General features: G+C 61.9%; 122 protein-coding genes, 3 tRNA genes and 1 pseudogene (2 of these 126 running past the window's edge). 41 read left to right on the top strand and 85 right to left on the bottom strand.

The genetic code is table 11. The features are described 5' to 3' along the window. The 3 genes from MET49242_RS19905 to MET49242_RS19915 form a co-directional block, all read right to left on the bottom strand. On the bottom strand, positions 1 to 1,555 hold the 5' portion of the coding sequence (locus MET49242_RS19905; protein ID WP_036285578.1) for a UbiD family decarboxylase. Its footprint begins 83 nt before the window's first position; only the first 1,555 of its 1,638 coding nucleotides appear in the window; its start codon is at positions 1,553 to 1,555; the stop codon falls past the left edge of the window. A 22-nt stretch (positions 1,556 to 1,577) separates the two neighbouring features. After that, on the bottom strand, positions 1,578 to 1,952 hold the full coding sequence (locus tag MET49242_RS19910; protein WP_158497340.1) for an SRPBCC domain-containing protein: 375 nt from the start codon (positions 1,950 to 1,952) through the stop codon (positions 1,578 to 1,580). Positions 1,953 to 2,174: 222 nt separating this feature from the next. Beyond that, a complete protein-coding gene (locus MET49242_RS19915) occupies positions 2,175 to 3,215 on the bottom strand; it encodes an FUSC family protein (RefSeq protein ID WP_036285580.1) in 1,041 nt (346 codons plus the stop codon). 36 nt (positions 3,216 to 3,251) lie between these two features. Here MET49242_RS19915 and MET49242_RS19920 point away from each other — a divergent pair, with 36 nt between their 5' ends. Beyond that, entirely contained in the window at positions 3,252 to 4,610 is a 1,359-nt protein-coding gene (locus MET49242_RS19920; protein WP_084679237.1) for a UbiD family decarboxylase, read from the top strand. A gap of 318 nt (positions 4,611 to 4,928) precedes the next feature. Further along, positions 4,929 to 5,063, top strand: coding sequence for a hypothetical protein (locus MET49242_RS26420; RefSeq protein WP_256378600.1), 135 nt, complete (start codon positions 4,929 to 4,931; stop codon positions 5,061 to 5,063). Positions 5,064 to 5,494: 431 nt separating this feature from the next. Here MET49242_RS26420 and MET49242_RS25645 read toward each other — a convergent pair whose 3' ends face one another. The 11 genes from MET49242_RS25645 to MET49242_RS19960 all read right to left on the bottom strand — a co-directional run bounded on the left by MET49242_RS25645 (position 5,495) and on the right by MET49242_RS19960 (position 11,797). Further along, positions 5,495 to 5,641, bottom strand: coding sequence for a hypothetical protein (locus tag MET49242_RS25645; RefSeq protein ID WP_158497341.1), 147 nt, complete (start codon positions 5,639 to 5,641; stop codon positions 5,495 to 5,497). A 216-nt stretch (positions 5,642 to 5,857) separates the two neighbouring features. Further along, on the bottom strand, positions 5,858 to 6,142 hold the full coding sequence (locus tag MET49242_RS26685; RefSeq protein WP_202804172.1) for an integrase core domain-containing protein: 285 nt from the start codon (positions 6,140 to 6,142) through the stop codon (positions 5,858 to 5,860). Further along, positions 6,076 to 6,873, bottom strand: a complete 798-nt coding sequence (locus MET49242_RS19925) for a hypothetical protein (RefSeq protein ID WP_202804173.1) — start codon at positions 6,871 to 6,873, stop codon at positions 6,076 to 6,078. The genes MET49242_RS26685 and MET49242_RS19925 overlap by 67 nt, the downstream gene beginning before the upstream one ends. Positions 6,874 to 6,910: 37 nt before the next feature. Next, positions 6,911 to 7,738, bottom strand: a complete 828-nt coding sequence (locus MET49242_RS23585; protein WP_144259718.1) for a tyrosine-type recombinase/integrase — start codon at positions 7,736 to 7,738, stop codon at positions 6,911 to 6,913. Between the two features lie 92 nt (positions 7,739 to 7,830). Beyond that, complete coding sequence (locus tag MET49242_RS25300) at positions 7,831 to 7,983, bottom strand: Arm DNA-binding domain-containing protein (RefSeq protein WP_144259719.1); 153 nt, start codon at positions 7,981 to 7,983, stop codon at positions 7,831 to 7,833. Positions 7,984 to 8,069: 86 nt separating this feature from the next. After that, positions 8,070 to 8,405, bottom strand: coding sequence for a hypothetical protein (locus MET49242_RS19935; protein ID WP_036285581.1), 336 nt, complete (start codon positions 8,403 to 8,405; stop codon positions 8,070 to 8,072). Between the two features lie 154 nt (positions 8,406 to 8,559). Beyond that, positions 8,560 to 8,635 (bottom strand) — tRNA-Lys (locus tag MET49242_RS19940). 171 nt (positions 8,636 to 8,806) lie between these two features. Next, entirely contained in the window at positions 8,807 to 9,043 is a 237-nt protein-coding gene (locus MET49242_RS19945; protein WP_036285582.1) for a DUF1467 family protein, read from the bottom strand. Positions 9,044 to 9,046: 3 nt separating this feature from the next. Further along, positions 9,047 to 9,451 carry a methylmalonyl-CoA epimerase gene (gene mce, locus MET49242_RS19950; RefSeq protein ID WP_036285583.1) on the bottom strand — a complete coding sequence of 135 codons (405 nt, stop codon included), beginning with the start codon at positions 9,449 to 9,451 and terminating at the stop codon, positions 9,047 to 9,049. Positions 9,452 to 9,664: 213 nt separating this feature from the next. Then, positions 9,665 to 10,951 carry a winged helix-turn-helix domain-containing protein gene (locus MET49242_RS19955; protein WP_036285585.1) on the bottom strand — a complete coding sequence of 429 codons (1,287 nt, stop codon included), beginning with the start codon at positions 10,949 to 10,951 and terminating at the stop codon, positions 9,665 to 9,667. A 264-nt stretch (positions 10,952 to 11,215) separates the two neighbouring features. Next, positions 11,216 to 11,797 (bottom strand): hypothetical protein, encoded by a 582-nt coding sequence (locus tag MET49242_RS19960; protein ID WP_036285587.1) that lies wholly within the window; start codon positions 11,795 to 11,797, stop codon positions 11,216 to 11,218. A 301-nt stretch (positions 11,798 to 12,098) separates the two neighbouring features. On the opposite strand from MET49242_RS19960, the gene MET49242_RS19965 reads away from it, so the two are divergent. Continuing rightward, positions 12,099 to 12,446, top strand: coding sequence for a hypothetical protein (locus tag MET49242_RS19965; protein WP_036285589.1), 348 nt, complete (start codon positions 12,099 to 12,101; stop codon positions 12,444 to 12,446). A 25-nt stretch (positions 12,447 to 12,471) separates the two neighbouring features. Beyond that, complete coding sequence (locus MET49242_RS19970) at positions 12,472 to 13,047, top strand: NnrU family protein (protein WP_036285591.1); 576 nt, start codon at positions 12,472 to 12,474, stop codon at positions 13,045 to 13,047. Between the two features lies 1 nt (position 13,048). Here MET49242_RS19970 and chrA read toward each other — a convergent pair whose 3' ends face one another. Further along, positions 13,049 to 14,371, bottom strand: a complete 1,323-nt coding sequence (chrA, locus tag MET49242_RS19975; RefSeq protein WP_036285593.1) for a chromate efflux transporter — start codon at positions 14,369 to 14,371, stop codon at positions 13,049 to 13,051. Between the two features lie 134 nt (positions 14,372 to 14,505). Next, positions 14,506 to 15,849: a glutamate--tRNA ligase gene (gene gltX, locus MET49242_RS19980; RefSeq protein ID WP_036285595.1), complete on the bottom strand. Its 1,344-nt coding sequence runs from the start codon at positions 15,847 to 15,849 to the stop codon at positions 14,506 to 14,508. On the opposite strand from gltX, the gene MET49242_RS19985 reads away from it, so the two are divergent. Both MET49242_RS19985 and MET49242_RS19990 read left to right on the top strand, forming a co-directional pair. Further along, positions 15,848 to 16,048, top strand: a complete 201-nt coding sequence (locus MET49242_RS19985; RefSeq protein ID WP_036285597.1) for a hypothetical protein — start codon at positions 15,848 to 15,850, stop codon at positions 16,046 to 16,048. The genes gltX and MET49242_RS19985 overlap by 2 nt on opposite strands. A 12-nt stretch (positions 16,049 to 16,060) precedes the next feature. Next, positions 16,061 to 17,203: a ceramide glucosyltransferase gene (locus MET49242_RS19990; RefSeq protein ID WP_036285599.1), complete on the top strand. Its 1,143-nt coding sequence runs from the start codon at positions 16,061 to 16,063 to the stop codon at positions 17,201 to 17,203. 84 nt (positions 17,204 to 17,287) lie between these two features. On the opposite strand, the gene MET49242_RS19995 is transcribed toward MET49242_RS19990, so the two are convergent. Further along, on the bottom strand, positions 17,288 to 17,722 hold the full coding sequence (locus MET49242_RS19995) for a DUF1810 domain-containing protein (RefSeq protein ID WP_036285601.1): 435 nt from the start codon (positions 17,720 to 17,722) through the stop codon (positions 17,288 to 17,290). Between the two features lie 66 nt (positions 17,723 to 17,788). Beyond that, complete coding sequence (locus MET49242_RS20000; RefSeq protein WP_036288894.1) at positions 17,789 to 19,171, bottom strand: class II 3-deoxy-7-phosphoheptulonate synthase; 1,383 nt, start codon at positions 19,169 to 19,171, stop codon at positions 17,789 to 17,791. Positions 19,172 to 19,376: 205 nt separating this feature from the next. Here MET49242_RS20000 and MET49242_RS20005 point away from each other — a divergent pair, with 205 nt between their 5' ends. Further along, positions 19,377 to 20,546 carry an acyltransferase gene (locus MET49242_RS20005; RefSeq protein ID WP_051134348.1) on the top strand — a complete coding sequence of 390 codons (1,170 nt, stop codon included), beginning with the start codon at positions 19,377 to 19,379 and terminating at the stop codon, positions 20,544 to 20,546. 17 nt (positions 20,547 to 20,563) lie between these two features. Here MET49242_RS20005 and gor read toward each other — a convergent pair whose 3' ends face one another. From gor to MET49242_RS20020, 3 genes are read right to left on the bottom strand one after another with little or no spacing between them, the layout of a single operon-like run. Continuing rightward, on the bottom strand, positions 20,564 to 21,937 hold the full coding sequence (gene gor / locus MET49242_RS20010) for a glutathione-disulfide reductase (protein WP_036285603.1): 1,374 nt from the start codon (positions 21,935 to 21,937) through the stop codon (positions 20,564 to 20,566). After that, positions 21,934 to 22,662: a ribose-5-phosphate isomerase RpiA gene (gene rpiA / locus MET49242_RS20015; RefSeq protein ID WP_036285605.1), complete on the bottom strand. Its 729-nt coding sequence runs from the start codon at positions 22,660 to 22,662 to the stop codon at positions 21,934 to 21,936. Before rpiA ends, gor begins: the two co-directional genes overlap by 4 nt. Next, on the bottom strand, positions 22,659 to 23,027 hold the full coding sequence (locus MET49242_RS20020) for a hypothetical protein (protein WP_036288900.1): 369 nt from the start codon (positions 23,025 to 23,027) through the stop codon (positions 22,659 to 22,661). The genes rpiA and MET49242_RS20020 overlap by 4 nt, the downstream gene beginning before the upstream one ends. A gap of 140 nt (positions 23,028 to 23,167) precedes the next feature. Here MET49242_RS20020 and MET49242_RS20025 point away from each other — a divergent pair, with 140 nt between their 5' ends. Both MET49242_RS20025 and MET49242_RS20030 read left to right on the top strand, forming a co-directional pair. Further along, positions 23,168 to 23,863 (top strand): HAD-IA family hydrolase, encoded by a 696-nt coding sequence (locus MET49242_RS20025; RefSeq protein WP_036285606.1) that lies wholly within the window; start codon positions 23,168 to 23,170, stop codon positions 23,861 to 23,863. Positions 23,864 to 23,914: 51 nt separating this feature from the next. Continuing rightward, positions 23,915 to 23,989, top strand: a tRNA-Val gene (locus tag MET49242_RS20030). A gap of 67 nt (positions 23,990 to 24,056) precedes the next feature. On the opposite strand, the gene MET49242_RS20035 is transcribed toward MET49242_RS20030, so the two are convergent. The 7 genes from MET49242_RS20035 to MET49242_RS20055 all read right to left on the bottom strand — a co-directional run bounded on the left by MET49242_RS20035 (position 24,057) and on the right by MET49242_RS20055 (position 27,033). Beyond that, positions 24,057 to 24,326, bottom strand: a complete 270-nt coding sequence (locus MET49242_RS20035) for a GcrA family cell cycle regulator (protein ID WP_036285608.1) — start codon at positions 24,324 to 24,326, stop codon at positions 24,057 to 24,059. Positions 24,327 to 24,760: 434 nt separating this feature from the next. Continuing rightward, positions 24,761 to 25,039 carry a hypothetical protein gene (locus tag MET49242_RS25305; protein WP_144259545.1) on the bottom strand — a complete coding sequence of 93 codons (279 nt, stop codon included), beginning with the start codon at positions 25,037 to 25,039 and terminating at the stop codon, positions 24,761 to 24,763. 3 nt (positions 25,040 to 25,042) lie between these two features. Continuing rightward, on the bottom strand, positions 25,043 to 25,192 hold the full coding sequence (locus MET49242_RS25650) for a hypothetical protein (protein WP_158497251.1): 150 nt from the start codon (positions 25,190 to 25,192) through the stop codon (positions 25,043 to 25,045). Positions 25,193 to 25,338: 146 nt separating this feature from the next. Further along, positions 25,339 to 26,457: an AAA family ATPase gene (locus MET49242_RS20045; protein WP_084678868.1), complete on the bottom strand. Its 1,119-nt coding sequence runs from the start codon at positions 26,455 to 26,457 to the stop codon at positions 25,339 to 25,341. After that, positions 26,454 to 26,594, bottom strand: a complete 141-nt coding sequence (locus MET49242_RS25810; protein WP_192815587.1) for a hypothetical protein — start codon at positions 26,592 to 26,594, stop codon at positions 26,454 to 26,456. Before MET49242_RS25810 ends, MET49242_RS20045 begins: the two co-directional genes overlap by 4 nt. Further along, a complete protein-coding gene (locus MET49242_RS20050) occupies positions 26,591 to 26,836 on the bottom strand; it encodes a hypothetical protein (RefSeq protein WP_036285612.1) in 246 nt (81 codons plus the stop codon). The genes MET49242_RS25810 and MET49242_RS20050 overlap by 4 nt, the downstream gene beginning before the upstream one ends. Next, positions 26,833 to 27,033: a hypothetical protein gene (locus tag MET49242_RS20055; protein WP_144259720.1), complete on the bottom strand. Its 201-nt coding sequence runs from the start codon at positions 27,031 to 27,033 to the stop codon at positions 26,833 to 26,835. Before MET49242_RS20055 ends, MET49242_RS20050 begins: the two co-directional genes overlap by 4 nt. Positions 27,034 to 27,330: 297 nt before the next feature. Between MET49242_RS20055 and MET49242_RS20060 the strand changes: the two genes are divergently transcribed. Next, complete coding sequence (locus MET49242_RS20060; RefSeq protein WP_371212534.1) at positions 27,331 to 27,534, top strand: transcriptional regulator; 204 nt, start codon at positions 27,331 to 27,333, stop codon at positions 27,532 to 27,534. A 183-nt stretch (positions 27,535 to 27,717) separates the two neighbouring features. Here MET49242_RS20060 and MET49242_RS20065 read toward each other — a convergent pair whose 3' ends face one another. The 11 genes from MET49242_RS20065 to MET49242_RS20120 form a co-directional block, all read right to left on the bottom strand. Beyond that, complete coding sequence (locus MET49242_RS20065) at positions 27,718 to 30,309, bottom strand: phage tail tape measure protein (RefSeq protein ID WP_036285616.1); 2,592 nt, start codon at positions 30,307 to 30,309, stop codon at positions 27,718 to 27,720. Between the two features lie 20 nt (positions 30,310 to 30,329). Continuing rightward, positions 30,330 to 30,836 carry a hypothetical protein gene (locus tag MET49242_RS20070; RefSeq protein ID WP_036285618.1) on the bottom strand — a complete coding sequence of 169 codons (507 nt, stop codon included), beginning with the start codon at positions 30,834 to 30,836 and terminating at the stop codon, positions 30,330 to 30,332. Positions 30,837 to 31,129: 293 nt separating this feature from the next. Continuing rightward, positions 31,130 to 31,498, bottom strand: a complete 369-nt coding sequence (locus MET49242_RS20075; protein ID WP_144259721.1) for a hypothetical protein — start codon at positions 31,496 to 31,498, stop codon at positions 31,130 to 31,132. An 18-nt stretch (positions 31,499 to 31,516) separates the two neighbouring features. Beyond that, positions 31,517 to 32,539 carry a hypothetical protein gene (locus MET49242_RS20080; protein WP_036285620.1) on the bottom strand — a complete coding sequence of 341 codons (1,023 nt, stop codon included), beginning with the start codon at positions 32,537 to 32,539 and terminating at the stop codon, positions 31,517 to 31,519. A 10-nt stretch (positions 32,540 to 32,549) separates the two neighbouring features. Beyond that, positions 32,550 to 32,879: a hypothetical protein gene (locus MET49242_RS20085; protein WP_144259722.1), complete on the bottom strand. Its 330-nt coding sequence runs from the start codon at positions 32,877 to 32,879 to the stop codon at positions 32,550 to 32,552. A gap of 217 nt (positions 32,880 to 33,096) precedes the next feature. Next, positions 33,097 to 33,330 carry a hypothetical protein gene (locus MET49242_RS20090; RefSeq protein WP_036285622.1) on the bottom strand — a complete coding sequence of 78 codons (234 nt, stop codon included), beginning with the start codon at positions 33,328 to 33,330 and terminating at the stop codon, positions 33,097 to 33,099. Then, positions 33,327 to 33,608 (bottom strand): hypothetical protein, encoded by a 282-nt coding sequence (locus MET49242_RS20095; protein WP_036285624.1) that lies wholly within the window; start codon positions 33,606 to 33,608, stop codon positions 33,327 to 33,329. The genes MET49242_RS20090 and MET49242_RS20095 overlap by 4 nt, the downstream gene beginning before the upstream one ends. Before the next feature lie 146 nt (positions 33,609 to 33,754). After that, positions 33,755 to 35,944, bottom strand: coding sequence for an AAA family ATPase (locus tag MET49242_RS20100; protein ID WP_084679239.1), 2,190 nt, complete (start codon positions 35,942 to 35,944; stop codon positions 33,755 to 33,757). Between the two features lie 365 nt (positions 35,945 to 36,309). Then, positions 36,310 to 36,540 (bottom strand): hypothetical protein, encoded by a 231-nt coding sequence (locus tag MET49242_RS20110; protein WP_036285631.1) that lies wholly within the window; start codon positions 36,538 to 36,540, stop codon positions 36,310 to 36,312. Positions 36,541 to 36,650: 110 nt separating this feature from the next. Then, positions 36,651 to 37,274, bottom strand: coding sequence for a hypothetical protein (locus MET49242_RS20115; protein ID WP_036285633.1), 624 nt, complete (start codon positions 37,272 to 37,274; stop codon positions 36,651 to 36,653). An 88-nt stretch (positions 37,275 to 37,362) separates the two neighbouring features. Beyond that, complete coding sequence (locus MET49242_RS20120; RefSeq protein WP_371212535.1) at positions 37,363 to 38,658, bottom strand: tyrosine-type recombinase/integrase; 1,296 nt, start codon at positions 38,656 to 38,658, stop codon at positions 37,363 to 37,365. A 132-nt stretch (positions 38,659 to 38,790) separates the two neighbouring features. On the opposite strand from MET49242_RS20120, the gene MET49242_RS25355 reads away from it, so the two are divergent. Then, positions 38,791 to 38,866, top strand: a tRNA-Leu gene (locus MET49242_RS25355). Between the two features lie 226 nt (positions 38,867 to 39,092). Here MET49242_RS25355 and MET49242_RS20125 read toward each other — a convergent pair. The 3 genes from MET49242_RS20125 to MET49242_RS20135 form a co-directional block, all read right to left on the bottom strand. Then, positions 39,093 to 39,842 (bottom strand): hypothetical protein, encoded by a 750-nt coding sequence (locus MET49242_RS20125; protein ID WP_144259723.1) that lies wholly within the window; start codon positions 39,840 to 39,842, stop codon positions 39,093 to 39,095. 182 nt (positions 39,843 to 40,024) lie between these two features. Then, positions 40,025 to 40,444, bottom strand: coding sequence for a hypothetical protein (locus MET49242_RS20130; RefSeq protein ID WP_144259724.1), 420 nt, complete (start codon positions 40,442 to 40,444; stop codon positions 40,025 to 40,027). A gap of 74 nt (positions 40,445 to 40,518) precedes the next feature. Further along, a complete protein-coding gene (locus MET49242_RS20135; RefSeq protein WP_036285637.1) occupies positions 40,519 to 42,747 on the bottom strand; it encodes a PAS domain-containing protein in 2,229 nt (742 codons plus the stop codon). Between the two features lie 490 nt (positions 42,748 to 43,237). Between MET49242_RS20135 and MET49242_RS20145 the strand changes: the two genes are divergently transcribed. Next, a complete protein-coding gene (locus MET49242_RS20145) occupies positions 43,238 to 43,474 on the top strand; it encodes a hypothetical protein (RefSeq protein WP_036285640.1) in 237 nt (78 codons plus the stop codon). A 138-nt stretch (positions 43,475 to 43,612) separates the two neighbouring features. Beyond that, complete coding sequence (locus MET49242_RS20150) at positions 43,613 to 44,041, top strand: hypothetical protein (protein ID WP_036285642.1); 429 nt, start codon at positions 43,613 to 43,615, stop codon at positions 44,039 to 44,041. Positions 44,042 to 44,096: 55 nt separating this feature from the next. On the opposite strand, the gene leuB is transcribed toward MET49242_RS20150, so the two are convergent. Continuing rightward, positions 44,097 to 45,206 carry a 3-isopropylmalate dehydrogenase gene (gene leuB, locus MET49242_RS20155; RefSeq protein ID WP_036288909.1) on the bottom strand — a complete coding sequence of 370 codons (1,110 nt, stop codon included), beginning with the start codon at positions 45,204 to 45,206 and terminating at the stop codon, positions 44,097 to 44,099. 241 nt (positions 45,207 to 45,447) lie between these two features. Here leuB and MET49242_RS20165 point away from each other — a divergent pair, with 241 nt between their 5' ends. The 17 genes from MET49242_RS20165 (at position 45,448) to MET49242_RS20245 (ending at position 62,921) form a co-directional block, all read left to right on the top strand. Then, positions 45,448 to 45,915 (top strand): hypothetical protein, encoded by a 468-nt coding sequence (locus MET49242_RS20165; protein ID WP_036285646.1) that lies wholly within the window; start codon positions 45,448 to 45,450, stop codon positions 45,913 to 45,915. 171 nt (positions 45,916 to 46,086) lie between these two features. Continuing rightward, on the top strand, positions 46,087 to 46,854 hold the full coding sequence (gene secG, locus MET49242_RS20170; RefSeq protein ID WP_036285648.1) for a preprotein translocase subunit SecG: 768 nt from the start codon (positions 46,087 to 46,089) through the stop codon (positions 46,852 to 46,854). A gap of 109 nt (positions 46,855 to 46,963) precedes the next feature. Continuing rightward, positions 46,964 to 48,592 (top strand): CTP synthase, encoded by a 1,629-nt coding sequence (locus MET49242_RS20175; RefSeq protein WP_036285650.1) that lies wholly within the window; start codon positions 46,964 to 46,966, stop codon positions 48,590 to 48,592. A 67-nt stretch (positions 48,593 to 48,659) separates the two neighbouring features. After that, entirely contained in the window at positions 48,660 to 49,676 is a 1,017-nt protein-coding gene (locus MET49242_RS20180) for a ParA family protein (RefSeq protein WP_202804174.1), read from the top strand. Continuing rightward, a complete protein-coding gene (locus tag MET49242_RS20185) occupies positions 49,669 to 50,277 on the top strand; it encodes a HEPN domain-containing protein (protein ID WP_036285654.1) in 609 nt (202 codons plus the stop codon). Before MET49242_RS20180 ends, MET49242_RS20185 begins: the two co-directional genes overlap by 8 nt. 305 nt (positions 50,278 to 50,582) lie before the next feature. Beyond that, positions 50,583 to 50,840 carry an AbrB/MazE/SpoVT family DNA-binding domain-containing protein gene (locus MET49242_RS20190; protein ID WP_036285657.1) on the top strand — a complete coding sequence of 86 codons (258 nt, stop codon included), beginning with the start codon at positions 50,583 to 50,585 and terminating at the stop codon, positions 50,838 to 50,840. Further along, positions 50,841 to 51,173, top strand: coding sequence for a type II toxin-antitoxin system PemK/MazF family toxin (locus MET49242_RS20195; protein ID WP_036285659.1), 333 nt, complete (start codon positions 50,841 to 50,843; stop codon positions 51,171 to 51,173). 7 nt (positions 51,174 to 51,180) lie between these two features. Continuing rightward, on the top strand, positions 51,181 to 51,618 hold the full coding sequence (locus tag MET49242_RS20200) for a hypothetical protein (RefSeq protein ID WP_036285660.1): 438 nt from the start codon (positions 51,181 to 51,183) through the stop codon (positions 51,616 to 51,618). Positions 51,619 to 51,879: 261 nt separating this feature from the next. Next, entirely contained in the window at positions 51,880 to 53,652 is a 1,773-nt protein-coding gene (locus MET49242_RS20205) for an acetolactate synthase 3 large subunit (protein WP_036285662.1), read from the top strand. Positions 53,653 to 53,721: 69 nt separating this feature from the next. After that, positions 53,722 to 54,273, top strand: coding sequence for an acetolactate synthase small subunit (gene ilvN / locus MET49242_RS20210; RefSeq protein ID WP_036285664.1), 552 nt, complete (start codon positions 53,722 to 53,724; stop codon positions 54,271 to 54,273). A 167-nt stretch (positions 54,274 to 54,440) separates the two neighbouring features. After that, the gene (locus MET49242_RS20215; protein ID WP_158497342.1) at positions 54,441 to 55,949 is read left to right on the top strand and encodes an outer membrane protein; all 1,509 of its coding nucleotides are present in this window, start codon (positions 54,441 to 54,443) and stop codon (positions 55,947 to 55,949) included. A 148-nt stretch (positions 55,950 to 56,097) separates the two neighbouring features. Continuing rightward, the gene (ilvC, locus tag MET49242_RS20220; RefSeq protein WP_036285667.1) at positions 56,098 to 57,117 is read left to right on the top strand and encodes a ketol-acid reductoisomerase; all 1,020 of its coding nucleotides are present in this window, start codon (positions 56,098 to 56,100) and stop codon (positions 57,115 to 57,117) included. A 116-nt stretch (positions 57,118 to 57,233) separates the two neighbouring features. Next, positions 57,234 to 58,115, top strand: a complete 882-nt coding sequence (locus tag MET49242_RS20225) for a nuclear transport factor 2 family protein (protein WP_051134350.1) — start codon at positions 57,234 to 57,236, stop codon at positions 58,113 to 58,115. 9 nt (positions 58,116 to 58,124) lie between these two features. After that, entirely contained in the window at positions 58,125 to 59,033 is a 909-nt protein-coding gene (locus tag MET49242_RS20230; RefSeq protein WP_036285668.1) for a PhzF family phenazine biosynthesis protein, read from the top strand. After that, positions 59,030 to 59,764, top strand: coding sequence for an NUDIX hydrolase (locus MET49242_RS20235; protein ID WP_036285669.1), 735 nt, complete (start codon positions 59,030 to 59,032; stop codon positions 59,762 to 59,764). Before MET49242_RS20230 ends, MET49242_RS20235 begins: the two co-directional genes overlap by 4 nt. A 32-nt stretch (positions 59,765 to 59,796) precedes the next feature. After that, positions 59,797 to 61,611, top strand: coding sequence for a 3-dehydroquinate synthase (gene aroB / locus MET49242_RS24520; protein ID WP_084679241.1), 1,815 nt, complete (start codon positions 59,797 to 59,799; stop codon positions 61,609 to 61,611). 5 nt (positions 61,612 to 61,616) lie between these two features. Next, complete coding sequence (locus MET49242_RS20245) at positions 61,617 to 62,921, top strand: HlyC/CorC family transporter (RefSeq protein WP_036285670.1); 1,305 nt, start codon at positions 61,617 to 61,619, stop codon at positions 62,919 to 62,921. A gap of 6 nt (positions 62,922 to 62,927) precedes the next feature. Here the strand turns inward: MET49242_RS20245 and MET49242_RS20250 are convergent, their stop codons facing one another. The 3 genes from MET49242_RS20250 to MET49242_RS20260 form a co-directional block, all read right to left on the bottom strand. Further along, positions 62,928 to 64,289 (bottom strand): HWE histidine kinase domain-containing protein, encoded by a 1,362-nt coding sequence (locus tag MET49242_RS20250; protein ID WP_051134351.1) that lies wholly within the window; start codon positions 64,287 to 64,289, stop codon positions 62,928 to 62,930. Positions 64,290 to 64,451: 162 nt separating this feature from the next. Further along, positions 64,452 to 65,006, bottom strand: coding sequence for a sigma-70 family RNA polymerase sigma factor (locus tag MET49242_RS20255; RefSeq protein ID WP_036285671.1), 555 nt, complete (start codon positions 65,004 to 65,006; stop codon positions 64,452 to 64,454). Beyond that, positions 65,003 to 65,233, bottom strand: a complete 231-nt coding sequence (locus MET49242_RS20260) for a NepR family anti-sigma factor (protein ID WP_036285672.1) — start codon at positions 65,231 to 65,233, stop codon at positions 65,003 to 65,005. Before MET49242_RS20260 ends, MET49242_RS20255 begins: the two co-directional genes overlap by 4 nt. 191 nt (positions 65,234 to 65,424) lie before the next feature. On the opposite strand from MET49242_RS20260, the gene MET49242_RS20265 reads away from it, so the two are divergent. Beyond that, the gene (locus MET49242_RS20265) at positions 65,425 to 66,213 is read left to right on the top strand and encodes a response regulator (RefSeq protein WP_036285673.1); all 789 of its coding nucleotides are present in this window, start codon (positions 65,425 to 65,427) and stop codon (positions 66,211 to 66,213) included. A gap of 41 nt (positions 66,214 to 66,254) precedes the next feature. Here MET49242_RS20265 and MET49242_RS20270 read toward each other — a convergent pair whose 3' ends face one another. The 20 genes from MET49242_RS20270 to nifH all read right to left on the bottom strand — a co-directional run bounded on the left by MET49242_RS20270 (position 66,255) and on the right by nifH (position 84,171). Further along, positions 66,255 to 66,545 carry a ferredoxin family protein gene (locus MET49242_RS20270; RefSeq protein WP_036285674.1) on the bottom strand — a complete coding sequence of 97 codons (291 nt, stop codon included), beginning with the start codon at positions 66,543 to 66,545 and terminating at the stop codon, positions 66,255 to 66,257. A 43-nt stretch (positions 66,546 to 66,588) separates the two neighbouring features. Further along, entirely contained in the window at positions 66,589 to 67,896 is a 1,308-nt protein-coding gene (locus MET49242_RS20275) for an FAD-dependent oxidoreductase (protein ID WP_036288920.1), read from the bottom strand. 55 nt (positions 67,897 to 67,951) lie between these two features. Beyond that, positions 67,952 to 69,055, bottom strand: a complete 1,104-nt coding sequence (locus MET49242_RS20280) for an electron transfer flavoprotein subunit alpha/FixB family protein (RefSeq protein WP_036285675.1) — start codon at positions 69,053 to 69,055, stop codon at positions 67,952 to 67,954. Positions 69,056 to 69,066: 11 nt separating this feature from the next. Further along, positions 69,067 to 69,918, bottom strand: a complete 852-nt coding sequence (locus tag MET49242_RS20285) for an electron transfer flavoprotein subunit beta/FixA family protein (RefSeq protein WP_036285678.1) — start codon at positions 69,916 to 69,918, stop codon at positions 69,067 to 69,069. A gap of 10 nt (positions 69,919 to 69,928) precedes the next feature. Then, positions 69,929 to 70,264 (bottom strand): nitrogenase stabilizing/protective protein NifW, encoded by a 336-nt coding sequence (nifW, locus tag MET49242_RS20290; RefSeq protein ID WP_036285680.1) that lies wholly within the window; start codon positions 70,262 to 70,264, stop codon positions 69,929 to 69,931. After that, entirely contained in the window at positions 70,261 to 71,007 is a 747-nt protein-coding gene (gene cysE, locus MET49242_RS20295) for a serine O-acetyltransferase (RefSeq protein WP_036285682.1), read from the bottom strand. The genes nifW and cysE overlap by 4 nt, the downstream gene beginning before the upstream one ends. Next, a complete protein-coding gene (gene nifV, locus MET49242_RS20300) occupies positions 71,004 to 72,152 on the bottom strand; it encodes a homocitrate synthase (protein ID WP_051134352.1) in 1,149 nt (382 codons plus the stop codon). Before nifV ends, cysE begins: the two co-directional genes overlap by 4 nt. A gap of 8 nt (positions 72,153 to 72,160) precedes the next feature. Then, positions 72,161 to 73,363 (bottom strand): cysteine desulfurase NifS, encoded by a 1,203-nt coding sequence (gene nifS, locus MET49242_RS20305; protein WP_036285684.1) that lies wholly within the window; start codon positions 73,361 to 73,363, stop codon positions 72,161 to 72,163. A 10-nt stretch (positions 73,364 to 73,373) separates the two neighbouring features. After that, a complete protein-coding gene (gene nifU, locus MET49242_RS20310; RefSeq protein WP_036285685.1) occupies positions 73,374 to 74,345 on the bottom strand; it encodes a Fe-S cluster assembly protein NifU in 972 nt (323 codons plus the stop codon). A gap of 16 nt (positions 74,346 to 74,361) precedes the next feature. Continuing rightward, entirely contained in the window at positions 74,362 to 74,682 is a 321-nt protein-coding gene (locus tag MET49242_RS20315) for an iron-sulfur cluster assembly accessory protein (RefSeq protein WP_036285687.1), read from the bottom strand. 185 nt (positions 74,683 to 74,867) lie between these two features. Continuing rightward, complete coding sequence (locus MET49242_RS20320; protein WP_036285689.1) at positions 74,868 to 75,536, bottom strand: nitrogen fixation protein NifQ; 669 nt, start codon at positions 75,534 to 75,536, stop codon at positions 74,868 to 74,870. Positions 75,537 to 75,542: 6 nt separating this feature from the next. Beyond that, the gene (gene fdxB / locus MET49242_RS20325) at positions 75,543 to 75,860 is read right to left on the bottom strand and encodes a ferredoxin III, nif-specific (protein ID WP_192815609.1); all 318 of its coding nucleotides are present in this window, start codon (positions 75,858 to 75,860) and stop codon (positions 75,543 to 75,545) included. After that, positions 75,860 to 76,060 carry a CCE_0567 family metalloprotein gene (locus MET49242_RS20330; RefSeq protein ID WP_036285691.1) on the bottom strand — a complete coding sequence of 67 codons (201 nt, stop codon included), beginning with the start codon at positions 76,058 to 76,060 and terminating at the stop codon, positions 75,860 to 75,862. The genes fdxB and MET49242_RS20330 overlap by 1 nt, the downstream gene beginning before the upstream one ends. A 13-nt stretch (positions 76,061 to 76,073) precedes the next feature. Further along, positions 76,074 to 76,541: a NifX-associated nitrogen fixation protein gene (locus MET49242_RS20335; RefSeq protein ID WP_036285692.1), complete on the bottom strand. Its 468-nt coding sequence runs from the start codon at positions 76,539 to 76,541 to the stop codon at positions 76,074 to 76,076. Continuing rightward, a complete protein-coding gene (nifX, locus tag MET49242_RS20340; protein WP_036285693.1) occupies positions 76,534 to 76,944 on the bottom strand; it encodes a nitrogen fixation protein NifX in 411 nt (136 codons plus the stop codon). The genes MET49242_RS20335 and nifX overlap by 8 nt, the downstream gene beginning before the upstream one ends. 16 nt (positions 76,945 to 76,960) lie before the next feature. Further along, positions 76,961 to 78,358, bottom strand: coding sequence for a nitrogenase iron-molybdenum cofactor biosynthesis protein NifN (nifN, locus tag MET49242_RS20345; protein ID WP_036285694.1), 1,398 nt, complete (start codon positions 78,356 to 78,358; stop codon positions 76,961 to 76,963). A gap of 7 nt (positions 78,359 to 78,365) precedes the next feature. Continuing rightward, positions 78,366 to 80,036, bottom strand: coding sequence for a nitrogenase iron-molybdenum cofactor biosynthesis protein NifE (gene nifE, locus MET49242_RS20350; protein WP_036285695.1), 1,671 nt, complete (start codon positions 80,034 to 80,036; stop codon positions 78,366 to 78,368). 87 nt (positions 80,037 to 80,123) lie between these two features. Next, entirely contained in the window at positions 80,124 to 81,683 is a 1,560-nt protein-coding gene (gene nifK, locus MET49242_RS20355; RefSeq protein ID WP_036285696.1) for a nitrogenase molybdenum-iron protein subunit beta, read from the bottom strand. A 70-nt stretch (positions 81,684 to 81,753) separates the two neighbouring features. Continuing rightward, complete coding sequence (nifD, locus tag MET49242_RS20360; RefSeq protein ID WP_036285698.1) at positions 81,754 to 83,220, bottom strand: nitrogenase molybdenum-iron protein alpha chain; 1,467 nt, start codon at positions 83,218 to 83,220, stop codon at positions 81,754 to 81,756. A 69-nt stretch (positions 83,221 to 83,289) separates the two neighbouring features. Continuing rightward, on the bottom strand, positions 83,290 to 84,171 hold the full coding sequence (gene nifH, locus MET49242_RS20365; protein ID WP_036288926.1) for a nitrogenase iron protein: 882 nt from the start codon (positions 84,169 to 84,171) through the stop codon (positions 83,290 to 83,292). 366 nt (positions 84,172 to 84,537) lie between these two features. On the opposite strand from nifH, the gene MET49242_RS20370 reads away from it, so the two are divergent. After that, positions 84,538 to 84,972, top strand: coding sequence for a response regulator (locus MET49242_RS20370; protein WP_036285700.1), 435 nt, complete (start codon positions 84,538 to 84,540; stop codon positions 84,970 to 84,972). Between the two features lie 9 nt (positions 84,973 to 84,981). Next, entirely contained in the window at positions 84,982 to 85,410 is a 429-nt protein-coding gene (locus tag MET49242_RS20375) for a group III truncated hemoglobin (RefSeq protein ID WP_244430862.1), read from the top strand. A 9-nt stretch (positions 85,411 to 85,419) separates the two neighbouring features. Here the strand turns inward: MET49242_RS20375 and MET49242_RS20380 are convergent, their stop codons facing one another. Genes MET49242_RS20380 through nifB form a run of 14 tightly spaced genes read right to left on the bottom strand, consistent with a single transcriptional unit; the run spans position 85,420 to position 92,974 of the window. Beyond that, entirely contained in the window at positions 85,420 to 85,752 is a 333-nt protein-coding gene (locus tag MET49242_RS20380) for a ferredoxin (RefSeq protein WP_036288931.1), read from the bottom strand. Positions 85,753 to 85,775: 23 nt separating this feature from the next. Next, on the bottom strand, positions 85,776 to 86,657 hold the full coding sequence (locus tag MET49242_RS20385; RefSeq protein ID WP_036285703.1) for an SIR2 family protein: 882 nt from the start codon (positions 86,655 to 86,657) through the stop codon (positions 85,776 to 85,778). 31 nt (positions 86,658 to 86,688) lie between these two features. Further along, entirely contained in the window at positions 86,689 to 86,904 is a 216-nt protein-coding gene (locus MET49242_RS20390; protein ID WP_036285705.1) for a hypothetical protein, read from the bottom strand. A gap of 24 nt (positions 86,905 to 86,928) precedes the next feature. Further along, positions 86,929 to 87,234 (bottom strand): 2Fe-2S iron-sulfur cluster-binding protein, encoded by a 306-nt coding sequence (locus tag MET49242_RS20395; protein ID WP_036288933.1) that lies wholly within the window; start codon positions 87,232 to 87,234, stop codon positions 86,929 to 86,931. 55 nt (positions 87,235 to 87,289) lie between these two features. Further along, positions 87,290 to 88,441: a DegT/DnrJ/EryC1/StrS aminotransferase family protein gene (locus MET49242_RS20400; protein ID WP_036285706.1), complete on the bottom strand. Its 1,152-nt coding sequence runs from the start codon at positions 88,439 to 88,441 to the stop codon at positions 87,290 to 87,292. Then, positions 88,438 to 88,707 (bottom strand): hypothetical protein, encoded by a 270-nt coding sequence (locus tag MET49242_RS20405; protein ID WP_036285708.1) that lies wholly within the window; start codon positions 88,705 to 88,707, stop codon positions 88,438 to 88,440. The genes MET49242_RS20400 and MET49242_RS20405 overlap by 4 nt, the downstream gene beginning before the upstream one ends. Before the next feature lie 7 nt (positions 88,708 to 88,714). Then, a complete protein-coding gene (nifT, locus tag MET49242_RS20410) occupies positions 88,715 to 88,921 on the bottom strand; it encodes a putative nitrogen fixation protein NifT (protein WP_036285710.1) in 207 nt (68 codons plus the stop codon). Positions 88,922 to 88,958: 37 nt separating this feature from the next. Next, entirely contained in the window at positions 88,959 to 89,189 is a 231-nt protein-coding gene (locus MET49242_RS20415; protein ID WP_036285712.1) for a nitrogen fixation protein NifZ, read from the bottom strand. 2 nt (positions 89,190 to 89,191) lie between these two features. Beyond that, a complete protein-coding gene (locus MET49242_RS20420) occupies positions 89,192 to 89,485 on the bottom strand; it encodes a nitrogen fixation protein NifZ (RefSeq protein ID WP_036285714.1) in 294 nt (97 codons plus the stop codon). Beyond that, entirely contained in the window at positions 89,482 to 90,285 is an 804-nt protein-coding gene (locus MET49242_RS20425) for a 4Fe4S-binding leucine-rich repeat protein (RefSeq protein ID WP_036285716.1), read from the bottom strand. The genes MET49242_RS20420 and MET49242_RS20425 overlap by 4 nt, the downstream gene beginning before the upstream one ends. Then, positions 90,275 to 90,811: a tetratricopeptide repeat protein gene (locus tag MET49242_RS20430; RefSeq protein ID WP_051134353.1), complete on the bottom strand. Its 537-nt coding sequence runs from the start codon at positions 90,809 to 90,811 to the stop codon at positions 90,275 to 90,277. The genes MET49242_RS20425 and MET49242_RS20430 overlap by 11 nt, the downstream gene beginning before the upstream one ends. Positions 90,812 to 90,821: 10 nt before the next feature. Next, positions 90,822 to 91,163: an iron-sulfur cluster assembly accessory protein gene (locus MET49242_RS20435; RefSeq protein ID WP_036285718.1), complete on the bottom strand. Its 342-nt coding sequence runs from the start codon at positions 91,161 to 91,163 to the stop codon at positions 90,822 to 90,824. Next, on the bottom strand, positions 91,163 to 91,387 hold the full coding sequence (locus tag MET49242_RS20440; protein ID WP_036285720.1) for a 4Fe-4S dicluster domain-containing protein: 225 nt from the start codon (positions 91,385 to 91,387) through the stop codon (positions 91,163 to 91,165). The genes MET49242_RS20435 and MET49242_RS20440 overlap by 1 nt, the downstream gene beginning before the upstream one ends. A 27-nt stretch (positions 91,388 to 91,414) precedes the next feature. Next, complete coding sequence (gene nifB / locus MET49242_RS20445) at positions 91,415 to 92,974, bottom strand: nitrogenase cofactor biosynthesis protein NifB (protein ID WP_036285722.1); 1,560 nt, start codon at positions 92,972 to 92,974, stop codon at positions 91,415 to 91,417. Positions 92,975 to 93,430: 456 nt separating this feature from the next. Between nifB and nifA the strand changes: the two genes are divergently transcribed. From nifA to MET49242_RS20465, 4 genes are all read left to right on the top strand, one after another. Next, entirely contained in the window at positions 93,431 to 95,170 is a 1,740-nt protein-coding gene (gene nifA / locus MET49242_RS20450; RefSeq protein WP_036288937.1) for a nif-specific transcriptional activator NifA, read from the top strand. Positions 95,171 to 95,416: 246 nt separating this feature from the next. Then, the gene (locus MET49242_RS20455; protein ID WP_036285723.1) at positions 95,417 to 96,316 is read left to right on the top strand and encodes a ferritin family protein; all 900 of its coding nucleotides are present in this window, start codon (positions 95,417 to 95,419) and stop codon (positions 96,314 to 96,316) included. 59 nt (positions 96,317 to 96,375) lie between these two features. Further along, positions 96,376 to 96,855 (top strand): ferritin family protein, encoded by a 480-nt coding sequence (locus MET49242_RS20460; RefSeq protein ID WP_036285725.1) that lies wholly within the window; start codon positions 96,376 to 96,378, stop codon positions 96,853 to 96,855. A gap of 136 nt (positions 96,856 to 96,991) precedes the next feature. Continuing rightward, on the top strand, positions 96,992 to 97,591 hold the full coding sequence (locus MET49242_RS20465) for a hypothetical protein (RefSeq protein WP_202804175.1): 600 nt from the start codon (positions 96,992 to 96,994) through the stop codon (positions 97,589 to 97,591). A 126-nt stretch (positions 97,592 to 97,717) separates the two neighbouring features. Here the strand turns inward: MET49242_RS20465 and MET49242_RS20470 are convergent, their stop codons facing one another. Further along, complete coding sequence (locus MET49242_RS20470; RefSeq protein ID WP_244430863.1) at positions 97,718 to 98,536, bottom strand: hypothetical protein; 819 nt, start codon at positions 98,534 to 98,536, stop codon at positions 97,718 to 97,720. Between MET49242_RS20470 and MET49242_RS20475 the strand changes: the two genes are divergently transcribed. Beyond that, positions 98,494 to 99,426, top strand: coding sequence for a hypothetical protein (locus tag MET49242_RS20475; protein ID WP_158497343.1), 933 nt, complete (start codon positions 98,494 to 98,496; stop codon positions 99,424 to 99,426). The genes MET49242_RS20470 and MET49242_RS20475 overlap by 43 nt on opposite strands. A gap of 251 nt (positions 99,427 to 99,677) precedes the next feature. On the opposite strand, the gene MET49242_RS20480 is transcribed toward MET49242_RS20475, so the two are convergent. Further along, a complete protein-coding gene (locus tag MET49242_RS20480) occupies positions 99,678 to 100,580 on the bottom strand; it encodes an outer membrane protein (RefSeq protein ID WP_036285729.1) in 903 nt (300 codons plus the stop codon). A 279-nt stretch (positions 100,581 to 100,859) separates the two neighbouring features. Between MET49242_RS20480 and MET49242_RS20485 the strand changes: the two genes are divergently transcribed. Beyond that, positions 100,860 to 101,729 (top strand): heme-binding protein, encoded by an 870-nt coding sequence (locus MET49242_RS20485; RefSeq protein ID WP_084679242.1) that lies wholly within the window; start codon positions 100,860 to 100,862, stop codon positions 101,727 to 101,729. A 105-nt stretch (positions 101,730 to 101,834) separates the two neighbouring features. Here MET49242_RS20485 and MET49242_RS20490 read toward each other — a convergent pair whose 3' ends face one another. Both MET49242_RS20490 and MET49242_RS20495 read right to left on the bottom strand, forming a co-directional pair. Next, positions 101,835 to 104,993, bottom strand: a complete 3,159-nt coding sequence (locus MET49242_RS20490; RefSeq protein WP_036285731.1) for an efflux RND transporter permease subunit — start codon at positions 104,991 to 104,993, stop codon at positions 101,835 to 101,837. A 12-nt stretch (positions 104,994 to 105,005) separates the two neighbouring features. Then, entirely contained in the window at positions 105,006 to 106,100 is a 1,095-nt protein-coding gene (locus MET49242_RS20495) for an efflux RND transporter periplasmic adaptor subunit (RefSeq protein WP_144259727.1), read from the bottom strand. 337 nt (positions 106,101 to 106,437) lie between these two features. Here MET49242_RS20495 and MET49242_RS20500 point away from each other — a divergent pair, with 337 nt between their 5' ends. After that, on the top strand, positions 106,438 to 108,450 hold the full coding sequence (locus tag MET49242_RS20500; protein ID WP_036288949.1) for an adenylate/guanylate cyclase domain-containing protein: 2,013 nt from the start codon (positions 106,438 to 106,440) through the stop codon (positions 108,448 to 108,450). 337 nt (positions 108,451 to 108,787) lie between these two features. Further along, positions 108,788 to 109,165 (top strand): annotated as a pseudogene (gene tnpA, locus MET49242_RS20505) (IS200/IS605 family transposase). A 190-nt stretch (positions 109,166 to 109,355) separates the two neighbouring features. Here tnpA and MET49242_RS20510 read toward each other — a convergent pair. Further along, on the bottom strand, positions 109,356 to 109,926 hold the 3' portion of the coding sequence (locus tag MET49242_RS20510) for an IS1380 family transposase (RefSeq protein WP_036285733.1). It continues 773 nt past the right edge of the window; the window shows 571 of its 1,344 coding nt (coding positions 774-1,344); its start codon lies off the right edge, out of view; it ends in the stop codon at positions 109,356 to 109,358.

Raw genomic sequence — 109,926 nt, forward strand, 5'->3', positions numbered from 1 at the left:
ATAGGGTGTAGCGGTACCACGGCGCGTCGTTCACGCGGCCGAGCTTGTGGCGCAGGCCGCCGAACGCCCCGTAGATCAGCCTGTAGGGCTGGCCGTGGAAGCGCTTGAGAATATCGAGCCACGCGCGGGGCTCGGCGCCAATGAACGCCTCCATTTCATGGGCGATCTCCTCCTCGGTCAGAAGCGTCACATTGTCTGGCGGGTCGCCGAGATCGGTCACCGCGCTTTTGATGAATTCGTCCGGATTCCAATCGCCGCCCATCGGCGTGGTGCAGTCCATGCCAATCTTCGAGGCGACGCCGGGTTCGGCGCATTTCGGATCGACCGTCATGGTGTTGCAGTCCTTGATCATCACGGTGTCGCGGTCGGGCATGTAGCGGAACGCCATGGCGGCGAGCACGGCCTGATCATCCCAGATGTCGACGTCGTCGTCGAACACCATCGCCACTTTGGGCAGCCCCTGCTTGGAGCAAGTGAGCATCAGGCCCAACGCTTGCTTGGCGTCGCCCGCGCCCAGCGGGCGAATCTTGGCATAGGCGATATTCGATAGACCACCTGCAGGGCAGCGCACCTCCACAACATCGATGCCCGCAAGGCGAAGCGCGCCGTAGAGGTCGGCCTCGATAGCGGGAAGCTGCAGCATATTGTCGGTGTACCAGGGATGCATGCCGCCAATTGTGCAGTGTTGGTAGATCGGGTCCTTGCGATAGGTCATCGCCTTTACCTTCAGGCGATAATTGTGCTTCATTCCGCCACCATACATGCCGGTGAATTCGCCATAGGGGCCCTCATCGAAGTTCAGCCCCTCGGTGGCCATGAGCTCGCATTCGAGGATGAGTTCAGCATTGGCCGGAGCCAGCACGTCAATTGTTTCGCATTTCACCATCTTCGCCGGCGCGCCGTAGAACCCTCCCAGCACCTCGAAATCATCGGTATCGCCCGGCACGCCAACCAGCGCCGCGATCTTGTCGAGGATCGGGCCGCCGATGACCATGGCGACCTCCAAGTTTTGTCCCTTCGCCGCCGCGGCCATCGCATGGATGCGCTGACGGTGCGAGGTGCACGTCATGTCAACGGACTTCTCGTTCTTCGAGCGGAACATGGAGCGATAGATGCCCCAGTCATAAACGCCGGTGTATGGGTGCTTGCTAATGAAGAGATTGTCGTTGGTATAGGCGTGGCCGTCGCGGTCGTGATGCAGGAACAGGGGAAGTCGGGTCAGGTCGACGTCGTCACCTTTCAAGATGACCTCCTTGCAGGGCGCCGTATCGACGATTTCCCATTTAACACGCGACTTCGCCTTCTCGGCCATCTTTCGGCCAGTCTGCGTCTTGTCGCACTCCATGGCCCAGGCATACATGTCCTGGTTCGAATAGGCATTGGCGAGGACCGAGAACTCGCAGTCCTTGATCTTCTCAATGAGCACCGCCTTGGTCGGATTGGCCTCAAGGATCATGGGAATTTGATCGACGCGGATTTCACCGGTGATTCGGACAAGAAATCCGGCGGCGTCCATCGCCCGCACGAAATCAGGAAGGGACTGCTGGGACGGCATGGGGGAGAGCTCCAGACCGGATTCAGGAAAAGACCGGGTCTGACAGGCCGGATTCGACGTATGCGCGCAGATGATCCATCAGCGCGCCCCAGATGGTGTTGCACTTGATGAAATTTGCTTCGTCATGTGGCCAGCCGCCATGGGTGACGCGGACGCGGGTCCGGCCGGGCGGCGCCGGAACGATGCTGAAAGCCGCAGTGGTGCCGACGGAGTCGCCGGGACCCTTGGCGCAGGTCCAGAGAAGTTCTTCCGGGTCATCCCGGTCGATGCGCCAGGAAAATTCGGGTCGGCCAGAATATTTCAAATTCCACAACGTTCCGACTTCACCGCTCCCCTCGACGTGCGACGTATTCCATCCGCGAAGGCCGTCGGCGGTGCTGAGTGCTTTCCTGACCATTTCTGGATCCGCCGAAATGAATATCTCGTGCTTCAGTGAATGTGCGCCAGTCATTTAGATCCCCTTTGAAGTGGCGAGATACTTGTCCGAATGGCGCGCGCAAGGCGAGCGACCGAGCCGCGTCGCGCCTCTCGTGAACCGTTGGCCGCCCTTGGCTCTCGGAAAGGAGCGACCGACGGCGACATCCGCTGTTTCGACTTCCAAGGCGGTCGGGCGCACGCTCTATGCCTCGCTACCAACGCGCGGCGCGGCGACGCGCGCGAGGACAGCGCTTCCGAAGACAATCGCCACGAGAGCGATCGTCGCGCCAAGCCCGGCCTCGACCAGACGTTCCATGAGCAGCGGCGACCAAGGAAGGGTTCCGCCAAGATTGCTCATGCCTATCGCCAGTGGCGTGATGAAGAGAAGTGCCACCCCATAGTTGCGGTCGATGAACAGTTCCGCGACAGCCTGACATATCGCGATGATGAGAATGAGGGCGAGAGGTCCGGGTTCCTGCGCAAACAGCGCCGCGGCGATCAAGACGCCGCCGAGCGTGCCCGACAGTAGTTGGATCGTCCGATGCATGGCGTCGGCGGGGGGGAACGTCGGCATCAACGCCGCCACCGCGATGGGGGCCCAGAAGGGATGGCCGATATCGATGGAACGGGCGAGCAACCAAGCGCTGGTCACGGCCAGCGCCGCAATGATGATGACGATCGCATGGCGTGTCCTGTCGAGGATAGCTCGGCCGGCCTGTATCCTCCTGGGCACGCCACGCACGAGGGATCGCGCGTCCACGGCGCCATTCGGCTCCAGCATGGTGAGCAGAATCGAGAATCCGACCCCGCCGACGCCGGCGACAATGGCCGGCAGGATTTCGTTCGCTGTCAACGGAATGCTGGCGACGACCAGCAGCGCCAAGACGAAGAAGATTTCGCCGCGCGGCGTCCATCCCATGACGGTTCCGAGCGTTCCCGCCGCCACCACAACGACGGCGAGCATGATGGACAACAGCCAATCCGGCCCCTGCGCCACAGAATAGACCGCCGCCACCGCGAGAGTGGCGACGAGCGCGACGCCGACCACGACTTGCGTCTCGACGCGGCGCTGGGTGGGTTCGCTGTGGCCATAGAGGGAGGTCAGCGCGCCGAAGGCCGCATAGACGGCAAAGTGAATGTGACCCGAAGCATACAGCGCCACGAGAGGCAGGCCCACCGAGGCACCAACGCGCAACGCGGCTCGAATGTCCTGTGTCTTTACCTTGAAAGGAAAGCTGTGCATTATTCACGCACCTGCGAGCAGTGAGAATTTTGTAACATGCCGTACAAAGACCTGCGAGCTTTTCTTTCGACCTTACGGCAATCCAGTGAATTGGTCGACATTACGCGGCCGATCGCCTTGCGGTATGACGTCGCCAAAGCTCTTGCCAAGAGCAGCGCGGTCGAGGGGCCGGCGCTCATGTTTAAGCAAAACGGAACGGAATTTCCGCTTGTCGCGGGCCTCTATGGTAATCGCCGGCGCGCGCTGATCGCCTTCGAGTCGACCGAGAAAACCATTCACGAACGCGTGACCAAAGGCATCGAGAATCCCATCGGCCCCGTCGACTTCGCCGGACCGGCGCCGTGCCAAGAAGTCGTCCTGACAGGTGATGACGTCGATCTCACGAAACTTCCGGTGCCGACATACAGTCCCCTGGATGGCGGGCCCTACATCACCGCTGGCATCGTTGTTTCCGAGGACCCCGACACGGGCGTTCCGGACATTGGCAACTACCGCTTTCAACTTCATGATTCACGCGTGCTGGGCGTGTTTTCCGCGCCGAATCACCGCTTCGGGAAGAACATGGCGAAAGCGATCGAGCGGAAGGTCTCGCTGCACGGCGCTATCGTCATCGGCATCGATCCCATGACGGCTTTCTCCTGCCAGGTTCAGTGCGCCGATAGCGCCAACGACTGGTTCGTCGCCGGCGGATTGCGTGGCGCGCCAGTAGAGTTGACGAACGCGCTGACCAGCACGCTCAAGGTGCCGGCCCATGCCGAATTCATCATCGAGTTCGTAGTGGACGCAAATGATCAGCGTCAGGAAGGACCGCTCGGCGAATATACGGGATACTACACGCCCGCTTCGCCCAAGCCCACAGCCAAGGTGACGGCGATCACCCATCGCCGCGATGCAATTTTCCAGGGCCTTCTGACGGGCAAACCGATCACGGAGAACCATGTTCTCAAGCAGATTCCATTTGAGGCGTCGATTCTGCGGCAGCTTCAGGCGCAGTTTCCCACCATTTCGGACATTTCGATCACCAGTTCTGGCGGCGTCCAGGTCTATGTCGTGATCGCGATGGCGCCGCGATACGCGGGCGAGGCGCGGCAGGCAATCCTCGCGGCGATGGCCTCGAACCTTCACCCGAAATGGGTGGTGGTCGTGGAGCCGGACATCGACGTCCGCAAATCATCGGAAGTGGAGTGGGCGATGTCGTTTCGAGTGAAGCCGCGCGAAGACGTATTCGTCGTCGATCATACGGCGGCGGCGCCGCTCGATCCCTATACCGACGGGGGCTATTCATCCTCGGTGGGCATAGACGCCACTCGGCCGTTCGGGGTGGCATTCCCTGAGGTTTCGGACGTGCCGGACTGGCGGACATTCGACCTTCCAGAGATCAACCGAGGTAAATAATACATCCCGTACATGAGGTTGCTGCTCCTCGGCGGCGGGGATGACCCTACCGCTGGCGATTCGTTGGACGATGAATGGAGAGCAACGATGACGATGTTTGCAGGAATGGGCGTGGGCGGCAAGCGAATGGCGGTGTGCATTTTTTGAACGACGCAGGCAAGGTTGTTTGGCACGGAATGGCCGACACGCGCCCGGAGATGGTTGACGCTGCCTTACGGCGCTTCAAGGGTGAACTCACGAAGGTCGGACTGGAAAGCGGGCCGTTCAGGCCGCAACTAATCCGAGGCTGTGTATCAGTCGACGCGGGATGATCCGGTGATGGGCGCCAGCATTGAGGCGTTGCTCGAAGCTCTGGCGTCGATGGGGGCGCAACTGGCCAAGCTCGCCGACGGCCTCAAGGAACTGGCGCGCACTTCGAGGCGGCTGTCGCGGCATAGCCGAGAAAAGGTTTGATGACGAAAAGGAGATTCTGAGTTGGAGCGATTCCGCCCCATCGGCGGTGAAGCGGGTGCGGACCGAAAGGGCGAGCACGCGACACGTTGGTTGCAGATCCAAAACCCGCGCTTAATGCATTGCGCCGCCCGATAGGTCAGTGCCAGCGTCGGCCCGGAATGTTGACGCAGGCTCGAATGTCGGACGTCGAAAAATACCTTCGATGCGGGCCGGCGCGAGGACGAGAAAACGCAAGAAGGCAGGTGACGCAGCGACCTCATGTAAAGAACCAACGGCGTCGCTGACTGAGTCATAAGTGGATTTCCCTGAGGTGGGTGTTCTGACTCATTTGGCGCGAGGAAGATTCGCGCCATGCCAGAGGCAGCGAAATTGCGAGAGGATGTTTCGGCTGGAGAGCTTCGGGCCTTTGCCCCGCGTTCGAAGGACGTAACTCAGAGCCGGCGCCCGCTGTCGCTGGCGGCGGTCCGCGAGGGAAGGACCGGGGTGAGGCTGCCAAGATTGGCGGCATGGATCGTCACACGTTGCTCGATTGGGTTCATCGCTTCATCGCTTCCGACCCAGAAGGCCTCTTCGATCATTTGACGGACGGCGCTGGCTTGACGAATTGGTCGCCGGGACCGTCGCCGACACAGCCGCCCTCGCCAGGCGCGAACAAAGAACTGAGCGTTCGATCAGGATGACGCTTTCGCTAGAGTTTCTCGATCCGGCGATCGCCAGAGCAGCCGTCGAAGAAAAGCTCTCCCGCGCGGCTATGGAGTCTCGCGCCTCGTCGATCTGCCTGTCCTTGTCGGAAATTAAATCCGGACATATCGGTGATGTAGTCCGCCGAGAATTGGTGTGGGAACAATGCGTCCGACAGCCTGAATGGCGCGCGGTATGGGCGCGTGCTTGTTTAGTGAGAGGTGAGTCCGCGCATCATTGTAATACGCCATGTAAGTAAGAAGCACGTGGCGCAGATGCCGCTCGCCAAACACGACGACATGATCAAGACATTCTTGTCGGACCGAGCCGATCAGCCGTTCCGCACAGCCGTTCTGCCAGGGCGAGCGCGGCGCGGTTGGACGGTCAGGAATGCCCATCGCCCGAAGGCGGCGTTTGAAGATCTCGCCATAGGCGCTGTCGCGGTCGCGAATGAGATATCTCGGCGCGGGATCCCAGCCACAGCCTCGGTTAGTTGCCGGGCCAGCCATTCGGCGGTCGGATGCGCCGTCACACCGAACCATAGCAGCCGACGTCGGTTGTGGCGTAAAATCAGCAGGCCATACAGTAGCTTGAAGGAGAACGTCGGAACCACGAACAGTTCCATCGACGCAATGCCATCGGCGTGGTTGCGGAGGAATGTCTTCCAGCCTTGAGAAGGAGGCCGGCGGCGTTTCGCCATGTACTTGGCGACCGAGGTTTGGCCAATATCGATTCCGAGTTTGAGCAATTCTCCGTGGATCCGCGGCGCGCCCCACAGGGGATTGGCCAGGCTCATGTCGCGGATCAGTTGTCGGACTTCCAGCGCCACTTTTGGCCTGCCGCTGCGAGGTCGCGACTTCCATCGCCAGAACAAACCAAAGCCAGCGCGATGCCAACGAATAACCGTCTCGGGCTTTACGATGGCCAAGGCGTCTTTAACTCTCGGCGCTATCTGATACAGCCAATCGAAAAACAGACAATCGAAGGCGCTGAATGCCGGCCGCTTCGCCGATTTTCTGCGCAGGACGTTGAGTTGCTGGCGCAGCGCAACGATCTCCGCTTCCAGTGACGCTCTGGATCGGAACAGGTCGATGATCGCCCGCCAGATCAGCTTGAACACGTCCGTCATAAGACCAAGCATGCCCCAACTTTCAGAAGCATTCCAGTCAGATTGAATTTGCGGTAGGGACAGCCGTCCGTCGCAAATCATGCGGCGTCCAATGCGCGAGCGGCGCGCCGTCAACTCGCGCAATCTCGGCGTCGATTCGGTCGCGGACGCGCGAGAATGACGAACGGAACACGCGGCCGTCGTCAGCGACGCGTGCGGCGTGCAGCCGCTGAAGGATACGCAGCGCGGGCGCGGAAAGCGGCGTCACATGCGCCTTGCGGTTCTTGGCGCGCGCCGCCGGCAAGGTCCAAACGCCGTTGTCCAAATCGACTTCGCGCCATTCGAGGCGGGCGACTTCGCTGAAGCGCGCGGCCGTCAGAATCAAGAGCCGGATGAAATCGCCGTCTTCGCCGCCAAGGCGTTCGGCGGCGCGCCGCACGCTGGCCAGCTCGCGGCCGTCAAGCACGCGCTCGCGCGGCGTCTCGGCGTGAAGCGGCTCGATTCCGGCGGCGGGATTGCGCGCAATCAATTCTTCGTCGACGGCATGGGCGAACAGGCGGCGCACGGTCGGCAACAGCCGATTGGCCATGACCGGCGCGCGTTCGCCGACGCATTCGAGCAAGGCCCGCACGTCGGCGCGGGAGACTTCGGCAATCGGCCGCGCGCCCCAAGCGGCGACGACTTCGCGCCGCAACAGGCGTCCGGTTGCGTCGACCGTCTTCGGGCTGGCCTTGCGCGCCATGCGCTGAAGGAAGCCGTCGACAAGCTCGGCGACGGTCTCGCGCTGGGGTTGACGGCGCTTGGCGGCGCGTTGCGCGGCGGCGGCGGCCTTGGCGGCTTCCTTGCGACGGCGTTTCAGCTCCGCAGGGTCTTTGCCTTCCAGCAACGCGAGACGCGCGGCGGCGGCGAGCTTTCGCGCCCCGTCGACGCCGATCGAGGCCGGACCGAGCGTCAGATTGCGCGATGCGCCGCCGAACCTTAGCGGAAGCCGAAGGACTTCGCGCCGGACGGGCGGATGACGACGCGAATCCGGGACTCGACGGGCAGTTCGTAAGGTCCGGCGCGAGGCGACAGCTTGGCGATGCGTGCATCGGTCAGCGGCTTTGTCTTTGCGGGAGATTGGGCGGGCATTGGCGGGCGTCCTTTCAAAAAGTAGCGGCGGCGGCGGCACTGCGCCGACGGATCGGGCAAGCTGGCGCGCGTTGTAACTGCGCTGATCAAGCTATAGGTATTGGATTGCCTGACGACGGCCGGCGCGTCGCGTCGCTGCACATTGTCTGGCGGACAGCGCGCAATTTCTGAACGGCCTTCTCCACGAAGCTCTCGCCGCCGTCCATGACGAGCGACGGAACGCCGCCGCGCTGTGCCTTCGCCCGCGCCCATGAGAAGGCGAGACAGCGCGACCAGCTCCAGCCGTGCGACGCCATAAGGCGAAGCTGACGATGGGCGTCGGACATGATGGCGGCGCGATCGAATGCGCCGGCGGGCGTGAGAAGGGGACGGCGGGCGGCGAGGGACGCGCCGGGGGGAGGGACGGCTTTGGGCGTGGCCATGGTCAATCCTTTCGAGATTGATCGTCCGCCGAATGCGCGTCGCGAGGGGCTGTGAAGGGCTTTCGAAAATTCCGAGTGTTACGTCAGTGCATACATCAGCTCGGATTTACTTCGGATCAGCGGCCAAAAAACCAACCTAACGCGTTGATTTTGTTGGTGAGCGCGCTGGGGCTCGAACCCAGGACCCCCTGATTAAAAGTCAGGTGCTCTACCGACTGAGCTACGCGCTCCAACCGGTCGCAAGCGCGACCGGATCTGCGTCTCGGTGACTAAAGCGAAGCGGGTCGGTCCGCTCGCCTGCCGCGTGAAACGGCCGTGATCAACTACCGGCCGGCGCCCTACCGGTCAACCCCGGCGAATTCCAATTGGGCCCCTTTTCCTGCGTCGACCGCGCGAGCCCGTCAAATCATGTATTTTGCAACCAGCACGACCGCTCCGAAAATCACCGCCGAGACCACGGTCGTAATCGCCGCCTTCTTCGCCAGTTGGGGCGCGACCGGTGCGCCGGGGTCGGCGCCCTCCGGGCGTTCCTCGCCCGCCTCTTCCGACGAGCGCACGCCCAGCGGAAGAACGGCGAACAGCACGATCCACCAGATGGTGGCGTAGATCGCCAGAGCGAGCGGGATGGGGAAGGGCATCGCTTACGCCTGCTCCAGCTCGACGAGCGTGCCGCAGAAGTCCTTCGGATGCAGGAACAGCACCGGCTTGCCATGCGCGCCGATCTTCGGCTCGCCGTCGCCGAGCACGCGCGCGCCGGAGGCCTTCAGCTGGTCGCGGGCGGCGATGATGTCGTCGACCTCGTAGCAGACGTGATGAATGCCGCCCGACGGATTCTTGGCCACGAAGCCGGCAATCGGCGAATTCTCGCCATAGGGCTCGAGAAGCTCGATCTTGGTGTTCGGCAGCTCGACGAAGACCACGGTGACGCCGTGCTCGGCCACGGTCTCGGGCGTCGAGACCTTTGCGCCGAGCGCGTTGCGATAGACGGCGGAGGCCTTTTCGACGCTGTCGACGGCGATGGCGACGTGATTCAGACGACCGATCATTTCTTCCTTCCAGAATTTGCGGGCGTTCGCGCGCGGCTATGTTTCCTTGCGGCAATAAGGCCACGGCGGGACAATTTCAACCGCGCGCCCCGATTCGCCGTCGGAGCGCATTCAGCAAAAGCTGACGGACCCTTGCGGCCGGAATGCGCTCCAAATTTATGTTTTTGCGTGATTTCTTGTTGCTCGCAGGATTCCACGCGAGCGGAAGGCGCGCTACGCGGCGCGGATGCGGGCGATCTGGTCCCGCAGCGGGGCCAGGCGCGGATCATGGGCGACGAAGGCGAACCACGGGCAGCCTTCCGCCTTGCCGCGTTCGAGGAGGCTGACCGCTTCGGCCTCGCGGCCGAGCGCCAGCGCGACGGAGGCCGCGAAGGACTGCGGCGCGCGGGCGTCCGCTCCGGTAGTTGCGGCGGCGAATGTCGCTTCGGCTTCGGCGGTCTCGCCCGCGCGCGCCTGCGCATAGGCGAGAACGCTCAGCACGAAGGGATCGCCGGGGCTGGCCAGCACGCCGCGGCGGGCGGCGGCGATCGCCTCCTCGTGCCGTCCGTCGAGGCTTGCGACGATCGAGACGACGAGGTGAAGCGTGGCGGCGTCCGGGCGAAGCTCCAGGCCCCGGCCCGCGCGGGCGACGCTTCCCTCGCGGTCGCCGGCGCAGAGCGTGAGCCATGCCTGAAGCGAGAGCAGCACCTGATCGAGGGGGGAGGCGCGCAGGCCCTCCTCCGTGTCGGCGATGGCGTCGGCGAGGCGGTCCAGTGCGGCCAGAACCCAGCAGCGATACCACCGCGCCTTGCCGTAGTGCGGATCGTCGGCGATGGCGCGATCGAGGAGCGTCAGCCCCTCCTGCGGTCTGCCCAACAGCGTTCCGCGCGCCCAGCCGAGAACCGCCAGCGCCGGGGCGAAATCGGGTGCGATGGCGAGCGCCCGGCCGGCCGCGTCCTCGATAATCGCGGCGGCCTGCGCAGGCCGGAGGTAGCCGCGGGCGACGCGGCCGGCGGCGATGTCGGCGGCGAGAGACCAGACGGGGGCGGAGCCGGGATCGAGCTCGGCCGCGGCGGCGATCGCCGCCTGCGCGCGCTCGAAACCGTCCCGGGTCCGGTTTCCGGCGAGTTCGTAGGCCGTCTGCCACAGGTCGAGGATGCGGGCGCTGGGAGAGGTTTCCGCGCGACGCCATGGCTCGGCGTCGATGTCGACCTCCTCGATCTCGGCCCTCAGCGAGAGCCCGCGGCCGTAGGACGTGGCGATCAGATCCCTGCCGCCGGCCTCGCGCAGCGGCTTGCGCAGAAGATAGGCGCAGCGGTCGATCGATTCGTCGGAAGCCGGCCGGTCCGGCCAGAGGCGCGAGGCGATGAGGTCTCTGGAGACGACAGCGCCGTTCGAATCGAGCAGAAGCTCCAAGAGCTGGCGCGCCTGCGGGCCTAGGTGGATGTGTTTCCCATCCCGCTGAAGGCCGCCTCGGGCGCTGTAGCTGAAACCCGCAAACCGCCGGACCGATTCACCCATGGCGACTCCCCGCGGTAGAATGATCGCATTCGCGCGGTCCGCGCAAGAGCCTGTAGCTAAGCGTATTTTTGGCTGCGGGAGCGTATAATTTCGCTGAACCATCGCAGCCACGGCCGCCCGTGCGGCCGACAAAAAAAACGCCGGACGTACCTCCGGCCCGGCGTTTTTGAGCTCCTCCTTGCGCCTGGGCGCCGGAGAACTCCCTCAGGCGTATAAGGAGTGAAATTGACGGCTGCATGACAAAAGCGCGCAGCTTTCGCCGCATCACCTCTTTCGCGCCGGCGCGGTCTCGCTGTCCTTTCCCCAGAAGAGCGCCAGCAGCGCCAGCAACACGGCCGCCGTCAGGAGGTAATATGGCGTGCGCGCGGAATAGAGACGCCCCACCGAGAACGGAAAGCGCGACACCCAATGTTCGCCGTTCGGCCCGTCGACGGTGACAATGCCGACATAATCGCCGCTTTCCTTGAAATCATATTCGAGATTGAGCGTGCCTGTCGGATAGATCCTGGGCGGCAGGTAGGCGACGGTGATCCTGTCGAGCTTCTCATGCTCCTCCTCTTCCTCGCCGACATTGCGCACGATCCGGAAATCCGTCTTCATGTCGCGCATTTCGTTCTGCGCATAGTCGAGGATGAAGATCGTGTCCCCGGTCGCTGGAATGTCCTCGCAGAATTTCCTGTGCGAGAGGCTCGGCTGGTAGCCGGTGAAATACATGAAGTCCGGGCCGACTTTCAGGACGCAGGCTTCCTGCTCGTGCCGTATGGCGCCATGCGCCAGCGCCGGCGCGGCGCCAGATGCGCCCAATGCGGCCAGCGCGCAAAGGGCAGGAAATCGAAGGTTGAACATGTCGTCCTCCCATCGTTCGGGCCGGGCCGAAAGCGCCTGCTTCGCACATGGCGCGCAACGGAGCCGACGGATATACGGCCCGGGCGAAACCCTGTCCCGCCCGCGACCGGCCCGTCTCTCGTCCGCCGCATCCCTCGTGAATGATCCGCCACCGCCCGCCTTCCGGCGCGCCGTGGAGCCATAGGGTAGATTGCGCCTTCTCCTTGCGGATCAAGATCTGCGCAGATCCGCAAAGCGGGTTCCTCTCCGGCCCGGGGACACGGTAAGATCGGCGCGTCGAAACGCTTCGAAGGTTGACAACATGCGCCGGCTCTTCGCCGCAGTGACGCTTGCCGCCCTCAGTCATCCCGCCGGCCCTGCGGCCGCGGCTGATCTCAACGACTATCCGACCTCGGCGCGCGCCGATTACGTCTTCGGCTGCATGAAGGCCAATGGCGACACGCGACTGTCGCTCGAACAATGCTCCTGCTCGATCGACGTCATCGCCAGCATCCTGCCCTATGAGGGCTATGTCGCCGCTGAAACCGTGGCGAGCGTCAATCAGCAGGCGGGGCAGGTCGGCATGATGATGCGCAACACCGGCGCGGCGCGCGACGTGCTGGAGACCTTGCGGCGCGCGCAGGCCGAAGCGCAGGTCAGGTGTTTCTAGTTATCTCGAAAGCGGCGGAGGGCACATGCTCATTCTCATTCTCGGAATCGCGATCTTTGTCGGCGTCCATGTCTTCGCGAGCTTTCGCGAACAGCGGGCGGCGCTGATCGAGCGGTTCAGTCTCAAGACTTACAAGCTCGTCTACTCGCTCGTCGCGGCCGCGGGGCTTGCGCTCATCATCCTCGGCTTCTCGCGCTATCGCGCCGAGGGCATGATCCAGATCTGGTCGCCGCCGGAGTGGACGCGCCATCTGGCCATGCCGCTCGTCTGGTTCGCCTTCATCGCGCTCGCGAGCCGCCGCGCGCCGCCGTCGCGGATAAGGGGCTGGCTGCGTCATCCGACGCTAGTCGCTGTGAAGAGCTGGGCGCTCGCGCATCTCCTCGTCAATGGCGATCTCGGCGGCATGATCCTGTTCGGATCGCTGCTCGGATGGGCCGTCTACGACCGCATCGCCGTGAAGAAGCGGGGCGACATGGGCGCCCCCCGCCTCGAAGCCTTTACGCGCGGCGATGCGATCGCGGTCGGCGCGGGGACGGCGATCTTCGTCTTGATCCTCTTCCTGCACCCGTGGCTCTTCGGCGTCGCCGTCCTGCGGGGTTAGGCTATAAAAGACGCAGGGCGAGCCCAGCCCCGACGCTGAGCAGGAGCGTCGGGCCGAGGCCCAGACCGAAGCGCATCGCCGCGCCCGCGACGGCCGAGAGCGCCAGCGCCGTCATGTCGACGCTGGCGAGGACAGGAAGTTCGAAGGGCAGGCCTTCCGGCGCCCAATGGGCGCGAACGAGGAAGTGCGTCGCAAACCACAAAGCAAGATTTGTAATGACGCCGACGACCGCCGCCGCGATCGCCGCAAGCGCGCCGCCGAGCGCCTTGTTTCCGCGTAGCCGCTCGACGAAGGGCGGGCCGGCGAAAATCCACAGGAAGCAGGGCGTGAAGGTCACATAGGCCGCAAGCAGTCCGCCGAGCGCTCCGGCCACAAGCGGGGGCAGGGCGCCAGCATTGCGGAAGGCGGCCATGAAGCCCACGAATTGCACGACCATGATCAGCGGCCCCGGCGTCGTCTCCGCCATGCCGAGCCCGTCGAGCATCTCGGCCGGCTGAAGCCAGTGGAAATGGTCAACGGCCTGCTGGGCGACATAGGAGAGCGCCGCATAGGCGCCGCCGAAAGTGACGACCGCCATTTTCGAGAAGAAGACGGCGATGCGGGTGTAGACATCGCCGGCGCCGAGGATTGCGGCAAGCGCGGCGACCGGAACAAGCCAGAGCGCCGCGAAGGCAGCGGCGACCATGAGCGCCCGCCGCGCGGGCGGAGCGTCGTCCATATCATCGTCGGTCGCATCGCCATGCGCCGCCATTTGCCCCGCGAGCCCGATGCGCGCGCCGAGTAAGCCGATCAGCCCTGCGCCCAAAACGATGAGTGGAAAGGGCGCATGGAAGACGAAGAGCCCGAGGAAGGCGAGCGCAGCGATCGCCTTCTGTGCGGGATTCTTCAGCGCCCGTCCTGCGAGCCGCCAGATTGCGGCTACGACCAGCGCCAGCACGGCGGCCTTCAATCCGAAAAAGGCGCCGTCGACGGCCGGCGTTGCGCCATAGGCCGCATAGATGAGGCTCAGCGCCATGATGGCGATGACGCCCGGCAGAATGAACAGCCCGCCGGCGACAAGGCCGCCGATCGTTCCGTGCGTCAGCCAGCCGATATAGGTCGCAAGCTGCTGCGCCTCGGGACCCGGCAGCAGCATGCAGAAATTCAGCGCGTGCAGAAAGCGGCGCTCGGAGACCCACTTCTTTTCGTCGACGAGCACGCGATGCATCAGCGCGATCTGCCCGGCGGGACCGCCGAAGCTCAGAAGCGCGATGTGGGCCCAGACGCGCGCAGCGGCGGCGAGTGTGACGGGGCGGGGAACTTGAGATACGGATTTCGACGACATGAAGCGCCCTCGGCTTGCGAAGCTGGACGCGATGCTTGGGCATGTCGCCGGATTGGCCGATAGCCAAACGGGGAGATCGCCTTCCCCGCGATCATCAAGCCATGCCCGAGGCCCCCGCGTCAACCTGCCCGCGCTTATCCGCCGAGCCGCGCGAGCGCCTTGTGGCGGCCGATGAGCGGCAGCAGCGCCGCAAGCTCCGGTCCGCTTTCCTCGCCTGTCAGCGCGAGGCGCAGCGGGTGGAACAGCGCCTTGCCCTTGCGGCCCGTCGCGGCCTTCACCGCGCCCGTCCAGGCGGACCAGGTCGTTTCGTCCCATGGCTCGGCGGGAAGGAGCTGCGCCGCCTCCCCGATGAAACCGGCGTCCTCGTGGATCGGCGAGATTTCCCCATCCACGACGCGCCACCATTTCAGAATCTCGTCGAAACGCGATAGATTGCCGCGCGCCGCGCGCCACAGCGGCTCGGCCTTGTGGCCGACGACGTCATGAGCTGCGAGGCGCTCTCTCACGTCCCCGAATTCATAGAGCGCGAGCGTGCGATGGGTGAGCGTTCGCAGATCTTCGGGGTCGAAACGCGCCGGATTGCGCGACACATGGGCGAGGTCGAAGCTCTTCGCCAACTCCTCCAGCGAGCGCATGGCGTGCACATTGTCGGAGGAGCCGGTGAGCGTCGCGAGCGCGGCGACCGCCATGGGCTCGTAGCCTTCCTCGCGCAGCGAGGCGATGGAGAGCGAGCCGGTGCGTTTGGAGAGACCCTCGCCGCTCGCGCTCACCAGCAGATTGTGATGCGCGAAGACCGGCGCGGCGGCTTGTGGCGCGAGCGCCCTGAAAAGCTGCAATTGAACGGCGGTGTTCGTCACGTGGTCTTCGCCCCGGATGACATGGGTGATCTTCATGTCGATGTCATCGACGACCGAGGGGAGCGTATAGAGGAAGCTCCCGTCCGCGCGGATCAGCACCGGGTCCGAGAGCGCTGCGCAGTCGATATGCGCCGGCCCGCGAATGAGATCGGTCCATTCCACGACGCCGGGCTCCAGCTTGAATCGCCAGTGCGGGCGGCGTCCCTCCGACTCCAGCTTCGCTTTCTCGGCGTCGGTCAGGCGCAGCGCGGCGCGGTCATAAACCGGCGGCAGGCCGCGCGCCTGCTGGATCTTGCGCCGCTTCTCCAGCTCCTCCGGCGTCTCGTAGCAGGGATAGAAGCGCCCCTCCTCGCGCAGCTTCGCCGTCGCGGCCTCGTATCGCGCAACGCGCTCCGACTGCCGGAAGACGGCGTGCGGAACAATGCCCAGCCAGGCGAGATCGACCTCGATCCCCCGCGCGAACTCCTCGGTTGACCGGGCGGAATCGGTGTCATCGAACCGCAGTATGAATCGTCCATGGTGCGTTGCGGAGAACAGGAAATTGAACAGCGCCACCCGCGCATTGCCGATGTGGATGCGGCCGGTCGGCGAGGGCGCGAATCGAACGATAGGAGAGGTCATGAGGAAGCTTCGTCAGGAGTTTTCGCAAACCATGCGTCGCGAAAAGATTCTCGCGCTGCAGCCCTTTTGCCAAGAAGCGGCGGCCTTGTCAGGCGGAATATTGAGCTGGCCGCGTCCGGGCGTCGCCGGTCGCGCGTCCCGCGACAAGGAGCAGGTCTCGCGCCGGCGCCGCGCCAGCGCCCTGCGTTGCGACGCGTAACGCGCCGCGCCCATGTTGCTGGCCTATGTCTGCGCCGGATGGTGCGCTTTCATCCTCGTCCTGAACTTCGCCGCGATGGGTGTCATGGCGCGAAAATGCAAGGCGCGGCCCCGCACCCTGCCGGCGCCGGCCGCCGCGCCGCCGGTGAGCATCGTGCGCCCCTTGCGCGGCCTCGAGACCTTCAGCGAGGAGACGCTGCGCGCGACTTTCGAACTCGACTATCCCGACTATGAAATCATCTTCTGCGTCCAGTCGCCGAATGATCCGATCATCCCGCTCGTCGAGCGCGTGATCGCGGAGCATCCGCGGCGGGAGGCGCGGCTTCTCGTCGGCGACGATTACGTCAGCGCCAATCCCAAGCTCAATAATTGTGTGAAGGGCTGGGAGGCGGCGCGCCATGACTACGTCATCCTCGCCGACTCCAACGCCCTGCCGCCGCGGGACTATGTGCAGACGATGCTCGCGGCCTTCGGGCCCGACACGGCGATGACCGTGTCGATGCCGATCGGCTCCCGGCCGAGAGGCTTCTGGGCGGCGGTCGAATGCGCCATCCTCAACACTTTCCAGGCGCGCTGGCAGTATGGAGCCGAGGCCATCGGCATTGGCTTCGCGCAGGGCAAGAACATGATGTGGCGGCGCGAGGTGCTCGACCGCGCCGGCGGCATTCGCGCGTTGGGGAGCGAGATCGCCGAGGACGCCGCCTCGACGAAGATCATCCGCGCGCAGAAGATGAATGTGCGCCTCGTCGACATGCCCTTCGAGCAGCCTCTGGGAGAACGCACGGCGCATGAAGTCTATTCGCGCCATGTGCGCTGGGCGCGTCTGCGGCGCGTCACGTTCCCGGCCTATTTCGCGCCGGAATTCATGAACGGCAGCTTCGTCGCCATTGTGCTCGGCGCATACGCCGCCCTGCAATTCGATGGGAGCGTCAGCGCCGCGGCGCTGGCGGCCGCGCTGATCGCCCTCTCGCTGCATTCCGGCGAGATCATGCTTGCGCGCATTTGCGGATTTCCCGTCGACTGGCGCACCCCCTTCGCGCTCGCCATGCGCGACCTGCTTTTGCCGGTGATGTTTGTCGATGCTGTGCTCTTCGACGATTTCGTCTGGCACGGAAATGCGATGACCGTTCGCGAAGTGGAGGACACGGCTGGGTAGGGCGCGTTCGGGCAAAGTGTAGGCGGTTTTCCGTTCGAACGCGCGACAGGATATGCCGCTGGAGCAAATTCCGCCGAATTTGCTTTAGCGCGCGCCCTCCCGCAACATTGCGATCGTTCGCGCGTCCTCTTCGCCCGCGAAAAATTTCTCCAGTGCCTTCGCGAAGATCGCTTCCTGCGGCGCGGCGTGCGCGAAGAGGGTTATCGACGATCTGAATTTCTTGCCGTCGACGTCGCCGAGCACGTCTGTTGCCGTGCGGCCCTCGATAGCGAGCATCGCCTCGACGCAGGCGCGCAGCCGCGGGCCAAGGATGGGATGGGCGAGATAGGCGACGGCCTCGTCCAGTCCAGAAATCCCGTAGAACTGCGCCGTCTCGCTGAAACCTAGGCCGCGCAGTTGAGGAAAGACATACCACATCCAGTGGCTCGTCTTGCGCCCCGCCTGCAGTTCCCGAAGCGCGCGATCGTAAGCGGAACGCTGCGCATCCACGAAGCGCCGGAGATCATGGGGGTCGTCCATTCGCGCCACTCCGTCGCGCTCTGCGCAGCGCCGCGCCGCGCAGACCCGATCGACGGCGAGCTCGACTCACTCCGCCGCGTGTTGTTCCTGCACGCCGCGCGCGACGCGTTCCGCCTTCAGCAGCTCCGCCACGAGGAAGGCCACCTCGATCGCCTGTTCGGCGTTGAGGCGCGGATCGCAATAGGTGTGATAGCGGTCGCGCAGGTCGTCTTCCGAGATGGCGCGGGCGCCGCCGGTGCACTCCGTCACGTCCTTGCCGGTCATTTCGAGATGAATGCCGCCGGCGTAGGTGCCCTCCGCCTGATGGACGGCGAAGAAGTTGCGGATCTCCGACATGATGCGGTCGAAGGGCCGGGTCTTGTAGCCAGCGGCGCTGATCGTGTTGCCGTGCATGGGGTCGCAGGACCACACGATGTTGCGGCCTTCGCGCGACACGGCGCGCACCAGCGCCGGCAGCGAGTCGGCGATCTTGTCGGCGCCGAAGCGGCAGATGAGCGTGAGGCGTCCCGGCTCGTTTTCCGGGTCCAGGGCGTCGATCAGGCGCATCAGCCCGTCGGGCGTCAGGCTCGGGCCGCATTTCAGGCCGATCGGATTCTTCAGCCCACGCATGAATTCGACATGCGCGCCATTTTCCTGCCGGGTGCGGTCGCCGATCCACAGCATGTGGCCGGAGGTCGCGTAATAATCGCCGGTGGTCGAGTCGATTCGGGTCAGCGCCTGTTCGTAGCAGAGGAGGAGCGCCTCGTGAGACGTATAGAAATCCGTCTGGCGTAGTTCGGGATGGTGCTCGGGGTCGAGCCCGATCGCGCGCATGAAGCCGAGCGTCTCGGTGATCTGGTCGGCGAGCTTCTGGTAACGCTCCGACTGCGGGCTGCTCTTGACGAAGCCCAGCATCCAGCGATGGGCGTTCTCGAGATTGGCGAAGCCGCCGGCCGCGAAAGCGCGGATGAGGTTCAGCGTCGCCGCCGACTGGCGATAGGCCAGAAGCTGGCGCTGCGGATCGGGCTCGCGCGCGGCGTCGGTGAAGTCAATATCGTTGATGATGTCGCCGCGATAGCTCGGCAACTCCTTGTCGCCCTTCTTCTCGACGGGCGAGGAGCGCGGCTTGGCGAACTGGCCGGCGATGCGGCCGACCTTCACCACCGGCGAGCCCGCCGCGTAGGTCAGCACCACGGCCATCTGCAGGAAGACGCGGAAAAAGTCACGGATGTTGTCGGCCGAATGCTCGTTGAAGCTCTCGGCGCAGTCGCCGCCCTGCAGCAGAAAAGCCTTTCCGGCGGCGACGTCGGCAAGCTGACGCTTGAGGTTGCGCGCCTCGCCGGCGAAGACGAGGGGCGGAAAACCGGCGAGCTGCCGCTCGACATCGGCCAGAGCCGCCTGATCCCGGTAGACCGGCGTCTGCTCGATCGGCAAATTTCTCCAACTGCCCGGCGTCCAGCGTTCCACTATCCCAAACTCCGAAAAATCAACGCCCAAGCGGGCGCGTCAGCGGCGCCGCAGCATCGGCGCGAGAGGCGCTTATAGATGAAAACGGCTTGAAAAGCGACCCTTTCGCCATAGGCCCCCGGCGAAGGCTTAATTGGGGCCCCCAGTTGGCGACGGTTCCCGTCAGCGGTTATAAGCGGAACGCATCCGCATGCCGCGTCGGGAGCCCATGCCTTTCATTCTGTCGCAATTCATCGAGGCCGCTCGCTGGATCGGCGCGCTCGTCGTGCTGGCGGTCCACACGAACAATATGTACATCAACCTCGCGGATATCATGACCGCGCCACATGCGCCGCCGGTCTACGCCTGGTGGTTCTTTGCGGCCTTCGAACTCGGCCACCAGGCCGTGCTCGGCTTTTTCGTGATGTCGGGCTATCTCGTCGGCGGCGCCGTCGTGTCGCATATCCTCAAGCGGCAGGACTTCCTGCGCGAATATTTCATCCATCGCGTCACCCGAATCTATCTCGTCCTCGTGCCGGCGGTGATTTTCACCCTCATCCTGGATCAGATTGGCCGCCGGGCCTTCGCCGATAGCGGCGTCTATGAGTGGCCGATGTTCGACGGACATTTTTCGGCGACGCTTTTTTTCGCGAGCCTCGTCAATCTGCAGAGCATCGCCTTCGACTATTTCGGCACCAACGGCCCGCTTTGGTCGCTCGCCTGCGAGTTCTGGTATTACGTCACCTTCCCGCTGCTGCTGCTGCCCCTGGCGCGCAATTATTCGCCGGCGCTGCGTTTTGGCGGCTTCGCGCTGGGCCTGGCGCTGCTCGTCGCGCTTTCCATCCCGCCGAGCTTCTTCAAGTTCGGCTATATTCTCTGGGCGGCGGGCGCCTTCGCCACGCTTCTGCCTCGGCCGATCATCCGTTCGCGCTGGCTGGCCCTCGCGCTCTATGCGGTTGTCGTGATCCTGATACGCTTTCTCGTGCGCGGCCCCAATCTCCTAGCCTGGCCGCGGTTGATGGATATTTCGGATTTTGTCGCCTCGATGCTCTTCATCGTCGTTCTGGTGTCGTTCCGCTTCGGTCCGCACGAGGGTTTCTCCCTGCTGCGGCCCAAGCTTCACAAGACGCTCGCCGATTTCTCCTTCTCGCTCTATTCGATCCACCTGCCGATGCTGATTTTCATGCGCGCCATGGTCGGTCATGTATTCGGCCGCGACTGGGCGACGCAGCTCGCCACGCCGCAGAATTACGCCGCCGCCTTTGCGGCCATGGCGGTCACGATCGTCTCGGGTTACGGTTTTTCGCGCCTCACGGAGGCCAGGACCGGCGCCGCCCGGCGGGCGTTGCGAAGCCTTCTCGACAGAATCGCGCCCGCCGCCGCGAGGCCGGCGGAGTAGACGTCGTCCTGTCGGGATCAGTCGGGGCGACGCCGGCGCGCGGGCGCGCGCATGGTGACGAGTTCTTCCGCCATTGTCGGGTGCACGGCCATCGTCGCGTCGAAGTCCCGTTTGGTCGCGCCCATGCGCAAGGCGACGCCGACGAGCTGGGCCATCTCGCCCGCCTCCGGCCCGAAAATATGCGCGCCCAGCACCCGCTGGCTCTCTGCCTCGACGACGAGCTTCATGTATACACGCTCCGCGCGGCCCGAGAGCGTCGCCCGCATCGGACGGAAGGAGGTCTCGTAAATGTCGAGCGCCGGATGCTTTTCCTGCGCGGCGGCTTCCGTCAGTCCCACCGTGCCGATCTCGGGCGTCGTGAACACCGCGCTCGGCACGCAGTCGTAGTCCACCGTCGTCGGCGCGCCGCCGAAGACGCTGTCGGCGAAGGCGTGGCCCTCCCGAATGGCGACGGGCGTGAGGTTGACTCGGTCGGTCACGTCCCCGACGGCGTAGATCGACGCGACATTGGTGCGCGACTGCGCGTCGACGATGATCGCGCCATTTTCGCGCGTCTTCACGCCCGCCAGCTCCAGCCCGAGATGCTGCGTCAGCGGTCGGCGGCCTGTCGCGACCAGCACGGCGTCGACGGTCAATTCCTCCCCGTCGCTCATCGTGACGGCGAGGCCGCTTGCGGATTTGTCGATGCGGGACGGCAACGCGCCGGCGTGATGGCGGACGCCGGCATGCTCCAGCGCTTCGGAAAGGCGCTTGCGCAGATCCTCGTCGAAGCCTCGCAACGGCAGTTCCGCGCGATAGGCCAGCGTGACCTCGGAGCCGAGGCGGGCAAAGACGCTTGCGAATTCCACCGCGATATAGCCCGCGCCGACGATCAGCAGCCGCTGCGGGAAGGAGGGCAGGTCGAAAATTTCGTTCGACGAGAGGCCCCATTCGAGGCCCGGAATATGCGGCGCAAGCGCTGGCGCGCCACCCGTGGCGACAAGGATGCAGCGCGCGCTGGCCGTGCGGCCGTCCGAGAAGCGGACGGCGTTCGGCCCCGCGATGGTCGCGCGGGCGCGGATCAGCTCGACGCCGGCGTTGCCCAGCGTCTGCTCATAGAGGCCGGAGAGCCGCGTGATCTCCTTCTCCTTGGCAGAGACCAGCGTCGGCCAGTCGAAGGAGACGTCGCCAACGCGCCAGCCGAAGCCCCTGGCGTCCTCGAATTCGTCCCTGAAGCGGCTCGCCAGCACATAGAGCTTTTTCGGCACGCAGCCGCGGATGACGCAGGTGCCGCCGACGCGAAATTCCTCGGCGATGGCGACCTTCGCGCCGTGGCTCGCCGCGACGCGGGCCGCGCGAACGCCGCCGGAGCCGGCGCCGATGACGATGAGGTCGTAGTCGAAATCGCTCATGGCCCCTCGCCCGAGATGTCTCCGATGATGCGAACGCCCTTCGCGCCGGCGATGAAGATCGCCTTGGCGAGGCCGATGAAGAGCCCGTGATCAACGACTCCCGGAATGCAGGAGAGCCGCTCGGCAAGCGCCTCGGGCGCGTCGATCGCGCCGAAGGCGCAGTCGAATATGTAATGTCCGCCGTCGGTGAGATAGGGCGCGTCCGGCGCCGCCATACGCCGGGTGATCGTCCCGATCAGTCCGAGGCCGCGAGCGACGCGCTCGATTTGCAGCTGCGTCGAGCGCGCGCCGAAACGGTCGACCTCGACGGGCAGGGGAAAAGCGCCGAGCGTCCGCACCTCCTTCGTCGCGTCGGCGATGACGACCATGCGCCTCGAGGCCGCCGCGACGATCTTCTCGCGCAACAGCGCGCCGCCGCCGCCCTTTATCAGCCGCAACCGGGCGTCGAATTCATCGGCGCCGTCCACTGTGAGATCGAGTTCCGGCGTTTCGTCCAGCGTCGAAAGCCTGATTCCGAGGCCTTCGGCCTGGGCCCGGGTGCGTTCCGACGTCGGCACGCAAAGGACCTCGAGACCGTCGCGCACGCGGGCGCCGAGAAGATCGACGAAATGTGCGGCGGTCGAGCCGGTGCCAAGCCCGAGCTTCATGCCATGGGTCACGGTTTCCAGCGCGGCCGCGGCTGCGGCGCGTTTCATCGCCTCGGCGGAAAGTGCGACCACGGTCATTTCGCCTGCGGGGTGCAGACGACCGAGCTCTCGTTGAGCACGAAGCAGATCGACATCATGCCCGAGCGCAGATCGACGCGGAACACGCCGCCCTCGCCCGTGTGACGGGAGGCGACCAGCGCATATTCGCTGAAGGTTCCCGCCTTTGCGCCCTCGCCCGGGGGATAGCAAAGCGTGACGCCGATCGGCGAGCCCTCCTTGAGGCCATATTGGCAGGCGCCGACTTCGCCCGTCGCCCTGTCGAGCCGGAACACGCGGTTGAGGTCCGTCTGCGGGGCGGCGAGAAATTCGTAATTTCCCGCGGCGGCGGCCGGCGCAACGCTCGCGGCGGCGAATGAGGCCGCGAGGAATAGGAATCGTCGCATGTGGAAAAAACGCGTGTGACGCATTCGTCCGCTCCCTGTCGCGAATCGGTCGGGGCAGTCTACACGCGCAGGCTGCGCGGCGCCGATTGCGGCGAAAAATTCCTTGACCCGACTCGATCCGCCCCGCTAGGCCCTCGGCGATGACAACCACTGCGCCCACCCTCGTATTCGACCTCGACGGCACCCTGGCCGACACCGCCCATGACCTGATCGCGACCCTCAACGTCCTGCTGGCGCGCGAGGGACGGCCGAAGGTCGCGCCGGAAGCGGCGCGCAGCCTCGTGGGCGCGGGCGCCCGGGCGCTGATCGAGCGCGGATTCGCCCTCGACGGCGCGCCGCCGCCGCCCGAGCAGGTCGATCCGCTGGTGCAGGATTTCCTCGCCCATTACGAGGCCCATATCGCGGACGAGAGCCGGCTTTTTCCCGGGGCGCTGACGGCGCTCGACCGCTTCGCCGCCGCCGGCTTCCGCCTCGCGGTCTGCACCAACAAGCCGGAGCGGCTCGCGAGGCTCCTTCTCGAAAAGCTCGAAGCCGCCGACCGTTTCGCGGCGATCTGCGGACGCGGCACTTTCCCCATGCACAAGCCCGACCCGCGCACGCTGCTGCTGACGATCGAGGCGGCGGGCGGCGACACTCGCCGCGCGGTGATGGTCGGAGATTCGAAGACGGACGTCGACACGGCAAAAAACGCCGGCGCGCCGGTGGTCGCGGTCGATTTCGGCTACACGGACATTCCGGTGTCGGAACTCGGCCCGGACCGGATCATCTCGCATTTCGACGATCTGTGGGACGCGACCCACGCCATTTTGCGCGCGCCGGCCCCCGGTCGCACTTGACGGACAGCCTCGCCCTCTCTTACAGGGGAGGCGTCTCGCGAAAAACGCGATGGGCGGCTAGCTCAGCGGGAGAGCACTCCCTTCACACGGGAGGGGTCACAGGTTCAATCCCTGTGCCGCCCACCATCGAAATCAAAGACTTGCGCAATTTGATTCTGACATGCTCGGGAGCGAGTCACCAAATAGTCACCACTCACCACCCTCTCCCCGTCGCCTCGATCATGCGCCCAGGCTGCGGCCCGTCGCATCTCCCGCGCCTCTCATTCCTCGGCCTTGGCGGATAGCAGATGGCATGATGCGGCGCGCAGTAGGGCGAGCCCGTGGCGGAAGCCTCGCCACAGAAGAGCGCCGGCGGATCGTCAATGCTCCCCAGGGCGAACTTGCACTGGCCGTGCTTCAGATCGAGGAAGGGAACGCCGATCATATCGAGGCCCTCGATAGAAAAAACCCCGCGCCAGTTCATCCGTGGTCGCGGGGCTCTCGTGTTCCGGCGAATGGACGACGCCGGCGTTTGCTCAACCTAAACAGGCAAGCCGCAATCCGCAACCTCGTCCCCTATCGGGGTTTTCTCCAAAGAGCTTGCCGGGAGTCGGCCCGAGCGCGGGTTGTTAGGGGACGCGCTCGGGCCACGCCCTCGGCGAGAGGCTGATAACGCCGCTGGCCGGTTCATGCTCGCCGGTGGCGAGCATCCTTGCAAGCGTCGCAGAAATATCACGCCGCGCCCGGAAGCGCCGACGACCTTCGCAGCCTGTTCGCGGGACTCACGTTGGCGACATTCCGGCAAGTCTGCCGGAATGTTCTGCGACTTCAGGTCATTCCGCTGTCCCTGCCTTTTCTTCGCGTCTTTGGCGAAGAGTTTTTCGAGATCGAGGGCGATGAGGGCAAGCTGGCCGGCGCTCAGGTGGCGACGACCTTCGCAGCCTGTTCGCGTGGACGGTCCGCCTCTGAACTTCTGGGCAGATCTGCCCGAATGTTATGCGGCTTCAGGTCATTCCGCTGTCCCTGCCTTTTCTTCGCGTCTTCGGCGAGGGCCCGCCGTTGCTTTGCCGCCGCCCATGCTGTCGAGAGGCATTGCGACCAGCTCCACCCGAGCCCGAGGCGCTTGCCGTCCCTGTAGCGCTTGTGAGCGTCGCGGAGGATCGCGGCCCGGTCATATCCGCCAGCGGGCGTCGCCATGTCTCACGTCCTCGGGGTGAGCCGCTCCCCGAGCGCCACGAGCGCCCGGCCTGCGGATATGGTGCGCGTCCCGACTTTAAGTGCCCATCCGGCGAGCCGGATTCGCCACAATAACGCGGCCAGCTCGAGCACGGTCTTATCGTGAATGGTCATCGTCTATTGTCCTCTGGTTGAGCCTCCGGCCCATAGGTGGCCAAAGCCGTCTATCTCTTTTTTTGGCCACCTATGGCCATCTTTGGTGGTCTCGCTCATAGGTGGCCATAGGTGGCCAGGTTTTTCGCGTGGCCATCTTTGGCCACCTATGGTTGAAGGCTCCACGTCCATTGCCCTTCCGGTCCGAATCCAGAGCGGGCCACCTTCACGCCAAGCGCCTTCTGCGCCCGCCTCACTGTCCGCCACGCCAGCCCATTCGCCTCGGCGGCTTCCTTCACGTCCTTCGCCGCCATCGGCCCGTCGGCAAGCAACGCCTTCAGGAACGTCTCGGCGTCGCTTTCGGCGCGCCCCTTGTCGCCGTCGGGCTCGCCAAGCAGCTCGCGCGGGCTTCCCTTCACCGCCTCGCCCCATTCGACATAGGAGGTTTCGACGCCCGGATGCCCGACGATGCCCGTCTGGCAGATTTCATAAGTGAAGCCATTGCCGTCGGGGCCGATGTTCGATTTTACGCGACAGACGATGCGCGGCGCTGGCCCGTCGTCCTCTGCCTTCTTCGCCGCCATCAGGACAATTCGCGCCACGGCGCCGAAGGCCAGCGAGCCGGAGAGGCGCTCCAGGGGCTCCCGTCCCGCCGAGCCTTTCGCGACATGCGTCACCCCGATCAGGGCCGCGTCCGTCGCCGCCGCAAGGTCCACGAGCGGCTGAAGCCCGCGCCTCGTTTCCGTGTTTTTGTGGCTGTCGCCGGTCACGGCGTTCACGATAGGGTCCACGATTATCAACGCCGCGCCTCCCGCCCGTTCGATCGCCGCCTGCAAGGGGCCAATGTCGCGGGAAGGGTCGAAGGCGCGGGCGATATCGCCGCTGTAGACGCCGCCGACGAAGAAGATGCGCCGCATATCCGCGCCCGAGGCGATCAGGCGGGGAACAAGAGTGTCGGCGGGGTCATCCTCGCCGGACCAGATGACGACGTTGCCAATGGGCGCGTGTGAGCCGTCGGGCCATGCGCCGCCCTTCGAAACAGTCGCCCCCATCCGCAGGCAGATGGTCGTCTTTCCGGCGCCGGGCGAGCCGCCGATGATGTGCAGCTTGCCCTTCGCCATCCAGCCGGGCCAGAGCCAACGAATGGGCTCGGGCTCGATTGCGTCGGCGCGGACCAGTTCGACTTGTGGCGCGGCTGGAAGCCCGACGACGATGCGCGACCGGTCGCCGCGTTGCTCGTGATATTCGGCGGCGGCGGCCGCGAGAATTGCGGGGTCAACGGTCAAGCGACTTCCTCCGCGTCGTCGTCTTCCAGGTCTGGGTCGCCGTCCAACTGGTCGAGAAGGTCAATCAGCATATCGACCACGGCTTCGAGGCGGTGGCGGAGGTTGCCGTCCAGTTCGACAAATAGGCGCTGGCTCATGGCGCCGCCTCGATCAGATCGGCGCAGGCGCGAATGGCGTCGCCCTTCTTCCACTCATTGCCGAGGTAGTCCTGCTCGATCGTCGCAATGAAGCGCAGGAGCGCCAGCGCCCCCGCGACCGTCTGCGGGCGAACTTCGAGAACCGCCTCCGCCGCAGCAAATTCGGCGCTGTCATCGTCGTCGAGTGCTTCAATGCGCAGGCGTTCCCATTCGGCGATGGCTGAAAAGATTGGGTCGGTCATGGCTCCCTCCCGTCTGTCGCGGACTGCTGGGCGTCGAGTTCGCGATGCAGGGCCTTGATGCTGTCGACGAAATGCTCGGCCAATAGCTCCAGCGCCTCGCGCTCGTCTTTCTGAAGGCTGCAAGAGCCGGTGATGGCCATTTCGAGGGCTCGCCCTTGTTTGATGGCGGCGCACAGGCGGTCGATGAGGTCGATCATGTCGAGAGGCTCAACCATGGCGGCGGCCTCCCTTGATCGCGGCGACGGCCTTGCTCGCCTCATGGGCGACGAAGGCCAGCCACAAGGCGGCGAATGGGGCGAGGGCGAAATAGAAGGCGGGGTCCATTGGGCAAGCCTCCGGCGTTCGCCGGGAAGGGCTTTCCCGGCGGTGGTGAACGTGGTAGAAAATTTTTTCAGGCGATAGATTCGTTACCACGCTATCGCATGGTGGTCAATTCTTTTTCACGGATGGTCGAAAAAATGCTCACTGGGGCGCAGATGCGGGCGGCTCGTGCCTTGGTCCGATGGACCGTCGACGATCTCGCCAAGGCCGCCAATGTCGGCGTCATGACCGTGCGCCGCGCCGAGGCGAATGACGGACCGCCTTCCATGATGGCAAACAACCTCGCCGCGATCCGCGCCGCCCTCGAGGCGGCGGGGGTCGAGTTCATTGCCGAAAATGGCGGCGGGCCGGGCGTCAGGCTGAAGAAGGCGGAATGAGCGCCCGCTCGCCAGTCCAACCCATGACGAGCAAAGTGAAACCCTGGCGGGTTAGGTCGAAGGAGCGGTCGAAGCGCCCGGCAACAGTCGGATGCTCTGTCCTGGTGGGGGACTTGCTCGCCAAAATCGGCGAGCAAACAAAGTCCTGCCCCTCCGCGCACGAATAAGCAAAGCGGGCTTTGCCTATTCGCCCTTCTGCGCCGACGCCGTGAAGTTGCGATTTTGCTCGGCCCGAATGGTGCCGATCTTCGCCGACGCGGCGCCTGCCGCCGCGCTCAGGGCGTTGACCTTGCCCGTCGCCCCCGACGCCGCCGCGCCGACCTGGTGAAGGAGCCCGAGTAAGGTTTGAACCTTGCCGATTCCCGCGTCTACGCTGCCCGTATCGACATGCGGCGCGACGGAAAGATTTAGCCCCTCGAACGCCGTGCGCGCGCCTTCCGCTGCGCCCTTCGCCGCCTCCGCGCTCGATGCGTCCACTTGCGGTGTCACTGTCGTGTTGAGTGCGGCGAAGCGATCGGACGCGCCCTCTATCGAGCCCTTGAAGGCGTCGAGCGGCCCAACATCAACGCGGGGCGTGACGACCATCTCCTGCGGCGGGATAGGCGGGATATCTTCGACCTTGGGAGTGACGCGAAGCTCTTGCGGCGTGAACGGCGGGACAGGCTCGACTTTCGGAGTGACGACCATCTCCTGCGCCGCAGGAGCTTGCGCCGCCGGGATCGTCCGCGCCTTCGCGTCCTCGCGCAACATGCGCGGGGCGAGCGTCGGAGCGGGCTTTGGCGGCAAGATCGCTTGCGGAGCAATGACAGGCGCCGCCGGAGGGACGCGCTCGATATCCTTCGCCCGGAGGCTCATCGGGCGCTCGGGGGGAAGCGGAACGCGCTCCACATCCTTCGCCCGGAGGCTCAGCGGCCGCACGGGGGGAGCGGCCGGCGCTGGCGTCACTGGAGAAGGAGCGGGAGCGGCTGGCGTCGGTCGCGCCGTGATCTTCGTGCCAGGCAGTTCCAATTGCGCTTTCGCAGCGTCGAGTGCGCTGGCGTCGAGCGTGATCGGTATTCCCTGCATCTTGCGAAACGCCGGAAGGTTGCTCGCGCTTATGCCGCCGGCGACGCCCATCGGGCCAGCGTCCTTGCTCTTCGCCCAGTCCTTCGCCTTGACAGATATTTGCGGCAATTGCTGAAACACGGGACGGGGCGGCTCGGGAGCCGCCGGCGGCTGATTGATCTTCAGCCGCTTCTCCAAGTCAACCACGGACTCGCCGACAGGCGTGGCGCGGGAGCGGGCCTTCTCGCTCTCTTCGGTCGCCGCGCGCATTCGGTTTGCAGCCGCCGCCCATTTGTCCGCGATGCTGTCGAGCCACGGGAGAACAACCGGCTTCGCGGCCTGCGCGGCGATATCCAGAAGCGACTGCTTCAGCTTTTCGAGCTTCGCTTCGGTCGTCCCGGTTTCGATATCCATGGCGCCTTGCATCGACTTGCGCCACGTTCCGCCGCCGAGATAATCGAGCAGGCGAATGATCTCGGGAAGCGCTTGCTGCATGCGTGTGGCTTCGTCCCACCATTCGGCGCCTACCAGCGATTTCATGGTTCCGACGGAATTTTTCGCCTTTCCGACGCGCTCAAGGAGATCAATCATCGTCTCCATTGGCTTTGTCTGCATTCCTTCTTCGACTTGCTTGCCGGACAGTCCAATTTCCTTGAATGCAGCGGCCGCACCTTTCCCGAGCGTTGACGCGGTGCGCAGCTTCGACGTGAACGCTGTCAGAAACCGCGCCGCCACGTCGGTTTCCATCCCGACGCCGCGGAGGGCGGTCATCATCGCGAGGGCGTCATTCTCGCCGACGCCCGCCGCCTTCATGCCTGCCATGGCGCGCTGCGACATGGCGCCGATGTCACGCTCTGCGGCGGCGGACACGTCGCCAAGCCCGTTCACTTTGTCGGCGAAGATTTCGAGGTCTGCGATAGATTTGCCCGTCTGCGCCCTCACCTCGGTCAGCATCTGCGCAGCCTCACGGGCGCTAATGTCCCAAGCAGTCGAGACCTTCGCGCCAAGCAGGGCGAAGGCGTCCAAATCCTTATAGGCAACGCCCGACTGCCCGCCCTGCGCGAAGATCGCGGCCACGTCCTGATATGACTTGCCGATCGAGGTCGAAACCTTCGCGATCTTGCGGTCGAGCGTCGACCAGCTATCGCCGGCTTCGAGCGTCACCTTCTTCTGAATTTCCGCGAACGCCTTGTTGCGGCTGATCGCCTCTTTGATCGCGACCGTGGAGACGCCGCCGACCGCCGCGCCAGCAACCGCCGCGCCTCCCATTCCGACCATCATTCCCGCAGCACCAGGAAGCGCGAATGAAGCAAAGTCGGACGCTTTCGCGCCGATACCGCTGAACCGGCCGACGCCATGCGTGGCAGATGCGGCGATGGTCTTGTTCAACGCTATCCGCTCGCGCACGGAGGCCTTTGCCGCCGCGAGGATCTGCTTCTCCTTCGCGAGCATCATGGCTGGGCCTTTGGTCGACCAAGTCGCCGCGCCCATCGCCTGCTTTTGCGCCCGCGCATAAAGCAACCATTCCTGGCGCACGTCTCGCAGCTCGGCGCCAGTCAATTTTAGGCTCGCGAGCTGGCGGCGGAACGGGTCTGATCCGGCCTTTCCCATTCCCTTCGCGACATTCGCCGCCGCTTTCTCGGCGTCCCGGAGCGCCTGGGAGACGGTGCGCGCGGGCTTTGAAACATCGTCAATGAGACGGACGGTTAAGGAGCTTGTGAGGGAAGCCACTGGTTATCCTTTCACCTGGTCTAAGGCGCCAATTCGTCCGCGCGCCGCTCAAAATCTTCGCGCGCTTCGTCGAGCGCTTCCTCGAGTCGCGCCTCGATCGTCTCTCGCAAGTTCAGATCGCGTGTGCACGCCGCCGGGACGCCCGCCAGCCGGGAGCGAAGCGAGCCAAGGATGTCGGAAAAGACAGGCTCGATTTCCGTCATAGGGATGAGCTCGCCTTGTTTGATGGCGACGCGGAGGCGGATTTCTTCGGCGCGTGCTCTTTGGACTTCGGCGGCCGCTTCAGATTTCGACGTCTTCTTCGACTCGGTCTTCAAATTCTCGGTATAGGCGGCAATCACTTCGCCGATCGGGACAACGCCGGGCCCCTCCTTCGTCACGCGGCCATCCGTGCATAGCTGGCGCACCCACCTGTCCGTCACGCCAAGCAAATCGGCGGCGTTCCGAATTGTGACGAGCGTGCGGCTATGGATCGTCTGAATGGCCCGTTCCGCCGGTCCCGTCGCCCCTCTTTTTCGTGTCGTCATCGGGCAATCCCCATTGTTTTATCGACCTTTTCGATAGACTAGACCGGAACGGAACCGGAAAAATCAAAAAATCGAATATAATCAACGATCGGGGTCGCCGCCCGCGTCCGCCTCGCTGCACTGCAAAAGGAACCTTAGTCAATCTTTTCAATCACTTAGCCGATGCTGGTTGCGGAATGGCTCAGCATATGCTTGCAATGGCAAAGGCAATGCTTGTTCGGCGGCGGCTGGGATGAGCGCGCCCCGGCCGCCGCCTTCGCCACGGGTGATCTAAGTCCGTGGCGAATCCTCTGTTAGCGTCCGTGCGAGATAATAGCCCCGGCTTGGCGGGCCCCGATCGAAGACGACGACACCATCGTGCGCAGGGCGCCGATGGCCTGTTCGGCGCTCATCTCCGTCTCGAAGGCGAGGTGCCGCGCCGCTGCCTCTCGTCCGTGTGCGGCGTCGCTCGTCAGGATTGCGGTTAGGCGGGCGCGCTCTTCCTGCGCCCCAAGCACCAGGCCTTCGGCGTAGCCGGCCTCGCGGCCCTCCGCGAGCCCCGTCAATTTTCCGTCGAGAAAGCCCTGGTCAAATGACCCGTCGTCGTGCGCTTGCTGCAATCCCTCGGCGCGACCGAGTGCGCGTTGACGTTCGAGTTCTTCGCCGTCGTAAAGTTTGCTCATTTTCATCTCCTATTGTGATCAGTTGCGCGGCGCCGGCGCGGCGTCGGCGAGGCCCAAAACCGCGCGAGGATCGCATTCGGGGCGGCGATGGATTGTGAGACCGGCTTCCTGCGCCGCCGCGATCAACGATTCCTCGTCGCGCTCGGCGGCGAGAATTGCGGATTTGCACTGCGCGGTTTTCTTCGCGCGGGTCTCGGGCGAAAGCGCCGATGCGTCGTCGGAATTTTCGTCAATCTCGCGTTCGATCGCGGCGATGAGCGAGTCGCGGTGCAGCCAACAAAACATCGACTCAGTGTCTGTGACGCGATGAAACGGCAGGGAGACCATCTTCCCCTCGACTGCGACGGCGCCGCCGCCCGCGATGACAGTGGGAAATTCGAACGGTCGGCCAGCTTCGATCGAGATAAGCGTGTTCGGCCGGCCGCGCTCGGCGAGGGCTTCGATTTTTGTCCGCGCCATCTGTTTTGCGACGCTCGAATGAATAGGTGCGTCGGCGACCGCCTGCGCGTCCTCGCGCAATTTTTCCAATTGCTTGCGCACGCGCGCGACCGCCTGCTGATGAGTCTCGCCCTTGCCGAGCGTCGCGGCAACAGGCGGAGCTGCCTCGACCGGGTCGCTCAGGCGCTTGATATAACTTTCGAGGGTCTCGCGCACGGCGGCGAGGTGACGCCATTTCGCCGCGCGCTCGTCATACGCGGCCTGCAAGCGATCGATTTCCGCTGTCAGTTTCGCGATTTTTTCGCGTTCGCGGACGATCGCGGGGTCGTCTTCGCGATGTGCGCGACCATCATGGCGCCCGTTAATGTAAGAGCCGATCCACACTTCAGAGCGCTGGCGCTTTTCGCGCAATTCGGTCAGCTCGTCTTGCAAAGGTCGCAACACCGCGTGCGCGTCGGACGCCTCACGCCGGATTGATCGGAGCTTGTCTGCGGCGGGAGGAGGAAGGCGGTCGATCGGATCGGCGACGAATGTCGGATTGGAGCCCTTGCCGGGCTCGCGGACTTCGGCGGACTCGGTGCGGAAGGGGTTGAGAAAGTTCATGTGGGCCTCGTTAGTTCACATCAACTTGCGCCGACTCCATCGCCAAGAAAACCCCGTCGCGCTCGCCAAATTCGCCAAATTCGCCAACGCCGGATTTTTTTCTAAGAAACGCACGCAAGCCTCGTTCCGAAAACTGCCAACTACCGGTCGGTAGTTTCCATCCGAAACCGTGCTGACGTGCGTCGCGGTAGAGTGATGAGAACGATCGTTTAGCGATCCTCGAGGCCTCGTTAGTTGAGAGCGTGCGATCCGGCTTCGCGGAAGACTTTTCCCTCGCTTCGAGTTCGTCGGCGAGCTGCGCCGCCAGGCGGGACAGCTCGCGAAGTTCATCGGCGGTCATCGTGCCTTTCCTCTCTGCGGGCCACAGGGGGCAGCTGGCGCGTTTTTCCACCCCGGAGCTAGCATGGTAGCTGGCGCTCGCGTTTCGCGCATGAGCGGGGCGTTTCTGGCGATCTGGCGAAGGGTGTGAGCGATTTCGGCGCGCTCCTCGAAAAGGGAATGCGGATCGCGGCGAGACGGGGAGAGGCGCTCCACGCGCGCGGCGAGTTCGGAAAGCGTCATCTCATTTCCTCCTCGACGACGGTCATGACGGCCTTTTGCAACTCGAGCATCGTGTCGGGGTCGGGCTGCGCGAAGGTCGCGAGCAGCTCGCGGGCAAACTGTCGCGCCCGGGCGACGATTAGTGCGTTGCCCGCGTCCGACGGGAGATGGGCGACGACGCGCTCGACGACGGCGAGCCTGAATGCGAGGCTCGCGGTGAGGTCGCGTGTGAGCGGCGGCCGGCGGGTCATCCGAGCACCTCGATGCGGTCGGCGCGAAGGTCGAGGCGAAGGCGCGGACTGTGAGAGCTGTCGTCGATACGGAAGCTCGGGACGCCGACGACGCGGACGCGCTGGCCAGGTCGTAGGGCCATGGCGGCGGCGCGCACCGCGTCTTCGACCGCGACGACGTTCCAGCTCCGCCCCTGCTTCTCCCGCGCCACGAGTTTGGCGAAAGGCCTCCCGTCGAAGCGGGCCTCGATCCGGGCGGCGGAGTGGACGAATGCGATAACTTCAGCTTGGCAACTCATGTGCGGCTCCTTTTTCTGTTTTTGCCGGACAAGCCGGACAAGCCGGACATTTGTCCGTTTTGTCGCGAGCAATTAGCCGGACAGACCGGACAGCACCCCATAAGGGGTGCGTCCTTGTCCGGGTGCTTTGTCCGTGTCCGTGGGGTCTATTCATCGTCTGAGACCTGCCAGACGAGAGTGCGGGCGCCGTCGTCGCGGACTGCGATCGCATGGCCGGTCAACAATTCAGCCTCGCCGCGCCGAAATGCCTTTTGCTTTGCGGCTTGCTGCTTTTCGACCGTGTCGCCGTCGGCGGGCCACGCCGCGTAAAATTCACGCCGAACGTCCTCGCGCTCTGCGGCGCGCACTTCCGGTCCATCCATGCCGAACGGCCGTGTCGTCTCTCCCTTGTCGCCAACTGCGATTTGCAGGGCCGAGAGATACGCTCGCGCCGGCCGGGTCATGCGCGGCGCGGTTTCGACGCGATCCGCGGCTTGCGTCGGCTCCACGTAGCAGGCGCCATACGGCTCGCCGTCTTCGTCGGCGCCCAGCTCCACGAAGCGCAGCTCGAAGGCCGAAATTTCGCCCTCTTCGCCGACGCGCGATTTCGCCAGCGCCAGGCGCCGATCCGAGACCTTGCCGGTAACTTCGTTGCGGTTTGCCAAAACGGACAGGATAGCGTCCGCGCCGCCGCGCCATGCCGACGCGCCGCGCAAGCCGGTGTCGGTCGCCTTGCCGAAGTGGTGAACCGGAATGACCACGGCGCCGACGGCGTCGCCGATGCGCCTCATCGCGGCGATGATGCGATTTGCCTCCGCTGAGGCGTTCTCGTCCTGCATCGCGAAGGCCGCGCCGAGCGTGTCGATAACGACGGCGCCCAGTCTCACGCCATGGTCCGCGTTCATGCGCTCGGCGACGGCGCGCAGTTTGGCAATGGCGGCGTTGAGGTCGCGCGAGTCAGACAGGTTGCCGACACCATCAATCCACGCGATCGGAAGCGGCTCGCCGGTCGTCTTCTGTTGGCGCGCGACGTGAATACGCGCCGCCAGCGTCGCCGCACCCTCGGCCGCGAGAAAGACTACGCCGACGCGCTCGGCGACCTTGTGTCCGAAAAACGGCTCTCCGCTGCCGAGCGACGTGGCAAGGTCAACGGCGATGAAAGTTTTTCCGGCGCCGCTTTGTCCGCCGAGGAAGGTCACGCCACGGAGCGGAAGCAACCGTTTCACGAGCTGCGGCGGCGGCTCGAGCTTCGTGGCGCCATCGAAGCAGACGCCCGCTAGCGGGTCCGCCGGCTGCGACAAAATCTCGCCTGTCTCGGCGTCCGCTGTCACGCCGTCCTGGACGATCGTCGCGCGCGGTTTCGGCCCGAGATGCCCTGTCGATCCGAAGTCGGCGCCGCTCTCGTCGAGACGAAGCCAATCCGCCACGGCGCGCCCGATCGCGTCGCCGAACACGTCACACGCCCTCGGCAAACCCGAGAATTTTTCGCCCGAGCTCGCCCGCGCATACGTGCTTCGGATCGCCGCCGCGAAGTCTCTCGCATCTTCGTCGCCGACAGCGCGGGCGAGCGCCTCGGCAAAAAGTTTGCTCTCGCTCTCCGAAAATCCGGCGCGGACTAGGACGCCAGCGACGGCGAGGCGCGCATCATGGCGCGCGCCATGCGCGGGCCAATGCCGCGCCAACAAGCTGCATGCGGCGAGGCGCTCGACGCGACGAAAAAGGTCGTCGCATTCGACGCGCGCCGGCTCGCCGTCACAGCCGGGCTCCCAAGCGATCGGCTCGCCGCTCTCATGAGTCGAGCCCGGAAAAACCGTCTGGACTTTCGGCCCAAGCCGCAAATCGACAAGGCGGGCTTTCGCGCCACCCTCCTTGGCGATCGGATCGTCAAAGGCGAGATTGCCGGGCAGATTTACACTAGCTGCATTAGTGTAATACAACCAGTGCGACGCGCGCGCCGTCTCGCGGCCGAAGATCGCTGCGGTTTTTGGAAGGAAATACGGCGCGGCCGCGATGGCCTCGGGACAGTCAAGGTCAACGTCGCTCAGGCCCGATGAGTTTTGGCCTAATACAACTCCGAAGNTGGCCGGCGCGCCGTTAAAATAGCGTGACGCCTCGTCGGCGCTGATCCGGAGGTCCGTCCAGCCGGGGAGTGATGGCGCTTTCGATCGGAAACCAATCGGGATCGGCGACCAGCCCCGCTCGATGTAGTCGAGCGCGACAGCGAGCGGCGACGGGGCGTCGCCAGTGGGGGCGGGAGGCGGCGACGGCTGGCGACGCCAGGGGCGAGTGTTGGCGGGTTCGATCATCGGCATGGCCTCGCCGGCAAGACGATGCCGCGCAAAAAGTCCAAGAGCCATCCCGGATCGTCAGGCGACCGCGCCGCCGCTCGGTCGCCTTCCACCCAGATGGAATGCAGCACGCTGTCCCGGTCGCGGGGCGCCCCGGCGGACCAGCGGCCATACCTGAAGATGACGCGACGCTGACCGTCCGTAAGCCGAACGATCGTCGCCCACCACGCGGGGTATCGAGGGTCCACCAGCTCGCCGTCGGACGGGTCGCGCGAGACGGGGCGGAGCCGATAAAGGCGACGATCTGCGACCGATTGCGCGGAGGCTTCTGGTTTGGTATTTCGCACGTCGGACGCGCCGGGAAGCAAGTCCTTTTGAAGGTCGCCGCCAGCGTCTCGCCGGGGCGGCTTTCTCATTTTTAAGGGCGCCATGAATCAGGCGGCCTCGGGCCGGTCGCTCGTCGACGACATCGGAGCGCTGATCTTCCGCAGCGCCCAAATGTCTAGGCTTTCGACTTCGTAAAGGACCGCCTTTCCGGCCCTGCGGAACAAAGGACCGCCGCCGACGGTCGCCAACTTCGCGAGCGTCTTTTCGGAGCCGAAACCGTATTTCGATTTGAGGTATTCACCGGCCTGCTTGCGGCGAAGAAATTGCTGCGTGACCATTTGCCACTCCTTAATTGGTGGAGAGGCTCCCTATTTTTCTCAAATTTTATTGCTTGTCGAAATGTGCAAATGTGCGGGAGCAAAAAAATCCCGCACAATTAGCCGCACAATTACTTGCGCGGCCCGCGAGGCCCCTGTTTCGTGTTTCCTGTCAACTGCTTGGCGATGGCGCGAGCATCGTCGCGAGAGACTGTGGAAAACTTTTCCCGCACAATTTCCGCACATTTATTTTGAGATAAAAACCCGCCCGCCTCGTCTATTTTGTCTTTCAAGTAAGACTCCACGGCCGATCGATCCGGCTGCCCTTCGCCGGTTTTAGTTTGCCTGTCGAGTGCAATCGACAGGTCGTAAATCTTCAAGGATTCTGTTTCTGCCGCGTTGGTTGCGAGCCGGAATTTCCATGATCCGACCCACCTGTCACGCACGATAATTTCTCTCGCCGCCGTCAGTGAGCCGAGGCGGCCGCGTGCAATCGCGACGCCGTCCCGCAACGCGGCAAGCAAGCCGCGAGCTAGCGGATTCGCACTCACGATGGTGTGAGAGTTCCCCGGAATCGCGTCGCCATATTCCGAAAACATCGCCTTCACGTCGTCTTTCGTCGCGCCGCCCGGCTTCTGGCTCAATTCGGCTTGCTGCGCCTTGAATTTTTCGACAAATCTCGCGTAGTCCGCCCGGTCGGCGTCGGATGCGAGCGCCTGTAGCGCGCCGGCCAGATTCCAATCTTGATCCTTCATCGTGAGCCCTCACGAAGCCCTTGGGGTGCGCGAGGCAACGGATGGGCTAAATCCGCTTTCAGGCCGTCGCCCTAGCCTCGCGCGTCTCTCAGCGTCCCGGTTCGGTCCTCCGGTCCGCGATATTCACAATCTCCGCCTCGCGGCCATCGAGCATGGCGGAGATGCGCGCCGCAACACGATCGGCGGCGGCAATCAGCACGGCGTCGAGATGGTGGACATATCGCGCGGTTACGCTCCCCGCCGCGTGGCCAAGCATCGCGGCAATGGTAGACTCGGCAAAACCGAGGTCGGCCGCTGTAGAGGCAAACGAATGTCGCATCGTGTGGGGCGTGACGCCTTGCAATCCTGCACGCGCCGCGACCTTCTCGAAGAAGCCCGTCAGTCCGCCGTAAGCGCCCGTCCCACGAACGGCCGGCAGCACATATGGGGAGCCGTCCACCCGATCGACGCCTGCCAGGATATCGAACACGGCGCGCCCCATTGGCCGCGTGGAGGCGCCCTCCTTGGTGTCCTGCAAGCGAAAGCAGCCGGCGGCCTCGTCGACTTCTGACCAGCGCAGTTTTGCGATTTCTCCGAGACGGCAACCGGTTAAAGTAATCAGCCGGGCGCCGGCTACGCCCTGCCATGTCGCCATCTCATCTTCGGCCTGGCGCAGGGCATTGCCGAGCGCCCGGTATTCGTCTGGCGTGAGCCTGCGGGTCCGCTTCTGATCGGCCTGCCGCTTCACGCCGTGGGCGGGATTGCTATCGATTATCCCTTCGTGAACTGCCCATGTCAGGACCGCGCCGAGAAAATTTGCAGCCCGCGCCGCCGTCCCAGCGCCGCCCCGAACGATGACTCGGCCGCGTGGTTTGTCGGAAGGCAGGTCGAGCGCTGTCTTGCCGGTCGTCACGTCTCGAATGAACTTCGCCACGTCGGCGCGCGTCAGCTCTTTGACGAGCTTTTTCCCCAGCAAGGGGACGATGTGACGATCGATGCGCGCGTGATCCTGTGAAATCGTCGAGGGCTTCTTCGGCCGGCGCTTCTTGCCGAAGATCAATCCTTTCTCAGCGGCGGCCATGTAGTCGGCGCAGAGTTCCTTGACAGTGATCGATTCGCGCCGCGTGGTGCGCTCGGTTAGGGGATCGTCACCTTTGACGACGCCGCCGAGTGTAGCCAACGCCATCTTGCGCGCTTCGTCAGTTGTGATCTTCCCGTGGTCGCCGATCTTCATGCGCTTTCTCGCGCCGCCGGCGTTGCGGTAGTCGACGTAATAAACCCGCTTGCCAGTCGGGTGGACGCGGCAACCGAAGCCCTGGAGGTCGCTACACCATATGAAATATGCGGACGATCTCGGCTTTGAGTCATCAACAACGCGCTTGGTGAGCCGTGGCACCGTGACCACTCCCTTAAAAAACGAGTCACCAAATAGTCACCACAGATTAGGAATAAAAGGAATAGGCGGGAAAAGGCCGGTAAGAACAACGTTGCGGAAAGCGACGCAAATTCATTGTGTTATAAAACAATAGAAAACTCAGGGAACCCACGGAAAACTGTTAATAACTCCCTTCACACGGGAGGGGTCACAGGTTCAATCCCTGTGCCGCCCACCATCTGAATTTACGATCTTCAAAATTACCTGAAATCTTCGGGAGCGTTGGGGGAGCGGGCGTCGCTCCTTCATCATCGACGGCCGTCATCCGCCGGCGAGCGGGCGCATCTTGCCGGCGTAAAGAGGCCGCGATCGGCTCCGATCGCGGCCCCTCGCCGAGTGGTTCTTTCGCAATCATCCGGGCAAACGCGGTCCGGGCGTGTTCCCGCTGCGATCAGCCTTCGTGATCAGAACTTCGTGCTGGGCTTGTATCCCTCGGCCGCATTTCCCGGGAAGGGCTGTATCGACTTGATGCAGTTGTATGAGCCGTCGGCCGACATCGTTCCGTTGGGGCCGCAGACGAAGACGCTGTTGATCGTGGCCGTCCGCGCTTGCATCGAGATCGGCGACCCGCCGCAGGACGTCGACGATTTTGCGACTACGCGCACCGCGCCCCAGACACGAAAGGCGTAAGCCCCGCTGTTCGCGCCCGTACCCGGGCCGGGATTCGTCGGCCTGAAGAAGCTTTGATAGGTTCCGGGCGTATTGAACTTCGCCTTGAGCGGATATTCGATGGTGAGCTCACGGCTTGCGCGAACGCCCGCTGCGGGAGGCAAAATGCTCCCGCCCGCCCCGGTCGGCTTCGTGGCGGTGTTCATGTAAATCGCCGCCACCTTGAGACTGACCGTGTCGCCCGCAGCGGTGTCGATCGGCGCGGTAATGTGAGGATGGTTGGCGTGGCGCGTGTCGCCCGCCGCCTCGTCGGATGTCGCGGAAGCCGAGGCGCTCGCCGGACATTCGCCGTCATCGGCTTTCAGAATGACATCGACGCCGTTGAATGTGTCTTCGAAGGCAGGCTCGCCGGCGAAGCCGACCGTGAGAACGATGGATTTCTTCGAGGCGGGCAGCGTGCGGGATTCATGCGCCACTGCCGGCGTCATCGCCGCTTGAGAGACGAGCGCAGTAACAAGAAGCGTCGGACAAACTAGCGTCTTCATCATCTTTTCCTTTGTTTGGACATGACACGTCTATCGGCCGACGTCCCCGTTCTGTGAGGACGCAGCAGATCTCTGGCGCCGGACCGGATGGCCGATGCGATCAGGCTTTTGAATTTGTTGGAAGCGTTATTGGATCAGCAGCGCATCTCTCGAGGATGCGGCCGATGTTTGGCGCGGCTTATTTAGCCGATCGGCGGCGCGCGAGCAGCCCAGACGCTGCCCCAGCCTGTTCCGGTAAGAAGCGAGGAAACCTCGGCAAAACCCGTATAGAGGGAAACGCCGAGCCCGCTACCCATAAAGCTCGCAACGATCGCGACGATCGCCGTCAGAAGCCAGGATTCGTCAGACGCATTCGCCGAACATGAAAGGCAGCAGTCGGAATCGTCGGCGTGCTTGTGAACAGGAGCGTCCTGACCCGCATTGTTGAGACATATGACGCGGGTGATCGCGGCGCCGTGAACGTCGAAGAACACATCTGCTTCAACGGGCGTCGCAAGCGAGGACTTTATTGGCAGTAGTCCCTGAAGAACGAGCAGGCAAGCGACCACCGCCGCACAAAACATGCGGCGCACGCTCCACGATAATGCCCCTCTCGTCGCCATGTTTCGAACATATTCGAGTCACGCATAATGTCAATCGGGATTGGATGCGCCATCGGGCGTTCGACATAATGTTATCACTTCGCCAGGGGAAGGCGGACGACAAATTCGCTGCCATGTCCCGGCCCATCGCTGTGCGCGTCGATGCGCCCGCCATGCAAAAGTATAAGGCCCCGGGAGAGCGCGAGTCCCACGCCGATGCCGCCCGACGCAATGCGCGATCCGGTTTTGACCTGCGCGAACATGTCGAAAATCGAACCGAGCGTTTCGGGCGGCAGCCCGGCGCCAGTGTCGCGCACGCGGACGATTGCTTCCTTCTCGCCATGGGCCGCAGCGATGTCGATACGCCCGCCAGCATCCGTGAATTTGACCGCGTTGTTAAGAAGATTGCCGAAAATCTGCACGAGACGCACAGGGTCGCCGTCGACCTCCAGGGGCCGCGACGGAAGTTCGATGGTCAGTTGGTGACCTTTCTCCTGAACGAGCGGCTGACAAAGATCGACCGCCTGCGACAGGATTTCACCCAGTTCGACGCGCTCTTTTTTCAGTTCGATCTTGCCATGCTTGATGCGCGTGATCTCGAGAAGATCGTCGACGATGCGTTTGAGATGATTGACCTGCCGCTTGATCCTTGCAAGCGACGCGCGCTTCTTCTCTTCAGCGGACGATGTTTCGGACGTCAGGATGTTCAGCAGATTGACGGAATTGCTGATTGCGCCCAAAGGATTTCGTAATTCATGGGCGAGCGTCGCCAGAAATTCGTCCTTGCGACGGTCGACGCTGAGAAGCTCCTCCTCGATCTTTTTCAATTCCGTAATGTCGTAAACGGCGCCCATGGCGCGAAATGGATGGCCGTCGGCGTTGAAAAACACAATGCCTTTCGACGCAATCCAGCGCGTCTCGCAATCGTCTGCACGTACGATCCGGCACTGGAAGTCGAGGCGTCCGCCGCCCGACAGGGCGGTCTGCATTTCCGAGTCGACACGCTGGCGATCCTCCGGGTGAACTCGTGACAGGAAATCGTCATATGTGAGAGACGCGCCTCGCGGCAGGCCATAGAGGTCGTAATATTCATTATTGAGGAATGTTTCGTTCGCGCCGAGATCCCAATCCCAAATTCCGATATGCGCCGACGACTGGGCGAGGCTCAGCCTTTCCTCGCGCTTGCGCAGCGCCTCTTCCGCATTCCTGCGTTCCGTCACGTCGACGCCCGAACCGATGTAGCCGAGAAATTCCCCCTCCGGCGTAAAGCGGGGAACGCCGACGTCGAGAACCCAGCGATATTCCCCATCGTGGCGACGCAATCGATATTCCATCTCGAAGGGTTTGCGCGCGTCGAAAGCCGACCCGTAGGTTTCGAGACAACGGTCTAGATCGTTCGGGTGAACGCACGCCGTCCAGCCGTCGCCCAATTGCTGTTCGAGCGCGCGGCCGGTAAAATTCAGCCAGGTCCTGTTGAAATATGTGCAACCCTTTTCCGCGCCCGACATCCATATCAGCGCCGGCGTATGATCCGCGATTTGCTGGAAGCGATGTTCGCTTTCTATAAGGGCGGCTTCGGCCTGCTTGCGTTCCGTGATGTCGACATGCGCGCCGACAGCGCGCGATGGCGCGCCCGCTTCGTCCCGTTCGACGACCTTGCCCCGGCTCAATATCCAGCGATATTTGCCGTCCTTGGTCCGGAGCCTGAATTCGCAGGAATAGGCGCCGGATTCGGACAACCATTCGTCAACGCGCGCCAGCGTGGCATCCCGATCGTCAGGATGGAGAAGTTCTATCCAGTGACGGACAACATCCGGGGCGAAGTCGGATTCTTCATAGCCGAGCATCGCGCAGTAATATGGGCTGATGAAGGCCTCGCCGGTCTTTATGTTCCAGTCCCACAGGCCTTCCCGCGTCGCCTGCATCGCGTAACGGTGCCGCTCCTCGCTCAGACGCAGGGCTTCCTCGGCCCTTTTTCGCGGCGTGACGTCCTCCGCGAAAATGACGATTCCCCCGATCGTCCCATCGGCCTCGAACCATGGACGCAATTGCCAGCTCATCCAGACGACGCCGCCGTCAGCGCGAACGAAACAATCCTCCGCCGCGCTCAGCGTCTCGCCGGCAAGGCCGCGCCGATGCGCCTCCTTCCATCTTTCGGGTATTTCCGGGAACAGCTCATAATGCGAAAGGCCCAACATCGGACCGTCGACAGGATATTCCGACAGCCAGCGCGGACTCATGGCGAGATAGCGCATTTCCCGGTCGAACATTGCGGCCGCGATGGGCGTCTGCTCGATAAAGAGACGCAGGTCGGCGCCCTTCATGCGCATTCTCGTTTTCTTGGAGGAAAAATCGCAACTGCGGCGCGGAATTAAGCTGTTTTCGCGTTGCCGCGCAATTCGGAAGTGGTCGACATTCGTCGCGCTGCTTTCAGGCGGCGTGTCAGTTGACGAACACTCGAGCGGGGCGTGCGACGGCGTCAGATCGTCGCCAATCACAGACTGAACGGGCGTTCAACGCGGGAAGGCGGATGCGGCAAAGCGAGGCGGCGCACCGTCTTTCTGCCGGCTGATGTTCGCGAAGCGACTGTTTTTGTCGGGAAAACCATCCTTTCGGGGAAAATTTGCGCGTACTGGCGCATAGCGGAACACGCTCGCGTTCAAGGTTAGTTGCGTGGATTGCGCCAAAATCGGATTGTCCGCGCGCTCAGGTCGCGTATGATCGCGCCGGTCCGCGACCCGCTCCCCAGGTCGCAGGGAAAGACACGGATCAGGAAAAGTCTCTGATCAACGCAAACCTAGAAGGGACGTGTGAATGCGCATCTTTTTCCGGCTCTCGGCTCTGCTGGCGTTCTTCGCGGCTGCGCCCGCAATGGCTCAAGGAACCGCCGAGCAACGCGCGGCGTGCGAGAACGACGCCTATCGTTTCTGTGAGGCGCAGGTGCCGGACGCGATCGCGGTCGAAAAATGCCTGCGCGCAAACATGCGCTCCCTGAGCCCGGGCTGCCGGGCGGAGTTCGGCGAATCGTCGGGGAAAAAGGGCCGGCGCTGAAGCAGGGCGCGGGCCGCACGCTGCGCGCGCCCTCCCGCCGCGTCGCGAAAGCGGCGCATGACAGACATTGAGGATCGCGGGGATCTCGATTCCCGCGATCCTGCTCTATAATATGAGGAGACAGAAGGAGATTGCCGCATGTGGGGCGTGGGTCTCGTTCTCCTCTATTTCGGCATGGCGATTCTCGCCGCCGCCTTGGTTTTGCAGCAGGACCGCTATGTCGTGCGGCGCTCGGCGAAAATCGGCGCGGACGCTAGACGGATTTTCAGGCGGATCAATGAAGCGGATGTCTTGTCGGCCTGGGCCGGCGAGGGAGAAGTGACGATTGTCGAGAGCCGGCCGGATGAGCTGCTCGTGCTGCGGCTCGACTCCGGGAGGCCCGCGAAATCAGAGAGTTTCGTCACCTTTGCGCTGAGGCCGGAAGGCGCGGCGACCGTCGTCGACTGCGCCTTGTCCGGCCGCAACAGCTATGCCGACAAAGCGAAAAATCTCTTCGGCGGGCGCGAGAAGGCGCTTGGCCCAAAGGTCGAGAAGGCGCTCGCTGATCTTGCGGCGAGCTTCGCCTGAAATGTCGTTCTGATCGCGGCGCGCCGCCCGAGTGGCGACGCGCCGGGATTTTTCACTAGCCCAGCGTGTTCTTCAGTTCGGCGACGATGGCGTCGCCCATCTGGCTCGTCGAGATGGAGGACGGCGCGTCGCCCTTGATGTCGACGGTGCGCAGGCCCTTGGCGAGCACGGCGGCGATGGCCGTATCGATCGCGTCCGCCGCCTTCGCATTATCGAAGGAATATCGCAGCGCCATGCCGAGCGAGCCGATCATGGCGATGGGGTTCGCAACGCCCTTCCCGGCGATGTCCGGCGCGGAGCCGTGGCAGGGCTCGTACATGGCGTGGCGCTTGCCATTCGTGTCGGCCGCTCCGAGCGAAGCCGAAGGCAGCATGCCGAGCGAGCCGGTGAGCATGGCGGCTTCGTCGGAGAGCATGTCGCCGAAGAGATTGTCGGTGACGATCACGTCGAACTGCTTGGGCCAGCGCACGAGCTGCATGCCGAGCGCGTCGGCGAGCATATGCTCGAGCTGCACGTCCGCATATTCGCGCTTGTGCAGCGCCGTGATCACCTCGCGCCACAGATAGCCTGACTTCATGACGTTCGCCTTCTCGGAGGACGTCACCTTGTTGCGGCGCTTGCGCGCGAGTTCGAAAGCGACGCGGCCGATGCGCTCGATCTCGTGGGTCGTGTAAACCTGCGTGTCGACGGCGCGCTTCTCGCCGTTCTCCAGCGTGACGATCTCTTTCGGCTCGCCGAAATAGACGCCGCCCGTGAGCTCGCGCACGATCATGATGTCGAGGCCGTCGACGAGCTCGCGCTTGAGCGAGGAGGCGTCGGCGAGCGCCGGATAGCAGATCGCGGGACGCAGATTGGCGAAGAGGCCGAGATCCTTGCGCAGGCGCAGCAGGCCGGCTTCCGGGCGCACGTCGTAGGGCACGCCGTCCCATTTCGGACCGCCGACGGCGGCGAGGAGCACGGCGTCGGCCGCCTTCGCCAGCGCCATGTGGCCCTCGCTGATGGCGACGCCATGGGCGTCATAGGCCGCGCCGCCGACAAGGCCGCGTTCGATCTCGAAGCTCGCAACCCCCGCCTGACCGAGGAAGGCCAGAACCTTCTCGGCCTCGGCGGCAATTTCCGGACCGATGCCGTCGCCGGGCAGGAGCAGGAGCTTGTAGGCGGACATGAAACCCTCTTCGAAGTTGGAGAAACCCGCGCCGTCAATAGAGCGCCGGATGGCGCGACGCAACACCGCGCGGCGAGGCGGCGCTGTGCGACAATTCGCGCGCGCGGGCGCCCTTGCCGGCGCGAGTGAAGGCGTGCAGCTTGAAATAGGTCAAGGAACCACGGCTTCGGGGTTCGACGCGCCAATGAACGAGCAGCGTCGCCGCGACAGCCGTTTGGGCGGAACCAGGGAGACGCAACAGATGAAAAGCTTGAAGATCGCGGGGCTGGCGCTCGCCGGCGCGCTGGCCGCAACCGTTCCCGCCAAGGCGTTCTGCCTCATCAACTGCGAGCCCAAGCCGGAGGACGCCCGCAAGGTCTTCGAAAATCTCGTGAAGACGAAATTCGACAAGGACGCTGTGATCGAGAAGTTCGACATCACGCGCTTCTGGCCGCTCGACGTCGAGGGCGCCGGCCACGCCGGCTATGAATTCTATTTCACCGCCAGCGTGAAGTTCCCGAAGGGCGCGAATCTCGAATGCAAGCCGGACGACGCCGGCAAGGTGAAGGAAGGCTGCTCCGCCAGCACCTATTTCTCCACTACGATCCAGAACAAGATGGTGAAGGAAAAGCAGTATATCGAACCGGGCAAGGTCATCGAATTCAAGGACGAGACCCGCTTCGACCAGGAAGGCAGCAAGTGGAAGGGCCAGGACGGCAACATGTATTGAGCCGGGCGAATCGGCCGGAAGAGATCGCGGGCCGCCCGGTCCGCGATTTTTTTTTGCCCTCGTCATGTCCCGGCGGGCTTTGCTCGCGCCCGCCTGTTGGTGTAGAAGCGCGGCGGAATATGGCGTCGAGCGCCGCGTCTTGCGGTCGGCTCCGCAGGGAGAAGGGTTAAAATGCAGCAGGTCATCATCGCGATCCACCTGATGGTGGTGACGGCGCTCGTCATTCTCGTCCTTTATCAAAAGTCCGAGGGCGGCGCGCTCGGCATGGGCGGAAGCGGCGTCTTCACCGGCCGCGGCCAGGCCAATGCGCTGACCCGCGCGACCGGCATCCTCGCGACGATCTTCTTCATCACGAGCATCGCGCTGACGGTCCTGCCGGCCTGGGAGCGTCGCGCCGCCGGCGGCGACGACTGGACCAAGGCGATCGATCAGGACTCGATCAAGTTCAAGGAGCTCAAGCCGGAAGACAAGGGCGCCAAGCCCGGCGAAGCCGCGCCCGTTCCGGAAGCCGGCAAGGACAGCATCTTCGAGCAGCTGCAGCGCGCACAGCAGAAGCGCCAGCAGACTGCGCCCGCCGAGCCGGCCCCGGCGCCCCCCGCCGCTCCGGCTCCGGCCGCGCCTGCCGCCGAAAAGCCGGCCCTGCGTCCGTCGCAGGAGCCCCCGAAGGCGCCCGAGGCCGCCGCTCCGGCCGAGGCCCCGAAGGTAGAGGCGCCCAAGACCGAAGCTCCGAAGTCTGAAGCGCCGAAGTGGGAATCCCCGAAGACCGAAGCGCCCGCAGGCGAGGCCCCGAAATCAGAGGCTCCGGCAGTCGACGCCCCCAAGGCCGAGGCCCCGAAGACCGAGGCGGCCCCCGTCGCCCCGGCGGCGCCTGCGCCGGAGGTCAAGCCTGCCGAGACGAAGCCGGCCGCGCCGACGATCTGGAAGTCGCCCACGCAGTAAGCGCGGGCTTCTCAGCTCCCTCGAAAAAGAAATCGGCTGGGGAAGAACCCTTCCCCGGCCCAATTATGTGCTACCCAAATCCAGCGAAAGGCGTTAGGCGTTAAGCCCCATGGCGCGCTACATCTTCATCACCGGCGGCGTGGTCTCCTCACTTGGCAAGGGTCTCGCGTCGGCGGTTCTCGGCGCGCTCCTGCAGGCGCGCGGCTACACGGTCCGGCTTCGCAAGCTCGATCCCTATCTCAACATCGATCCGGGGACGATGAGCCCCTATCAGCACGGCGAAGTCTTCGTCACCGACGACGGCGCCGAGACGGATCTCGATCTCGGCCATTACGAGCGCTTCACCGGCCGCCCGGCGTCGCGGCAGGACAATGTCACGACCGGCCGCATCTATCAGGACATCATCAACAAGGAGCGGCGCGGCGATTATCTCGGCGCGACGATCCAGGTCATTCCGCACGTCACCAACGCCATCAAGGAGTTCGTGCTGGAAGGCAATGAGAACGTCGATTTCGCGCTGATCGAGATCGGCGGCACGGTGGGCGACATCGAGGGCCTGCCCTTCTTCGAGGCGATCCGCCAGCTCAAGAACGATCTGCCGCCGCATCACTGCATCTATATCCATCTCACGCTGCTGCCCTTCATCCCCAGCGCGGGCGAGCTCAAGACCAAGCCGACGCAGCATTCGGTGAAGGAGCTGCGCTCCATCGGCATCCAGCCGGACATTCTGCTCTGCCGCACCGATCGCGAGATACCGCGCGAGGAGCGCCGCAAGCTCGGCCTGTTCTGCAACGTGCGCGAGCAGGCGGTCATCGAGGCGCGCGACGCGGCCAACATCTACGACGTGCCGCGCGCCTATCATGCGGCGGGGCTGGACGCGCAGGTGCTCGCGGCCTTCGGCATCGAGCCGGCGCCCAAGCCCGACATGAGCCGCTGGAACGCGGTCACGCAGCGGATCATGAATCCCGAGGGCGAGGTCACCATCGCGGTGGTGGGCAAATACACCGAGATGAAGGACGCCTATAAGAGCCTCATAGAGGCGCTCGCCCATGGCGGCCTCGCCAATCGCGTGAAGGTCAATCTCGACTGGATCGAATCGGAGATATTCGAAAGCGCCGATCCGGCCGCGCATCTGGAGCATGTGCACGGCATCATGGTGCCGGGCGGCTTCGGCCAGCGCGGCGCGGAGGGCAAGATTCTCGCGGCCCGATTCGCGCGCGAGCGGGGCGTGCCCTATTTCGGCATCTGCTTCGGCATGCAGATGGCGGTGATCGAGGCGGCGCGGGCGCTGGCGGGCATCGAAAAGGCCAACTCCACCGAATTCGGCCCCTGCGAGGAGCCGGTCGTGGGCCTGATGACCGAATGGCTCAAGGGCAACGAGCTCGAAAAGCGCGGCGTCGGCGAGGGTTTAGGCGGCACCATGCGCCTCGGCGCCTATCCGGCGCTGCTCAAGCCCGGCTCGCGTATCGCGCAGATTTACGGCGCGACGGAAATATCCGAGCGCCACCGCCATCGCTACGAGGTGAATTTCGCCTATCGCGAGCGACTGGAGGAAAAGGGGCTGCTGTTTGCGGGCACGTCCCCCGACGGCCTGCTGCCCGAGACGGTCGAAATCCCCGACCACCCCTGGTTCATCGGCGTGCAATATCACCCCGAGCTGAAGTCGCGGCCATTTGAACCGCACCCGCTCTTTGCGAGCTTTATTGCGGCGGCGAAGGCGCAGAGTCGGTTGGTGTAATCACCGTATCTCTGTGATGCGCAATGGTATTTAACTGTCTTAGGGTTCTAAAATGTCAAAAAGGTTGGTGATTTTTAATCACAAGGGCGGTGTCAGCAAGACTACAACTGCCTATAACATAGGCTGGATGCTGTCTAAGAAAGGAAGCCGAGTGCTTCTTGTTGACGCTGACCCTCAATGTAATTTGACAAGTTTGATTTTGTCTGATGAATTCGAAAAATATTATTTGGAGGATGAGACTAAAAAACAAAATATCAAGGACGGAGTCGCTGCAGCCTTTGAGGGCAAGCCCACCCCAATCGCTGCTGTGACATGCTCAAGCCCATCGAGAGCACCTACATTATATTTACTGGCTGGGCATGCCAATCTGTCTGAATATGACGCTGCGCTTACCCTGGCGCAGACCTCTAATAATGCTATCGCTACGTTGCAGAATTTGCCGGGCGCATTCGCTGAATTGCTGCGCCTTACAGAAGCGCATTATAACATCGATTATACTATAATTGATTTAAATCCGAGCCTGAGCGCTATTAATCAAAATTTATTCCTAATATCGAATGCTTTCCTGATCCCGACAAATCCTGATCCTTTCTCGATAATGGCGCTCGGGACTCTTAAGAACGTTATACCTCGTTGGATGCGGTGGAAGCGTGACGCTATCTCTTTGTTCGCAGATGCCGCGTATCCGTTGTCCGGGGAAACACCTAAATTCATAGGAACGTTAATTCAACGATTCAATATTCGTAACGGTAAGGCTGCCCGCCCGTATCGCGATAACATACTTGAAATTAAGGCTCAGGTCGCAGAGCAGTTTGTCCCGGCAATTATGCGCGAAGGGATGACCCTTGCGGATGCAGAATATGGTCAGTTGAAATCGGCAGAGTATTGTCTTGGGGAGATCCCTGATTTCCAGGGGCTACTCCCGAAGTCCCACAATGTTGGCGTTCCTGTCTTTGAGCTTTCCGACGATGAAATAAATGAAACTGGAAAAGTTCTATCTGAATTCATTATCAAGAGAAATAAGTTCTACGAACAATTTGAGGAAATTTGTGCTAATATAACTAAATATATGAGCCATGCATAGCGCGGTTAAGGTTTTTGAAAATAGCATCACGGACGCTCGTGGGTTGTCAGGCCTGCATGCTTTTCTTTCGGAAAACGTAAAAGCACCGATTTCTTTTGATGACCTGCTTAGGTTTCAGATTGTCTATACCGTTAGTGCATTCGACAAGCTGATGCACGATTTAATACGAATTGGAATGCTTGAGGCCTATCTCGGGAAACGACCAATCACAGCTCGATTTCACTCGGAAACTATCACAATAAAATTTCACTCTTCGTTGGTCGGTGCAACGACGCCACCGAAGGAGGTTCTATTTGAGCAGGAGATTGCTAGAAAGTTGAGTTATTTGTCGTTTCAAGATCCGGACAAAATAGGGGAGGGTCTTTCTCTAATTTGGGATGAAAAGCACAAATGGACGAAGATCGCTAATGCTATGGGCCATGACCCAGACGCGGTTCGTACTAAGCTTAAATTAATCGTGAGTCGACGAAATGCAATTGTGCACGAGTCGGATATGCAGCCAATTACGAACGTAAAGACGTCAATTTCTGAAGCAGAAACGGCAGATATAACGGGGTTTGTTGAGCTGGTAGGCAAAACTATAGGTAATTTAGTGAAATAACGCCTATGGCGTGCTCCTGCCACTCCACTCCGCCGCCAGCACCTGCGGCGGAGGAAACGCAATTTCCATCAGCGTGCCTTCTTTCTTGTGGCTCTTGATCGAGGAACTCGCAGGCGGGCTTCGATCAGCGCCTCTGTGAGCGGCAGGCGGAGGCCCGCCACGCGTGTTGCGTGAGGCGTCGTATTTCTTTGGCGGAATAGCTTTCCTCTGGGCAAAACTCCCACGCCCCGTGAATGCCCGGCAGACAACATTGCAAAAGTCAGGATTCCAGATTATACTAAAATATAATCTATAAGGAAGTCGCCATGCACACAACCTCTCTCCACAAAGTCGGCGGCTCCGTCATGCTCGCCGTCCCGCCCGCAATCCTCGACCTTCTCGATCTAAAGGCCGGCGCGACGGTCGGCGTCTCCGTCGAGGACGGCAAGCTCGTTATCGCCCCCACGACGAAGCCCCGCTACAAGCTCGAGGAACTTCTCGCACAATGCGACGCCGCGGCGGAGCCGTCCGAAGAAGACCGCGTCTGGCTCGACGACAAGCCGCAGGGCGGCGAGCTGATCTGAATGGACCGCGGCGACATCTATCTCGTCTCGCTCGATCCGACCTCGGGCCATGAGCAGAAGGGCGCGCGGCCCGTGCTAATCGTTTCCGCGAGCGCTTTCAACCGGCTGACGAAAACCCCGATCGTTTTACCGATCGCGGGCGGCGGCGCTTTCGCCCGGACGGCCGGCTTTGCTGTTTCGCTCACGGGCGTCGGCACGCAAACCACCGGCGTCATCCGATGCGATCAGCCCCGCGCACTGGACCTTTCCGCGCGGCGCGCCAAAAAACTGGAAAGCGCCCCCGACGACATCGTCGCCGAGGCGTTAGCGAAGCTCGCCGCAATCCTCGAATAGGGGCGCCATGAGCGAAACGGCTTACCGCATCGTCCCCAACTCGCTCGGCCCCCGCCGCGATTTCCGCATCACCGTCGGGCTGCGGGAGGGCTGGGACCCGGAGGGGCGGGTCTATGACGTTTCGGAAGCGGTGCGCACCGCTCGCGCCTGGATGCGCAGGCGGGTGGAGCAGGGGCTTCCGGCGCTCTCGGGCATGTTTACGCGCGGCGAGGTGACCTACGCCTGGCCGAAAGAGGACGGGACGGCGGGCTCCGACCGCGAGCCGGTGGCGATCTTCGACGGCGAAGCCGTGCACGCCTATCTCGGCCATCTGCCGGACGCCGACATAGAGGCGATGCTGAACGAACTCGCGTCCGAACTCGGGCAGGCGCTGGGGCAGGAGCGCCTTTACGTCTCCTTTTGCGGGAGGAACTGGATCCTTGACGCCGGCGCCGACGGCGCGTGACCCGCGCCCTGTCCGCGCGCGGGAGCCGTCGCCCTCCCTTCGCTGGAGAAGCGTAATCGCCGCTTGATTCTCCGCCGCGCGTCCCTTAACGTCGACGCATCCGAAAAAAGCGGGACGCAGAATGCGCGGTCTTCTCGTAGTACGCAGAGCGCCGGAGACGGAGCGGGGCTAGCGCCCGCTGTCCGCCGATGGCGCTTGACCCAAGGCCCCGTGTGGGCCTTTTTTGTTGCCCGCCGCACGAAGAGCAAACGGAACGGAAAAATGTCGAAGGAAATGACCGGCGCCGAGATGGTGGTCGAGGCCCTGAAGGATCAGGGCGTGGAAATTATTTTCGGCTATCCCGGCGGCGCCGTCCTTCCGATCTATGATGTCCTTTTCCATCAGGAGAAGGTGCAGCACATTCTCGTGCGCCACGAGCAGGGCGCCGCCCATGCGGCCGAAGGCTATGCGCGCTCGTCGGGCAAGGTGGGCGTGCTGCTGGTGACCTCCGGCCCCGGCGCCACCAACACCGTCACCGGCCTCACCGACGCGCTGATGGATTCGATCCCGCTCGTCTGCATCACCGGGCAGGTGCCCACGCATCTCATCGGCTCCGACGCCTTCCAGGAATGCGACACGGTCGGCATCACCCGCCACTGCACCAAGCACAATTATCTGGTGAAGAGCATCAGTGACCTGCCGCGCGTGCTGCACGAGGCGTTCTATGTGGCCTCGTCCGGCCGCCCCGGCCCGGTCGTGATCGACATTCCGAAGGACGTGCAGTTCGCGCGCGGGGTCTATGCGCCCCCGCGCGGCGCGGCGCACAAGACCTATCAGCCGCGGCTCGACGCCGACATGGAGTCGATCCGCGCGGCCGTGCGGATGATGGCGGCGGCAAAACGCCCGATCTTCTATACGGGCGGCGGCGTCATCAATTCCGGCCCGGCGGCCTCGACGCTGCTGCGCGAACTGGTGAGCCTGACGGGCTTCCCTATCACCTCGACGCTGATGGGGCTCGGCGCCTATCCGGCCTCGGGCGCCAACTGGCTCGGCATGCTCGGCATGCACGGCACCTACGAGGCCAATAATGCGATGCACGACTGCGACCTGATGATCGCGGTCGGCGCGCGTTTCGACGACCGCATCACGGGGCGCCTCGACGCCTTCTCGCCGGGCTCGAAGAAGATCCATATCGACATCGATCGTTCCTCGATCAACAAGAACGTCAAGGTCGATCTCGCCATCGTCGGCGATTGCGGCCATGTGCTGGAGGCGCTGGTGCGCACCTGGCGCGCGGAGGCGATGCACGCAGACAAGCAGCCGCTGGATCACTGGTGGGCGCAGATTGACGAATGGCGCGCGAAGAAGTCGCTCGCCTTCCGAAACTCCGACACCACGATCAAGCCGCAATACGCCGTGCAGCGCCTTTATGCGCTGACGAAGGATCGCGACCCCTATGTCACGACCGAAGTCGGCCAGCACCAGATGTGGGCCGCGCAGCATTATCATTTCGACGAGCCCAACCGCTGGATGACCTCCGGCGGCCTCGGCACCATGGGCTATGGCCTGCCGGCGGCGATCGGCGCGCAGCTCGCGCATCCCAACTCGCTCGTCATCGACATTGCGGGCGAGGCGTCGATCCTGATGTGCATTCAGGAGCTTTCGACCGCGATCCAGTTCCGCCTGCCGGTCAAGGTCTTCATCCTCAACAACGAATACATGGGCATGGTGCGCCAGTGGCAGGAGCTGCTGCATGGCGGACGCTATTCCCACAGCTATTCCGAGGCGCTGCCCGATTTCGTGAAGCTTGCGGAAGCTTTCGGGGCGAAGGGAATCCGCTGCTCCGATCCGAAGGATCTCGACGCGGCGATCCAGGAGATGATCGATTACGACGGGCCGGTGCTCTTCGATTGCGTCGTCGACAAGGTCGAGAACTGCTTCCCGATGATCCCCTCGGGCAAGGCGCATAACGACATGCTGCTTGCCGACCTTTCGGACGACGCGGGCGTCGACATCGGCGCCATCATCGACGAGAAGGGCAAGATGCTCGTTTAAGGCTTGAAGCGAAGCGGCAGGCGCTGCAGCTTCGCTTCCGCCCGTCGTCGACCTGCTTCAAGGATTGAAATGAACGCTCCAGCCTCCCCGCCTTCTCCCTATTCGGCGGCCACGCCGAACGCGAAGATCGAGTCGCATACGCTTTCGGTTCTCGTCGACAATGAGCCGGGCGTCCTCGCGCGCGTCGTCGGCCTGTTCTCGGGCCGCGGCTACAATATCGAGAGCCTCACCGTCGCCGAGGTGGCGCATGCGGAGCACCATTCGCGCATCACCATAGTGACGTCCGGCGCGCCGGAGACGATCGACCAGATCCACCATCAGCTCGAGCGTCTCGTGCCGGTGAAACAGGTGACGGACCTCACTGCGTCCAAGCGCTCGCTCGAGCGCGAGCTCGCCATGGTGAAGGTGCGCGGCCGCGGGGACAATCGTAACGACGCGCTTCAGCTTGCCGAAGCCTTCCGCGCGCGCGTCGTCGACGCAACGACGGAGAGCTTCATCTTCGAGCTGACCGGCAAACCCGAGAAGATCGACGAATTCGTCGATCTGATGCGCCCCATCGGCCTCGTCGAGGTCTCGCGGACGGGCGTCGCCGCGATTTCGCGCGGACCGGACCCGATCTGACTGTAAACAATAGCCGTTTTAGTTGCTCAAATGACACAGGCGCACGCAAAAAGGGCGTAGGCTGCGCTCGCCCCGCTCGTGTGCGTTGACGCTTTCTTTGCCGTCGTCCTTCTTTGATGGAAGGCGGCCGGTCGAAGCCGAAGCGGCCCGGCCAAGGAGCGTCCCGGATGTTGAAGAAGCTTTTCCTGTCGTTCGCGGCTCTCCCGACGATCGCTCTTTCCGCGCAGGCGGCCGACCTTCCCGCGCAAAAGAGCCCGCCCCCGGCGCCGCCGCCGGTCTTTTCCTGGACGGGCTTTCATCTGGGCTTCAACCGCGGCTTCGGCGGCGCGGTGTCCGAAGCGCGCGTGGCGCTCGCCGCTCCGGGGCTCGGCGGGACGGCGACGCGGACCTTTGATCAGGCGAGCGGCTGGTTCGTCGGCGGCCAGATCGGCTACGACTACCAGTTCGAAAACGGCGTCGTGCTCGGCGTCGAGACCGACATGCAATGGAGCGATATCCGGTCGTCCCATCAGGCGACGACCATCGCCTCCAATCCCCTGCTACTCACCAATGCCGACACGAGCCACAGTCTCGACTGGTTCGGCACGACGCGCGGCCGCGTCGGTTACTCCTTTGGCCGGATGCTTCCCTATCTCACGGGCGGCGTCGCCTATGGCCAGGTGGAGGCGCGCGGCGCGCAGGCGCTCGCGGCGGGCCTCGTCAGCGTCGGCGGCGCGCGCGAGACCAATGTCGGCTGGGCGGCGGGCGCCGGCCTCGACTTCGCTCTCTCGCCCCGCCTGTCGGCCCGGGCCGAATATCTCTATCTGCAATTGCCGGGAGTCTCCGGGCCGGCCGTCGGTCTGACTCCGCCGCCGCTTCCTCCGCTCGTCGGCTCTTTCTCGACCGGTCTCGTCGAGGCGCACATGGTCCGCGGCGGCATGAATTACCGTTTTGGGGGCCTCGGCGATCTCGCGCCGTCCATGCCGCAGGGTAGCCTGTTCGACATTCTGTTCCAGAAGCCGGAGCTCGATTGGACGGGTTTTTACGTCGGCGTGAATGGCGGCTATGGCGGCGGCGTCGTGGACGGCGTCACCGGCTTCGCGCAGCCGGGCCTCGCCTTCTCGACCAGCGTCTCCAACCGCACCGGCGGCGCGGTCGCCGGCGGACAGGCCGGATACGCCTATCAGTTCGCCGATCGGTTTGTCGTGGGCGTCGAGACCGACGCGCAGTGGAGCGGTGTCCAGGCGTGGCATCAGGCGACGACCGTGGGCGGGCCGAACGGCTATGTCTTCACCGACACGCCCAACGCCATGACATGGTTCGGCACCACGCGCGCACGGCTCGGCCTCGCGCGCGGCTATTCGCTGAGCTATGTCACGGGCGGCGTGGCCTATGGCGAGATCACCGCCTCGGGGACGCAGGCGGCCGGGGCGCTCTTCACCGGCGCCGGCGCACGCTCGCAGGTTGGCTGGACGGTGGGCTCGGGGACGGAATATGCGCTCGCGCCCAATTTGTCGCTCAGGGCCGATTACCTCTATGTGAGCTTTGCGGGCGTGAGCGGCCCTGCAGCCGGGATCGCTCCCGCGCCCTTCGCGGGCGCCTTCTCTACCGGCCGCTTCGCGACGCATGTGACGCGCATCGGCCTCAACTGGCGCTTCGGCGGCGCGGGGCCGGCGCCAGTCGTCGCGAAATACTGATCTTTCTGGCTCTGCGCAAAGGCCGCCGCATCCGGCGGCCTTTGACCTTGGCGGCCGCCACGCGTAGAAGGGGCGCGCCAAATTTATGACGTCACGCCGGCGGTCCCGTCATCCGCCAAAAAACCAGACAATCAGGGAACGACAGGAAATGCGCGTTTATTACGATCGGGACGCCGACATCAATCTGATCAAGGGCAAGAAGGTCGCCATCATCGGCTACGGCAGCCAGGGCTTCGCCCACGCCCTCAACCTCAAGGAGAGCGGCGTCTCCGACGTGGCCGTGGCGCTGCGCCCGGGCTCCGCCTCCGCCGCCAAGGCCGAGGGCGCGGGCCTCAAGGTGATGACGGTTCCGGAAGCGGCCAAATGGGCCGACGTCGTGATGATGCTGACGCCCGACGAACTGCAGGGCGACATCTACGCCAACGAACTCGCCCCGAATCTGAAGCAGGGCGCGGCGCTGCTCTTCGCTCACGGCCTCAACATCCATTTCAGCCTGATCGAGCCGCGCAAGGATCTCGATGTGATGATGGTCGCCCCCAAGGGCCCCGGCCACACGGTGCGCGGCGAATATCTCAAGGGCGGCGGCGTTCCGTGCCTCGTCGCTGTGCATCAGGACGCCTCCGGCAACGCCAAGCAGATCGCTCTGTCCTACGCTTCTGCCATCGGCGGCGGCCGCGCGGGCATCATCGAGACCACCTTCCGTGAGGAGTGCGAGACCGATCTCTTCGGCGAGCAGGTCGTGCTTTGCGGCGGCCTCGTCGAGCTGATCCGCAATGGCTTCGAGACGCTGGTCGAAGCCGGCTATGCGCCGGAGATGGCCTATTTCGAGTGCCTGCACGAGGTGAAGCTGATCGTCGACCTGATCTATGAAGGCGGCATCGCCAACATGAACTATTCAGTGTCGAACACGGCCGAATATGGCGAATATGTCACCGGCCCGCGCATCATCACGCCGGAAACCAAGGCCGAGATGAAGCGCGTGCTCGAGGACATCCAGTCCGGCAAGTTCACCCGCGACTGGATGCTCGAGAACAAGGTCAATCAGACCTCCTTCAAGGCGACGCGCGCGCGCAACAATGCGCATCCGATCGAGGAAGTCGGCGCGCGCCTGCGCGCCATGATGCCCTGGATCGGCAAGAACAAGCTTGTCGACAAAGACCGCAATTGACGCATAATAGCTGAAAATAATCGAGAATCGCCTCCGGACTCTGGGTCCGGGGGCGTCGTCTGCGCGAGGGGCGCCGACGACGAGGGGGAGCCGCCCGTTTCGGGCGAGAGTTTTATATGCACGGACCGGGCGGGCGTCGCGGCCAGAACGCCGCAGCCGAATTGCGTCGGCGCGTCCATGAGATCATTCGTTTGCGCATGGCCGGCGACGTCGCGTCGATGGTCAGGCTTTTCGTCGAAAACGTCGAACTCACCTACAATTGCACCAAGCTGGGGCTCTTTCCGGCCGGCCAATGGCGCGGCCGCGACGCGCTGCGCGAAAATCTGCGTCGCACCGACATCGATTATGAACCTCTCGATGCGGAAATCCTCTCCGTGCTCGTCGAGGGCGATCGCACGGCCGTGCGCTGGCTCGGCAAGTGGCGTCATCGCGCGACCGGCCAGATTTTCCGGATGGACATGGCGCATTTCCTGCGCTGGAGAAACGGCCTCGTCGCGCAGATGAGCGAATTCGTCGATCATCACTGCGCGTCGCGCGCGCCGGATGTCCTGATCCCGAATTTCGAGGAGATGCTGGCGCCGGGCGACCCGGGACTGGATCGCGACGAGATCGCGCGGCGGATGATCGAATTGGGCAATTTCTCCGAACGGGGACCGAGCGTCGCGCTGTTCCGGGAATTCTGCGCGCCGGACGTCGTCTGCGAATTCGTCGGCGACAGGGCGAGCATTTCCTACGCCGGCCGGCACCGCGGCATGGAGGCGCTCGCCAATATCATCCGCACGATCGGCGTCGAATTCGAGCAGCTCGGCCACGCCATGCCGGAGGTGGTCGTCGACGGCGACTGCGCGGCGGTTCGACGCACGGTGGAATGGCGGCATCGCGGCACTGGCCGGCTCGGGCTGGTCGAGCTTGCCGATTTCGCGCGCTTCCGGAAGGGCCTGATCGTCGAGATCGTCGAATTTCGCGACAGCGTCGCGCTCCTGCAGATGCAGGACTGACCCGACCCCGTGGCCCGCAAGCTCCCCTATCACCTGCTCGACGTCTTCACGGACCGTCGCTTTTGCGGCAACCCGCTTGCCGTCGTCGAGGGCGCCGATGGGCTGACGGCGACCGAAATGCAGGCCATCGCCCGTGAATTCAACCTCAGCGAGACGGTGTTTCTCCAGTCGCCGCAAGATCCTGTGAACAGCGCCCGCGCGCGCATCTTCACGCCGCAAAAGGAACTGCCCTTCGCCGGCCATCCCACGATCGGCGCGGCGGCGCTGCTCGCGGAGACGCGGGCGGGCGACATTCTCGCGCGAAGCGACGTCGTCATCGTTCTGGAGGAGGAAATCGGCGCATTGCGCTGCGAGGCGCTGCGCGGGCGCAACGGCGTGACCTATGCGCAAACGGCGCTGCCGGCCGCGCCGCGAAAAATCGGGGAGAGCCCGGCGCGCGAAGCTCTCGCCGCCGCCCTGTCGCTGACGCCGGGAGAGATCGGCTTCGGGGCGCATGTCCCGACGATCTATTCGGCCGGCGCCCCTTTCCTCTTCGTTCCCCTCCAGTCCCGCGAGGCGCTCGACCGGGCGCGCCGGGGGCCGACATTCGCGGACGCCGTGGGCGAGGCGATCGGCGCCTTCCTCTATACGCATGATACCGTCGACTCCGCCAGCGCGATCCATGCGCGCATGTACGCCCATGGTCTGGGCATCGACGAGGACCCCGCGACAGGCTCGGCCGCGGCCGCCTTCGCGGGCGTCGCCCATGAATTCGAGCGGCCCGACGACGGAGAGCACGAACTGTTCATCGAACAGGGCTACGCCATGGGCCGGCCCTCGCGCATCACCTTGCGCATGACGGTCGAAAATGGCGCTCTCGCCGGCGTCGCCATCGGCGGCCAGGTCGTGCGCGTCGGCGAGGGAGCGCTGCGCCTGTGACCGAAGCCTTGCGCATCGTCGATGTCGACAGGGTCGATTGCCGCCTCGTCACGCATCACTGGGAATTTGCCCGCGCGCGAGCGGCGGACATCGACCGACATTGGGCCGAGCGCCGGCGCGAGAACCCCTCACTCTACGACGGCCCGGTGTTGCTCGCCTGCCGCGCGGAACTCGTGACGCAGGAAGGCGCAAGAACCCTGCTGCTCGACGCCTTCGAGACGCGGTTCTCACGTTTCCTGGCCTGGCGCGATTTCGGCTGGCCCGACGAAAGCGTCTACAACTGCTTCTCCATGCCGGCGGTGCGCTCCAGTGACGGCGCCTATCTCGTGGGGGAAATGGGCGCGGACCATTCCTGCGCCGGGCAGCTCTATTTCCCGGGCGGCACGCCCGACCCTTCCGACGTGACGGAAGAGGGAGCTGTCGATCTGACCGGCAGCCTGATTCGCGAGCTCGCGGAGGAAACGGGCCTGCCGGGCGGGGAGGGGGTGGCGGCGCCGGGCTGGACGATCGTTTTCGACCGCCAGCGCGTCGCCTGTCTGAAGCGCATCGACTGGCCGGCGTCCGCTTCTGCGCTTGCGGCGCGGGCGCGGCGCTTCCTGGCGGCCGAAGACCGGCCGGAGCTTGCCGACGTCCATATGGTTTCCGGCGGAGAGTTTCTGGACGATTCACGCCTGCCGGCCTTCATGGTCGGGTTTTTGTCGAGGGCCTTCGGCCTTGCCGAGAGGGGCTGAATTTCTCGCAGGCGCAGTATAGATTGCGGGCCATGACACGGATTCTACCCATCGGCGCAACGCCGGCGCCTCCGCCCGGCGTCCTGGACGAGCGTGTTCCCGCCATCCTTGCCGGTCTTGGCGGCCGCGCCATCGTTCTCGTGGGCATGATGGGCTCGGGGAAAAGCGCCATCGGACAGCGCCTCGCCGCGCGCGTCGGCCTGCCTTTCGTGGACGCCGACGCCGAGATCGTCGCGGCGGCGGCCGGCATGTCGATCCCGGAGATTTTCGCAAAATATGGCGAGCGCTATTTCCGCGACGGCGAACGGCGGGTCATCATGCGCCTCCTGAACAGCGGCCAGATCGTGCTTGCGACGGGCGGCGGCGCCTTCATGGACCCCCGCACGCGCGAGCGCATCGCCGAGCGGGGAGTCTCGCTCTGGCTCGACGCCGATCTCAAGACGCTGATGAAACGCGTCCGCCGCAAGAACGACCGTCCGCTGCTGCACACAGACGATCCCGAAGAGACGCTGCGCCGCCTGCTGGAGGCGCGCCGGCCGATCTATGAACTCGCCGACATTCGCGTAGAGTCGCATGACGCGCCGCAAGACGTCATGGTCGAGGAAACGATGAACGCGCTGTGCGCCGAACTGCCCAGGATCGCCGTCGCGCGCGGCGCCGCGAAGAAAAAGGATTTCGCCAAGGCCATGACCCATTTGCACCCGGAACGCGCGCATGCCGATCAGGGCGCGACGCATCGCGAGATCGTGCGCGTCGCGCTCGGCGGGCGTTCCTATGACATCATCATCGGCGCGAATTTGCTCGAGGAATCCGGCGAGCACATCGTCAGGATCGCGCCTGGCGCGGCTTGCGCGATCATCACGGATGAAAATGTCGCGCGGCTGCATCTTGCGACGCTGGAGAAGAGCCTCGCGAAGTCGGGCGTTCGATACGCGACGATCGTCGTGAAGCCCGGCGAGGGATCGAAGTCGCTCGCAACCTTCGGCCGCGTCTGCGACGAGGTCCTCGCGGCGAAGATCGAAAGGCGCGATCTCATCGTCGCCTTCGGCGGCGGCGTCGTCGGCGATCTTGCAGGCTATGTCGCGGCGAGCGTGAGGCGCGGTTCGCGCTTCGTGCAGATTCCGACGACGCTTCTGTCGCAGGTCGATTCCTCCGTCGGCGGCAAGACCGGGATCAACTCGCCGTATGGCAAGAATCTGATCGGCGCCTTTCATCAGCCCTCGCTCGTATTGGCCGATGTCGACGTGCTGCGGACGCTGTCGATGCGCGAATTCCGCGCCGGCTACGCCGAGGTCGTCAAATACGGGCTCATCGGCGACAAGCGCTTCTTCGAATGGCTGGAGGCGGACGCCGAGGCCGTCTTCCACAGCCGTCCCGAGCAGATCTGCGCCGTTGCGGTGAGCTGCGAAACCAAGGCGACGATCGTCGCGCGCGACGAGACGGAGCAGGGCGACCGCGCGCTGCTCAATCTGGGCCACACATTCGGCCACGCCTTCGAGCTTCTCGCGCATTACGACAGCGAGCGTCTCGTGCATGGCGAGGGTGTGGCGATCGGCATGGTCTGCGCCGCGCGCTTCTCGGCGCGCCTCGGTCTGTGCTCGCAGGAGGACGCGGATCGGGTGGAGCGCCATCTCGCGAGCGTCGGCCTGCCGACGAAAATCTCCGACATTCCCGGCTGGAGCGGCGACGCCCAGGCGATCCTCGACGCCATGTATCAGGACAAGAAAGTCGAGGGCGGCGCGCTCACCTTCATCCTCATGCGCGGCGTCGGCGAGGCCTTCATCGCAAAGTCGGTCGATGCCGAATCGGTGAGAAGTTTCCTGCAAGACGAACTCGCGCGGACATAACGCTCATGCATGGCATCGAATCCGGAGCGCCGCAGGTCGATATCTGGACCGCCGTGCTCATCGTGGCGCTTTGCGTTTTCCTGTCGGCCTTCTTCTCCGGATCGGAGACGGCGCTCACCGCGGCGTCGCACGCCCGCATGCACACGCTCGAAAAGGAGGGCGACAAGCGCGCCGGCGTCGTCAATCGTTTGCTTCGTCAGCGTAATCGCATGATCGCCGCGCTGCTCCTTGGCAGCACGCTGGTCAATATCGGCGGCTCCGCTTTCACGACGAGCGTGCTGGTTGTCATCGCCGGCGAAAATGGCGCGGTTTACGCGACGATCATCATGACCGCGCTGCTGCTCGTCTTCGCGGAGGTTTTGCCGAAGACGCTCGCCATCAACCACCCCGACGAAATGTCTCTGCGGGTGGCGAAATTCATCATGCCCTTCGTCTCGGTCTTCGGCCCCGTGCTGGGCGCGGTGGAATTCATCGTGCGGTCGGTGCTCCGGCTTGCCGGCGTCGAGCTCGGCCACGGCCGCACGATGTTGTCGCCCTACGAGGAGCTGAAAGGCGCGGTCGACATCCTGCACGAAGAGGGCAATATCGAGCGTTCCGCGCGCGACATTTTCGGCGGCGTGCTCGATCTTCAGGTGCTGCATGTAGCGGACGTCATGATCCACCGCACCAAGATGCGCACGATCGACGCGGATCTGTCCCCCGTGCAGATCGTGCGCGAAGTGCTCTCCTCTCCCTTCACGCGCATGCCGCTCTGGCGCGAACGGCCGGACAATTTCGTCGGGGTGCTGCACTCCAAGGACCTGCTGCGCGCGCTCGACGCGGCCGGGGGCGACGCCGCCAAGATCGATATCGACGAAGTGATGTATGCGCCCTGGTTCGTTCCGGAGGCGACGACGCTCGAGGATCAGCTCGAGGCCTTTCTCAAACGCAAGACGCATTTCGCGCTGGTCGTCGACGAATATGGTGAGGTGATGGGCCTCGTGACGCTCGAGGACATTCTCGAAGAGATCGTCGGCGACATTCGCGACGAGCATGATCTCGCCGTTCAAGGCGTGCGGCCGCAGCCGGATGGCTCGGTGCTCGTCGACGGCGCGGTGCCGGTGCGCGATCTCAATCGCGTCATGGCCTGGAGCCTGCCAGACGAGGAGGCGACGACGATCGCTGGTCTCGTGATTCACGAAGCGGGCGCGATCCCGGAGGCCGGGCAGGTCTTCACCTATCATGGCTTTCGCTTCGAGGTGATGCGCAAGATACGCAACCGCGTGACGGCGCTGCGCGTGACCCCGCAGGCGGCGCGGGAGGACGAGTAGGCCCGCTCAGATTTCCGCGGTGATGTCGGCGCGAACGCCCTCGGTCTCGAAGTGTATTTCAACATCCCCGCCGAACTGGCGCGCGAGAATGTTTTTCATCAGGATTTGCCCGACGCCGACCCGATCCGGCGCTTCGACGCTGGGGCCGCCGTTCTCCGTCCATGTCAGCGCGAGATGCCGCTTCTCGCCATCCACGACGCGCCAATCGACCGTCACCTTGCCTTTGTCCGTCGAAAGCGCGCCATAACGGACGGCGTTCGACAGAAGTTCGTGGAGCGCCATGCCAAGCGCCAGCGCGACTTCGGAACGCAGTTCGACGTCTTCGCCCGAGAACGAAATACGGTCGCCGTAATCGACGCTTTCGCACGCGAACACCGTTGCGACGAGCTCCCGCACCGGCGTGCATGTCCACGACTTCGAGACGAGCAGCGTCGAGATGCGGCTGAGGCAGTGGATCCGGTTGGAGAAATTGCTTCTGAAGCAATCGAGGTTCGTCGCGGAGCGAGATGTGATATTGGCGATTCCCTGAATCATCGCCAAAGCGTTGTTGACGCGATGGTGAAGCTCCATAATCATCATTCGGCCGCGTTCCTCCGCGGCCTTGATGCCGTCGATATCCGTGATGGCGGCGATCGCGCCGATAATCTCGTTGCGGTCGCTGCGGATCGGAGCCCCGACGATGTCGATCCAGCCCCAGCTCCCGTCCCCGCGCCGATACCGACATTCGAGCGTCGGATGCTCCTCCCCCGCCAGCGCGCGAGCGAGCGGAAATTCTGACGGCTGCACGGGGGCGCCATTTTCATGCGCCGCGATCCACTGGCTGTAGGCGTCGGCGTTGTCTGAATAGATCACCGGATGTCGAAGGATCGACTCGATTGCGCGATTGCCTTCGAGAATACGGCCGCTCGGGGCCTCGGCGATCAGGACGCCGACCGGCATCGCATTGATGATGGCGCGAAGCTCATTGTTGAAGCCGGTCGATCCCGCGATCGGCTCCCGCTTGATGAGCTCCTCGTTCAACCGGGCGAGTTTCGACCGCTTTTCGCGCAGCCGCCTGTCGAAATCCTGAAGAGTGGCGGCGATCGCATCCACATCGGCGATCCCCGTCTCGACCCAATTCGTGATTTCCCCCGCCTTGAGATCCTGAGTCAGAACCGCGAGACGACTGTGCGCGTACAGCATTCGTCGACGGTAGGCGGTGAGACGATAAAGCGTGAAGAGCAGAACGAAGATCATGCCCGCGAGGGCGATGGCCGCTGCGCCCGGTCCCATGACGCAATTCTCGGCCTCTGCGGCCGCCGCTCCGCCAATTCCGATCGCGAGAACAGAAGCGAGCGGCCAGGAAAGCGCGCCCCGGATTTTCGTCACGCCTGACCGTCCCAAGCGACCCCTCCCGCAAAGTGCTGGCCCTGCGTTCTGCGACGTCCCGGCGCGGCGCGCGGCGACAACCTCATGATGCAACCGGCGAAGCCTCGCACAAGTTCCATTAAACCGATTTTTGCAGCGCAAAATTGCGCCGAAAATCGTGAATCAGGGCGTCTTGATCTCCTTGCGCGCGGTCGGCGCGCTTGTCAGCAGGTCGTCGGCGACCTCATTGAAGCCGGTCAATCCGAGATGTTCGGCGAGTTTGGCGCGGGCGCGGTTCAGACGGCTCTTGACCGTGCCGACCGCGATGCCGCAGACCTGCGCGGCCTCTTCGTAGGAGAGTTCGGTGATGCCGATCATCAGCAGGATTTCGCGATGCTCGGGGGCAAGTTTGTTCAGCGCCTTTTGCACATCCTGCATGGTGACGGTGGACTCCTGCCCGCCCTTGACCGGAATCTGCTCCGCATGGACATTGTCGCTATCCTGCACCTCGCGCGCGCGCTTCCGGTATTGCGAGAAATAGGTGTTGCGCAGGATCGTCACCAGCCAGGCGCGGAAGTTGGTCCCGGGCGCGAAGGAATCGGCGTGTGACCATGCCTTGATCAGCGTGTCCTGAACGAGGTCGTCCGCGACGCTGTAGGAGCCGGACAAAGAGACCGCAAATGCGCGAAGATACGGCATTTGCGCGACCATCTGTTCTCCGAAGGTCGCGTCTTTCATTTCTTTTCGCGCTGTTTGGCTTCGAGCTGCGCGAGCAGCACGACGAATTTGTCCGGAATGGGCTGGTGGATCAGATCGTCGCAGAACGAACGGAAAACGCGACCCAGCTCCTCCTGAATGTGCGGCTCGAGAAAAGCCTTTTCCTCAATCGTCAAATCCGCTTCTGCGCGGCGCGGATCCATCTGCTCCTGCGAGGTCGGCGTTTGGCGATTATTGTTCTCCTTCATCAGCGACCTCTAGAACGCATTCCCTTTCAGCGCAACCTTAGCGGTTTACGATCCGGATCCAGCCAATGCCCCTGATTAGCAACCCTTGCCGCGGAGAATCGTTCCCATTTTCGAGGGCAGTGGATTTTTGTGTCGGCGAACAATAAGATTCGCGCCGGGTCGGGAGTTCTTGAAAGACCGCGGGACGTCATATGAGCCTTTCAAAAGAGATTGCCCCTCATCTTCCCTACCTGCGGCGTTTCGCCCGGGCCTTGTGCGGCTCCCAGAAGAGCGGGGACGCGTATGTGGTCGCGACGCTGGAGGCGCTCATCGCCGATATCGACGCCTTTCCGAAGGAAATGTCGCCCAAAGTCGGACTTTACCATCTGTTCATGGCGTCTTGGTCGTCGATTGCGCTCAATGTCGAGGAGCCGCCCGGCGACGAACTGCCCCCCGTTCAGCGCAACATCAGCTTGCTGACCCCACGATCCCGACAGGCCTTTCTGCTGCGCACCGTCGAAGGATTTTCGTTAGAAGAAGTCGCGGCGATCCTGTCGGTCTCCGTTCCGGAGGTCGAGGCGCTGGTCGACGAAGCGGGTCGCGAGATTGCGGAGCGCGTCGCCACCGATGTTCTGATCATCGAGGATGAAGCGCTCATCGCGCAGGATATCGAGTTTATTGTTCGCGATCTCGGCCATCACGTGATCGGCATAGCGCGCACACACAAGGAGGCGATTGCGCTTGCAAAGGACAGGCAGCCGGGCCTCATCCTCGCCGACATTCAGCTGGCGGACGGCAGTTCAGGCCTCAGCGCCGTCAATGAAATGCTCGAAAGCTTCGATGCGCCGGTGATTTTCATCACGGCCTTTCCCGAGCGTCTCCTGACCGGCGAGAGGCCCGAGCCGGCCTTCCTGATCAGCAAACCCTACAAGGTCGACACGGTCAAGGCCACGATAAGTCAGGCCCTGTTCTTCCAGCGCAACGCCAGCCGCACATCCTGAAAGGCTCCGGACGCTCGCATCCGGAGCCGGGCGGCGACCGGTCAGCCGAATTTGAACAGAACGCCATATCCGCCGCGCGGATAATTCCAGACAATATCGCCTGCCGACTCGCACAAAACGCGACATGTGCCGCATTCGAGGCAACCGTCCGGCGTGATTTCCACTTGTCCGTTGCTCGTTTCCGAATAGCACCCGGCGGGACAGATGCGCGTCATCGCCAGAAGATTGGCTGACGGCTTGTCGTGCGGACGAATGCTGATGTGCGGCTTTCCGGCGTCGACCAGATAGCGGTTCTGAAAGAGTTTCTCTTCAACTCGCGCGGCTATGGACATGAGAGTTCTCCTGTCGCTTCTTCCTGTGTCCGCTTACGCAAATTCAGCGCCAGGCGCGCGCCAGACGCAGCGCGTCGCCGAACAGGCCCGTCCATGAACGTTCCTTGACAAAAGAGCGCACCGTCGCCTTCTCCTTGTCGAGTTTCGGCGTGCCGTCGACGCGCAGGAAATTTTCCATCGCCTTCGACACGAGCGACGGATAGGCAAGAAAGTAATTCTGCGAATTGGCGTGCAGCAGCGCGGGCATATCCTTGTATTTTTTCAGATCCTTCATGACGAAGCTGTCGTCGAGCAGCTTCTTGTAAAGCGCCAGATTCTGTTTCGTCATCGGTTCGCGCCGTGATTTCACCTGAAAGATCGCCTCACCCGCGAGCCGGCCGGACGTCAGGGCGAGATTCGAGCCCTCACGGTGAATGGCGTTATTGAGCTGCGCCGCGTCGCCAACGACGACCCACCCGTCCCCGAAGAGCTGCGGAATGGTTTTGTATCCGCCTTCGGGAATGAGATGCGCCGCATATTCCTTCACTTCCGACCCTTCGAGCAGCGGTTTGATCGAGGGATGCGCCTTGAAGGCTTCGAGCAGCCCGTTTGGCGTGTCTTCATTCTCCGCAAAGTCGGAAACAAGACAGCCCATGCCGACAGAAATGCTCTCTTTGTTCGTGTAAACGAAACCCATGCCTGTCATGCCCTTGGAGATCGCGCCGGCCGCCTCGATGACGACGCCCTCGTCGCCATGCAGATTGAAGCGCGCCTCGATCGTCTCGCGCGGCAGGAAATGCATTTCCTTGACGGCGAGCGCCACATGTTCAGGCTTCGGCGTTTCACGCAGTCCCGCGCGCGCGCCGAGAAGACCGTTCACGCCTTCCGCCAGAACGACGACATCGGCGAAAATGGTGCCGCCGCGCCTGTCTGTGCGTACGCCGATAACCTTGCCATAAGCGTCATTGACGAGTTCCGTCACGGTCGTCTCACTGATGACGAGCGCACCCTGCGCCTGCACCTCCCTGGAGAACCAGCGGTCGAACTGCGAACGGATGATCGTATAGCGGTTCGGCTTCTCTTCGTTGAAGTCGTCGTTGCGATATTGCAGACCGGTGTGCGAACGATCCGTCATCATCCAGAAGCGTTGTTCGACGAGATGGCGCTCGAGCGGCGCTTCCTCGCGAAAGTTCGGGATGATCTTCTCGACCATATCGGCATAGAGAATGGCGCCCTGCACATTCTTGGAGCCTGGATATTCCCCGCGCTCCAGTTGCAGCACCTTCAATCCGCGCGCGGCCATCGTATGGGCCGCGGCGTTTCCCGCCATCCCTGCGCCGATCACGATCGCGTCGAATCTCTCTTCGATCATGGCAACCTCCATATGCGCGAATTCGCGAACGCGCCTGCCGTCATGCGTGAAACCGTCAGCCTGCGAGCCTGTCGCGTTGATGTGGCGAAAGCCGCTGGCGGAAAGCCTCGGTCAGCGCGGGCAGCAGGCGAATGGCGTCCGAGACAATTCCAATATGCGCGAAGTCGAAGATTGGCGCATTTTTGTCGGTGTTGATCGCGACAATGCAATCCGCGCCTTCGACGCCGACGCGATGCTGAATGGCGCCGGAAATGCCTGCGGCGATATAGAGCTTCGGACGAATTGTCTTGCCGGTCTGCCCGATCTGCCGATCCGAAGTGAGCCATCCCTTTTGCACCAGCGGCCGCGAGCCTCCGAATTCGGCGCCGAGCGTCGAGGCCAGATTGCGCACCAGCTGGAAATTCTCCGCGCTTTGCAGCCCCAGTCCGCCGGCGACGACGACGTCGGCGAAGGCGAGATTTGTCTTGGTCGATTCGCGGTCCGGCACGAATCGCAGCAGCTTGGTGATGATCTCGTCTTCGCTGAGGTCGGGTGTGAAGGACACGATCCTTCCCGTGCGGCCTTCATCTCTCGCAGGCATGGCCATCACGCGCGGGCGTATCGTCGCCATCTGCGGACGATAGTTGAGCGTGTAGATGGTGCACAAAAGCGAGCCGCCGAAGGTGGGCCGCGTCGCGGCGAGAGATCCGTCGGCGTCCACGGCAAGTTCGGTGCAGTCGGCTGTGAGACCCGTCAGCAGCGTCGTCGCGACGGAGCCCGCGAGATCGCGTCCCAGCGTCGTGGCGCCAAGCAGGAGGATCTCCGGCTTATGCGTCTTCACGAGCTGGGTCATCGCTTTCGAGTACGACTCGTTACGATAGTCGGCGAGCACGGGGTGTTCGACAAGATACGCGAGGTCGGCGCCAAATCTGAAAGACTCCGCGGCGGCGAGCTTCGTTGCGTCGCCGGGCGCGCCAAGCACGACGCTCGCGAGTTCGACGCCAAGCTTGTCGGCGAGCTTGCGGCCTTCGCCGAGCAATTCCCAGGAAACGGGATGAACTTCGCCACGTTCGAGTTCGACGAAGACCCAGACATGTTTGTAGTCCAGAAAATGCTCAGGCAGCGCTTTCTTCGTGGAGGCCCTGTTCGACGCAGGCGCGACGGGAGCAGCGGTGGACATGTTCGTCTCCTTTAGAATCCCGAGGCAAGCTTGGTCATGTCCGCTTCGAGGGACGGTTGGCGCGAAAAAATGGCTTCGATCAGCGCTTCGGCGGAATCGCTGGCCGTCTTCGCGGGCTCCACGAAGGCTGCGCGCTCGGATCGCGGCGAAGGCGCGAAAACCTTCTTCACGATTGTCGGCGATCCCTTCAGGCCGCACTTCGTCAGATCCTCGATTCCCGCGTCCTTCGCGCTCCAGGTGACAATCTCGGCGCGCGCCGCGCGAAGCGAATCCTCAATCGCGCCGCGGCGCACTTCATTGGCGCCTTCGAGCATGGTGACCAGGCAAGGCATGGCCGTCCTGAGCACCTGGACGCCGCCTTCCGAACGCCGCTCTACGACAAGCTCGCGTTTGTCGGGGTTACATTCCGCAATCCTCGAAACGTATGTCAGCTGCAACAAGCCGAGCCGCTTCGCGACGCCGGGACCGACTTGCGCCGTGTCGCCGTCGATCGTCTGTTTTCCGGCAAAGACGATGTCTTGCGGCCCGAATGTCTCTTCGATTTTTCTGATCGCCTGCGCCAGCGCATAGGTCGTCGCCAAAGTGTCTGAACCGGCAAAAAAGCGATCCGTCAGCAGCACCGCGCGATCGGCCCCGATGGCCAGCGCCTTGCGCAAAGAGTCGGCGGCCATCGGCGGCCCCATTGTGAGCACAGTAACCTCGCCACCGAATTTGTCGCGCAGGCGCAGCGCCTCTTCGAGCGAGAAGAGATCGTATGGATTGATGATCGTCGGCACGCCTTGCCGCATGATCGTGTTCGTGACCGGATGCACGCGTATCTGCGCGCTATCGGGAACCTGCTTGATGCAAACGAGGATCTTCATCGCCTGCTCCTCAATTGCCGTTCGTTGTGAGCGTCGTCAGCGACACAAAGGGTTTTGCTGGCGCAGGCGCCGGCTTGATCGCATCTTTGTGAACTTTGAATACGCGTTCCGCGATCGGAGACGATGCGACAAAATCAGCATAAGCCCTGGCGAGATATTCCCTGCACGCGGCGCGCGCCTCGTCGTCGGACGCTGTGTCGAGATCGTTCGTGGCGAGGTATTCGCCCATGCGCCGCAATATGTGCAGTCGCGCGACGCGAACCACCGAAGGATCGAAATCAACTCCAAGCGCTTCGAAGAAGTCCTCCGCGGAGGAGAGTTTGCGCAACTCGTCGAACACGCTCATTCCTTCGTCTCCTTTTCCCCGCGCATTTGAGCGCTTTCACTCTTGCGGCTTTGGAGATGCATAAAGCGCGCCTCCAGGAAATCGATGCGGTCGATCAGCGTCGAGATGGCGTCGCCGACGGGGTCGGGAATGAGATGATGTTCGAGGTCGATGCGCCCGTCGACGCCGGAGCGGCGGCGTACTTCGCGGACAATGCGGCCCGGTATGCCAACCACAGTCATTTCCGGCGGGATGTCCTCGATGACGACCGAATTGGCGCCGATTCGCGCGCGTGCGCCAACGCTTATCGGGCCGAGGATTTTTGCGCCCGCGCCAATCAGGACTCCGCTTTCGATCGTCGGATGGCGTTTGCCGGTAGACCAGGAGGTGCCCCCGAGAGTGACGCCGTGATAGATCGTAACGTCATCATGAATGACCGATGTCTCGCCGATCACGACACCGGCCCCATGATCGATGAAGAAACGTTCGCCGATCGTCGCGCCTGGGTGAATGTCTATATTCGTGACGAGACGAGCGAACCAGGACAGAAACCGTGCTGCGAACTTGAATTCCCGGCGCCAAAGTCGATGCGACAAGCGATGAAAGATCACGGCGTGAACGCCAGGATAAAGCATCGCAACTTCGAGCGCATTGCGCGCTGCGGGGTCTCGTTGCAGGACGCAGGCGACGTCGCTGCGAAGCGTCGCCAGAAGGCCGCGAATATGCGGCCTGCGCGCATTGACGAATGTGGCCACGACAGTCACGTTTCGCCTCCTGCCCACGCCTGACGTCTTTCGACAAGGCGAATGAGTTCGCGGCGCGTGATCGGCGGTTTCTTGTCATTGGCGCGCCGGCGGATGTGCGACAGCAGCGCGCTCGCCGTTTCGTGATCGATATCCACGCCGAGTGAGGAGCACCTGCTTTTCAACGCGGCAAGGCCGGAATGTTTGGCGATGACGATCCGGTTGCGTCGTCCAAGTCGAGCGGGATCGACGCCCTGATAGGTGCGCGCATCCTTGAGCAACGCCGCGACATGAATGCCGGATTCATGCGTAAATATATCAGCTCCGACGATCGCCTTGGCGCGCCCGATCTTGCGTCCCGACAGGCGAGCGACGAGCTTCGCCAGCGCCTGGAGCTTTTCCAGCCGCACGTCGGTGCGGCCGGCGGCGATATGCCCGAGCGCTGCGACGACTTCTTCGAGAGCGGCGTTGCCGGCGCGCTCGCCGAGACCAATCACCGTGACGGACGCATGCGACGCGCCGGCGCGCAACGCCGCCAGCGTGTTCGCCGTCGCCAGTCCGACGTCGTCATGGCCATGAAATTCGATCGGAAGGTCTGTTTCTTCGCGAATACGGCGGATCGACTCATAGGCGGAAAACGGATCCAGCAAACCGAGAGTGTCCGCGAAGCGATAACGCCAGGCGCCCGCTTGCGTTGCGGCGCGCAGGATCAATCCGACATCGCGCGGATCGGCTCGCGATGAATCCTCTCCGCCAAGTGCGACAGTCATTCCTTGTTCACGCGCATATGAAACAATTTCGCGCACGCGCTCGGCAAGCGTCGGTATGGTGAGACCGAGTTTTACGCTGATCTGCAGTCGCGACATAGGCGCCGATATATTGACATGAGCGACGCCTGCCGCGCGCGCGGCGTCGATGTCGTCCTTGTTCAGGCGGCACCAGCCCATCACGCGACATGGCAGGCCCTCTGCGACCACGCCCGAAATCGCTTCGATTTCGTCTCGACCCATCGCGGGAGTTCCAGCCTCTATCTCATCGACGCCCGCGTCAGCCAGGGCGCGCGCGATGACGAGCTTCTCGGCCGCCGTAAAGGCGACGCGAGGCGCTTGTTCGCCATCGCGCAGCGTGGTGTCGTTTATGTAGATGCGAGGATGGTCGGGGTTCACGGTTTCACTCAGGCATAGACGGGTTTGAACTCGGTCGGGCCCTTGTCGGCGCCCGCCCAGAAGGGCGATAGTTCACGAAGATTTTCGAGAATCTTCGGCAGCGCCTCGATGACCTGATCGACATCCTCCGCGACATTGTCGCGCGAAAACGAGAAGCGGATCGAGCCATGCGCCGCTGTGAAGGGAACGTTCATCGCGCGCATCACGTGTGACGGTTCGAGCGAACCAGATGTGCATGCGGACCCCGAGGACGCCGCCACCCCCGCGCGAGTGAGATGCAAAAGGATCGCCTCGCCCTCCACATATTCGAAAGCGATATTGGTGGTATTGGGCAAACGCTCGCGTAAATCGCCATTCACGAAGCAATTGGGAACCTGCTGCAGAATTGCGTTTTCGAGACGGTCGCGCAGCTCCTTTACGCGGGTCTGCTCATCCCCCATATGCGCGAGCGCAAGCTGCGCCGCCTTGCCGAGGCCGATGACGCCCGGCGTATTTTCGGTGCCGGCGCGGCGGCCGCGCTCCTGATGTCCGCCACGCAGCAGCGGCTTGAAACGTGCGCCGCGCTTCACGTATAGCGCTCCGACGCCCTTCGGCGCATGCAGCTTGTGGCCGGACAGCGACAGCATGTCGATTGCGCTGCCCTTGAGTGAAATCGGAACCTTGCCGACCGCCTGCACGGCGTCTGTATGAAAGAGCGCGCCATGCTCCTTGGCCAGTTCGGCAAGCGCTTCAACCGGGAAGATCGTCCCTGTCTCATTATTCGCCCACATGAGCGTCACGAGCGCCGTGTTGGGTGACAAAGCGGCGCGATAGGCTTCGAGGTCGAGGCGCCCGAGAGAGTCGACGCCGATGTAGTGAACCTTTGCGCGGCCGATCTTCTCGAGATGCTGGCAGAGCGAGAGAATTGCGGGATGCTCTACTTGGCTCGTCACGATCTCGTTGCGGCCCGGCATCGCTTCGAGCGCCGACAATACAGCCGTATTATCGCTTTCAGTGCCGCCGGAGGTGAATATGATCTCGTGATCGTGTTCGGCGCCGAGCAACTCCTGCAATTGCTGCCGCGCCTTCTTGACCGAGGCGCCAACGCTCGCGCCGAATGAATGGATCGAGGAGGGATTACCGAACTGTTCGGTGAAGAAAGGCAGCATGGCCTCCACAACCTCGGGATCGACCCGAGTCGTCGCATTATTGTCGAGATAGACCGCGCGCATGTCGTTCTCCTCAGTGAGCGTGCTGCTTGATGGGAATGACGCGGATCGGCATGCCCAGCTTGGCGATCAACCGTTCCTGTATGCCCGAGACGGTGACGCTCGACATCTGGCATCCCATGCAGGCTCCGCTGAGGGTGACGAGAACATTCGAGCCGTCGACGTCGATGAGTTCGCAATCGCCGCCATCTTTCTGGAGATAGGGACGCAACTCCTCGATCGCTTCTTCGATCAGACGCACCTTCTTGAGGTTCGTCATGCCGGCAGAGGGAGGCGGCAGGGGAGAGGCCGGCGCGATCGGCGATGTCGGCGGCGCAGCTTCCGCCTTCGCGGCCTTCGCTTTCGCCTTGATCTCCTTGGCGTCGGCTGTGCCGAGGCGATAGGCCTCATGCTCGGCCAGCACGCCCTCCGCAACGAGTTCGGCGTTCACCGCGGCGAGGATCTCCTCGAGCTTGTCGAAGCATGTCAGACAGCCGCCGCCGGCCTTGGTGTAGGAAGTGACTTCCTCGATCGTGGTCAGCTTGTTCATCTTGATCGCGCGTTCGATCATGCCTTCATCGACGCCGAAACATTTGCAAACCAGCGCGCCTTCCTCGTGATCATCGCTCCAGACTTCGCCGCGGAAGTTGGCGATTGCAGCCTGAAGAGCTTCGTAGCCCATGACCGAGCAGTGCATCTTTTCAGGCGGAAGGCCTCCAAGAAAATCCGCAATGTCCTGGTTGGTAAGCGTGATTGCTTCCTGAAGCGTCTTCCCGATGATCAGTTCGGTAAGCGCCGAGGAAGATGCGATGGCGGAACCGCAGCCAAAGGTCTGGAATTTTGCTTCGAGAATCGTTTCGGTCTCGGGATCGACTTTCAGCATCAGTTTGAGCGCGTCGCCGCAGGAGATAGCGCCCACTTCGCCGACCGCATTTGCCTCACCGAGAACGCCGGCGTTCTTCGGATTGAAAAAATAGTCTTTTACCTTGTCGGAATAGTCCCACATATCGCTCTCCTCGCGCTCAGCCGAATGATTTGCCGCAGGAACAACTCGACTTGGCTTGCGGATTGTCGAAGGTGAAGCCGGAGCCTTCGAGGCCGATCACGAAATCGATCCGGGTTCCATCGAGATAGGCGAGCGAGCCTTCCTCGACGAAAATCTTGACGCCATCGTTGTCGAAGACGTGATCATTCGGATCCGGTTCGTTTACCAGCCCCATCATGTATTTCAGACCTGCGCAGCCGCCGGCTTCGACCATGATGCGCAGCCCCTCGACCTCCTGGCCGGCCCCTGCGATAGCGGTGCGCACGGCGGTTACGGCGCTGTCCGTGAGCTGAATCATCGTGACGACTCCTTCAGTCAGATGAGATTGTTTCCGAGTAGCGGTAGCAACCCGTGTGCCAGCGCCAAGGTCCTGTATTTCTGAGACATTGCAGCAGTTTGCATGTCCGCAATGCGTCAATGTCCGAGAACTGACAATGTGCGGTTCGCGGCGTCGAGGAGCAGGAAGCGGATCGGGAGCGAAGTTTAAGCGCGGCGGCCCTGCGTGAGACGGGCTAACGCGCTTTCGCCGCCTTCGTCGCCGAAACAAGAGTTGAAATCGCCGCATTCGCGGCATGTCGGGGCCGCGCAAAGGCTGAAGCCTTCAAGTTCGCACAGTTTGCGATAGAAGAACTTCTTCCACTTCATATTATCAATATTTTGTGACGCGAGCTCCGGGTGCCACCGCTTCAGGAGGCGTGTCAGCTCGTCGCGGTTGAAAAGTCCAAGGTCCTGCCAAAGGTGGCGCGGAGCCATTGAGCGACGCGTGACGATCGACGTGATCCAACTCGTCGCGTCAGAGTCATCTACGCGGTAGCGCTCCAGCAATTCACGAAGCTGAGTTTCTTCTTCGTCCAGAGAAATTGAGGCTGATTGCGCGTCGAGGGGAATGACGTGACGTGCTTCCGGCAACCAGCTTTCGATGATCCTGGCAAGCGCGTTCCTGTCCAGGCCAATTGCCCCCGAGACGTTGTCACGAAATTCGGCAGCTTCAACGACGCCAACGCTGATGGCGCAGGCGAGAACATGCGCCATGAAGGGGTCGGCGAGCGCAAAAGGACCCGGATTTTCACAGATGGCGCAATAAATGGCCGCGGCGTCGAGCGTGCCTGGCGATGCGCCATGGCTGGAGCACGCGCGCGCTACGTCCGCCATGATTCGTCACGCCGCGATCTGATCCGCCGGAACATGCGTCTGGCAGTTCTTCGGGCAGACGCGCGCGCAGGCGTTGCAGCCGATGCAGGCGCCGGCGTGTTCGACTTTCATGATCTTGCGGTTCAGGTCGCCGTCGAAATCGTCGTCATCATCGTCGGTGACGATCCCGAGAATTTCACCCTCGTCATTGACTCCGTAAAGCGCCATGACGCCCTGTGGGCAAACCTTGAAACAGCGCCCGCAACCGATGCAGGTCTCTGGGTCGATGTCGGTGAGATAGAGCGGCGTATAAGGCGAGCCGTCTCGCGTCTTGAATTCGCCCATCACGCCGCCTCGAGTTCCTTGAGCCTCTTGCGGGCCGCCTCCAACGCCGCATAAGCGTCGTAGGTTTCCTGTGCGACGCTCATTATCGTCGTCCAGTTCACTGGCAGCTCCTCGGAGAGGTCGTGCAGGTTCATCTTCATGTTCATGGCCTTGGCTGAGAGCTTCTTGATCTCGGCCTTCAATTCGTCGACGCCGCTCATGTCACGCCTCCGTTCAATAGCGGGCCACTTCTGGAAATTTCTCGATCATCTCGACGCCGGCGTCGACAAGTTTTGCGCCCTCCGCAGCGAGTTTCTCTAGGCTCTCGAAGCCAAACCGATGAACGTCGCGTAGATGCTTGTTGACAACGATCAGGCGTCCGGCAGTCAGTATCATGCGTCCGAATCCTTCATGGCTCATTTTCATCATCGGCTGAACCATGCAGCCGGTTCGGCGTTCGATGGCGAGACCGACGGCGTTGTAAAAAAGTTCGAGACGCCAGAGGATTTCAGGGTCCGGATCACCGATGATCGGGATTTCCCGACGCTGTTCCCTCGTCACGATATAGGGATCGAGAAGGGCTACGTCCTTCTTGTTGTCCCATGTTCCATGTGTGTCCTGCGCGCGCCAGACCTTGATGAGCTCCTTTATGAAGAGGCTCACTTCCGGTTTTTCTTCGGCGATTTCGGCTGCTTCAGGCATTTGCTGTCTCCTCGTCGAAATCGAAAGTGCGCTCGCCACTCTTCGACAATATCTTGCGCAACCAAGGCGGCGGCGCGCCGTTCAGAACGACCTGAAGCCTCTGGAGCAAATCGACGATCTTCTCCGGTTGCTGCACCTTCATTGGATGAATGTTCTGAGCGACGACGCGGGCCGCCCCGGAGCCGCCGATCGCCGCGACGTAAAGAATCGAACAATCCTTGATCGCTTCGAGCTTCGGTTGAAGCTTGTCCTCATTGCCGTCTTCCTGCAAATCGCCGGCGAACTGGATCGCCTCGACAAAATGATAGGAGTCCGGGCTCAGTTCGTAGATCGCGATATTCCTTGCCCAACCGAAATGAGCATCGACGGTTTCAAGGTCCTGGGTGGCGAATGCAACTTTCATATTGCCTCCTTTGCCGTCAGTGCGCTTGCGATGGTTGGACGAGATCAGACGCAATCGCCGTAGTTTCATGGCCCTCGTCCCCGCTTTGCCGTCTCCAACTGTCGGGCGTTGGCTCCGGCGTCTGCCCGATGAATATGTTGCCTAGCGCGAAGATGAGATCTCGGGTGCCGCGATAGCCGACGCTGACCTCATGCGCGGCGCCGAGCCGGTCGAACATCGGCAGCCCCATGCGATAGAGCGGGACTCCGAGACGATCCGACGCCTGGCGACCATGCGAATGGGTGATGATGAGGTCGCAATCGGCTGCTCGTTTCTCGAGGTCTTCCAGATCGCCGATGATGACTTCTTCACTGGGAATATTTTCGAGTAAAACGGATGAAGTCGTCGTGACCGCCGCTGCGACCTCTGCGCCCATTTCCTTCAGCCAATGGGATACGCTATGCAGCAGATCCGGCTCGGCCCCGATTGCTATGCGCTTGCCGCCGAAGTGGAAGTGACCGTCAAGCATGGCGTCGACGAGCTGACCGCGCTGGCGCCGGAATTTGATCGGCGCCGGCCTGCCGCTTATGCGCGTAAGGAAACTCATGAATTCGTCATTGACCGCGAGGCCGGTCAGCCGATCGAAGAGCATGAAGGGGACGTCCGCGCGCGCTTCGAGCGTCTTTGCGGCCTCCCGCATCTGCTCGCCGATGGCGATGGTCCAGGCGGCGGTTCCCATCGCCGCAATATCGGCGCGTGACACGCCGCCGAGCGTGGTCGGCGTGAAGTCCTCAGGAATGTGACCGTCGAGCGAGCCGGACAGATCGGGCAGGAAAGTCGGCTGGAGACCGAAGGCCTCGATAATGTCGCGCAATTCGTCGATATCGCCGGGAGTCAGATGGCACCCCGCAAGCACATTGACGCGTTGAGGCGCGCGTCGCTGCGGCGTCTCGTGTTGCGGCACAAATTCCTGGATGAGTCTGGTGACGGTCTTGGCGAACCCGTCCTGGAAGGCGTCCTTGAAGTCTGGCGTCGAGACATGGACGATGCCAAGATCGGCGAGTTCGGGGTGACGTTTGCGCACGAGCTTGAGATAGCCCTCGACATCGTCGCCCTTGATTTCAGTGACGCCGGTCGAGCAGATGCCGATGACATCTGGTTTCGCGCGTTTCACGATATTGAGGATCGCCTGCTCGATATTGTCAAGTCCGCCAAGAACGGTCGCCACCTCATTCATCGCCGTCGTCTGAAGTGGGATCGACTCACGGAAATGCCGCACGAAGAGAACAAGCCCGAAAGAGGTGCAGCCCTGCGAGCCATGCAGCACCGGCATGCAGCCGGAAACGCCCATAAAGGCGAGCGCGCCGCCGATCGGCTGGCTCATCTTCAGCGGATTGACCGCGCAGGCTTTCTTCGAGGAGGTGACGCGCGCCATGGTCGCCTCACGCTGCCTGCGGCGCTGCTTGCGCTTGCGCGCCAGCCAGCGAAACGATGATGGACGCGATCTTCTCCTGACACCCCCCGCAACCCGTTCCGGCGCGAGTCGCCGCGCCGACCGCGCTTACGCTGTCGAGGCCGCCGTCTCGAATGGCGTCCTCGATCATGCCGACCGACACGTCGTTGCAGGCGCAAACTTTTTTTCCACGCCTCGCGCCTTCGGCGGCGACCGGATCATTTGCCAAGGCGGCTTCTTCAGCTGCAATTGCCTCGGACGCGCGCGCTTCCCATCCAAGCTCTTCCCATGGAGCAGGCTTGCGCACCTGTTCCCAGACCGGATTGTAGAGAGCCTTGTCGATCTCGTGAACGAGTTCGACCATGCCTTCGTATCCGGCGTAGGCGTGATGCCGCTCCTGGTTGATATCCAGCCATGGCATCTTGGCTTTGAGCGCTACGAATTGGGAGCGGCCGCCAGAAAGCATGATGTCCGCTCGCGCTTCCTTCAACATCTTGTACATTTCGCGCGGCGTCATGTCGTCGATCATATGGGCGTCCTGACCCATCAACTCCTTGATTTTTTCCTTGTCTTCCTTTGTCGATTTCTTCACGCTGGTTCCGACAATCTCCAGACCGGCTTCCTGAAGCGCCGCGACGACCGACCACGACTTAACGCCGCCGGTGATGAGCAGCACGCGCTTGCCCTCGAGTCGGGCGCGGTAGGGCGCGATACGCGCCGAGGCTTTCGCCTCCTCGCGCGCGATAACCGCCTCTGTTCGTGTCATCAATTCGCCCGGCGCGCCGCGTTCGATGAGAAGGCGCGCAATCTCGCGCAGACTATCGCTCATGTCGCCGACGCCATAGAATGAGCCTTCGAAGAAGGGGATTCCGTAACGCTCCTCCATTTTTCTGGCGACGTTGATCATTGCCTTGGAGCAGACCATCATGGCGGCGCGGGCGCGATGCGACGATGCGACCTCATGGTATTTTGCGTCGCCCGAGATACAGGCGAGAATACGAATGCCAAGTTCGTCAAGAATTGGCTTTACCTGCCACAATTCACCGGCCAGGTTATATTCGCCGATGATGTTGATGTCGTAGGGCGTCGTGAATTCAGGCTCCTGCGTGCCGATGACGTGATCGAGTATCGCCTCGCCTGCAAGCTTGTTGCCGAGATTTTTTGGGCCAACGAAGCCGGGAGATATGACCGGGATGACAGGCTTGCCGAACTTCTCCGCAGCGGCCTTGCACACGGTGCCTATATCGTCGCCTGTCATCGCCGGAACGCAGGTTTGATAGACGAAGACGGCAGGCGGATCATATTTGTCGATGATTTCCTTGATCGACTTGAACAACCGCTTCTCACCGCCGAAAACCACGTCGGTTTCTCCCATGTCCGTCGTGAAACCCGTGCGATAAAGCGAGGAGCCGGAAGTCTTTGCGCCGCGATTGTCCCAGCTATTGCCTTCGCAGGCGATGGGGCCGTGCACGAGGTGAGCGACGTCGGTAATCGGTTGCAAAGCGATCTTTGCGCCGTCGAAAGCGCAGCCGCCGGCGGCGGCGCCGGGGGCGAGTTGCTTGGTGCAGCCCTTTTTGCGTTCTTTCTCGGATTTGTCCTGGTTCTTGCCGCATCCGGGCTCGTTGAAGACGTCCTGAACTTTTTCCGAGAGCGTCGTCATTCCGGCCTCCTGCGAGCGTCACGCGGATAATCGCGCGTCATTTGCATGCATTCGCCGGGCCAACACGGCCCGGCGAACCATCGTCGATCAACGGATGATGTCGAAGCTGTAATCCGATTTCGCCACAACATTCGTATTGCGGTCGATTTCATCGAAGATCTTGTCGAGGATCCAGACGAGAACGTTCATGGCCCCCTGATAGCCCCAAACCGGATATCGATGCATGTGATGGCGATCGAAGATCGGGAAACCGATGCGGATCAACGGCGTGCCGGTGTCGCGGTCGAGATACTTTCCGTAAGTGTTGCCGATCAGGAAGTCGACGGGCTCCGTGAAGAGCAATGAGCGCATGTGCCACAAATCCTTGTTCGGATAAACGTGGCAGTTCTTGCCGAATGGCGAGGCGTCCAGCATCGCCTGCACCTTCTCTGCCCATGCCTTGCCGCCGTTTGTCGAAAGAATATGCGTCGGCTCTGCGCCGAGCTCCAACAGGAAGCCCGCGACGCCAAGACAAAGATCGGGATCGCCGTAGATAGCGAATTTCTTGCCGTGAATATGCGCTGCGGAGTCCGCGATGGCGTCGACGAGACGGCCTCGCTCCTTGGTGAGCTCGGCGGAAATCGGCTTGCCAGTGAGCCGCGAAATCTCCATCAGAAACTTGTCGGTTCCCTGAACGCCGATCGGGTGGTTGAGGGCGACAACTTCCTGCCCTTTGCTTGCGATGTAGGGAAGCGTCTTTTCGGTGCAGAATTCCTGCATCGAAATCGTCGCCCTGGCGTTCAACGCAGCTGCGACGTCCTCGAGCTTTGTGCCGCCGTCATACATGCGGAATTCGCCATCCGTCGGCGTGTCCCATACATCGCTGTTGTCGCCGATAATCGTATAGTCGACGCCCATGGACCCGAAAATGCGCTTGACTTCGCGGAGGTTCCCAACTGTGTAGCCGTCGAAGCCGCCAAGGAAGTTGATCTTTTCATTCGGCGTGCGCTCGAGTTTCGGCGCCGTTCCCGCCTTGCCATCCCAGAAGTGCTCCAGCACGCCCTTGATGACGTTGTCGTAACCGGTGATATGGCTGCCGACGAAAGCTGGCGTATGCGCGAAGGGAACGTCGAATTCTTGCGGAACCGACCCTTTCTCCTTTGCTGTCTTGATGAAGGCGTTGAGGTCGTCGCCGATGACTTCCGCCATGCAGGTGGTGGAGACGGAGATCATCTTCGGCTTGTACATGTTATAGGCGTTGGCCAGGCCGTCGATCATGTTGTTCAGCCCGCCAAACACCGCTGCGTCTTCCGTCATCGAGGAGGAGACGCAAGACGTCGGCTCCTTGAAGTGACGCGAAAAATGCGAGCGGTAATAGGCGACGCAGCCCTGCGAACCATGAACGAATGGCAGTGTGCTCTCGAAGCCAACGGCTGCAAAGACGGCGCCGAGCGGCTGGCAAGCCTTGGCGGGGTTCACGGTCAGAGCTTCGCGTGCGAAGTTCTTTTCCCTGTATTCCTCTGTTTTGGTCCATTCGCGCACCTGCTCGAGGCGCTCGTCGGCGACCGGGTTCTCGAAGTTCGTCTTCTTGTTCTCGAACATCTCCCTGTATTCCGGCTGGCGGAATAGATTGAAGTGGTCGAGGACGTTATCAGCATTCTGTGGCATAGCGATTCCCCATTTGCTTCCGCGAGCCGGTCCCGCCTCGCGACGGAGACGAGACCTGTTTTGCGCGAGATCAGGCGGCCCAAGGCGCCTTGGCGAATTTCCAGACAGGCGAATTGATCGCCATGTCCATGTCGCGTGCGAAGATGGCGAAGCCGTCGTAGCCGTGATATGGACCTGAATAATCCCAGCTGTGCATTTGACGGAAAGGCACGCCCATCTTCTGGAAGACGTATTTTTCCTTGATGCCCGAGCCGACGAGATCCGGCTGAATCTTCTCGACGAACTTCTCGAATTCGTAGCCCGTGACGTCGTCGTAAATCAGCGTGCCGTCTTTCACATAATGAGTCGTGCGCTGATAGTCGTCGTTATGGCCGAATTCATAACCGGTGCCGATGACTTCCATACCGAGGTCTTCATATGCGCCAATGACGTGGCGCGGACGCAGACCGCCGACGAAGAGCATGACCTTCTTGCCTTCCAGACGCGGACGATATTTGGCGATGACGGCGTCCATCAGGGGACGGTATTTCGCGATGACTTTCTCGGCCCCTTCCTTGATCCTGTCGTCGAAGTGGCTCGCGATCTTGCGCAGCGACTCCTCGATCTTGGATGGACCAAAGAAGTTGTACTCGACCCATGGAATTCCATATTTCTCTTCCATATGCCGCGAGATGTAGTTCATCGAACGATAGCAGTGCAGAACATTTAACTTCGCCTTGGGCGTCGCCTCGAGCTCCGCGATCGTGCCGTCGCCGGACCATTGCGCGACGACACGCAGGCCCATTTCCTCGAGTAGAATGCGTGAAGACCAGGCGTCGCCGCCGATGTTGTAGTCGCCGATGATGGCAACGTCATAAGGCGTCTGCTCGAAGCGCGCGGGCTTGCCGTCCTGCTTGTCGAACACCCAATCGCGCACCGCGTCGTTGGCGATGTGGTGACCAAGGGATTGCGACACGCCGCGGAAGCCCTCACAGCGGACCGGAACGATCGTCTTACCGCCGAATTCCTTCGACTTCGCCTTCGAAACCGCTTCGATATCGTCGCCGATGAGGCCGATCGGGCATTCGGATTGAACGGTGATGCCTTTATTCAGCGGGAACAGGTCTTCGATCTCGTCCATGATCTTGGCGAGCTTTTTGTCGCCGCCGAAGACGATGTCCTTCTCCTGGAAATCGGATGTGAACTGCATGGTGCCGAAAGTGTCGACGCCGGTGGTGCCGATGTAATAATTGCGGCGGGAGGCCCAGGAATATTGACCGCAGCCCACGGGGCCGTGGCTGATGTGGATCATGTCCTTGATCGGACCCCACACTACGCCCTTGGAGCCGGCGTATGCACAACCACGGATGGTCATCACACCGGGAATGGACTTGATGTTGGACTTTACGCCGCAATCCGGCTTGCCGTCTTCGAACGTGCCAAGATGTTTGGCGCGACGCTTTGCGGTTTTCTCCGGATACACTTCCAGGACTTCCTTGATGAGGTCCTTGTTGCGGGCTTTGATCTCTTCGATGGTTTCAGCTTGCGCCAGACTCATGACGGAGCCCTTTCATAAAAGTCCTTGTTAGAGCCTGGCCTCACGGAGAGGCCAGGCTATGGGTCTTATTTATGCAACGGCGAGTTCCGCAGCGGTTTTGCCGACCTGCGATTCGTCGATCGATTTCATGATGCCGTGTTCCATGAGCAAATCTTCGAGCTCGTCCATGGTGATCGGCGTCGGGATCGTGCCGGCGCCGACATTGGCGTCGACGCGGCGGGCGAGCTCGCGATAATGCTCGGCCTGCTTGGATTCCGGCGCATACTCGATGACGGTCATGCGACGCAGTTCGGCGTGCTGAACAATGTTGTCGCGCGGCACGAAATAGATGAGCTTCGAGCCGAGTTTCTTGGCGAGGGACTCGGCAAGTTCGAGTTCCTTGTCCGTCTGGCGCTCGTTGCAGACCAGCCCGCCCAGGCGCACACCGCCGGAGTTGGCATATTTGAGAATGCCCTTGGAAATGTTGTTGGCGGCGTACATCGCCATCATCTCGCCGGACATGACGATGTAGATTTCTTGCGCCTTGTTCTCGCGGATCGGCATGGCGAAGCCGCCGCAGACCACGTCGCCGAGGACGTCATAGGAGACGTAGTCGACGCCGTCGTAAGCGCCGTTCTCCTCGAGGAAGTTGATCGAGGTGATCACGCCACGACCGGCGCAGCCGACGCCCGGCTCCGGACCGCCCGACTCGACGCAACGGATATCTTGGTAGCCGACCTTCATCACGTCCTCGATCTCGAGGTCCTCGACCGAACCGGCTTCCGCAGCGAGCGAGAGGATAGTGTCCTGTGCCTTGGCGTGAAGGATCAGGCGGGTCGAGTCGGCCTTGGGGTCGCAGCCGACGATGAGAATTTTCTTGCCCATCTCGGCGAGCGCCGCCAGAGTGTTCTGGGAGGTCGTCGATTTGCCGATGCCACCCTTTCCATAGAACGCGATCTGTCGAAGCGACATTGCAGTCTCCTTGGATTTAACCGTTGATCGGATCGGCGCGCGCCACACGCATGCCGAATTCATTTCACCTTGCGACGAGGCGCGGGCTCCGGGACTCTGGGACATCTCCGAACGGGGGTGACCCAACCCACAGCCAAAAGCCTTGCGAGGCTAATTGCGCAAAGGGCGTGCCAATGTTGTTCTTCGTCTATAAGTTATTGGAAATAATCCAATTATGTGCCTGCGGCGGTTGGGTCGAACACATGTGTCAAATCCGACAGTGATGTTCGCAACCCGACTGACCCGCCAATTCCTCAGAAAAGATTCATTTTTGCCCGCGGCACATCGCTTGCTTTCCGTCCTGCGTCCAATTCCGGAGGAGGCAACATGCAGATCGGCGTGGAAATGGCGCGGGCGATGGAGAACAAGCGGGTGTTCATTGTCGATGACGACGAGATTTTTCGCGGTGCGCTTCAGTTCATGTTGCATGACGAGTACGAGGCGCATGAAGTGGCAAGCGCATCTCTGGCGATAGAAAAGGCGAAAAAGCAGCCCCCCGACCTAATTCTTCTGTCGGAGAGCCAGATACGAAAACAGGGATTGGGCTCGGTTGCGGAACTGAGAGCGGAGATGCCCGGCGTGAAAATACTTGTCGTTATCGAATCTGCGGACTCGCGATATGGGAAGGAATGCATGGGCGCGGGCGCGCATGGCTTCATCGCCAAGCCTCTAAAGGTCGAGTTTGTACGTCAGAAGGTTGACGCAGCACTTGGGCGCGGGAGGGGCGTAACTATTCCGCTCACGGTGCTGAATACGCGCTAGGAGGAACCGATGCACATGCTGAACAACGAGAGGTCGGGCGCGGCGCCCGCGAACGAAATCAGTGAATCGTCCATTCGCGATTGCGTGCGCCGCTTTTACGAAAAAGGCGGGGCCGATCCTCTTCTTGGCCCTATATTCGCTGAATCCATACCGGAGCTCGAGTCGCATATCTCGATTGTCGCGAATTTCTGGTCCCATGCTCTACTGGGAACGGATCGCTACCAGGGCACGCCGTTTGGCGTGCATGTCAACTTGCCAATCGAACCGTCGCATTTTGCGCGTTGGCTGGAGCTTTTCACTGAGGCGGCCGGAGAAACCATGCCGGTGCCGCTTGCCGCGCAAGCGATCGCACGTGCGCAGCACATGACGCAATGCTTCCAGTCTGGCCTTTTCCCATTTGTCGGTGCGGACGGAAGGCCGTCTCGCACGCCGGCATGATTGGCGCGTTCAGAGTTGTGGCACGATAATCAGTCGCTCGACCGGATTTCCTTCGGTGAAATGCGACTGGATAATTTCATCGATGTCGGCTTCCGTGCGCGGCGTATACCAGACGCCTTCCGGATAAACGACCATAAGCGGACCGGCGCGACAGAAGCCGAGGCAGCCGGTCGCCGTTATAGATACGTCCGGAATTGGCTGCGCAGTTAGTTTTGCCTGCAGGCGATCCCATAACGGCTTGCCGCCGGCGCTGACGCAGCTTCCGCGGGGATGACCCGGCGGCCGCTGTTGAAAGCATGTGAAGACGTGATATTTGAAAACGACGGGAAGTTCGGCGATCATGTGCATTGCTTTCAGGATCGGGATCAGGCGACAGCCCGGACAGGCGTACGCGTCAAGTCGGCGACGAAATCCACCAGCGACGCATCGATACGGGTGATATTCTGCTCCTGCAGGAATTTCTCTTCATTGCGCGTCAAATTGCCCTCGATCACGGCCCAATGCCTGTCGGAGGATCGTTTCATGATCTGGCGCGAAAAGCTCCGTTCAAGCTGGTTGGTGAATCGACATCCGAGGAAAAGGAAGCTGCGCCCTTTTCTTATCGCCTGCACAGCCTCCGGAATCGGAGTTTGAATGTCGATCTCGGTAAGGATCTCGACATAGTCCGAATCTGAGACGATGTAATTTGCGCCCGGCGAAATCGAGCCGAGGGGTTGATAAAGCAGGGTTTTCCAGCTGAGAGTTTCGTCAGGCGCCTCGGCGGGGGCCTTCGCGCCCGAGCCATCCCGGACGAAATTCTTCCCGGGAACCAGCGAATGGTCGGGGCGGAAGTAATTCACCCATTCGCCAAAATGTTCGCTTTGCGTCACGCCTTGTACGACGCCCCAGTCGCTGTGCGATTGCAACGCCTTTTGTGGCAGATCATCATACCAGGCGTGAACAACGAGCGGCAATGTATCCTGCGCAGCGAGCCAGACATGCAAGTCGCTCGGCGCCGCGGACGACGTGAACGCTTTGGTCATCAGGCAGGTAAGCGTCTTTCGGTGCTTGAAATTCTCGATATATTGCGCCGCCGCAGTCAGATTGTTGCGAATTTTGTGCGGGACGGTCACGCCGGCGACGAGCTGGGCGACAAGCGTCTCAGGCGTCGCCGGCGGCGCATCTGCCCCCGCGAGCCCCGTCACCGCCGGCCCGAGATAGGGAATGATATCGCCCCGACGAAAGGCGTTTTCGATTTCGCTGAGCATAGTCGTCTCCTGCCGCGCAGCCGGCTGATCGTTATTGAAGGACTGTCGCCTTCATCGACTCAATTTCATCGCGCGACAGGCGAAACACGCCACGCCCGCCCGATAGGGATTCGAAGGCGTTGCCGGCCTTTTCGGTCAGCTTCGTAAACCATTGTTGCGCGGTCAGCGCGCTCGGCCTTTCCCCGATCTCGAAGACAGTTCCGTCGGGGGCAAATCGAACATGAATGATGAGATTCTTGTCGGTCATCGTTTGTCTCCTCGGTTGCAGTATTCAGAACCCTGAGCCGAAGCCCAGTAGTTCGACAGTGACATTTTCGGCGCCAATTAACGCCTGACACGCTAGGCGGGACTTCGAGCTGACGCCGACAATCGAGTCGAGCTTTTCGTTTTCGCTGCGTGTCGTCTTCGACAGGCTTTTCTTTCCCTCCTGAACGAAAACGTGGCATTGACCGCATTTTGCTTCTCCGCCGCATTTGCTCACGATCGCTTCGCCCGCAGCGAGTATTGCGTCGAGCAAACGACTTCCTGTCGCTGTTTCAACGGTCTTTCCAGAAGGAAGAATCGTAAGTGTAGGCATCGTCTCGCTCCTGTTGAATTGCCCGCGCTGAAGCAACCGAGCAAATTTCGAAAAGTCAAAGATAGATAGCGGTTCCAGCGCCGACATTGATCGATGCGTCCTTCATCGTGCCGACAATGAACGCAACCTGCTCTTCTGTGAGATGCGCATGGAATGGCAAGGCGACCGCACGGTCGGCGACCTTTTCCGTCACGAAGAGATCGCCGCGGCGGTATCCGAGATCGAAATAATGGCGCTGCAGATGAAGGGGCTGAGCATAGGCGCAACCTTCTATCCTCTCAGTGCGCAGATCGTCGACGATTGCGTCGCGGCTGGAGCGCGAGAATCGTGTACCGAGATGCACCACGTAAAGAAACCAGTGACACTGCTGAACCTCCGGCGCCACATATGGATCTTTAATCCCCTCGAATGAACGAACGTAATCTAGGAACCAACGCTCCACGCGCTTGCGGCGCGCAAGCAGAAGCTCCAATCGGCGCAGTTGCGCAAGACCGAGCGCCGCGGCGATGTCGCTCAATCCCGCCTGCAATGGCGGCCAAGCGCCGAGCACGACGGAAGAGCGTTCCTCGATCTTTCGGCTACGCAACCGACGTAGCATGGATGCGCGTTCATCATCGTCAGTGACAATAATCGCGCCTTCGCCGCACGCCAGAACGCCGGGCTGCGAAAAGTCGAAGATCGAACAATCCCCGAATGTGCCTACGAGCGCGCCCTTGTAGACGGATCCGATCGCTTCGGTGGAATCTTCGATGACGGCGAGACTGTGCTCATCAGCGAGACCGCGCAGCGGCTCCCATGGCGCCGGATGTCCATTGGCGTTGCTGGCAATGATCGCGCGCGTTCTCTCGGTGACCAACTTTCGGGCTTTTTGGGCGTCAAGCGTTCCCGCCCAATAGTCAATGTCCGCAAAGACTGGTCGCGCGCCGGAGAGTGTGATGGCGTGCGTCGTCTCACGGAATGAATACGCGGGCGCAATGACTTCGTCACCGGACCCTATCCCGATCGCTTTCAAGATCAGCAACAATCCGATTGTGCCGCTCGACACGGCGATCGCGTGTTTGCGGCCAAGATAGCGCGCAAATTCCTCCTCGAATGCGTCGACGACGGAGCCCATCGACAGGCGTTGTGACACGAGAATTTCCGTTACCGCGTCGAGGTCGCTCTGGGCCAGGTCGGGGTCGTTCAGGGGCAGCAGCGTCGTCTTCATGCTCCTCCTCCTTTGGCGGTCAGCGCGAGGCCAGTCGCGTAGCGTGGATCCTGGGTGATTCTCCAACAATGATCACGACCGTCGATCAGGTAGAGAGCGCATCTTTCATAGGTTCGAAAGGGGGTCTCGTCGCGCATGTCGATCGCGTCGCAGCGGGTGACGACGAGGCCCGTCAGTCGCCTCAATGCAGCGATCGTCTGCGCGTCGACTGACGACGCCCCGAGAGCGAGGTCGATTTCGGATAGTTGCGCGGGCTCGAGACTCATGCGACGCTCACGCGAGCTTTTTGGCTTCGACGGTGATAGGAAGCGACGTGCCCGGATCCATCTCGGGAAGTTGCAGTTTCCATCCATTCGCAAGCGTTACGGAGCCGCCCCACATGAGGGGTGATTCAACTTCGATGATCGGCTCTTCGAGGTCTTTCTTGGGAACATAGGCTGACAGAACGCCGTCAGAACCTTTTCTGATCATAACTTTCACGGTGGGCCTCGTTCGTTTGCATTGGTTAACCCGGCGGTCAAAGGGCTTCTATTTCGTCCTCGAGACAGCCGATGACAAGTTGTGACGAGAATTCGACCAGATAGACGATCGTTTCGGTTTCGACATGCGAACCAACCTGGACAATTTCGCCGGGCTCTCCGCTCCTGACGAGGAGTTCGTCGGCCGCGCGATCGGGATAGGAGCCGTCATTGATGAGGTCGATAGCTGCTCGCACGCGCTGACCCCAATCATATTTCGCAGGCGTCATGCTCATTCGTGGTTCTCCTCCACCATTTCGACCATCTCCAGTTCCTTACGTTTCATGCCGACACGATGGCCAGTCGAAACGAATTCGACGCCGTAGATATAGAACTGCTGGAGAAAGGAGCCGATGCTGACGACATAACCTTCCTCTCCTTTCGTCACGAGGATTTCGCCGATGTCCTTCCCCGGAAAAGTTCCGTCATTACGGATCGTCCGGCGGGCGCGAACCTTGTCGCCATAATCGAAATATGGCGGGCCTTCGAGTTCGACTGTGTCGCTGTCGCGACTGATGTTTGTCATCGTCGTTCTCCTTGGCCCGTCGCGAGGATGGCGATCGACGCATCATCGTTCAGACCCGCGGCGCGCCGTCGTTTGAGGGCGGTTTCACGAACAATTGGATCTGCATCCGCAAGAAGGGCGCCGATTGATTTGATATCCGCGCGCTGCGCAATTTCGTGACGCACGCGCCAATCGGGGTCGTCAAGGAGCGAGAGCAGGTCCAACGGCTCGAGTCGTTGCGCGGCCTCGAAACGGACGACGGGGTCGGGGTCCCTTGCAAGACGAATCAATAGCGCCTGATTTATTCGCTGCGCGACGACGCGTCGAACTTCGGCGTCGTCGTCGTTGATCATCAAGACAAGAAGGTCCGTTGGCAGTCGTTTGGCGACCATCTGTCGGACAAAATAATCGGGATCCGACATCATGGGCAGCAAATCGGCGCCCTCGAGGCGACCCGCAATGCGTATGCGAACTTCGCGATGCGGATCGTTTCGGAGCTTCAGAAGGTAGGATCTCGGAAGGCGGCGCGCGGCGCTCCAGCGAACAGCTTCTTCAGGATCATTGAGCAACGCCGGCAAAAGAAATACTTCGGCGGCCTTGGCTGCGCAGGCCCGGGCCTCGAAATAGGGGTGGGAGAGATAATCGCGCGCCAGATCCGGATTCCAATCGAAGAAACGATCAATGCGACGCGCGTAACGATCATGGGCGCATGCCCTTAGAGGCTTGCATCGCTCATCAAGCAGTCGATCCTTGTGCGCACAGTCAGCGCAATCGATTGGCCGGCCGAGCCAGTCCAGCGCCTCGTCGATGTCAGTCGACATCTTCTTCCCCCATCCGATCGAGAACGTCGAGCAACACGCGCGCGCCGACCTTGTCGGCAGGATCGAGCTCGAGCAATTTTTCGATAGCTTCGCGTCCTTCCTCGTAATCGCCGAGCCGCATATTCAGATAGGCGTATCCTTTGAGCGTGAACATGAAGAAGCGCGGCTGCGGCGCGTCGTAATCGCCAAACTTTGCGTCCTGTGGTCGAACGGCGCGCCAGTCGAATGGCAGGGAATTGTCTATCGCCGCGCGCGTGAGGCAGGCGCGTGCAACTGCAAGGGTTTCGTCGAGTCGCCCCTTGTAAAAGTGGAAGCGATAGAGGCCGATGAGCGTCGCCGGATGCGTGGGCGCAATTCGTTGTGCTTCGACGAGGTGTCGCATGGCCATTTCGTCATCATGATAGACGGCCGCCGCTGCGCGAAGATAATTCTCGGCCTCGGTGGGAAGACCCTCGCCGAGGACGGCGGATGCAGGAAAATCCTGCATCGCCAGGGCATTATCCTGCGACGCTTTGGAAGCGAACATTACTCGTCCCTCAGTGCGTCTCCACGAAGACGGGAGCGTCGGTCGTCGAGCAGCCGCAGCTCTTCGCCTTCGGGTCATGGAAGATGAAGCCCGTCGAGGTCGGCGTTTCGACGAAATCGATTGTGACGCCATCGAGCAGAAGGCGGCTTTGCGCAGGTAAGAAAAGGTTGAATACGCCATGCGCATAGATCTGTTCGTCATCGCGGGGCGCAGGCTCTACGGAAAACTCCGCCGACATGCCCGAGCAGCCACCAGGAGATACAAGCAATCTCAAGCCAGAGCCGGGTGGCCCGTCGAACATGACGAGCCGGCGGATGAATTTCTCGGCGGCGGGAGTGAATGCGATTTTCATCACGCCCCCGCCTGATAACGCGGATAGGACGTGTCGATAACGCAAGTGTTGTCAACAGGACAAACCGCAACGCATTGTGGGATATCGAAGTAGCCGATACACTCGGTGCACTTCTTCGGATTGATGACGAAAGTGCCGTTCTTTTCCGAAATTGCGACGTTCGGGCACTCCGCCTCGCACGCGGAGCAAGAGGTGCATTGTGATGCGACGATTTTGTAGGTCATGGTTCAGCTCCTTTGGGAAAACTTGCGTCAGACAGGGATGAAGGCGCCTTGTCGGATATCCGCGTCGCCGCGCGCGACATGGATGATCTCGCCGTCTTTCACGCGGGCAAGGTAATCCTTGAAGTAGGCGATCGCTGATTGTTCGATGAATTCATAGGCGTATTGATCCACCGGATCGATTCCCGCGGCGATGAGATCGTCTTTTGGACAATGACCGATCTTGGCGACGAAGACGGCTGTGCAATCATTGATTGCGCGGATGATCGTTTCCAGGCTGTCTTCCTCGCCGTAGCCGCCCTGACAATACAGGTCGACGCGGCGATGGCCGACAAACTTCGCGCCGCTGCTGGTGAGTTCATAGATCTGGAACTCTTTCGCATGGCCAAAATGTTCATTGATGCGGCCGCTTCCCTTGGTCGCGACGGCGACAAGGATCGCAATGTCGGCGTTCTCGCCGGCAAGCTCTTCGAGCTCTGCGTTGCGCGCGGCGACTTTGGCCACGCGCTCCTCCTCCACTCTGGATTGATACGCCTGACGCGCGGTCAGATCGTAATTGACATCCATCTCCATGATTTTTTCGGTCGTGAATTCGGCGCTACGGTCTTCGCCAAGTAGGCCAACGGCGTCGGCGCGGCATTGGCGACAGTGGCGCATCATGTTCATTTCGCCCTCGCAACGGTCCTGAAGCGCCTTCAGCTCCTGAGCCGAGGGGCCGCGCTGGCCGTTGAGACCGAAGACCGTGCCATGCTCCGGCGATGAAATTAGCGGCATAATGTTGTGGAGGAATGCGCCGCGCGACTTCACCTCCCTGTTGACGGTGACGAGGTGATCGTCGTTGATCCCTGGGATCATGACAGAGTTCACCTTGCAGAGAATTCCGTTCGCCGTCAGCATCTCCAGGCCTTGCAACTGGCGTTCGGTGAGAATTTTCGCGGCGTCCTTTCCGGTGACGCGTTTGTGCTTCCAGAAGACCCAAGGATAGATTTCGGCGCCGATGTCAGGATCCGTCATGTTTATTGTGATCGTGACGTGATCGACGTTGAATTTCTTGATCGTTTCGACATGATCTGGCAAGGCGAGACCATTCGTGGAAAGGCATAGCTTGATGTCGGGTGCAGCCTCGGAAATAAGTTCGAAGGTCTTGAAGGTCTTCGCTGGATTGGCGAGTGGATCGCCGGGGCCGGCGATGCCGAGGACCGTCATTTGCGGGATTGCGGATGCGACGGCGAGAACCTTCTTTGCGGCCTGCTCGGGGGTCAACTTCTCACTGACAACGCCCGGCCGAGACTCGTTAGCGCAATCATATTTTCGATTGCAGTAGTTGCACTGGATGTTACAGGCGGGAGCGACAGCGACATGCATTCGCGCATAATGATGGTGCGCTTCCTCGCTGTAGCAGGGATGATTCTTGACCTTTTCCCAAATCTCGGCCGGCATGTCGCTCTGGCCGGCGCCCGAGCCGCAGCTTGCCTTTCCGCTGCCGCCGCTTGTGCCGCAACCTTTATGATCGGCGATTTTCTGCATGACTTCATCGAGCGGCGTCGCCGCGTCGGATTCAAAGGTGTCGAAAGAGTGAGCGTCGTCCATTTTTTAACCTCACGAGCGTTGAAGGTTTGGACCCCGCGAGAAGGGTTTATTTCGCCCACCTTGCGAATGGGCTGTCCGCGCTGCGAAAGGGAGCGCAACAAGCATGCCATGGTTCGTTTGTTGTTATAGCTGGCTGAAAAGTTTGGAATTAATCCAGATATGACATCCGGGCGGGAGGAGTTCTTCGATGTTACAAACCGTCATCTTCTTGTTAGCTACGCGACATTCGAACATCGGCGGATTTTCCGCTGCGCCGCTCGTTGGATCGGCGACCGGCGCCAGATGATTTGGCGCCGCAGCACAAAACCGTGCCAAGTCGCGCTAATAAGTGGCGCTCCGATCGCGCGAGCTTTAGCGTAACCCGCAGAAATAATTGCGAAAGAGCGATCCGTCTCAACTGGCGCGCGGTTTGCTTGAAAGACGACAAAATCAAAGCCTGTTGTGAGGCTCTTCAACATGGGTCTTGAATTCGGCGGCCAGGTCGGCGTCGCGCCGAGACGCGCGATCGACTCCGGTGAAACCGCACTCGTCGGAATATATGAGATATCCAAGCTCCTCGCGTCGCCGCATCGGTTGGAGAGCGTGCTCGCGGGTGTCCTGAGCTTATTGTCGAGCTTTCTCGATATGCGGCATGGCCTCATCGCTCTGCTTGATCAAGGCGGCGCGCCAGAAATGGTGGTCGGTTCCGGCTGGACCGAAGGCGCGGCGAAGCGCTTCTTTGATCGTTTGCCGGAGCGCGCAGTTGGCCAAATCGTTGCAACAAAAATGCCGCTGGTCATCGAGAATGTGGCGACGTCGCCGCTTTTCGAGGGAACCGATCTTTCCGAATGGGGACCAACAGACGGAGTGCCGTTTTCTTTGATCGGCGTCCCGATCAAAGAAGGTGAAACGGTTGTCGGAACCTTGACCGTTGATCGCGTATATAATGCGCGCGCAGGCGTGCTATTCGATCACGACGTCCGGTTTCTGACTATGATCGCCAATCTGGTGGGGCAGACGCTACGTCTCCACAAGCTGATCGCGCGAGATCGCGAAAGACTGATGCAGGAGAAGGCGCGTCTGGAGAAAGTCGATCGGCAACCGCCGATTGACGTTTCGGGAGAAAAGCTCAAGGGCATTGTCGGCGACAGTCCGGCGGTGCGTGCGGTCGTCGCGAAAATTCGCGTGGTCGCAAAAGCCAAATCCACGGTATTGCTGCGCGGCGAGTCGGGAACGGGCAAGGAGCTTTTTGCCGCCGCGATCCATAACCTTTCGCCGCGCCGTTCGAAGCCGTTCGTAAAGTTGAATTGCGCCGCGTTGCCCGAGAGCGTGCTCGAATCGGAGTTGTTCGGACATGAGCGCGGGGCGTTTACGGGCGCGGCAAATCTTCGCAAGGGGCGCTTCGAGCTTGCTGACGGAGGCACGCTATTCCTGGATGAAATCGGGGAGATAACTCCGGCGTTCCAGGCAAAGCTGCTGCGCGTTCTGCAGGAAGGCGAGTTTGAACGCGTGGGCGGGTCGCGCACACTGAAAGTCGATGTGCGGCTTGTATGCGCCACAAACCGAAATCTCGAGGAAGCGGTTCAACGCGGTGATTTTCGCGCTGATCTCTACTATCGCATCAGTGTTGTGCCCATCTTCCTGCCGCCGTTGCGCGAGCGCAAAGGCGATCTGGAGTCGCTCGCCAATGAGTTCGTAAAGCGTTTCAATGCGGATCAGGGCAGTCACCTGCAACTCTCCGAGTCCGCGATGAGTGTGCTGAACGAATGCGCCTTCCCGGGCAATATTCGCGAACTCGAAAACTGCATCTATCGAACGGCGACGCTGGCTCGTGGCGACGTCATTACCGACAGGGACTTTTCCTGCCGTAACGACGGTTGTCTATCTTCGATCCTGTGGAGCGGTTCACATGACCCGACGATGCGGGCGTCGAATTTCTCACCGTTGCCGATCGTCGCGTCCAACCGCGTGAAGCCGCCGTCGCCGCCGCACGCTTCCGGAGCGGAAGCAGGAGAGAGTCTCGCTCCGGAAACCTGTCCAGGGGCGGAGAATTGCAACATCATCGACAAGGATCCGCGCATGGATCATGACAGGCTTGTCGACGCGATGGAGCGGGCGGGATGGGTGAAGGCGAAAGCTGCGCGGCTGTTGGGTCTTACGCCTCGGCAGATCGGCTACGCCTTGCAGAAGCACGGCATCGCAGTGAAGAAATTCTAGGCGGCAGACAAAGAGGGGGCGAAACCGCAGCATATGCCCTGCGCTGCTGGATCGCGGATGCAACAGGCGTGTCTCGCACACCGATGTCGGAAACCAGACACAGTGTAGCTAACGACAGTTGATTCTTATCAAATAGAAATTGATTTGAAAGGAATTTCAAGGGCCGGCTGCTTGGTCCGTGTCTTGCTCCGAGCTGATGCGTGGCGTCGTTCGCCCGCAAGCCGAGAGCAAATCAGGAGACGGACCTTGGCCAATATCACTTTTTCATCACCTGTGATGCCGAAGGACATTACGGTCTATGCCGTCGCGGGCGATCGCGGGACGATTTTGGCCGTGGCCAAGGCTCACAAGATTCCCATTCCCTTCGATTGTCAGGATGGCGAATGCGGGTCCTGCCTCGTCGAAGTGGAACATCTGAATCCCAATGCAATCTACGGTGTCGCCTTGACCGAAAAGGAAAAGGAGATGCTGAAGCAACTGGGCAAGATCAGCAAGGCGGAACTTGAAAACGCCGAAGTGAATGACATGCCGCCGCGCTATCGTCTCGCGTGCCAATGCTTCGTTCGCAATGAGGACATCATCGTCAAATTCGAGGGTGATCAAACGCTCCCCTCTGCGGGCCCGTATGTCACCCAGGCGGCCAGTCGCTTCAAGGGCGGCACTGAAATTCCGACGGTCGATGAATTCCTCAGTTACGCGGTCAAGGTCGAGGAGGACGCAGCAGTGCATTTCGAGGCGCTCGCCCTTACGCTCGAGACGCACGGCGCGACGGAAATCGCGAAACTCTTCCGCCAGCTTGCGGCCTTTTCGCGACAACATCTTGCCGAGGCGAAGGAGACGGCGAAATCGATCGATCCAGCCAAGTCTGTTCCTCCGGACTACGCCTGGCCGAACCAGTCTTCGCCAGAGCAGCCCTCACAATGGTCTGGAGACGTCGCCCTCATGCGCCTTGGCGCCTTGAAGGCGGCCCTGCAAGGCGAGCGGCGCGGCTATGAATTCTATTGCGCAGTCGTTGCGACCGCCAAATCGCCCGAGGTGGTTGCGGCGGCCAGGCAGTTCGTCAAGGAGGAGGCGGAACATGTCAAGGTTCTGGAGGCATGGATCACACGCGAGGAATGGGCGACGCGAGGCATGCCTGCTCATTGATTGATGGCGAAAGAACGTCGAGCGCCAATCTGACCATCGACGGGGCAGGGAGCACGAGAATGGAGTCTGTCGAGACCTTCCTCGCTTACGCCATAAGGCTCGAGCAGGAGGCTGCCGAGCGCTTCGGGCAATTGGCTGATGCTATGGAGGCTTGCGGCAATCGTGAAGTCGGCAGGTTGTTTCGCCGGCTCGCCGATTATTCGCGTCTGCATCTCGCTGATGCGCGAACCCGGTCGGGGTATCGGGACGTTCCGGAGATGATGCCGGACGAATTCGTTTGGCCCGACGTCGAAAGCCCCGAGACCGCGGCGATATGGGCGGCGGACCCGTTCGTTGGCCGAGAGCAGGCGCTCGAGATCGCACTCGAGGCCGAAAGGGCGGGCTACAACTATTACAAGACTATCCTCGAGACGACGAACGACCCTGAAATCAGGGTTCTCGCGAAAGAATTCGTCGAGGAGGAGCGCGGCCACGTCGCCGAGCTGGAAAAATGGATCGCGGCGCATAGGGCAGGAAAGCCCTTGCCGGTCGATCGATGAACGCATCGTCTTCGAGCACCCATTGCGCGCTGGTCTCGAAGGTCATGCACGGCCCTTTGCGAATGGCGCAAAACGGCCAGGCCGAACAGTCGAGGGAATCATCGACATCGCCGCGCGCGGATAATCGACACTCTGGATGACAACGATGACAAAGATAGACGATACGGCGTTCGCTCGACTGGAAAAGGAAGGTCGTCTGCTCAATGCGGTTCTCAAGGCGCCGACGGAGCGTCCAGGGCGCTTCGGATTTCGTGGCGAACTGGCGATCAAATTCGCTCAGCAATTCGCTGATGAGAAGCGTCCGCCGGAGCTGAGCGCCGACCAGGTCATCGCGGTCGCGCAGGCGGGAGAGGGGACGTTCCCCTTTTTCGCAGCCTATCTGCATTCCTTCGAATCGCTCACTGCGCTTGCAGATGTGTTGAAGGGGCTGCTGACGCCGGAGGGAAAGTATTTCATCTTCTGCAACAACATTGATCTCCTCAGCAAATATGACGTCGTCATCGACGGCGCGACGTTCCATGTCCTGCCAATCGACGAGGCGACGGTCTATAATGAGCTGCTGGAGCTGCTCTACCTCGACAAAGGTTCGCTGAAGCGCATGTCCACGGCTGGCAAGACCGATGCAATCGCTGACGCCGCGCTCCGTTTCAACGCCGCCTTCGAGGCTATCGCTTATACGGAAGGGCTGCGGCGCATGGGGCCTGTTCGCAATCGAAACGAGAACCGGCCCGTCTGATGCGAGACAATTCCTGGCGGAGCCCGGTTTGCCGAGGGTCCGCGGAGAGGCGCGCGAGCCCTGCGCGCCTCTGATCACTCGGACGGGAGCGGTGAAAGGGGCGTCAGCCGACCCTCGCGCGGCAATTTATCGCGCGGATATCGGACGAAAGTCGAAGTCGAGATTCTCACTCGTATATCGCTCATCGACCTCGGAAAATGGTTTCTGATCTTCAGAGTACAACACCGCACGGTGTTCGAATAATTCATGCGGAACGGGGATCGAACGGGGGGCGGCGTCGGTCGGCACATCGGTCGCCGTGGCTCCGGACTCCCAGCCCTGCGGCAATGGCGACCAAAGTATTTTTGCGTCGATGTTTTGCCGAAACGGCCGCAAAGGTTGCACGACTCGACCGAATGACGTTTCCGTCGTTTCCAGTGTGTGATTCATCTCCGCCGTGAGGCGAGCGGGCACATACCAGTTGTCCGCTTCCGACAGAACGTGGTCGCCGCAGAAAAGTTGCACGTGACGGTGTTTCACGATTTCGTTCGGTTCGACGCGAAGGCGTTGGCGCGTTTCTGCGCTCGCGGGCTTCTCCGGACCATCGATGCGGCGGGCGATCACTTTTGGCTCTGCCGCCATTTTATGGTCGGCGCACCACTTCTCCAGCACGGTTGTCGCACTACGGCCAGCGAGCAGATTGGCGTTCAAGGTTTGCACCAGGGCCAGTATTTCGACGCGCGATACGAATCCATCCTGCCAGCGGGTCTTCGGGCGCTCCGTCGCGCCAACTGTGACGGTATGGAGCGCGATGAGGCAGGCCGCGATCGCGCTCGACTTGTTCGATTGGCTGAACATGGACTCACCAATTCCCCACTGCCCCGGCAATCGGGCGCGTGCCGAGAGAAGCGCCGAAAGTTCGGATGGCGCGCCATACTGATAACCCGGGAACAGGGCCTGAACCAAGACCGAATGCGCGATTGCAAACATCCCGTCGGCCGGCGCTTTTGAAAATCAGCGAATGGATCGTTATTCTCCGCCTCGGTGAAATCACGCGCGATCGCGCGATAGACCTGCTGGAGAGCCTTATCGTGTACCCGATCGGAGTCAGTCTGTTTTCTTTCGCGTGCTTCATGGCGGCGTCGCTTGGCGGCATGTGGGCCGGATATGTCCTGCCCGAAGGGCAGTTGACAGACCGCAATCGTGATTTGATCAAGGAGGCGCGACGCATGCTGGTCGCGCTCGCCACGCTGACTCTCGGTCTGATTATCGCCTCCGCCACCGCCTCTTTCGATTTGAGGACAAACGAGGTCGAAAACAGCGCGTCGAAGATCATCGCGCTCGATTCGACATTGGCGAAATATGGACCGAAAGCGAGAGAGAGCCGGGAGGCGTTGCGCCGAATTGTTGCGAAAGGCATCGAGCGGATAGAGATCGCCGCCGACGAAGGCTTCAATACGGAAAAGACTCGCAAGGGAATTGGCGTCAACAAGTTACAGATCAAACTGTTCGAGTTGAGTCCTGAAAGTGATCGCGAAACCTGGCTCAGGTCGTCGGCGCTCACGCTCAGCAGCGAACTAGCCGCGTTTCGTTGGCTGAAATATTCGGGCTCGGAAGGCAATATACAGTGGCCCTTTCTCGCCATCCTCATTTTCTGGCTGGTCGGCGTTTTCGTCAGTTACGGAATTGTAGCTCCGCGAAACTGGGTGGCCGTTGGAACCATGGTGGTTGTCGCATCAGCCATGGCGATGGCGATCCATCTGACGCTTGATCTGGACTCGCCAAACAAGGGACTTATCAGAATGTCCAGTGCGCCTCTTCAAATGGCGCTCGATCAGATCGGTCCGCTCGAATAAGGGCGGGTTCATGCGCGGGCGACGGCGAGATGTTGTAATCCCCCGGGGCGCCAGGACCTGCGGTATGGAAAGTTCGAGCAACGCTCTGTTGGAAACGATGCGAGCGCGTCTGGTTTATGGCTCTCACCCACAAAGTGATGCGTGGGTAAATAAAACCGCCCGGCCGTTTGTGGCGGCCGGGCCATTTCATCATTATCCACTGGCAACTGCCCGTTGCGTTTCCCGCCTCATGGCAAGTCGTCCGATCTCGGTCAGAAACCTGGGAGGGCGGAGCTTCCCCAGTTGAAATGGTAATTCACGCCGGCCCGGACGATATGGCCATTGTAGCGGGACGAGACGTTCGACGCATAGGCGTAGCCGATTGATCCGGGAGGCAGGTTGAAAACATTGGCCAGGCCTGCAACCGGCGCAAGATTGTTCGTCGTTGATCCCAGATCATAATAGAGATACTCGCCCTTTGCGCTCCAGCCCGGCATGAACATCCATTCCACGCCGCCGCCCGCGGTCCAGCCAACGAGCGTGTTGCTGAATGTCGTATTGCCGATCCCGGCCCCGAAAAAGGCGCCCGTATCGAAGGAGAATTGCGAGGCGTTGAGCCCAACGCCGCCATAGGCGAGACCGCCCGTTCCATACGCCAGCAACGTCGGCGTGACGAGATAGCCCAGTCGCCCGCGCACCGTGCCGAGGTAATCGAGCCGCTTGCTGACGTCCGTCGTCGTCATCGCCATGGCGCCGGTCAATGCGTTGAAGGCGACGCCTGTGACGCTGCTGCGGCCGCTGCTCGCGGCTATGCCCTGAATGTCGGCTTCGACGCCAGTAAGGAAGGAGCCCCCAAATTGCCAATTATAGCCGATCTGGCCGCCGCCGATGAAGCCGCTCGCATTGCTTGTGGGAACTGCGCCCCATGCGCTCGATGCGAAGGCATTCCCTTGAAACCACAGCGGGTCATTGAAAAGCGCGAAGGAAGACAGATTGGCGCTGTTGCTTTGGCCCCATGTTCCGCCGGCGTTGAGACCCACATAAAAGCCCGTCCATGTCATCATCGGCGGTGGGGGCGGCGGCGGAGCCTTATAGGATGGCAGGTCGGCCGCGAAGCCGGCGGCGGCTGAAAAGTAACAAACAAGAAATGTTGCGGCGCAGAAATTCTTGCCCATATCGAAACTCCTATAGCGATTACTGTCAAGGCGTCTCCGTCGTCGCGCCCTTGGAGGAAAGAAATGCCATAAAAAGCCGCAGCTTTGTATATCACGCCAATCAGGTTGGATGATTTGCTCATGAGTGTATCATGTTTGCAACATTTGGAATGTGCGCAACATTATTACCGGATTGCGTTTCATGTTGCTTTTTGGTACGCACGATCGTCGCCTCATCTGTCGGTGGCGTTTTTTCTTTGCAGTTCGGGCGACCAATTAAATTTTCTCTCTGGAGGGGCTATGCTTAGGAAGATGTTGATCGCAGGCGCTGCCGCCTGCTTTTTCTCGACTGGCGCGTTTGCGGCGAACGCTCCCTGCCCGAATATCTCGAACGCTCAACTTAAAACGGCTCTGAAGAACGCGATTGTTCAGACGGGCCCGAACGGCCTTGGTCTCGGTCTCAACATGTGGGCGACGGTCGTCGCAGCGGATGGCGTTGTTTGCGCGGTCGCCAATTCGAGCGGCGACCCCATTCAGGGCCAATGGCTTGCGAGCCGCGTCATTTCCGCCCAAAAGGCGTTTACGGCCGCGACGCTCAGCCTTGGTCCGACTGCCAACTCGGGGTCGGGACTGCCGCTGGCGACGGGTAAGCTGGCGCTGTCATCCGCCAATCTTTATTCGGCGGTCAACCCCGGCGGCAGCCTCTATGGTCTGCAGCACAGCAATCCGGTCGCGGCGGCTGGCGCCTATGGCGACAAGATCAGCCCCGGCGGCGTATACGCCGGCCCGATCGATACGGCGACCTATGGCACGGCGTCTGACCCGATGATCGGTCAGGTCATCGGCGGCATCAACGTCTTCGGCGGCGGTCTGGGTCTTTACGCCCAAGGCGGCGTGAAGGTTGGCGGCGTCGGCGTCAGCGGCGACACCTCTTGCGAGGACCACCTCGTCGCGTGGCGCCTGCGCCGCAATCTCAATCTGGACTATCTCGCGACGATCGGCGGCGTTTCCGGCGATGCGGCGCGCCCGGACAACATCGTCTTCGACATCACCCCGAATCCCAATGGCGGCACGGGCGTGAGCGCAGGCGGTTTTGGACATCCGACCTGCCTCGCCTTCACACAGGCTCAGTCGAAGAACCGGGCTAAGGCGTTGCCGGCGGTTCGCTGAACTGTAACCCAAGCTCGGGTTTGAAAAGGAAAAGCCGGGAGGCGCTGGTCGCCCCCGGCTTTTCTTCATTGCGTCACGATTTTCCGGATCTTTTGCCGCGCGTTCTCAATGGGCTTCGGGCGGATCGCCTGGCGCCTCCGGGGCGACGGCCGGAACTTGTTGTCCACGGATTCGCTCGCGCAGCGTCTGGATGATGACGTAAAGCCCCGGGATCAGGAAGACGCCGACAAGGCTCGCCGCCAGCATGCCGCCAAATACGGAGGTGCCGACCGCACGTTGCGTCGCGGCGCCGGCGCCCGTCGCCTTCACCAGCGGCACGAGGCCGAGGATGAAGGCGAAGGAGGTCATCATCACCGCGCGAAAGCGCAGGCCCGCGGCTTCGAGCGCAGCGTCACGTATGGAAAGGCCGGCGCGGCGTCGCTCCATGGCGAATTCGACAATGAGAATCGCGTTCTTTGCAGCGAGCGCGATGAGCACCACAACACCGATCTGCGCAAACAGGTTATTGTCCAGCCCCGTGAGTTTCAGCGCCAGCATGGCCCCGAAAAGACCCACCGAGACTGAAAACAGCACGGCCGTCGGGATCGACCAGCTTTCGTAGAGCGCGACGAGAAAGAGGTAGGCGAAGAGGACGGCGAGACCGAGAATGCGGCCGGTCTGCCCGGCGGCGGCTTTTTCCTGAAGCGCCGTGCCCGTCCATTCATAGCCAAATCCATTCGGCAGATTGTTCTTCGCGACTTCCTCCATAGCGGCGATCGCCTCGCCGGAGGAATATCCCGGCGCCGGGCCGCCATTGAGCGTGACGGAGCGCAGATTGTTGTAGCGCACGATCGACGCCGGCGCGTTGACGAGGTCAATGTCGGCGACGGCGCGCAGCGGCACCATTTCGCCCGACGCGCCGCGCAGTCTCACGCGGAAGATGTCGTCCGGCGTCATGCGGTTCGAGGCGTCAGCCTGCGCCTTCACCTGCCATGTCCGGCCAAAAAGGTTGAAGTCGTTGATATAGGCGCCCCCGAGATCGGTCTGCAGCGCATTGAAAATGTCGGCGGGCGGAATGCCAAAAGTCTGCGCTTTTTCACGATCGACCTTGACGAGGATTTGCGGCGTCGAGGCGCTGAAAGTGGTGAAGACGCCCTTCAGTCGCGGATCCTGACTGGCGGCGATCATCAGGCCGCGCGCGACCGCCGCGATTTCATCAGGCTTCGCGCCCGCGAGACTCTGAAGCTGGAACTCGAAGCCAGAGCCTGTGCCGAGACCCATGATCGGCGGCAGGTTGAAGGGAAAGATATTCGCCGCCGCCACGCTCTGGAAGGCCGCGCGCAATTCCGCAAGGGCGGCGAAAGCCGACATGGACGGATCCTTGCGCTCGGCGAAAGGTTTCAGGGTGACGACGAAAAAGGCCTTGTTCGACAAGGCGAGGCCGTCGAGCAAGCTCTTGCCGGAAACCGAGAAGACGCCCGCCGCCCAGGGCTTCTGCATGATGATCTGCTCGACGTCCTCCAGCACGGCCGTGGTGCGAGAGACCGAGGCGGCGTCGGGGAGCTGGATCTCGCCCATGAAGGCGCCCTGATCCTCGTCCGGGAGGAAGCCGGTCGGAACGATCTTTGCGAGCGCGCCCGCGCCAATCGCGAAAAGCAGCACAATGGCGCCGGAGATCAGCGCTCGATGCACAAGGGGACGCGCCATTCTGACATAGCCGTCGCGTGCGGCGTCGATGCCGCCCTGAAGTTTCGCCATCACGCCAGTCGGCCGCTCGCGTCGCTTGAGGACCAGCGAGCAGAGCGCCGGCGAGAGGCTGAGCGCCGCAATAGCGGAGATGAGCATCGAGAAGCAGACGCTCACCGCAAATTGCTTGTAGAGCTGGCCGGTGATGCCCGGGATGAAGGCCGTGGGCACGAAGACCGAGAGCAGCACCAGCGTAATGGCGATGATCGGGCCAGTGATCTGCCCCATCGCTTTTTCGGTCGCCTCCGCCGCCGTCAGCTCCGGATGGTGTTCCAGCACATGTTCGACATTCTCGACCACCACGATAGCGTCGTCGACCACGATGCCGATGGCCAGAACGAGCGCGAGCAGCGACACTGTATTGAGAGAAAAACCCAGCGCCAGCATGACGGCGAAGGCGCCGATGAGCGCCACCGGCACGGCGACGATCGGAATGATCGTCGCGCGCAGGCTGCCGAGAAACACGAATACGACGACGCCGACGAGCACGAAGGCTTCGACAAGCGTGTGTTTCACCGCTTCCATCGTCTGTTCGACGAAGACGGTCGTGTCGTACATCACCTCTGCGGTGACGCCCTCGGGCATGCGCGGCTTCAGCTCCTCCAGCACCTTTCGCACGCCATGGGCCGTCTCGATGGCGTTGGCGCCCGGCGCCTGGTAGACGCCGATGCCCGCGGCCGGCTTGCCGTTGAAGCGGGTAGCGGAGTCGCTCACCTTCGCGCCGAGTTCGACGCGCGCGACGTCCTTGACGCGCACCAGCGCGCCTTCGCCGCTCGCGCGCACGATAATGTTCTCGAAGTCCTCGACGGAGGTCATGCGGCCCTGCGCCGTGAGATTGATCTGGAAATCGACGGAGTCGACCAATGGGGCCGCGCCGATGCGGCCGACCGCGGCCTGCACATTCTGCGCCTCGACCGCCTTGACCACGTCCGCCGCCGTGAGTCCGAGGCTCGACAGCCGGTCTATGTCGAGCCACAAGCGCATGGAGTAATCGAGAGGCCCGAACAATAGCGCCTCGCCGACGCCCGGCACGCGTGCGAGCCGATCGAGCGCATTGATCGTCGCATAATTGGACAGAAACAGCGCGTCCTTCGATCCATCCGGCGAATAGAAGGTGACAACCTGCACCATCGCGGCGGAGCGCTTCTTCACCGTGACGCCGAGGCGTTGCACCTCCGGCGGCAATTGCGCGATGACCTGATTGACGCGATTGGTGACATTCACCGAGTCGAGATCGGGATTGGAGCCAACCTCGAAGCTGACGAGCAAGGTATAGCTGCCGTCGGCGCCGGAGGTGGACTTCATATAGATCATTTTTTCAACGCCATTGACGGCGGGCTCGATGATCTGGGCGACGCCCTGTTCTACCGCGCTGGCGTCGGCGCCCGGATAGACCGCCGTCACCTGCACCTGCGGCGGCACGATGTCGGGAAACTGCGCGACCGGCAGGGCGAAATAGGCGATGAGTCCCGCTACCGTGATGACGATGGAGATGACGAGAGCGAGTCGCGGCCGACGAATGAAAACGGAGGAGAGCATGAGCGGTCTCCGTTACTTCGTCGCTCGCGGCGCCATTTGCGGCGTCACGGTCAGCCCCGGCTTTACGCGCTGCTGACCCTGCACCACGACGCGCTCGCCAGCGTTCACGCCCTCGGAGACGGCAATATAGCCCTCGCGCTGATCCGTGACTTTGACGGGACGCCGTTCGATCTGGTTCTTGTCGTTCACGACGAACACGTAAGGCCCGGCCTGATCGGAGGCGACCGCCACCTGGGGAACAGCGACGACCCGCGTCGCGGCCGGCTGCTCGACCATCACCCGCAGGGTCTGACCGTCGGTCAAAAGATGGTCGTGATTCTGGACAGTGGCGCGAACGATCTGTCCATCGGTTCTCGGATCGACGATAACGTCGAGGAAGTCGAGCTGCCCGAGGTCTTTCAGAAATGTGCCGTCGGCGAGCTTCACGAACACCGTCGAGTTGCCGCCCTTGAAGCCATTGCGGCGCGCCTCGAGAATTTCCTTCTGGCTGACCGGGAAAAGGATCCGCACTTCCTCGTCGCGGACGATGGTGGCAAGCACGCCGGAGTCGGGGCCGACCAGATTTCCGGGCGTGACATTCGCGCGACCGATCCTTCCATCGATGGGGGAGACGATCGTCGTATAGGAGAGATTGATGCGCGCGAGGTCGAGAGCGGCCTTGGCTTCTTTCACCTGTCCCGCGGCGCGCAATTCATCGGCGGTCAGCCGATCGACTTCCGCCTCTGAAATCGCCTTCGTCTTCACGAGCGCCTTGGCGCGCCGCAATTGCTGTTCGGCGTTGGCTTGCGCCGCCTGCGCCTGGAGAACCTGCGCTTCGCGTTGGGCGACGGTCGCCTCATAGGGAGCGCGCTCGATCTCGAACAGGACCTGGCCGGTTTTCACCTTGTCGCCGTCCTGAAAGCGCCGGGGCCCGAGCTGGCCTGTCACCCGAGCCCGCAGTTCAACTTTTTCGAGAGACTCGACCCGGCCGACAAAATCCCTTTGACGCGCGAGCGAACGGAGTTCCGCCGCCTCGACCAGTACGGCGGGCGGCGGCGTTTCGGCGGCAAAGGCCGGCTCGACGAGGAGCATAACGCCAAGCAGATAAAAAAGGGCAGGGGTAGACATGATATCCTCGCGCACGGGTGCGTTCCTCGTATCCCGCGACCGTCCAGCGTCGAGCGCTCATGTTGAAATTTGGCGGGACCTGTTTTGCGCGACTATCTTTACCTTGGGGCCGCGTTGCAAGCCCCCTCTCCGTCAGCGCATGCCGCGGAGGCCACGTCGAGACAGACCGGGAATTGCGGTTGAAAGACTTCGCCTCCCAACCCGCCCCTCGCCGAATCCATGAGGAGAACGCCGAGGGAACCGTGGAAACGTCGAAAGCATCGCTTGCCCGGATGGGCGCAAAAATGAAATTTGGTATGCTCTGTCGAAATGCAGGGTGAAAAACGCGAGTATGTACATGTGGCCTGTCGAACTTAGCTTTGCCTCCCGCCTCGTTGCGCTGGTCGCCGCAATGAGCGTTAGCGCAACGCTGATGTCGTCTGCTCTCCTGTCGTGGTCCTATTATCGCGCCACCCTTGCAGAAGCTGAAGTCCAGGGCGAGAGCGTCGCCCGACTCCTGGCGAGAAGCGCCAGCCTCGCGCGTGAGCTTCCGCTCGAAGTGGAGCAGATGCTGTCCGAGCATATGGTTGTCACGGCAGAGCTTCTGGCGCAGTTTGTCGCCGCCGCGGAAAAAGCCGGCATGAGCGCAATCGAGATAAACAATCGGTTGACCGCCATCACTGGCAAGACAATTCTCGACGAGTTCTGGGTCACCGATGAAAATGGCCACGCCTATATTCATAAGAACGAACATAGTGATTTCGCATTCAGTTCTTCGGCTCTGGAACAGCCGCAGGCATACGAGTTTTGGGACTTGCTGACAGGCCGCAAGAACGTAATTGTTCAGGAAGCCCGAAAACGTGAAATTGACAACGAGAAGTTCAAATATGTCGGTGTAGGCGGCGTCGACAAGCCCCGCATCGTTCAGGTCGGCTATAATGCAAAATATCTCGGCGCCCTCACGGAACAGATTGGCCTCCCGCGCGCCATCGACAATCTTCTTGGCACTGGTGAGATCGACGCGATCTTCGTTTTCAACAAGGATTCGGACTTGATCGCGAGCCCAAAAACAGCGCGCAAGAAAGTCGGGGACGACCATTTGAGCGAGCAGGAGCTGCTCCCGGTTCGCGCCGTCATCGAAAGCGGAGTACCGCGATCGGTAAAGAGTAACGACACGCTCAGCGTCATCTCTCCAATAAACACTGATGAGGGCGCTGTAATTGGGGCTGCTCTAATCCGAATTCCGACCAATCGTCTCAAAAACATCATTTCTCTGCAAATCGAAGCAGCCCTCGGGATTGCGGCGGCGATTACTCTAATCGGAGCCGCCATGGCCGCCTTGATCGCACGGCGGCAGACGGCGCCGGTTGTGGCGATAACGAATGCTGCGCGCAATGTCGAACGCCGAGCCTTTTCGGCGGGCGAACTTTCAGACGTTGAAATACGCAATGATGAAGTGGGACAGTTGGCGCGGGTCTTCAATAAGATGGCCCAGGATTTTCTCGATCGCGAAAAGATCCTCGATTCGGTCGTAAAGGAACGAACCCTCGCTCTGGAGGAAAGAAACACAGAGCTGGAGAGGCTTTCGGCCCGTCTTTCGAAATATCTTTCGCCCCAACTGTATGGAACTCTGTTCAGGAACAACCAGGTCTCGTCGATTTCGGCGAAGCGGAAAAAGTTGACGATCTTTTTCTCGGATATCGTCGGCTTCAGTGAAATGACGGAGCGGCTGGAGTCTGAAGATATTACACGAATGCTCAACGAATATCTGAACGAAATGGCCATCATCGCTCTGCGGCACGGCGCAACGATAGACAAATATATCGGCGACGCTGTGATGATCTTTTTCGGCGACCCAGAGACACGAGGCGTCAAGGAGGACGCGCTGGCTTGCGTCTCGATGGCGATAGAGATGCAATCGATGACACGTCACCTCGAGAGCAGATGGCGCCAGCAGGGTTTGGACAACCGGTTCCAGATACGTATCGGGATCAACACAGGATATTGTACAGTTGGAGATTTCGGAAGTCAGGAACGCATGGATTACACGATTGTAGGCCATCAGGTTAACGTCGCGGCGCGGCTCGAGCAATCCGCCGCCCCGGGCACGATCTTGATATCTCATGAGACAATGTCGCTCGTTCGAGATGCGATAGAAGCAGAAGAGCAAACTATACTGCATGTGAAAGGAATCAGTGCGCCGATTCGCACATACAAAATAACACGAATGAAAAGCGCGGATGCGTTGGCTCTTATTCACGAAGAGCGCGAAGGGCTTCTCGTGGCGGTCAATCTTGCGACGGCGGACAAGGGTGAGGCAGTCCGAATACTCCAATCAGCGATTGAGCGCATGACTTCTGACGCAGAATGAACAATGTATTATGCATTGGCTTCGCGTCCCATATCAGGTTTCCTGGCGTCAGCGGGCAGGTATAGTCGTATCTAACGTGCGGCGCATGAGATTATTAAAGGGCTCAACATTTAATATGAATGCGATGTGCGGTGCCGACTGACGTTACTACGCCAAAGCGCTAAAACGAAGTGAGAGCTCCCCCGGCTTTGCCGGGGTCGCAGTCGCAGCTTGACGTTTTCGGAAGTCCATCGAGGACATTTCCTCTTGCGGGCCGCCAAGCACACGACGAGGAAATTCCACGATGGACGAGTATTAGAGCCTAAGCCACACGAAATGGGACTGCAAATGCCATGTCGTGTTCATCCCGAAATATCGCAGACGAATGCTTTAGGGTCGTCTTCGCCCGCGTCTTGGTGAGGTGTTCAAGAGGCTTGCCGCACAAAAGGAAAGCCGGATCGAGGAGGGGGATATTATGCTCAACCATTTCCACACGATGCTCGCGATCCCGGCGAAATATGCGGTTTCCCAAGTGACGGGATACATCAACAGCAAGAGCGCGATCCATCTGACGCGGGTCCATGGCGAACGCAAACGCAGTTTCGTTGGCGAACATTTTTGGGCGAGGGGATATTTCGTTTCGACGGTCGGCCGGGACAAGGAACTGATGCGGGAATATATTCGCAATCAGGAACAGGAAAACGCGCGACTGGATCAGTTGACCCTGTGGCACTGAGGCTTCGTAGCCGCCTTTAACCCGTCCTATTCGCACAGCCGACGAGCTTTGCTGAGTTTTTCCGCGACATGATCGTGGACGCGGGTTCGCTTTGCGCTTTACCGTTGAGTGAGGTCCGGACTTTTTGAACGCGTTGGAGATGAAAGGACGGGCTATCTGGGGCTTCCGGACGTAGTCTCGGCCCCGTCGTTCACGGTCCTGCCGGCTGCAACGCGCCGGCCAGACATCGGAATAGCTCGGCTTGCGGGCAGGCGCTGGCGAGCGCAAGGCTGATGCGGGTTGCGGTCTCGACGACGCGCGCGCCGATCTTTAGCAGCTTCTCGCGCAAGGTGGCAAATTCAGCGACGGCGAGCGGATGAGGCTTTGGAATGGCGTCGCGCAATTCGGGCATCAGCCAATAGGCGGCTGTATGCAGGAAGAGCCGCATCTGATTGGCGAGCGGCTCCCGGCAGGAGGCGCCATCCGACGCCAGCTGGCTCTTGTGCAATTTGATCAGATTTTCCATCTGGCCACGCGCGCAATAGAGCGTGTCGTAGATATGTTCGGCTGAGCCCGTCGTGATGTTGGTGACAACGTAGCGGACATCCAGCCCCATTTCCGTCGCTTCGATGCGGGCGCAGACGCGGCGCTCGGCCCGCCAGGATTTGGCGGCGTAGTGCGTTTGCGCATAGTCGCGCAGGACGACCAACTGTTCCAATGCGCGACGGGTGCGGATGTCGTCGGCCTTTTCTTCGACGGCGGCGGCGAGAAGCCTATTGCCA

Origin of the sequence: Methylocystis sp. ATCC 49242, from assembly GCF_000188155.2 — a bacterium.
Classification (GTDB): Bacteria; Pseudomonadota; Alphaproteobacteria; order Rhizobiales; family Beijerinckiaceae; genus Methylocystis.

Bases quoted from the DNA above. Each gene is read 5' to 3' on its own strand.
- MET49242_RS19910 (WP_158497340.1), bottom strand. From the start codon at position 1,952: ATGGTCAGGAAAGCACTCAGCACCGCCGACGGCCTTCGCGGATGGAAT.
- MET49242_RS19915 (WP_036285580.1), bottom strand. From the start codon at position 3,215: ATGCACAGCTTTCCTTTCAAGGTAAAGACACAGGACATTCGAGCCGCG.
- MET49242_RS19920 (WP_084679237.1), top strand. From the start codon at position 3,252: ATGCCGTACAAAGACCTGCGAGCTTTTCTTTCGACCTTACGGCAATCC.
- MET49242_RS26420 (WP_256378600.1), top strand. From the start codon at position 4,929: ATGGGCGCCAGCATTGAGGCGTTGCTCGAAGCTCTGGCGTCGATGGGG.
- MET49242_RS25645 (WP_158497341.1), bottom strand. From the start codon at position 5,641: ATGATCGAAGAGGCCTTCTGGGTCGGAAGCGATGAAGCGATGAACCCA.
- MET49242_RS26685 (WP_202804172.1), bottom strand. From the start codon at position 6,142: ATGGGCATTCCTGACCGTCCAACCGCGCCGCGCTCGCCCTGGCAGAAC.
- MET49242_RS19925 (WP_202804173.1), bottom strand. From the start codon at position 6,873: ATGACGGACGTGTTCAAGCTGATCTGGCGGGCGATCATCGACCTGTTC.
- MET49242_RS25300 (WP_144259719.1), bottom strand. From the start codon at position 7,983: ATGCCCGCCCAATCTCCCGCAAAGACAAAGCCGCTGACCGATGCACGC.
- MET49242_RS19935 (WP_036285581.1), bottom strand. From the start codon at position 8,405: ATGGCCACGCCCAAAGCCGTCCCTCCCCCCGGCGCGTCCCTCGCCGCC.
- MET49242_RS19945 (WP_036285582.1), bottom strand. From the start codon at position 9,043: ATGCCCTTCCCCATCCCGCTCGCTCTGGCGATCTACGCCACCATCTGG.
- mce (WP_036285583.1), bottom strand. From the start codon at position 9,451: ATGATCGGTCGTCTGAATCACGTCGCCATCGCCGTCGACAGCGTCGAA.
- MET49242_RS19955 (WP_036285585.1), bottom strand. From the start codon at position 10,951: ATGGGTGAATCGGTCCGGCGGTTTGCGGGTTTCAGCTACAGCGCCCGA.
- MET49242_RS19960 (WP_036285587.1), bottom strand. From the start codon at position 11,797: ATGTTCAACCTTCGATTTCCTGCCCTTTGCGCGCTGGCCGCATTGGGC.
- MET49242_RS19965 (WP_036285589.1), top strand. From the start codon at position 12,099: ATGCGCCGGCTCTTCGCCGCAGTGACGCTTGCCGCCCTCAGTCATCCC.
- MET49242_RS19970 (WP_036285591.1), top strand. From the start codon at position 12,472: ATGCTCATTCTCATTCTCGGAATCGCGATCTTTGTCGGCGTCCATGTC.
- chrA (WP_036285593.1), bottom strand. From the start codon at position 14,371: ATGTCGTCGAAATCCGTATCTCAAGTTCCCCGCCCCGTCACACTCGCC.
- MET49242_RS19985 (WP_036285597.1), top strand. From the start codon at position 15,848: ATGAGGAAGCTTCGTCAGGAGTTTTCGCAAACCATGCGTCGCGAAAAG.
- gltX (WP_036285595.1), bottom strand. From the start codon at position 15,849: ATGACCTCTCCTATCGTTCGATTCGCGCCCTCGCCGACCGGCCGCATC.
- MET49242_RS19990 (WP_036285599.1), top strand. From the start codon at position 16,061: ATGTTGCTGGCCTATGTCTGCGCCGGATGGTGCGCTTTCATCCTCGTC.
- MET49242_RS19995 (WP_036285601.1), bottom strand. From the start codon at position 17,722: ATGGACGACCCCCATGATCTCCGGCGCTTCGTGGATGCGCAGCGTTCC.
- MET49242_RS20005 (WP_051134348.1), top strand. From the start codon at position 19,377: ATGCCTTTCATTCTGTCGCAATTCATCGAGGCCGCTCGCTGGATCGGC.
- gor (WP_036285603.1), bottom strand. From the start codon at position 21,937: ATGAGCGATTTCGACTACGACCTCATCGTCATCGGCGCCGGCTCCGGC.
- rpiA (WP_036285605.1), bottom strand. From the start codon at position 22,662: ATGACCGTGGTCGCACTTTCCGCCGAGGCGATGAAACGCGCCGCAGCC.
- MET49242_RS20020 (WP_036288900.1), bottom strand. From the start codon at position 23,027: ATGCGACGATTCCTATTCCTCGCGGCCTCATTCGCCGCCGCGAGCGTT.
- MET49242_RS20025 (WP_036285606.1), top strand. From the start codon at position 23,168: ATGACAACCACTGCGCCCACCCTCGTATTCGACCTCGACGGCACCCTG.
- MET49242_RS20035 (WP_036285608.1), bottom strand. From the start codon at position 24,326: ATGAACTGGCGCGGGGTTTTTTCTATCGAGGGCCTCGATATGATCGGC.
- MET49242_RS25305 (WP_144259545.1), bottom strand. From the start codon at position 25,039: ATGGCGACGCCCGCTGGCGGATATGACCGGGCCGCGATCCTCCGCGAC.
- MET49242_RS25650 (WP_158497251.1), bottom strand. From the start codon at position 25,192: ATGACCATTCACGATAAGACCGTGCTCGAGCTGGCCGCGTTATTGTGG.
- MET49242_RS25810 (WP_192815587.1), bottom strand. From the start codon at position 26,594: ATGAGCCAGCGCCTATTTGTCGAACTGGACGGCAACCTCCGCCACCGC.
- MET49242_RS20050 (WP_036285612.1), bottom strand. From the start codon at position 26,836: ATGACCGACCCAATCTTTTCAGCCATCGCCGAATGGGAACGCCTGCGC.
- MET49242_RS20055 (WP_144259720.1), bottom strand. From the start codon at position 27,033: ATGATCGACCTCATCGACCGCCTGTGCGCCGCCATCAAACAAGGGCGA.
- MET49242_RS20070 (WP_036285618.1), bottom strand. From the start codon at position 30,836: ATGACGACACGAAAAAGAGGGGCGACGGGACCGGCGGAACGGGCCATT.
- MET49242_RS20075 (WP_144259721.1), bottom strand. From the start codon at position 31,498: ATGAGCAAACTTTACGACGGCGAAGAACTCGAACGTCAACGCGCACTC.
- MET49242_RS20080 (WP_036285620.1), bottom strand. From the start codon at position 32,539: ATGAACTTTCTCAACCCCTTCCGCACCGAGTCCGCCGAAGTCCGCGAG.
- MET49242_RS20085 (WP_144259722.1), bottom strand. From the start codon at position 32,879: ATGACCGCCGATGAACTTCGCGAGCTGTCCCGCCTGGCGGCGCAGCTC.
- MET49242_RS20090 (WP_036285622.1), bottom strand. From the start codon at position 33,330: ATGACCCGCCGGCCGCCGCTCACACGCGACCTCACCGCGAGCCTCGCA.
- MET49242_RS20095 (WP_036285624.1), bottom strand. From the start codon at position 33,608: ATGAGTTGCCAAGCTGAAGTTATCGCATTCGTCCACTCCGCCGCCCGG.
- MET49242_RS20110 (WP_036285631.1), bottom strand. From the start codon at position 36,540: ATGGTCACGCAGCAATTTCTTCGCCGCAAGCAGGCCGGTGAATACCTC.
- MET49242_RS20115 (WP_036285633.1), bottom strand. From the start codon at position 37,274: ATGAAGGATCAAGATTGGAATCTGGCCGGCGCGCTACAGGCGCTCGCA.
- MET49242_RS20125 (WP_144259723.1), bottom strand. From the start codon at position 39,842: ATGAAGACGCTAGTTTGTCCGACGCTTCTTGTTACTGCGCTCGTCTCT.
- MET49242_RS20130 (WP_144259724.1), bottom strand. From the start codon at position 40,444: ATGGCGACGAGAGGGGCATTATCGTGGAGCGTGCGCCGCATGTTTTGT.
- MET49242_RS20135 (WP_036285637.1), bottom strand. From the start codon at position 42,747: ATGAAGGGCGCCGACCTGCGTCTCTTTATCGAGCAGACGCCCATCGCG.
- MET49242_RS20145 (WP_036285640.1), top strand. From the start codon at position 43,238: ATGCGCATCTTTTTCCGGCTCTCGGCTCTGCTGGCGTTCTTCGCGGCT.
- MET49242_RS20150 (WP_036285642.1), top strand. From the start codon at position 43,613: ATGTGGGGCGTGGGTCTCGTTCTCCTCTATTTCGGCATGGCGATTCTC.
- leuB (WP_036288909.1), bottom strand. From the start codon at position 45,206: ATGTCCGCCTACAAGCTCCTGCTCCTGCCCGGCGACGGCATCGGTCCG.
- MET49242_RS20165 (WP_036285646.1), top strand. From the start codon at position 45,448: ATGAAAAGCTTGAAGATCGCGGGGCTGGCGCTCGCCGGCGCGCTGGCC.
- secG (WP_036285648.1), top strand. From the start codon at position 46,087: ATGCAGCAGGTCATCATCGCGATCCACCTGATGGTGGTGACGGCGCTC.
- MET49242_RS20175 (WP_036285650.1), top strand. From the start codon at position 46,964: ATGGCGCGCTACATCTTCATCACCGGCGGCGTGGTCTCCTCACTTGGC.
- MET49242_RS20185 (WP_036285654.1), top strand. From the start codon at position 49,669: ATGCATAGCGCGGTTAAGGTTTTTGAAAATAGCATCACGGACGCTCGT.
- MET49242_RS20190 (WP_036285657.1), top strand. From the start codon at position 50,583: ATGCACACAACCTCTCTCCACAAAGTCGGCGGCTCCGTCATGCTCGCC.
- MET49242_RS20195 (WP_036285659.1), top strand. From the start codon at position 50,841: ATGGACCGCGGCGACATCTATCTCGTCTCGCTCGATCCGACCTCGGGC.
- MET49242_RS20200 (WP_036285660.1), top strand. From the start codon at position 51,181: ATGAGCGAAACGGCTTACCGCATCGTCCCCAACTCGCTCGGCCCCCGC.
- MET49242_RS20205 (WP_036285662.1), top strand. From the start codon at position 51,880: ATGTCGAAGGAAATGACCGGCGCCGAGATGGTGGTCGAGGCCCTGAAG.
- ilvN (WP_036285664.1), top strand. From the start codon at position 53,722: ATGAACGCTCCAGCCTCCCCGCCTTCTCCCTATTCGGCGGCCACGCCG.
- MET49242_RS20215 (WP_158497342.1), top strand. From the start codon at position 54,441: ATGTTGAAGAAGCTTTTCCTGTCGTTCGCGGCTCTCCCGACGATCGCT.
- ilvC (WP_036285667.1), top strand. From the start codon at position 56,098: ATGCGCGTTTATTACGATCGGGACGCCGACATCAATCTGATCAAGGGC.
- MET49242_RS20225 (WP_051134350.1), top strand. From the start codon at position 57,234: ATGCACGGACCGGGCGGGCGTCGCGGCCAGAACGCCGCAGCCGAATTG.
- aroB (WP_084679241.1), top strand. From the start codon at position 59,797: ATGACACGGATTCTACCCATCGGCGCAACGCCGGCGCCTCCGCCCGGC.
- MET49242_RS20245 (WP_036285670.1), top strand. From the start codon at position 61,617: ATGCATGGCATCGAATCCGGAGCGCCGCAGGTCGATATCTGGACCGCC.
- MET49242_RS20255 (WP_036285671.1), bottom strand. From the start codon at position 65,006: ATGAAAGACGCGACCTTCGGAGAACAGATGGTCGCGCAAATGCCGTAT.
- MET49242_RS20260 (WP_036285672.1), bottom strand. From the start codon at position 65,233: ATGAAGGAGAACAATAATCGCCAAACGCCGACCTCGCAGGAGCAGATG.
- MET49242_RS20265 (WP_036285673.1), top strand. From the start codon at position 65,425: ATGAGCCTTTCAAAAGAGATTGCCCCTCATCTTCCCTACCTGCGGCGT.
- MET49242_RS20270 (WP_036285674.1), bottom strand. From the start codon at position 66,545: ATGTCCATAGCCGCGCGAGTTGAAGAGAAACTCTTTCAGAACCGCTAT.
- MET49242_RS20275 (WP_036288920.1), bottom strand. From the start codon at position 67,896: ATGATCGAAGAGAGATTCGACGCGATCGTGATCGGCGCAGGGATGGCG.
- MET49242_RS20280 (WP_036285675.1), bottom strand. From the start codon at position 69,055: ATGTCCACCGCTGCTCCCGTCGCGCCTGCGTCGAACAGGGCCTCCACG.
- MET49242_RS20285 (WP_036285678.1), bottom strand. From the start codon at position 69,918: ATGAAGATCCTCGTTTGCATCAAGCAGGTTCCCGATAGCGCGCAGATA.
- nifW (WP_036285680.1), bottom strand. From the start codon at position 70,264: ATGAGCGTGTTCGACGAGTTGCGCAAACTCTCCTCCGCGGAGGACTTC.
- nifS (WP_036285684.1), bottom strand. From the start codon at position 73,363: ATGCGCGCGGTCTATCTCGACAATAATGCGACGACTCGGGTCGATCCC.
- nifU (WP_036285685.1), bottom strand. From the start codon at position 74,345: ATGTGGGACTATTCCGACAAGGTAAAAGACTATTTTTTCAATCCGAAG.
- MET49242_RS20315 (WP_036285687.1), bottom strand. From the start codon at position 74,682: ATGATTCAGCTCACGGACAGCGCCGTAACCGCCGTGCGCACCGCTATC.
- MET49242_RS20320 (WP_036285689.1), bottom strand. From the start codon at position 75,536: ATGGCGGACGTAGCGCGCGCGTGCTCCAGCCATGGCGCATCGCCAGGC.
- fdxB (WP_192815609.1), bottom strand. From the start codon at position 75,860: ATGGGCGAATTCAAGACGCGAGACGGCTCGCCTTATACGCCGCTCTAT.
- MET49242_RS20330 (WP_036285691.1), bottom strand. From the start codon at position 76,060: ATGAGCGGCGTCGACGAATTGAAGGCCGAGATCAAGAAGCTCTCAGCC.
- MET49242_RS20335 (WP_036285692.1), bottom strand. From the start codon at position 76,541: ATGCCTGAAGCAGCCGAAATCGCCGAAGAAAAACCGGAAGTGAGCCTC.
- nifX (WP_036285693.1), bottom strand. From the start codon at position 76,944: ATGAAAGTTGCATTCGCCACCCAGGACCTTGAAACCGTCGATGCTCAT.
- nifN (WP_036285694.1), bottom strand. From the start codon at position 78,358: ATGGCGCGCGTCACCTCCTCGAAGAAAGCCTGCGCGGTCAATCCGCTG.
- nifE (WP_036285695.1), bottom strand. From the start codon at position 80,036: ATGACGACGCTCTCGGAAAAAGTTCAGGACGTCTTCAACGAGCCCGGA.
- nifK (WP_036285696.1), bottom strand. From the start codon at position 81,683: ATGCCACAGAATGCTGATAACGTCCTCGACCACTTCAATCTATTCCGC.
- nifD (WP_036285698.1), bottom strand. From the start codon at position 83,220: ATGAGTCTGGCGCAAGCTGAAACCATCGAAGAGATCAAAGCCCGCAAC.
- nifH (WP_036288926.1), bottom strand. From the start codon at position 84,171: ATGTCGCTTCGACAGATCGCGTTCTATGGAAAGGGTGGCATCGGCAAA.
- MET49242_RS20370 (WP_036285700.1), top strand. From the start codon at position 84,538: ATGCAGATCGGCGTGGAAATGGCGCGGGCGATGGAGAACAAGCGGGTG.
- MET49242_RS20375 (WP_244430862.1), top strand. From the start codon at position 84,982: ATGCACATGCTGAACAACGAGAGGTCGGGCGCGGCGCCCGCGAACGAA.
- MET49242_RS20380 (WP_036288931.1), bottom strand. From the start codon at position 85,752: ATGATCGCCGAACTTCCCGTCGTTTTCAAATATCACGTCTTCACATGC.
- MET49242_RS20385 (WP_036285703.1), bottom strand. From the start codon at position 86,657: ATGCTCAGCGAAATCGAAAACGCCTTTCGTCGGGGCGATATCATTCCC.
- MET49242_RS20390 (WP_036285705.1), bottom strand. From the start codon at position 86,904: ATGACCGACAAGAATCTCATCATTCATGTTCGATTTGCCCCCGACGGA.
- MET49242_RS20395 (WP_036288933.1), bottom strand. From the start codon at position 87,234: ATGCCTACACTTACGATTCTTCCTTCTGGAAAGACCGTTGAAACAGCG.
- MET49242_RS20400 (WP_036285706.1), bottom strand. From the start codon at position 88,441: ATGAAGACGACGCTGCTGCCCCTGAACGACCCCGACCTGGCCCAGAGC.
- MET49242_RS20405 (WP_036285708.1), bottom strand. From the start codon at position 88,707: ATGAGTCTCGAGCCCGCGCAACTATCCGAAATCGACCTCGCTCTCGGG.
- MET49242_RS20415 (WP_036285712.1), bottom strand. From the start codon at position 89,189: ATGACGCCTGCGAAATATGATTGGGGTCAGCGCGTGCGAGCAGCTATC.
- MET49242_RS20420 (WP_036285714.1), bottom strand. From the start codon at position 89,485: ATGACAAACATCAGTCGCGACAGCGACACAGTCGAACTCGAAGGCCCG.
- MET49242_RS20425 (WP_036285716.1), bottom strand. From the start codon at position 90,285: ATGTCGACTGACATCGACGAGGCGCTGGACTGGCTCGGCCGGCCAATC.
- MET49242_RS20430 (WP_051134353.1), bottom strand. From the start codon at position 90,811: ATGTTCGCTTCCAAAGCGTCGCAGGATAATGCCCTGGCGATGCAGGAT.
- MET49242_RS20435 (WP_036285718.1), bottom strand. From the start codon at position 91,163: ATGAAAATCGCATTCACTCCCGCCGCCGAGAAATTCATCCGCCGGCTC.
- MET49242_RS20440 (WP_036285720.1), bottom strand. From the start codon at position 91,387: ATGACCTACAAAATCGTCGCATCACAATGCACCTCTTGCTCCGCGTGC.
- nifB (WP_036285722.1), bottom strand. From the start codon at position 92,974: ATGGACGACGCTCACTCTTTCGACACCTTTGAATCCGACGCGGCGACG.
- nifA (WP_036288937.1), top strand. From the start codon at position 93,431: ATGGGTCTTGAATTCGGCGGCCAGGTCGGCGTCGCGCCGAGACGCGCG.
- MET49242_RS20460 (WP_036285725.1), top strand. From the start codon at position 96,376: ATGGAGTCTGTCGAGACCTTCCTCGCTTACGCCATAAGGCTCGAGCAG.
- MET49242_RS20465 (WP_202804175.1), top strand. From the start codon at position 96,992: ATGACAACGATGACAAAGATAGACGATACGGCGTTCGCTCGACTGGAA.
- MET49242_RS20475 (WP_158497343.1), top strand. From the start codon at position 98,494: ATGGCGCGCCATACTGATAACCCGGGAACAGGGCCTGAACCAAGACCG.
- MET49242_RS20480 (WP_036285729.1), bottom strand. From the start codon at position 100,580: ATGGGCAAGAATTTCTGCGCCGCAACATTTCTTGTTTGTTACTTTTCA.
- MET49242_RS20485 (WP_084679242.1), top strand. From the start codon at position 100,860: ATGCTTAGGAAGATGTTGATCGCAGGCGCTGCCGCCTGCTTTTTCTCG.
- MET49242_RS20490 (WP_036285731.1), bottom strand. From the start codon at position 104,993: ATGCTCTCCTCCGTTTTCATTCGTCGGCCGCGACTCGCTCTCGTCATC.
- MET49242_RS20495 (WP_144259727.1), bottom strand. From the start codon at position 106,100: ATGTCTACCCCTGCCCTTTTTTATCTGCTTGGCGTTATGCTCCTCGTC.
- MET49242_RS20500 (WP_036288949.1), top strand. From the start codon at position 106,438: ATGTGGCCTGTCGAACTTAGCTTTGCCTCCCGCCTCGTTGCGCTGGTC.